This window comes from Yersinia antarctica (assembly GCF_056636475.1).
On the sequence record NZ_JBSJQF010000001.1, the window covers coordinates 689,596 to 804,938 of the forward strand.

Below are 115,343 nucleotides of genomic sequence, written 5' to 3' on the forward strand. Positions count from 1 at the left end.
CAAAAAATAATACCGCCGTTATCTTTTTTAGCCCAATACCTTCTCGCTGCGTTGTGCAGTGCCAGGCTAACAGGAACGGCATCCGAAAGGGTAATATTTAAGCAAAACACCCAATCGACCTTATTATCTTCAAACCAACTTAGGAAATAATCCTCATAAATTTTAGCAATAGAATTAATATCTTGATTGATCTGTTTAATTTCTTCTCCTGTTAATGATTTATATCTTGCCACCCTCTTTCTGATATGAGTAAAACAGTGCCCATGATCGCTATCATAAGAGTATTTTTGATGGATAGAACTTATTCTCATCCATGTTGGATATTGTGATTCTGTACTACCATGAGGGAAAAAATTTTTTTTGTCCGGCCGCCAAGAAAATCCTAAATCGGCGGGTATTTCATTTATAATATCATTGTTTTTTATAGCTATTTCTGCAACATTTCTAAAAATAGTGAGTAGACCACTCGTTGGGAGTCCATCCCCTGATATGATAGCCCACTTTGTTTTTTTCATTATCTATCTCCTGAGGTTAACTGTTTAATTAGTGTATTTGATAGTGTATTAATTAATAAGAATGCCAGTACGCAACTAACCAATATCATAATCAATGCAGTTCTTAATGATGTCATGTCGGCTAACATCCCTATTAACGGTGGAAATATAAGTAGGCCAACTCTTGATATCCAAGTTGCGAATGCGATTCCACTCGTCGAGTTTATATTGGGTATTTGGCCAATAAATGAAATTGTTAATGGGAATACCACTGACATCCCTAATCCGATTAGTGAAAAACCTAATATTGAAACAATTGGTGAATGAATGGTTATCACAATTAAGATTCCCAATGCTGCCATTAGAATTCCGTATCTTAATACTGGGATATTACCCAATTTATTGGTCAGGTAATCACCAAATCCTCGCCCTATAACCATTGATACCTGACATGCTAAATAAGGTAAACCTGAAATTACAGATGGAGCTTGATAGTAATCATTCATATAGATAGCACCCCAAACACTTGCTGTTTCCTCTATGCCGCAAGTGAATGTTAGCAAGATTAACGCAATGATATACAGTTGAGTACCTGTGGCGCCCATACTTTTTTTAATATTTTCACGAAGGGAAAGTTCATCAAATGAATCCCCCTTTCGGAAAAATATCATATAATTAATTAATATTATTAGATTCATAAGCAATACGGAAAAACTAAATTGTCCCATAGAAAGTCCGAATCCAATTGCTGATATGGCGATGCCCCCCCCCATTATTGTGCCGATACTTTCTGCACCATGAAATCTATTAATCAAGCTTCGGCCATATAATCTTTGTATGTTAAGTGCCTGCACATTCATACAGGTATCTGCCCAAGCATCGAAAACCCCAAACAGGAAGAGCAGCAGTGTTATTTCATACCATGATGATGCAAATGGTATTATTGATATGATAATTATAAAAAATAAAAATGTTATAATTGTCGCCCAATATAATCCAATGGTGTTAATAAAATTCTTGGACAATAACCCCATAATAATTGCTCCTGCTGGGATTGCAGATATCATTATTCCAACCATCTAATGACTTAGATGAAACTTTTCTTTTATGTCTGGAATCCAGGGTACGATACTCGCGTAGGCTATTCCGTGGATGAAAAACAGTAATGATAGTGTAATATTTTGTTTTGTTTTTATTTGATTAATTTTCATTAAATTAATTTCACATGAGTTTATTGTTGCTGCATATAGTTTAAATCGAATCCTAATATATTTCTGTAACCTGTTTTTATTAATGGGTCTTTTAATTTTATAGGGGTCACTTTGTGCCAAATGGTTGAATTTCTATCGATATGAAACAAACCTTCACCACAGTTCAATGTTTGTGATTTAATAAACTCTTCTCTCTCTGTACAGTAGAGTTTACTCGTTCCTCCGTCAATGTTGTATTTATCAATAATTAATGCTGATACAATATAGTCACATCCATCCTGATGTAAGCCTTCTGGTGAATTGCAGACCGAATTCATTGTATTATCAATAATTAAAGACATCTGATGACAGGTAACTTCAACTGTTTCTATTTTTTGCCCATGCTCACATTCGCACAGCATTTCGACGAAACTCCTTATGAGCTTTTTTAATATAAGTGAATGACTTATTGCCGGGTCCATTGGCGGGAATTGACGTTTTAATTGCCTTAAATCTGAGGGATAGTCAGCATGTTGAGTAAAGTTAGTTAATTCTGGGCAGGCAATATTACTGACTTCCCATTGATTATTAATGTGTTTAACAATAAATCGGCTAATGCTTCTTTTTCTAAAGGGTTTATAGGAGTAAAAAAAATGTCTATCTATATCAGATAAACGCAATATGAGTTTTTGAATGTTTGGTGGTGGACATCTATCATCCAGATAACGTTGAGCCTCCTGAAAGATGATGATTTTATCGTTATAAAATTTTCTGGCCAAGAATTTTAATTGAGATAGTTTTATATCATTAGTATCCCACGCTAATGATTTAAATGACAAGGTATTTTTAACGTGATTTATATCCATCCCAAGCTCATTGATATTAAACTGAATGATTTTATATTTAATCCCCATAATGAAAATATCCTAGTAAGTTAATTTGTTATTGATAAATTACATTGATGAAAATAAGCCATATAAACGCACATGTATTAGTGGGCCTGTTTTTATTGATGACTTGCTATTTTTTATTGTTTCTTTCTTTTTTATATATCAAAGATCCCTTTTCGGCAAGTTTTTATCAATATCTATCATTGTATCTATATTTAGCTAATAATATGTTTTTGATTAAATATTGTTTTTATTGGTGGTTGCTTTATATGAATTAGTAACGCGAGTGAATAAAATGCAGTTGTTACTGATAGGCTTGCTAGATGAGTTGAAAATTATCCATACTTTCAATATAGGGTGGTTTTTTATGATTTAACTATAAATGTCAAAAATGTGATCTGCGTAAATAGAGCATCGTTCCATTTTTAGTATTATGCCGTTTTACCATAGTGTAACTGGCTTTTCTTAATCGATAATAACCTAAAACCATTTTAATCTGGCGAGCATTAATAACTAAGGATCATGTAATGCCAATTAATTTTCTGGGTAAAACGCTATTGTTAGGATTGATGTCAATTGCTGTATTGGGGAAAGTCAGTGCTGCCCAGTATAATGCTGTGGTTTCTACTGCGCCTCAGGATAATGAGTTTCCCTCGATTAATACTGCGTTAAAATCAGCACCAGCGGATAATTCGCTGTTTGTGATTTTCCTGAAAAATGGCATTTATAACGAAAGGCTAGAGGTCAATCGTAATAACGTTACTTTGAAAGGGGAAGACCGTGATGGTACGGTGATCAGTGCCAATACGGCAGCGGGTATGCTTAACCCGCAAGGAGAGAAATGGGGAACATCTGGTAGTAGTACGGTACTGGTTAATGCGGCAAATTTTACGGCTGAAGAACTTACTATTCGTAATGATTTTGATTTCCCAGCCAATAAAAAGAAAGCTGACAGCGATCCGACGAAGTTAAAAGACACTCAAGCTGTGGCATTATTATTAGCTGAAAACAGTGATAAGGCGCGCTTTAAGCAAGTAAAACTCGAAGGTTATCAGGATACGCTGTACAGCAAAACGGGCAGTCGTAGCTATTTTACTGATTGCGAAATCAGTGGTCATGTCGATTTTATTTTTGGCTCAGGTATTACGGTATTTGACCGATGTAATATTATTGCCCGCGATCGTCGTGATATTGAGCCACCCTATGGCTATATTACTGCCCCCAGTACATTAAACACATCACCTTATGGTTTGATTTTTCTCAATAGTCGTTTGACCAAAGAACCCGGTGTTCCAGCCAAAAGTTTCGCTTTAGGGCGTCCGTGGCATCCGACCACTGCCTTTGATGATGGCCGTTATGCTGATCCTGCGGCCATTGGCCAGACGGTATTTATAAATACGACGATGGATGACCACATTTACGGTTGGGATAAAATGTCTGGTAAAGATAAGCAAGGCGAGAAAATCTGGTTCTATCCACAAGATTCACGTTTCTTTGAAGCAAACAGTCAAGGGCCGGGCGCAGAGATTAATGCACAGCGGCGTCAACTCTCTGCTGAGCAGCTAAAAGCATTTACTTTGCCGATGATTTTCCCTGACTGGGCGGTGCATTGAGATTATGACTCGCCACCCTTAAATTGGCTGATATCCAGCCGATGAAGTTTTACTTTTCGCCATAAGGTTGTGCGGCCTATCCCTAATAAGGTCGCCATTTCATTTAGCTGACCTTGGCACACCAGTGCCGCACGAATAATGGCCTGTCTTTCTAATTCTTGTAGTGATAAGACAGGCTGAGGTTGCGGCATCTCCGGTTCTAATAACAGCCTTTCCCCCAGTAGATGCTCTGGCAAATCATTGAGGTTAATGCGGTTATTGCGGCAAGCCATGGCGGCCCGCTCCACCACACTTTTCAGTTCCTGATCATTCCCGGGCCATGGGTATTGGCATAACTGACGGATAACACTCTCATCTGGCTGGTATTGGCAGTGGAAATGTTGCCCAATGCTTGCCAATGTATGCTGTACCAGTGGGGGGATATCCTGTTGACGCTGACGCAGTGGTGGAATATGTAATTCGAAAGATTGTAGGGTATAAAATAGCTGGCGGCGAAAACGCCCTTGTTTAACCAATAAGGGCAAATCTGCCCCGGTGGCGGTAATAATCCGGACATCGACTGGGATCACCCGATTAGAGTTGACCCGCATTACCATGCCAGTTTTGACGATTTGCAGCAGAGCTGACTGCATTTCCGGCGACAGATATTCAACTTGTTCCAGATATAAGGTGCCACCGTTAGCCAGTTCAAATTTGCTGGGTTGGCCAGATTCCCCTTCACTGGCATCACTACCAAGAAATTCTCGCGCCATGAAATTTTGTGGCAATGCCTGACAATTTAAGACGATATAAGGGCCATCGGCGCGATTGCTGGCATTATGGATTGCTTGCCCCAACTGCTGTTTACCGACCCCTTCTTCCCCGTGCAGTAAAATCGGATGCCGACCTTTGGCAGCCTGCTTGCCATAACGCACCAGGCGGCGCATTTCTAGTGAAGCAACCGGCATATCATCAAAAGTACAATTAGCCCCCCCTAATTGGTTGTGCACCATTTGCCGCAGTAATTCTTGTGGATGGAGTAATGCAATAAAGCCGCAGCGGTTACCATCTGGGATGGGTTTGAGGGTTAAGAGAGCCGGAATAAATTGCTGCTGATTCTCAAAGGTCACCTCGACGTGGCTGAGGGGATTACGGTGTAAAATGGCGTGGGTCAGTAAGGAGGGTAAGGTCAGCAAATCTGTGACCGGCTTGCCGAGGCTACTGGTTTCATCTAGTTGTAAAATAGCCGCAGCACGACGATTGAGATACAGCAGGCAACCGCGTTGGTCCCATGCCATGACACCATCGTCCACACCATCGAGTAGGGCATTGAGTTCATTCAGATGACGGTTAGTTTCTGCTAATAAGCTATCTGCGTGGAGATAATTGCCAATTTCGCGGGCGATAGCCAATGTCAGAGGCAAATCACTTGCCGCATGTTCGGTGAGCAGGCTACCTAAAACAATGACCGCCCGTTGGCGGCCACTGTTGTCATACACCGGAGTAGCGCAAAAGCGCCACGGATGCAGCGCCTGTTTAAAATGCTGCTGGCCACTGACTTGTATCGGGTTGCCTTCAGCAATTGCCAGCGCCGGGGCATTGGTACCCATTAGCCCTTCTGCCCAATAACTGCCGCAATCAATCCCTAATGCCTGTAGCTGACTTATCGTTTGTGGATGCCCGCATTTCCATAGAGTACAGCCACTTTCATCCAGAATCAGCAGCACACAAGGGCGTGATTCCATATATTCGTAAGCATCTTCCAATGCCGCCTGACCTAATACCAGCAAGTCATTTTTGCGCTGACAAATTGACTGGAACGTCGCACCCACGGCCCGGTGAGGTACTCGCCATTGGTGGGCTTGCATCAATTTTTGGCAGCGCCGCCAGGAGTCGGCTAATGCAGGGGTGGTCACCGGTTCAGTGTTGCTCATTAAGCGCCTTAGAACCCGGATGGCGCCAATGGATCTGCCCTGGCAGAATCAGTTGATTTTGCGCCAGTGCCGATTCAGCAATCAAGCTGGTGATCATCTCAAAGCTGTGGCGTGCCAGCCCTTGGCAATCTTGTGCGATGGTATCTATTTTCAACGGCAGGCAATCAAACAGATAGTGATCGTCAAAACTGCATAAATGAATCTCACTGTCCATTAATTGATGCTGATTGAGATAGCGCAGTACACCTTCCAACAGCCCGCAGGCGGCAGTAAACACCGCTTTAGGTGGGCGGCCTAATTGTGCACAGAGTTGGGCAATCATTTCATAACCGGAACTGGGCAGGTAATGGCCATTTAGGACCCACTCGGGGCGGCAGGTCACCCCTGCCTGTTGCAGACCCTGCTGAAAGCCAGCCAGCCGATCGCGAGTAGGGGAGATGCGTGGCTGACCACCAAGAAAATAAAACTCATCAGGATGTTGGCGGGCAACGTTTTCAACCAGTATGGCGGTGGAGGCTACCGAGTCAGTGATAACCAGCGGCAAATCTGATTCACCAATTAATCGATCCATCTGCACCACTGGCAGGCGGGCATTGATCTTTTGATATTCGCTGTCATTGAGCTGGCTGGAGGCGACAATCAGGCCATCGACCTGACGTTGAACCAGGCTATTGACCGCCATCATCTCCTGGCCGGGATTCTCATCGGTGCAGGCAATCAGTAGCTGTAATCCAGCTTCGCGACACAGCATCTCCAGCTCACGTGAAATCAGGGCAAAACCGTGATTGGTCATCTCCGGGACCACCAATCCTATGGTGTGGCTGCGGGTTGAGCGTAGAGAACGGGCGTGGAAGCTCGGTTGATAGTTATGTTCGTTGGCCAAGGCAATAATACGATCCCGCGTTTCATCGGAAACACGATACTCCTTGCTACGCCCATTGAGCACCAAACTGGTGGTCGATTTCGACACACCAGCCAGTTTGGCAATATCGTTAATGGTAATTCGTTTATGATTTTTCACAGGTTATTGTTTTTCACTGAGTGAATCTGTCGCCTTGAAAGATAGTTCATTCTAACATGGGCGAAGACAACAACCAGTGTTGCAGACACAGTTCAGCATTTCCGTTAAAGATTGCTATCGGGTCTTCAGTCGGGAAGTAGCATGTAGTCATTACCGCCTCTCCCTGATTGATAAATATCTCTATGCTGCAACTATCGCAGAGCAGTTGTAACTGCTGCAATTGACCGCGCCAATAACGGAACTCTTGCAGCCCGGTACGCAGATTGCGGCGGCTTAGTGTGATACGTTCACCATCCCATATCAGCATCATTTCATCGCCTAATTCGAGGATAAATGGCGCACTAACCTCGACTATCATTTCAGCACTGCGGATGGAGAGTGCCGGCGCCTGTTGAGCACGACCTTGCCACTGACGATGTTCACGGCGCAATGCCTGCAATTCACGCGCGGGTCGTTGAATGACTTTGCCGTCAACCAGACTCAGCTCTCGTGGGCAGGTCATGGTATGGATCCAACCATGGGCTACGGTGGGTTGATACAACTCATCTTCATCCGGGATGCCCATCCAGGCGAATAACAGGCGGCGGCCATCTGCGGCCAGCGTGGTTTGTGGCGCGTAGAATTCGAAGCCGAGATCCAGTTCATGGAAATCCTGATGGTTGAATGCTGCCTTGGTATAATCCAATTGGCCCAGTAAATAGCCAGCCTGGAAGGTATTACGATAACGCTCTGCTTCAGCAGCGATGCCCTGCGGGCAGAAAATCAGCACCTCCTGATCCGCTAACCTGAACATGTCAGGGCATTCCCACATATAGCCAAACGGGCCTAATCCGCCCAGACCAGAACCGGCAATTTCACCCAGATTATGCCATTTACGTAAATCATCGGAGCGTAATAGCAGCACTTTCCCTTGCAGTTGCTTATCTTGCGCGCCTAAAACCATGTACCACTGACCGTCGTGCTGCCAGACTTTCGGGTCGCGAACATGGCCGGTATAGCCCGCAGGTAATGGGAGCACTGGTCCTAATTTGTCGTATTCCCCTCGCTCATTCTCCTGTGCCAGACATTGGAATGCGGTGCGCGAGCCATCAGGATATTTCACATTACCGGTGTAAATCAGCGTGATTCGGTCATCAGCAATAACGGCAGAACCTGAGTAGCAGCCGTGGCTTTCATATTCTTCACTGGGCACCAATGCGACAGGCTGATGTTCCCAATGAACCAGATCGACACTACGCCAATGGCCCCAGTATTTACTGCCGTGGCGGCAATCTAACGGGTTCCATTGATAGAACAAATGATAATAGCCAGCATGATAAATAAACCCGTTGGGATCATTCAGCAGCCCGACACTGGGGGCCAGGTGCCAGCCTGGCCGATGAGGGTCACGCGATGCGCGGATTTGACCACGCATCACTGCCAGCGTAAGTTGTTTTAGCAAACTGACTTCTTGCATTATTCGCTGTCCGTTTTGTACTTAAGCAGTAGAGAGATAATAAATGCAGCGCCAAATGCAATAACCAATCCAATCAGATAATTAACAATTGAATTGCCTTGTACGATAGCGATGCCCGGGATACCGGTTAAGCCCACCGCAGTCATATTGACATGATTCGCGACGACCCAAGCGCCTCCTAATGCACCACCTGCCAGTGCAGCAAGGAAGGGTTTGATAAAGCGCAGATTAATTCCGAAAATTGCCGCTTCGGTAATACCCAGCATGGCAGAAAATGCCGATGGGATGGCGATGGCTTTAATTTTAGCATCGCGGGTTTTAAAGTAGACTGCCAGGCAGGCTCCGCCTTGCGCCACGTTTGCCATTGACCAGATAGGTAACAAGAAATTGACCCCGATATTCGGATTACCCAATAGCCCGGCCTCGATGGCGTGGAAGCTATGATGGATGCCGGTTATCACTATCACGGAATAAAGCCCGCCGAACAGTAACCCGGCCAGCCAGCCAGCATGGGTTATCAGTGTGCTAAGTACCAGCGAGATCCCATCACCCAATACTCGCCCGGCAGGGCCGATAAATAACAGCGCGACAAAACCGGTAATGATTACGGTCAAAAACGGTGTGAGGATCAGGTCCAGCGCATCAGGTATCACTTTGCGCAGGCGTTTTTCCAACATACTCATAAACCACACTGCCAGTAGCACCGGGAATACTGTGCCCTGATAGCCAATCATCGCCACCTCCATACCGAAGAAATTCATAGTATGGAAACCGCCCGCCACCCCCCAGGCATTGGTTAGCGCTGGGTGCGTCAAAATGCCGCCCAGTGTTGCCCCCAGATACGGGTTACCGCCAAACTCTTTGGCCGCGGTGAAACCAATCAAGATAGGCAGAATGATAAAGGCAGCGGAGCTGAACATATCCAGCATGATAAACAGCGCGCTGTCAGCATCGGCCCAGCCATAGGTTTTTACCATGCCGAGCAAGCCCATTAACAGGCCGGACGCCACGATTGCCGGAATGATCGGGACAAAAATATTGGATAGCAGGCGGGCAATGCGCTGGAACGGATTGAGTTTACGCGCCGCCACAGCGGCAGCTTCAGATTTACTGGCTTCGTTTACACCCGCTACCTTGATAAATTCGGCATAAACTTTATTGACCAACCCGGTACCGAAAATCACCTGTAACTGCCCGGCATTGCTGAAGCAGCCCTTAACGCCATCGAGTTTTTCTACCGCTGATTTTTGCACTAAAGAATCATCTGCCAGAACCAAGCGCAGGCGAGTGGCGCAGTGTGCAGCACTGACGATATTCTCTTTACCACCAAGCAATGGGAGCAGAGCCGTTACGGTCTCATTGATATTCATGATATCCCTCGCAAATTTATTTTTATTCCTGCATGCCGAGGATCGTCACGGCAGCAGGCGGTATTCGTCGTGATTACCGCGGTGCGTAATAGTTAGAACCAGGTTTCCATTTGGATACCAAAGTTCCATTGTCCGCCGGCAGCAAAACCATCTTTACCGAAGGAATCATCCTTGGCGTAGTTATCCAGATCTTGGCTCCAATCCATATAGGTGGCGAACACCCGAATTTCTGGCCGGCTGAAGAAGTTGCTGATATCACCGGCTTTAAAGGTTGGGGCGAAGGTCAATTTATAGAAACCGCCACTGACTTTGTGATAATCCTTATAGCCCTGCGGATCCAGATTCATGTACTGATAACTACCTTCATAAGCTAATGCAAAGTTCTCGGTGATTTCCTGAATCAGGCGGGTGTTGAATGTTATCCACTTATAGCTATCGCCCGAGACATAACGATCCTTACTTTGTTGCGCCAATATTGCTGGGGCTAGACTCCAGTTTTTACTTAATGCGGTGGTGCCGTAAGTCGCCAAACGCCAGGTATCTGCGCTGCTGGTTAAGTTGCCATCGGACCCGATAGATTTTACTTCAGCCCCTAAACCATGGCCGTACAGCAGCGCGGTTTTTGACGTACCATCACGTAGCCCATAGAAGCTGTCACCGTGATAGGCCAACATGCTGTGAATACCTTTATCTGTGGCATTAGTATTAACGGCTTCACCGCTATTTTGGCGCGCCTCATTATCTTTGGCGCGCAACCCGCTCACCATCCACTGGAAGGGGCCGCTATAGTTATTGGCAGTGAAAATATAGCTTTGGATATCGCTATTAACATTCTCGATCTCACCATAATTACGGCCATATAACGAGAAGTTACTCTTCAGGTTATCGGTCCATTTGATGTCATAAATACCGCCACCGGTACCGGCAAGGAATACCACGTCGGAATCCAGCCAGTGAATATCGAAGTTATCGCGATCGAAACGTTTACCGGCCCACAATGTACTGTCTTTAAAAATACCGTTAAAGGTTGGCAGGGTGCCAAGTTCGACAAATGCCTGGCGCACATTGAGGTCACTGCTGTCGGCTGTCCAGTCGTTATAGCTGCGCTGACCATCAGCCAGCATCACTTTATAGCGGGTGGTGGCACCGTTATCCAGCTTCTGCTTTTTCTCCAAATTGACTTCAACATAAGTTTCTGTCTCATTACCCAAGCGGCCAACTGCCCCTCCGGTACTGCCGGCTGGCGTAACATACGGGCCACCTTGGGTGCCGGTGCCAGAGTCGTTCATTAGCAGGCCGGAACGGGCATAACCATGAAACTCAAAACCGTTGCCATCCTGTGTTTTGCTTTCCAGTTTATCTGTGCGCTTAGCCACCTGAACGGTCTTTTCTTCTGCCTGACGCGTTCGAGTTTCCAGCTTTTGTGCCTGTTTTTCGGCAATTTCGGCGCGTGTTTCTGCATTTTTTGCCCGCTGTTCCGCTTGTTGTAATCGTTGCTCCAACGCATTGAGGCGGGCTTCAATATCCATGTTTGAGGAAGACGAGGGTGAGGCTGCAGAGGTGGTTGTCGCTGCACAAGAAAGGATAAGTCCTATTGATACAGCAAGATAGCTTGGTTTTATCATCATTTTATATCACTCGGTATGTGATTGATTGTATTTATGCTAAACAGCTAAACCGGTTTTTCATGGCTAACATAAGGGGGATCCTTTGGGATTAGCAAAACATTTTGCTAACCCGATTCAGCTATTGTGATCCAGACAGCAAAGTGCATGACTTTTTGAGACGAATAAGGCGATGAGCAGGAAGAGGGCGCGCGCGATAATGCATGTAGCAGGCGCTAACATGCTGGGTGTTTAGCAAAAAGAGTGACAGGTAGGAGAAGGGACGGATGCCTGCCTGTCAAAGGCGACATCCTAAATGGTTTATGCGGAAGAGGATTTATGCAGTTAGTGGTCGGGTTGAAGAAAATGCCGCAACTGTTGAGCATTAGGTAACGCAGTCATTGCTCCTTTAGCGCTGGTGGCTAAAGCACCACAGGCTTGCGCCTGATCGATGGCGGCGGTGAGATCTGCACCTAAATGCCAATTTGGTAGCCGTGCCAATGCTGTCAGCAACCCAGCGACAAAGGCATCACCCGCGCCAGTCGTGTCTATTGGGGTGATTTTCCTACTCGGGTATTTTTGCAGACGATGGCGGTTATGCACCCAAACGCCATTGGCACCCAGTGTTACCAGTAGCAATTTGCAGCAATAGTCGGCCATCAACTGTTCCATTGCGCCAGCAATATCCTGATCTGGGCAGATAAAGTTCAGTTCTTCCAACGACAGTTTCACTACATCGGCCAATAACAGCGCCTGTTGCAGACAGGGGAGCAACGCTTGTGGTTCGCGCCAGATATCGGCACGGATATTGGGATCAAAGCTGACCCAACCACCGTCGGCTTTCATACGGCGCATCGCCTCAAAGGCGGCACTACGGCTCGGCTCTTGGCTTAAGGCAATAGAGCACAAATGCAGCCACTGATTGTTTTTAAATTCAGGTAAATCATCTGGTTGTAAGAATAGATCGGCACTCGGTGTCACCATAAATGTAAAAGTGCGTTCGCCATGCTCATCTAAATCCACCACAACTGTAGAGGTATGGTGCAGCGGATCCTGTGTCATCGCGTGGGTATCGACGTTTTCCTGTTGTAATATCTGCTGCATAAAACGACCAAAACTGTCTTGCCCAACCCGGCCAATAAAGGCACTTTTACCGCCCAATCGGGCGATGCCGACCGCCACATTGGCAGGTGCGCCACCTGGACACTTAAGGTAATTATTTGAATTTTCAGGAACTAAATCAATTACAGCATCACCTAAAACCCAAATGGTATTTTCCATGATAAACCCCTGTTTTCTTCAATCCTATTTGCTGCTAAAAGTAGAAGAATCGGTTTAGCAAAGCAACAAAATAATCCGTTATAGTAAAAAACAGTGATAAGCCCCAGACCCTGATTCGCAATACTCTTCCTGCATGGCTTTTCTTTCTATAAATGATAATCATTATTGTACATGTATTGTGATATACGAATATGGGCCAGATTACCCTGAGACATTGAGCAACATTGCCTGGATGATGGATGGGTATTTGAACTGGGGGTAATAGCGCAATTTACAGTTTTAAACGCTAATTATGTTCAACTGTGCGGAAGGATGATTCGCTTAAATAGATGTTATCTGCCAGCAGATGAGCTAGTGATTTATTTTTTTTAGATGCAATGACAAGGTTTAATAACATAATGAAAGTGAAATATAATATTGCAGTATTAAACTCAACCATTATCGATGAAAATAATAATTGAGTTTGTACCGCGTCATTTAATCAAGGTGACGATTCAACGTTTGATAATTTCTCTCCGGCAAAGGCAACTTTATTCCGGCCATCTTTTTTGGCCCGGTAAAGTGCTTCATCCGCGGCTTTAAGCGAGGAGGCCAGATCATAGGCTTGCAGAGGAGAAATACCTGCGCTCAATGTCACGGTTGTAGAAACTTTATGGTTAAAAACATGTGGAATATCAAGTCCTAAAACCCGTTGGCGCACGCGCTCAGCCAGCTGGCTTGCATACTCTTCACTCACATGAGTCAGTAACACTAAAAACTCTTCGCCGCCGTAGCGCACCACGATATCCCGTGAACGAACAGCATCACGGATAGCCGCCGCAACACGTACCAGTGCTTGATCCCCCATCGTGTGACCATAGTTATCGTTATAAGCTTTAAAATGGTCGATATCGAGCAACAATACGTAATGATTGCCGGGAGACTGAGCCAGTAGTGTTTCAAGTTTATTCTCCAGACCCCGGCGATTATACAAACTGGTTAAGGGATCTATCATGCTTAAATCACTGAATTTTTCCCTTTCATTATAAAGGCGTGCGACAAGTTTTCGGGTAAAGTCATCACTACGACGTAGCATCAAATGATGTAAGGAGAAACCAATCAGTGGCAGCATGATGGTGAATACAATACGGAAAATATTTTGAAAATCGTCGAGTAAAATAACGGTTAATGCTGCTGGTGCACTGTGTAGACAAAAAGCAAGGAAATTATCAGACAGGGCTATGGTGCTGATAAAGAAAATCGTAAACAGGCTGAGTAGTAAGTAGTTATTTTCATTATTACCCAAATATTCGTATTTAAGAATGATTTGCCAGGCCCAAAGCACGCCCATGATTATTGAAAATAAATTCAGTTTATTGGCATAATTCTTCGAAATAAAAATCAGATAAGTTGCTGCGCTCAGGCTGATAACCGTGATCAGTACTATCGGTAATGTCACTGCTGGCGTTTCAGGTGACGGTAATATCATACTAAAAATAGAAGACGACGCATTAAGAAATAAAAAAAGCAGTAAAGAGAGCCGATGCTTACTTTTCAGAAGCTGATCGTAGGAATGGCTATTCATATTCAATTCACTCTGCATAATGTCGTGCTGTCAGTAGACAAATAAACAATATCCTCATGAAGCCCTATTATTTAGGCATCACGATAAATAGTTTTTCTTAGTAATTATTTTTGTTTGAAGCGCTTTAGTATCGTTTTAGGAATTTTCTTAACCAAAATTACCATTTTTGTTTCAGCCTGTCATCATGATGTTTCTTAACTTGATGTTGTCGCTGTCTGTCCGCTGCTAACAACTTCATAGTGCAGACTACGATAGAGTGATATATGATATTAGTTATCATTATCAATTGGGGCCGTTGTTATGATTACAGCCAGATTAGCCGCTTATCGCTGGTGTGGGATCAGTGGGTTATTGAGCCGTGGTATGTCTAGTGGTTGGGGGATATTGCTGCCTTTTGCTTTACTGCCGGTTTTGGGATGGGCTGATATCACCGTCGGTCAGTTACGTATCCTGATTGTGCTCGCCATGCTAGCCACGGTTAGCATGTTGTATCACGCGCGGTTACGGCATTTCTTATTGCTGCCATCATGTCTGGCGCTGTTGGGTGGCCTGATGGCGGTGTTAATGCACAGTGGGATGCATTGAACCCAATAGCATTGGCTGAATTTTCTGTATTACAGGTATTTACGTGTATTTTAGGAAGGGGTCTTGCCAGAAGAGAGGTATTACTGTGCTTTTGAAATCATTGTGGTGCGAAGGGAGGGACTTGAACCCTCACGTCCGTAAGAACACTAACACCTGAAGCTAGCGCGTCTACCAATTCCGCCACCATCGCCCAAATGATTTCTTACTGCTATATCCGTCATACTTCAAACTACATGTGCGTTGGCTGCCTTTGTTCACCCCAGTCACTTACTGGTGTAAGCTCTTGGGAGTTCACTCGTTTGCCGCCTTTCTGCAATTCGAATTATTTTGGGTATATCTTAAAAAAGTAAAGCTTAGGATTTATATCACCAGCTTGGTGCGAAGGGAGGGACTTGAACCCTCACGTCCGTAAGAACACTAACACCTGAAGCTAGCGCGTCTACCAATTCCGCCACCATCGCATGTGCTGTGCAATATAAATCTCCCCTCGTACTTGAAGCCACAGGCTATTAAACCTCAATCACTTACCGGAGTAAGCCTATCTGGGTTTGTTTGCTGCCTGCAATACCAATTACTTTGGGGATATACTACGAATCGCCAAGAAAAGTATGTTTGGTGCGAAGGGAGGGACTTGAACCCTCACGTCCGTAAGAACACTAACACCTGAAGCTAGCGCGTCTACCAATTCCGCCACCATCGCGTACCGGAACATCACTTTTATAAAGCAACTACGGAGGCGAATTCTAGAGATTTTCGCGTTCAGGTCAATACTTATTTCCCCTAAGCGGGACGTTTGCTGTAAAAAGCATCATATGTTGAGCAATTGATTTGATTACAGAAGTATTTTTAGTTTTTAACGCCCGCTTGGTTGTGTTGGTGATAACTGTGGATAATCGGAAAACAGTTCAATCAGCCAGTCAATCAGCACTCTTACTCTAGGGGCAAGAAAACGCCCCGCAGGGAACATAATAAACAGCGGCATGGCCGGTGGTGGACAGTGGGGCAACACCTCAATCAGCTCGCCTTGGGTTAATTGGCTCTGAATACCTGGCGTGGGAGCTTGAATCAATCCTAGGCCTGCCGCCAATTCCCAAACGAAATGCAACAAAGTGACCCACCGGTCAGGTACGGATAAAATAGCCGTATTGACCCTGTCGGAGACCCTGTTGCATGAAGGGAAAACATTTGACTCAGCATGAGCGCTTTTACATCGAAAAACGAAAAGCTGAAGGCGTTAATCAGTCCTGCATTGCCAGAGAACTGGATGTCTCTCGCTCTACCCTGAGCCGGGAGCTCAGGCGTAATACGGACCCCGCTTTCAACGGACTTTACTCCTCCAGACGCGCTGATGCCTTAGCCAGACAACGGCGGGGCGCCACCTCGGCACACAATGCCTGTGTCCCTCTGGGCCAGCAGACACAAGACTTTCTCCGGCAGGCGCTGGCTGTACATACCTCCCCTGAGGTTATCTGTGGGAGACTGAAAATCCAGTTTGATATCGCCGTCAGCAAAAATACCCTCTACCGCTATATCCGTTCGGACAGACAGGCTGGCGGTAAGCTTTACCTTCAGCTCCCTCACCGGGGTAAACGCTATCGCTATGATACGGGTGAGCCCGGACGCACGCCCATCCCGGACAGGGTTGGCATTGAGCACAGGCCTGCTGAGGCTGAACTCAAACAGGTTCCCGGGCATGTTGAAATCGATACGATTTTTGGCAAAGACCAGAAGTCATTCCTGCTGACGGTCGTGGACAAAGCCACAAAGCAGGTCATTATCCGTAAACTCCCCAATAAGTGCGCTGAGAGCGTCGTGGAAGCGTTCAGGGACATCGTGGCGAATACTTTCTGCGAGTTTAAAACCCTGACGGCAGATAACGGACCCGAGTTTGCGAAACATAAGGACATCACTCAGGTAACGGGCGCAAAGGTTTACTTTGCCCGGCCTTATCATTCCTGGGAGCGGGGGTTGAATGAGCATACCAACGGTCTGATACGGCGGTTTTATCCGAAAGGAACCGATTTTAATGGCGTCAGCGATGAAGATATTGCGAGACTGGAGCACATCCTCAACACTCGGGGGCGCAAATCTCTGGAATACAGCTCACCGAATGAGGTATTTTTAGAGTATCTACTCGCTGCATAACGCATGATGGTTTGTTGCGTTTCGTTCGGGAATGGGGCTGCGACACCGGCTGCGGTATAAGCATCGGCACCATTGACACTCAAGATGCCAGGTAATGTGCGGCTTTCAACTTTCCCCTGATAAACAAATTCTAATGGGTAATCACGGCCATTCATCTGTGAGAAATACCCCACCGCTTGATGGCCGGCCAGGTCGTCGAGGGACTGTGGAACACCATATCTGGCGAGATAAGCTGGTGACGCACAGGTTATCTGTGGTTGCTGACCAATATTACGTGCTGCTAATTGCTCATCATGGGGCAGCCATGCACGCAAAACACAATCGACACCTTCACGCATCAGGTCAATGGTACTGTCATTCGCGCCGAGAATCAGCGTGATATGGGGATAACGCTGATAAAAGTCATTTAGTGCGGGGATAACCACATTGCGGGCTAGCGAATGTGGCATATCAATGCGTACTTTCCCTTCCGGTTGCAGCCGCTGATGGCTGAACAGCGAGTCAGCCTCTTCAAACGCCGACAGTAATTGCAAGCAACGCTGGTAATACAGTGTGCCTTCCGCGGTGATATTCACTTGCCGGGTGGTGCGCACCAATAAACGCACGCCTAAGCGCTGCTCTAACCGTTTTAAGGTATGGCTGACCGTTGCACGGGGCAATTGTAGTTTCTCCGCCGCGCGACTGAAGCTACCTAATTCAACAATACGGACAAATATCCGCATAGCTTGTATTTGGTCCATGATTGCACTCGTCCATTGTTGGTGTTTTTTGAACAGTAATGAGCAATCTGCATTATTTATCTTTCCTCGCTAAACAACCACACTTTCTTCCGACATCATTAACGGGGAATATCACAATGCAACAACGTCAATTAGGTTCGAATGGCCCGCTAGTCTCAGCGCTGGGGCTTGGCTGCATGGGGATGAGTGACTTTTACTCCACCAATCAGGACGTGAATGAATCCATTGCGACGTTACATCGCGCGCTGGAGTTGGGGGTGACTTTACTCGATACCGCTGACATGTATGGCCCGTTTACCAATGAGGAGTTGGTTGGACGCGCCATTAAAGGCAAACGTGATCAGGTCTTTCTGGCCACTAAATTTGGTATTGTACGTGATCCGACTGACCCGACAGTGCGGGGCGTCAGTAGCCAGCCTGATTATATTCGTAAATCTGTTGACGGTAGCCTGAAGCGGTTGGGTGTTGATGTTATTGACCTTTATTACCAGCATCGTGGCGACCCGAGTGTACCGGTTGAAGATGTGATTGGCACTCTGGCTGATTTGGTCACTGCCGGTAAAATACGTTATATCGGTTTGAGTGAAGTCTCAGTGGCAACATTAGAGAAGGCCCATCAGATGCATCCAATTACCGCAGTACAGAGTGAATACTCACTTTGGACACGAGATGTGGAATCCTCTGTATTGGCGACCTGCGAACGGTTAGGTGTGGGTTTTGTGGCTTATAGCCCTCTGGGGCGCGGTTTTTTGACCGGAGCGTTACGCCGCCCGGAAGATCTGGCTGCTGATGATTTTCGCCGTCATAACCCGCGTTTTCAGGGGGATAATTTTGCCATGAATCTGGTATTAGCCGATGCGGTGGTGGAAATGGCGCGCGCGAAAGGGGTTAAACCCTCTCAACTGGCGCTGGCCTGGGTATTGGCGCAGGGGAAATATATTGTCCCAATCCCTGGGACCAAACGGCGTGCTTATCTGGAAGAGAATCTGGCGGCACTCGATCTGGCACTTAGCCCGCAAGAGCTGGCAGCACTGGATGCAGTATTCCCGTTCCATGCCGCAGCGGGTGAACGCTACGGCGCGGAAGGGATGGCCCATCTTAACGCCTAGTTTTAACGTTTTTTCTTGGAGTCTCGTGGCGCACGCCCGACAGTTGCCTGATACACCTTAAAACGGCCATTCTGGGCCAGCACTTCATGGCTGCCAAATGCCGCATCCAGCAGTGCAGGGTAAGGCAGGAAGGAGTTCGCCACTATCCGCAATTTACCACCGACATGCAGGTGAGCTGTTGCGCCGCGGATCAACAATTCCGCCGCAGTCAGGCTGGTTTGAATACCATCATGGAACGGTGGATTCGAAATAATCATCTCGAAGCGGCCTTTAATGTCGGAATAGACATTGCTGGCAATCACCTGCGCGTCGATGTTATTCACCGCTAATGTTGCTCGGCTGGCTTCAATAGCAGCCGCAGAGACATCACTCAGGGTCCATTTGATTTTAGGTGATTGCTGCGCCAATACAGAGGCCAGCACACCTGCACCACAGCCGACATCCAGCACATTTCCTTTAAATGGCTCACTGAACGTAGACAGTAACAGATGGCTGCCGGAGTCCAGCGAGTCACGGCTGAATACGCCAGGCAATGTTTTAACTGTCACATCGCCCACCTGGTAACTTTCCCACCAGGCATCGGCATCAAATTCCGGCTGTTTATCCAACCGGCCATGGTACAGACCGCAACGGCGGGCGCTGTCGATTTTAGTCAACTGCGCAAATTCAGATAACATTTCTTCTGCACTGCGCACGCCACTACGGTTCTCACCCACCACAAAAATATCGGTGCCGACAGGCAATAACGAAAGGAGATTAGCCAATTGGAACTGGGCTTCCTGTTTGCTTTTCGGCCAGTAATAAACCAGCGTATCGCAGTTAGCCACTATGTCGGCAGTGGCCAAAAGACCGAATTGCACATTCTCTTCCAGCGTATTGCTCAGTAATTGCCAGTGGTGATATTGATTGGTATGAACCCGTACCCCGGCTGCATCAAACTGCGCTGGCAGCGCATCTTGTAAATCACCGGCAAACAACACATGGCGGGCTATAAATTCATCACTATGGCGCAGTATCACTTCACTGGCTGGGGTTAATGCTGACATCAGTCTTTGGCTCCTTAATAATATGATCGGGGATTATAGAGGTTTGTTGGCGCATGTTCGATGGGTTTGCTAGCATAGCGTCGAAATACGGGTCGCTCTGACAGGAAATGGCATGGCATCAAGACGAGACTTGCTGTTACAACAGCTAGGCATTACGCAGTGGACATTGCGCCGCCCGGCCGTCTTGCAGGGTGAAATCGCAGTTCGTTTACCCGAAGATACCCGACTGCTGATTGTGGCACACCTGCTTCCTGAATATGATGATCCCCTGTTGTGTGATGTGTTGCACAGCTTGGGTCTCACGCCGCGTCAGGCTTATGCGCTGACGCCAGACAGGGTTGCAATGTTGCCGGAAGATACGCAGTGCAACAGTTGGCGATTGGGCATCAGTGAACCGCTTGCGGTCGCTGGCGCGCAGTTACACAGCCCGGCATTGGCCGGACTTTATCAAGACGCGAGCGCTAAGCGCGCACTTTGGCAGCAGATTTGTCACCATGAAGCAGATTTCTATCCTGACGCCAGCCGATCTGGCCACAGCGTACAAAATTGAGCAAGCCAGCCACGCTTTCCCGTGGACGGAAAAAACCCTGGTCAGTAACCAAGGGGAGCGCTATCTCAATTTTAAGTTGAGTGTCAGTCAACAAATGGTCGGTTTCGCCATTACCCAAATGGTGTTGGATGAAGCGACGCTGTTTAATATCGCCATCGATCCGCACTATCAGCGGCAGGGGTATGGCCGTTTACTGCTTGAACATCTGATTGAGCAGTTGGCAACACGTGATATCGTCACTCTCTGGCTTGAGGTGCGGGCTTCAAACGCACGGGCTATCGCCCTCTATGAGAGCTTAGGCTTTAACGAGGTTTCTGTGCGGCGCAACTATTACCCAAGTGCCGATGGGCGTGAAGATGCCATTATGATGGCGCTGCCGATGGGATAGCCCCGTTTTGCCGATTGTCAGTCGTGAATAATGACTGTTTGTCTTGAATAACGACTGTTTGTCTTGAATAAATTGTCTATCTCGCATAAATCAGAGAAAATACCGCGCTATAGCCACTTATACCCGACGTGATAGGAGTTGCCGCTAAGCCTGCTGCAATTTCCAATAAGCAGGGTATAGCGCCACAATCAATGCCTCGCTTTGCCTGACCCGCATATCAATAGGATATGAGGCCCAGAGCAGGGCGGCTTAAAAGTAGAAATCTCAAATTATGTCTCCAAGTGAATACGCACTGGAAGTCGCGAAAAGACGTACTTTCGCGATCATTTCCCACCCCGATGCCGGTAAAACCACCATTACCGAAAAAGTGTTGTTGTTCGGACACGCAATTCAGACCGCCGGTACGGTAAAAGGCCGTGGCTCAAGCCATCATGCCAAATCAGACTGGATGGAAATGGAAAAGCAACGCGGGATCTCCATCACCACCTCGGTGATGCAATTTCCGTATGGCGGTTGTCTGGTTAACTTACTCGATACCCCGGGGCATGAAGACTTCTCCGAGGACACTTACCGTACTCTGACCGCCGTGGACTGCTGTCTGATGGTGATTGACGCGGCAAAAGGGGTTGAAGATCGAACCCGTAAGCTGATGGAAGTAACTCGTCTGCGTGATACACCAATCCTCACTTTTATGAACAAATTGGACCGCGATATTCGTGATCCGATGGAAGTGCTGGATGAAGTGGAACGTGAGCTGAAAATTGCTTGTTCACCAATCACCTGGCCGATTGGTTGCGGTAAGTTGTTTAAAGGGGTTTACCACCTTTATAAAGATGAAACGTATCTCTATCAGACGGGTAAAGGCCACACCATTCAGGAAGTGCGCATCGTCAAAGGGCTGAATAACCCAGACTTGGATGCAGCGGTAGGTGAGGACTTGGCTAAACAGTTCCGTCAGGAACTGGAGCTGGTACAGGGGGCTTCTCATGAATTCGAGCATGATGCTTTCTTGTCTGGTGACTTAACGCCGGTGTTCTTCGGTACCGCTTTGGGTAACTTCGGCGTCGATCATATGTTGGATGGCTTGGTTGAATGGGCTCCGGCCCCGATGCCACGTAAAACCGATACCCGTGAAGTGGTTGCTGCTGAACCCAAATTTACCGGTTTTGTTTTCAAAATTCAGGCAAATATGGATCCGAAACACCGTGACCGTGTTGCCTTTATGCGGGTGGTTTCTGGCCGTTTTGAGAAAGGGATGAAACTGCGTCAGGTGCGAACCAAGAAAGACGTAGTAATTTCAGACGCACTGACCTTTATGGCTGGTGACCGTTCTCATGTAGAAGAAGCTTTTGCTGGCGATATCATTGGCTTGCATAACCACGGTACCATTCAAATTGGCGATACCTTCACCCAGGGTGAAGATATGAAGTTCACCGGCATACCGAACTTTGCCCCTGAATTGTTCCGCCGCATTCGCCTGCGTGATCCATTGAAACAGAAGCAGTTGCTAAAAGGTCTGGTTCAGTTGTCAGAAGAGGGTGCGGTGCAAGTGTTCCGCCCGTTGACCAACAACGATTTGATTGTTGGCGCAGTCGGTGTTCTACAGTTTGAAGTGGTCTCTTCACGACTGAAAAGTGAATACAACGTGGAAGCGGTGTATGAATCAGTTAACGTCTCTACTGCCCGTTGGGTTGAATGTGATGACGTGAAGAAGTTCGAAGAGTTTAAACGTAAGAATGAGGTTAATCTGGCATTAGATGGTGGTGATAACTTGAGCTATATCGCCCCAACGATGGTAAATCTTAATATTACGCAAGAACGTTACCCGGAAGTGAATTTCCGTAAAACTCGCGAACATTAATCACCCGCCAAGCCGCACTCTATCGGGGTACAGGGTACCCCGATTCATTAATTGTCTTCACTATTTCCTCCTTAGGATAACTCCTACTTAATCATAAAAATCCGGCTTTAGGGCGATTCCGACTGTATTTATTCAGAGATGCTCTATCTTTATAGGTACACGCAGGATTGACGTGCATCAATTTTAGGTCAAATAACCTGTAGTAATCGTAAAGTATTCATCAACTGGTCACCTCTCTGGGTGGCGTAAAATCCGTAAGTTTGGGTGTTATAACAAGTTAAGTTTCATAACCCTTTACGGTTTATAACGACAAAGGAAGAAATCGATGACAAATACAAAATTTGCCCGTTCAATGATGGCTATTGTCTTAGGTACTGCACTTATGAGTGGTAGCGTGTTCGCTGAAGACACCATGCTCAATAAGACAAACAACGTAGTAGACAGCACCGGCGCGAAACTCGATAGCTCCATGAAGAAAGTCGATAACTACATGGGTGACAGCGCTGCAACAGCTAAAGTGAAAAGCGCTCTGTTGGAAGAGAAATCTCTTAAAAGCACTGATATCTCTGTTGAAACCAACCATGGTGTGGTCACTCTGACTGGTTTTGTGACTTCTCAGGCTGAAGCTGAAACTGCCGTTGAAATTGCCGGAAACGTTGAAGGCGTTAAATCTGTCAGCGATAAGCTGCATGTGAAAGACCAGAAATCACAATCAGTCAGTGAATATGCTGGCGATGCTGCAACAACCAGTTCAATCAAAGCCAAATTGCTGGCTGATGACATCGTACCCTCACGTAAAGTGAAAGTAGAAACCACCGAAGGTGTGGTGCAGTTATCAGGTAGTGTTGAGAATAAAGCTCAGTCCGAACGTGCTGAAAGTATTGCTAAAGCCGTTGATGGCGTGAAAAGCGTTAAAAATGATCTGAGCATCAAACCTTAATTATTATCGGCTGATGGGTATTTCGTGGGGAAATAAAATAATCCACGGGATACCCGTTAATAAGTTTGTCAGCCAAATAACTCATCCACAAATCCAAATAATACGACTTCTGTCAAATACGCTACTGTTAAAGAGTGATTTTTGAACGCGAGTTTACATACCCTAAATAATTCGAGTTGCAGGAAGGCGGCAAGCGAGTGAGTACCGATGAGCTTACATTGGTAAGTGATTCGGGTGATTGAGTGCAGCTAACACTCCTGCGGCTTGAAGTATAACGGGTAGAAAGCCATTTTTTAAAACGGGAAGGAGAGGCTTATGTTTCGCTGGGGCATTATATTTTTGATTATTGCTTTAATCGCTGCGGCATTAGGTTTTGGTGGGCTAGCCGGTACGGCAGCCTGGGCCGCAAAAGTCGTCTTCGTAGTGGGTATTGTCCTATTCCTCATCAGTCTGTTTACAGGCCGTAAGCGCCTTTAGTCAGGCGAGAGGGTTACAGCAAAGGGTAAGACGGGGTATCCTCGGCACCTGTTGTAACGAATTAAGGATAGATGGTGGGATACAGAATACCTATCACGCTCGGTAATATTGAGCCACTCGCCTATAAACCATACCAACCCGGAAAAATGGCGTTGGTTTGTGAGGGAGGCGGGCAGCGGGGAATTTTTACAGCCGGTGTGCTGGATGAATTTCAACGCGCCCGCTTTAACCCTTTTGATCTGATGATTGGCACCTCTGCCGGTGCACAAAATCTATCTGCCTTTATCTGCGGTCAACCCGGTTACGCTCGCCGCGTCATAACCCGCTACACCACCACCGCTAATTTCTTTAACCCATTACGTTTTGTGCGTGGTGGCCACTTAATTGATCTCGACTGGTTGGTGGATATCACATCCCAGCAGTTGCCTCTGGCCATGGATCATGCTGAAGAGCATTTACGCAATGGCCGTGAATTCTTAATGTGTGCCTGCCGTAGTGATGATTTTGAACCCACCTATATTTCCCCCACTCGAGAAAGCTGGCTGCCGACCATTAAAGCGTCCAGTGCTATCCCTGGTTTATACCGTCAGGGGGTAGATTTGGGGGGGATCAGTTATCAGGATGGTGGCATCAGTGATGCCATCCCGGTGGAGGAAGCCTACCGCCGTGGCGCTGATACTATTGTGGTGATTCGGACTGTACCGTCGCAGGCCTATTACACGCCGCAATGGATGAAGCGGATGGAACATTGGCTGAGTGAAAGCAGTTTGCAACAACTGGTGCGGATTATGCAGCAACATGAGCAGAGCTATCACCGTATTCAGCAATTTATTGAAAAGCCGCCCGGTGACCTGCGTATTTTCGAAATTTTTCCGCCTAAGCCACTTGCCAGTAATGCACTGGGGAGCCGGGTCGCGGCACTAAATCGTGATTATCATTTAGGCCGCCGTTGTGGTCGCTATTTTTTGGCTACCGTCGGGCACTGGCTATTACCGCAAGATCAACGGGATCAGGCTGGAATCAATGGGGAGAAAACCTCGATTTCACTTTCACGTCGTATCATTCAGCCACAAGATATTAATCAACCAGATGATATGGCAGAGCTAATTGATACTGATGACTCTTCATTTGATATTACTCAAACGCCGGATATCATTACACCAGCGGATTCAGTGACCGCCACTCACTATGGCCTACCGGCTCAGATGAGTGTGAGTGACAATGGGTTGATTATTCCGACGAATACCAATAGAAAGCCCTTGCCAGTTGAGATAATTTTGCCTGCCAGTGTGGCAAAAAACAAAGGTGATACCGTCTAATGGTAGAAGTGAGTGAGCAGATAGTGAATCTTAGCGATAAAGCTTATTTTATCGATACCCACTGTCACTTTGATTTCCCTCCATTCAGTGGTGCTGAAGCGGCCAGTTTAGTCACTGCGGCTCAGGCGAATGTCAGGCAATTGATTGTTCCTGCGGTGGGTGCTGCTTATTTTCCCCGTATTTTAGCCTTGGCTGCGAACTATCCACCCCTTTTTGCCGCACTCGGCATGCATCCACTTTATATCGCTCAACATCAAGAGGCCGATTTGGCGACACTGGTATCCTATCTGGCGAACAAAACTCACAAGCTGGTGGCCGTGGGGGAAATTGGCCTGGATCTTTATATGGATGAGCCGCAGTTACCACGCCAGTTGGCGCTATTGCAGGCCCAACTTAAGCTGGCTAAACAGCATGATCTCCCCGTTATTCTGCATTCTCGCCGTTCCCATGACCAATTAGCCTCGGTGCTGCGTAAAACGGCGTTGCCGCGCACCGGTGTTGTACATGGTTTCGCCGGTAGCCTGGCGCAGGCGCAGGCATTTATTCGCTTGGGTTATTATATTGGTGTGGGTGGGACCATTACTTATGTGCGGGCACAGAAAACCCGGAGTGTCATGGCCGCATTGCCTCTTTCCGCATTACTGCTGGAAACCGACGCGCCAGATATGCCGTTAGCCGGTTTTCAGGGGCAGCCAAACCGGCCCGAGCGGGCTGCTGATGTGTTCAGCGTGTTGTGTCAGCTACGCTCTGAAGCGCCACAACAGATTGCCAGCCAGTTGTTAGCGAATAGTCAACGTTTGTTCCGATTACCGCCCGCCGATAGCTGCCCACTTTAAATCACCTCCGGGAATATACAAACCATACTAATAATTTGTGTGATCTCTTTATTTTCGCTTTTTAATGTGACCATCGTCACACTTACGTTGATTCGGTTGCTTTTAGTTGTGTTTATTTGTGACAGAGATTATTTGATAGCGCCTTCATGTCGGTATAATCCCCCGAAAATTATTTCAATTTAATTAATGATTTCACTATTAGGGATAGCGACATGCTAATGAGTCTGGTTGGAATGGCAGTACTGATATTAATAGCCGTACTTCTTTCAAGTAATTATAGGGCGATTAATATCCGCACTGTTGTTGGTGCATTTATTATCCAGATCGCTATTGGTGCGCTGGTATTATATGTGCCCATCGGGCGCCGCATTCTGGGCGGTATGTCAGAAGGAGTCGCTAACGTTATCGCCTACGGTAATGAGGGGATTTCATTTATTTTTGGCGGTTTGGTTTCTGACAAAATGTTTGAAGTTTTTGGTGGTGGCGGCTTTGTATTCGCCCTGCGAGTATTACCAGTAATTGTATTCTTCTCATCATTGATTGCCGTTCTGTATTACCTTGGCATCATGCAAATCGTTATTAAGGTATTGGGCGGCGGTTTACAAAAGTTGCTGGGCACTTCACGTACTGAATCCCTTTCCGCCACAGCTAATATCTTTGTTGGCCAAACTGAAGCGCCGTTAGTGGTGCGCCCTTATATTGCCACCATGACCCAATCTGAACTGTTTGCGGTAATGTGCGGCGGTTTAGCTTCCGTTGCCGGTTCAGTATTGGCCGGTTATGCGCAAATGGGGGTACCATTGGAATATCTGATTGCTGCTTCCTTTATGGCAGCTCCGGGTGGGTTACTGTTTGCTAAACTGATGGTGCCGGAAACTGAAAAAACGCACGATAACGTTGATGCTACAACCTTGATTGCTGAAGATGAACGACCGGCTAACGTTATTGATGCAGCGGCATCTGGCGCGGCTTCCGGCATGCAACTGGCATTGAATGTAGGGGCAATGCTGCTGGCCTTTATCGCCTTGATTGCTCTGCTCAATGGTATTCTGGGTGGGATTGGTGGCTGGTTTGATTATCCACAACTTTCGCTAGAGTTGATTCTGGGTTGGGTATTCTCGCCGATTGCTTACTTGATAGGCATCCCATGGAGTGAAGCGATGGTGGCTGGTTCATTTATCGGCCAGAAGATTATCGTTAACGAATTCGTAGCATTTATGAATTTCGGTCAGTATCTCCAGGCAGAAGAGTTAGTCAAAGCCGCGGGTTTACAGGTTCTTTCCGAGCACACTAAGGCTATTATTTCCTTCGCGCTGTGTGGTTTTGCCAACTTGTCATCTGTTGCCATCTTATTGGGTGGCTTGGGTAGCATGGCCCCAAACCGCCGTCACGATATCGCGCGTTTCGGCCTGAAAGCGGTAGCAGCAGGCACATTGTCGAATCTGATGAGTGCGACGATCGCCGGTTTCTTCCTGGCATTATAATTAGGCTAGCTTGACTTGCCATTTTGGGATTGGGCAGTGCTCGGGACCTGTCACCTACTTCGTGTACGCTCCAGTCCCTGCGCGCTGTCCGCACCCAAACTGTCTGCGCCGCTGACGCTTAATTTTTTATGGTTCAGGCCTACAATACTGCGTATTCCTGCCCATAGGCTATTCTTGAAGCGAGTGAGCGTATCGTGGTCAGAAAGCTATAAATTAGGTTATTTTGTGACTCTAATCACATATAATTCCGTCTCGTTACAAGTTACTATTGATTAGTGTGAAATTGAACACACCTAAGCTGCCGATAACGTGTTCAAATAGTGTTATTGGCTTTCGGAATGAAAGCCTAAAGTGTGTATGGAGTCTCATTGCATCAGTGATGTAAGCAATGACCAAGTAGTTAGTGCGGTGAGATGGATCTCAATTGCCACCCATAGGGGCTATCTTCAAGGAACCAAGTCCGCTCGCCAACGTATTGAGCTTAGAACCTTCTCATTAGGGCTATGTTATTTGCCTGACTGCAACAATTACGCCTACTGAGAGGGACTTTTAATCACCAAAGATGCCGGTACGGTCTCTTTGTCCGCTCATAAATAGATGCTCAGTTCTGGCAAGGTGCTGGGGCTGAAATAGTGTTGGAGAGTTTTATGACCGATTTAACCGCCTGCGCGAATCTTAACGATTATGCCAAACGCGCACTGAGTTTGATGGATTTAACTACCCTGAATGACGACGATACCGATGATAAGGTTATCGCGCTGTGTCATCAGGCAAAAAGCCCTGCCGGTAACACGGCGGCAATCTGTATTTATCCCCGCTTTATTCCTATTGCGCGTAAAACGTTGCGCGAGCAGGGTACCCCTGAAATCCGTATTGCGACAGTGACCAACTTCCCACATGGCAATGATGATATTGCTATTGCACTGGCCGAAACCCGTGCCGCCATTGCCTATGGTGCTGATGAAGTGGATGTGGTTTTCCCTTACCGCGCCTTAATGGCGGGTAATGATAAGGTCGGCTTCGAATTAGTGAAAGAGTGCAAAGAAGCCTGCGCTGCCGCGAATGTATTACTGAAAGTAATCATAGAGACCGGTGAGTTAAAGCAAGAGCACTTGATCCGTCAAGCCGCTGAAATTGCTATTAAAGCTGGCGCGGATTTCATCAAAACCTCCACCGGTAAAGTGCCGGTCAATGCCACATTGGAAAGTGCGGGTATTATGATGAGCACTATCCGTGATTTAGGTGTGGGTAAAACCGTCGGCTTTAAGCCAGCGGGCGGAGTACGTACTGCCGAAGATGCCGCGCAATTCCTGCAACTGGCCGATCAATTGATGGGTGAGGGTTGGGCCGACGCCCGCCACTTCCGCTTTGGCGCATCCAGTCTGTTAGCCAGCTTATTAACCACGCTGGGCCATCAGAGTGATAGCAAAAGTAGCGGTTACTAATCATTATCGCAATCATTGAGTTTAGCCGATGCGCTGCGGGCGACTAGCCTGCCGTGCGGCTTTTATCCTTATTTAGGTCAGGGGGATGCTGTGTTTCTGGCACAAGAAATTATCCGTAAAAAACGCGACGGTCAGCCACTGAGCGAAGAAGAGATTCGTTTCTTTATCAATGGGATCCGCGACAATGTGGTTTCCGAAGGGCAGATTGCTGCTTTGGCGATGACCATCTATTTCCATGACATGAGCATGCCGGAGCGCGTGGCACTTACTATGGCAATGCGTGATTCTGGCACGGTGCTCAACTGGCAGAGCCTTAATCTAAACGGCCCCATCGTGGATAAACACTCTACCGGTGGCGTGGGTGATGTGACATCACTGATGCTCGGCCCGATGGTCGCAGCCTGTGGTGGCTATGTGCCGATGATTTCTGGCCGTGGCTTGGGCCATACCGGCGGAACCTTGGACAAACTGGAAGCTATACCCGGTTTTGATATTTTCCCCGATGATAATGCGTTCCGTAAAATCATTCAGGACGTCGGTGTCGCCATCATTGGTCAAACCAGCTCATTAGCACCGGCAGATAAACGTTTCTACGCTACCCGTGATATCACCGCCACTGTAGATTCCATTCCACTGATTACCGCTTCTATTTTGGCGAAGAAACTGGCTGAGGGGCTGGATGCGTTGGTGATGGATGTGAAGGTGGGTTCTGGTGCTTTTATGCCGACATATCAACTATCTGCCGATTTAGCACAGGCCATTGTCAGTGTGGCTAACGGCGCGGGTTGTAAAACGACGGCACTATTGACTGATATGAATCAGGTGTTGGCTTCCAGCGCCGGTAATGCGGTTGAAGTGCGCGAAGCGGTGCGCTTCCTGACGGGTGAATATCGTAATCCACGCTTGTTAGAAGTGACGATGGCGCTGTGCGTTGAGATGCTGTTATCAGGTGGTTTGGCGCAAGATGATGCTGACGCCAGATCCAAGTTACAGGCGGTGCTGGATAACGGTAAAGCAGCAGAACTCTTTGGTCGCATGGTGGCGGCGCAAAAAGGCCCAAGTGATTTCGTTGAGCGTTATGACAGCTACCTACCGGTTGCCACGCTGAGCAAACCGGTCTTTGCTGAACGAGCCGGCATTGTTACCGCGATGGATACCCGTGCACTGGGTATGGCGGTGGTTTCCCTCGGCGGTGGTCGTCGGCGGGCAACTGATCCTATTGATTACAGTGTTGGTATCACTGAAATGGCACGTCTGGGGACTGGTGTTGATGGCCAGCAGCCATTAGCGGTGATTCATGCCAATAACGAAGACGACTGGCAGCAGGCAGCAGACGCACTACGTGCGGCGATCACCTTGGGTGACAAAGCGCCGGAAGAAACACCGGTTATCTATCGCCGTATTACTGAATAAACGCCATACTTTTGTTATTGACGCTATTTGCTTTCGACGGCAAATGTTAGCAAAAACAGATTAATTACATGGGGGAGCAAATGAACGTAGCTGCCCCAGAGCGTGAACCCACGCAGGAGAAAATAATGAAACGTACATTTATTATGGTATTGGACTCATTTGGTATTGGTGCCAGCGCCGATGCTAACAAATTTGGTGACCAAGGGGCCGATACACTGGGCCACATTGCTGAGGTCTGCGCCCGTGGTGAAGCTAACGTTGGTCGTAGTGGCCCATTGACGCTGCCAAACTTGAGTCGTTTAGGGTTGGGTAAAGCTGCCGAAGAGTCCACCGGTAAATTCCCAGTTGGGCTGGATAAGAATGCAGACATCATTGGTGCCTATGGTTATGCCAGTGAGTTATCCTCCGGTAAAGATACACCGTCAGGCCACTGGGAGATTGCGGGGGTGCCGGTGCTGTTTGACTGGGGTTACTTCAGTGATGTCGAAAACAGTTTCCCACAGGAACTGTTGGATAAACTGGTAAAACGGGCCAACCTGCCGGGTTATCTGGGTAACTGTCACTCAAGTGGGACCGTTATCCTTGACCAATTGGGTGAAGAGCATATGAAAACCGGCAAACCGATTTTCTATACCTCGGCGGACTCGGTGTTCCAGATTGCCTGCCACGAAGAAACTTTTGGCCTGGATCGCTTGTATGAGCTGTGTGAAATTGCCCGCGAAGAACTGACCGAAGGTGGCTACAATATTGGCCGTGTGATTGCGCGTCCGTTTATTGGTGACAAGCCGGGTAACTTCCAACGCACCGGTAACCGCCATGATCTGGCCGTTGAACCGCCAGCACCAACCATGTTGAAAAAACTGGTGGATGAGAAAGGGGGAGAAGTGGTTTCTATCGGTAAAATTGCCGATATCTATGCGCATGTGGGTATCACTCAGAAAGTGAAAGCCACCGGTCTGGATGCGCTATTTGATGCCACGATAGAAGAAATGAAGAAAGCCGGTGATAACACTATCGTGTTCACTAACTTTGTGGATTTTGACTCTTCTTACGGTCACCGTCGCGACGTTGCTGGTTATGCTGCTGCATTGGAACTGTTCGACCGCCGCCTGCCTGAGTTGATGGCGCTGGTAAAAGAGGATGACATCATGATCCTGACGGCTGACCACGGTTGTGACCCAACCTGGCCGGGCACTGACCATACCCGTGAGCACATTCCGGTCTTGGTTTACGGCCCGAAAGTCAAACCAGGATCGCTTGGGCATCGTGAGACCTTTGCTGATATTGGGCAGACGGTAGCGACATATTTCAATCTATCCCCAATGGATTACGGTAAGAATATGCTTTAAGTCATTCAGCTAAGCTGAGCGTGCCATTTTGAACCCGAGCAGTGCTCGCCCTCCTCACGTACTGCGTGTACGCTCCGGGGGCTGTGCGCTGGCCGTGCCCAAACTGTCGGTGCTCATCTACGCTGGCGATGGCTGATTTTCTCTGAACTGTGCAAAGTAGTTCAAACTTAAAAACAGCTCAGTAATATAAATTTTAATTCTCTGATTTTTAAGGAAAGTGATTATGGCAACGCCACATATTAATGCTGAAATGGGTGATTTCGCTGACGTTGTATTAATGCCAGGGGATCCACTGCGTGCGAAATTTATCGCCGAAACCTTCCTGCAAGACGTGCGCGAAGTGAACAATGTGCGTGGCATGTTGGGCTTCACCGGTACTTATAAAGGCCGCAAAATCTCTGTAATGGGTCACGGTATGGGTATCCCGTCCTGCTCCATTTACGCCAAAGAACTGATCACTGATTTTGGCGTGAAAAAAATCATTCGTGTCGGTTCATGTGGTGCGGTTCGCGCCGATGTGAAACTGCGTGATGTGGTGATCGGCATGGGGGCTTGTACCGACTCCAAAGTAAACCGTATGCGCTTTAAAGATCACGACTATGCAGCGATTGCTGACTTTGAAATGACCCGCAATGCAGTGGATGCGGCAAAAGCGAAAGGTATCGACGTCCGTGTAGGTAACCTCTTCTCTGCTGACCTGTTCTACACGCCAGACCCGCAAATGTTTGATGTGATGGAAAAATACGGCATTCTGGGCGTGGAAATGGAAGCGGCCGGTATCTACGGCGTTGCCGCGGAGTTCGGTGCTAAAGCCCTGACCATCTGTACTGTTTCTGACCATATCCGTACCGGTGAGCAAACCACCGCTGCGGAGCGCCAGACGACCTTCAATGACATGATTGAAATTGCATTAGAATCGGTGTTGTTGGGCGATCAGAAGTAATCCCGTCTCTGCTTCCCTCTATTCAGCGGCAGCGATTTCTGCCGCTGAATCTATTCATAAAATCTGCCAGAAAAAATAGGTTTCTTTACACATCAGATAATTAGCGCTATAAATCTATTCATCATTCTATTCATGAATCTATTCATATGCTCTCTCTGGAAACGTTATTACGCCAAAAACCGGCGACCGCGAGCTATCTGGCGCAAGCTATGGCAATCAGTCAACCCACTGTTTCCCGGCAATTAAGCAGGTTAAAAGAGAGGGTGCTGAAAATAGGTAAAGGTAAAGCAACCCAATATGCCTTGCGGCGGTACATTGCTGGAGATAGTGCCAGAGAGCATGCATTTCCGCTATATCGTATCGATGAACAGGGTCATGTAACCCATTTCGCGATGCTCTATCCTATCCATCCGGCTGAAATGTGCTGTGTACATCAACTGGCATCTGATACATGGCAGCTATTTGATAGCTTGCCGTGGTATTTGACTGATATGCGGCCTCAGGGGTTTCTCGGGCGGATTTGGGGGAAGTCAGTTGCAGGTAAGTTACAGCTCACCGATGACGTTCGTTTGTGGAATGAAGACCATATCTTATTAGCACTGTCACGTCAGGCCGATGATATGAATGGCAATATATTGATTGGACAACAAAGTTATCAACATTGGTTAGCAGCACCTGATGCGATACCTATCGATCCGGTAGATAAGTTATCTCGTTATGCAGAACTTTCTCAAAAGGCTCTGGCGGGTGAAATGGTCGGTTCTTCTGCGGGCGGCGAACAACCGAAATTTACTTGTTATGCAGGGTATCTGGATCGGCCTTCGTCTTATGTTATTGTCAAATTTTCTGCCTCTTCGCAAAACGCCAATAGTCGGCGCTGGGGTGACCTACTGATATCTGAGTCGCTTGCACTTAACACCTTGAATAATAGGGGTTATAAAGCGGCCATAAGTCAGGTTTTACAGGGGGTTGGTAGGCAAATATTCCTTGAGGTAGAGCGATTTGATCGCTGCGGGCAGCGTGGCCGTTTAGGGATAGTTTCTTTAGAGGCGGTTAATGCCGAATTTGTTGGCAACCCAGTTGCCAGTTGGCCACAAGTTTGCCAACAATTAGTCGATAAAGGATTACTGGCCGCGCCGGCATTAGAGCAGGTCAACGTTATCTGGGCATTTGGTAAATTAATCGCCAATACCGATATGCACCAAGGTAACCTTTCCTTTCTGCATCCTGAGAACACACCACTATCATTAGCGCCAGTTTACGATATGCTGCCAATGGCATTTGCCCCGACGAGTACGGGGAATATGCGCCACAACGTGCCGGAAATCTCTTTATCTGCTGATATCAGCAAGCTGCACTGGCAACGCGCACAGCAACTGGCAAATATATTCTGGCAACAGGTGATAGATCACTCGAACATCAGTAATGAATTCAAACTTATTGCCCGACAGATGCAGGGAAAACTGCTTTCTCTCACCACGCTAATTGAGCGCATGGCATAATATCTATCCGCAGTATTATTTATCGCCCGTCTTTTTATCTGCATCTGCCTGACTGGCAGGTGTCTCAGGTGTTTCATCCTCATCTTCTTTGACCGGCGTATTGGCGGTGAGCAGATAAGGTGATTGCTGCCAACGGCTGCGGCGACCTTGCAGCAGAGTGCGAGCCAGAATGATCCCCACCGCCAGTGCGACGAGAATCATCAAGCGCAGCAAATTGGTGGTATTATCCACTTGCTTGGATTCCGTCGCCAGCACATGGGTGTCCAGCGTCATACGCAGAAAGCCGCTTGGCCCGCTTTTCCCGGGGATCAGCTCGACAATCTGGTGGTTGAAATAGCTGCCGGGGCGTTTACCATCCAAAGCCAGTCGATCACGTACTTTTACGTTCTCTCCAGCGCTGGCGACCAGCGTTCCGTCAATTTGATATACACTGGCATCCAATACGCGGCTTGATTGCGTCAGTTGCTGGAGAATTTCGTCAACTTTTTGGCTGTCGATATCATCATCCCCACTGTCCATGATGGGGGCGAGGCTGAAAGTGACTTGTTTTGCCAGTGTTTTCGCCAGCTCTTCAACTTGTTCCGAACGAGCGAGTTGATGACTGAGGCTGAAATAGGATGCACCTTGCATCAGCAAGACTAATAATGCCAAGCAAATCAGCACAATAGCCGTACGGTGCAGTCGGAATTTTAGTTTGGCCTTAGCCATGCAGGTTCCTTGCAAGAATCGGTGACTTTATACCCGTCATACTTCAAGCCGCATGTGCGTTGGCTACTCTCAATAACCCGAATCACTTACTGATGTAAGTTTATCGGGATTATTTCGTTTGCCGCCTTCCCGCAACTCGAATTATTTAGGGTATATGTTGCCAGAAGCAAGGGCGATAGGATAGCTTGATGCGTCCTTTTGTCTGGTCTTTACCCCGTTTTCTACAGGAGTCATTCATGTCTAATAGTCTGACCTATTGCGATCTCCCCGCGGAGATCTATCAATGGCCAGGTCTGCCACTTTCGCTCAGTGGTGATGAGGTCATGCCGCTGGATTATCGTGCCGGTCATACAGGTTGGCTACTGTACGGTAGAAAGCTGGATAAACAGCGTATTACGGGTTTTCAGGGCCAATTGGGTGCCGCCATGGTGATTGTCTCCGCCTGGTGTGTGGAGGATTATCAGGTCATCCGTTTGGCCGGCAGTTTAACCCCACGGATTAAAACGTTAGCGGATGAAAACGGTCTTGATGTCGCCCCTCTGGGAGCTATCCCGCATTTGCGTACCCCGGGCCTGCTGGTGATGGATATGGATTCAACTGCCATCCAAATCGAATGTATTGATGAGATTGCCAAACTCGCCGGTGTCGGCGAAGAAGTGGCTGCCGTCACCGAACGCGCCATGCAAGGTGAACTGGACTTCGCCGCCAGCCTGCGCCAGCGGGTTGCCACCCTGAAAGGGGCGGATGCCAATATCTTAAAACAGGTACGTGACCAACTGCCATTGATGCCGGGGCTGACCAGCCTGGTCCGTAAGCTTCAGGCATTAGATTGGCATGTGGCGATCGCCTCCGGTGGTTTTACTTATTACGCTGAATATCTGCGCGACAAACTGCGTCTGGTCGATGTGGCAGCCAATGAACTTGAAATCAAAGACGGCAAGCTGACCGGCAAAGTGTTAGGGCCGATTGTCGATGCACAATATAAAGCCGATACCCTGCTCAAGTTGGCGGAAAAACTCAATATCCCTATTGCTCAAACAGTGGCTATCGGCGATGGCGCCAATGACCTGAAAATGATGCAAGCCGCCGGTTTAGGGCTGGCTTTCCATGCAAAGCCGAAGGTGTATGCCAAAGCGAAAGTGGCGATCCGCCACGGTGATTTGCTGAGTGTTCTTTGCATTTTGACCGGCAGTCTGAAGCACGAAGAACGATGAAATAGGCTGTTTTATTTGCCATTTTTGAGCTTGTGCAGTGCTCACAAAACGCATGCATTTTGAACACACTTAAGGGCGGCCCGTAGGGGGAGCGTAGCGAATAAAATCCTCACGTTGCCATGATTTACAACGTCATGGTGTACGCTCCGATTTCTGCGCGCTGTCTGCACTCAAACTGCCTGCAACAATTACGCTTATTAGGTAATTTGGGGCTCAGGCAGGTGTGAGCTAATTAAATTGAGGTGAACCGTGGCTAAAGCGCCAAAACGAGCATTTGTCTGTAATGAGTGTGGTGCCGATTATCCTCGTTGGCAGGGGCAGTGCAGTGCCTGTAATGCCTGGAATACCATTACCGAAATCAGGCTGGCGGCGGCAACCTCGTCGTCGTCGCGCAATGAGCGTTTTGGTGGCTATGCCGGTGATGCAGGCGTCAGCCGGGTACAGAAGCTGTCAGATATCAGTCTGGACGAACTACCGCGCTTTTCAACGGGCTTTCTTGAGTTTGATCGGGTGCTAGGTGGTGGTGTAGTGCCGGGCAGTGCCATTCTGATTGGTGGTAACCCCGGCGCGGGGAAAAGTACCTTACTGTTGCAAACGCTCTGCAAGCTGTCTGAAAACATGAAAACCCTGTATGTCACTGGCGAAGAGTCGTTGCAGCAGGTGGCGATGCGTGCGCATCGTTTGGGGTTGCCTACAGCGGGCCTCAATATGCTGTCGGAAACCAGTATCGAGCAAATTTGCTTGATTGCTGAGCAAGAGCAGCCGCGCTTGATGGTGATCGACTCCATTCAGGTGATGCATATGGCGGATATTCAGTCGTCGCCGGGCAGCGTGGCCCAAGTGCGCGAAACGGCCGCCTACCTAACCCGTTTTGCCAAAACCCGGGGTGTTGCCATTATCATGGTGGGCCATGTGACGAAAGATGGTTCACTGGCCGGGCCGAAAGTGCTGGAGCACTGTATTGACTGCTCTGTGATGCTTGATGGTGACGGTGATACTCGTTTCCGTACGCTGCGTAGCCACAAAAACCGCTTTGGTGCGGTTAATGAGTTAGGTGTATTTGCTATGACCGAACAGGGCTTGCGTGAAGTTAGCAACCCGTCGGCGATTTTCCTCAGCCGTGGGGATGAAGTCACTGCTGGTAGCTCGGTGATGGTGGTATGGGAAGGGACTCGCCCGCTGCTGGTAGAGATTCAGGCGCTGGTCGATCACTCAATGATGTCCAACCCACGTCGGGTGGCGGTCGGTCTGGAACAGAACCGGCTGGCAATCTTGTTGGCGGTATTGCATCGCCATGGCGGGTTACAGATGTCGGACCAAGATGTGTTCGTCAATGTGGTGGGTGGTGTGAAAGTGACAGAAACCAGTGCTGATCTGGCATTGCTGATGTCGCTAGTATCCAGCTTGCGTGACCGCCCGCTGCCACAGGATTTAGTGGTATTTGGTGAGGTAGGGCTAGCCGGTGAAATTCGCCCAGTACCCAGTGGTCAAGAGCGTATCTCTGAGGCGGCCAAACACGGTTTTAAACGCGCTATCGTGCCGTATGCCAATATGCCGAAGAAGCCCCTGCCCAATATGCAGGTGTTCGGGGTGAAGAAATTGGCTGATGCGTTGGCGGTGTTAGAGGATTTATAACCGCTAATTTAGTCGTGTTCATCTTGCGGCATACTGTGTTATTTTTGTTTAGCGCACTAAACAAGGAGGCGGTATGCTGCAATTCGACTATCTCAAAACAGCAATTAAGCAAAAGGGTTGCACCTTACAGCAAGTGGCCGAATGCAACGGCATGACCAAAGGTTATTTAAGCCAGCTACTCAACGACAAAATCAAAAGCCCCAGTGCGCAAAAGCTTGAAGCTCTGCACCGTTTCCTCGGGCTGGAGTTTCCCCGCCGTGAGAAAAAAGTCGGCGTGGTATTTGGTAAATTTTACCCGCTGCATACCGGCCATATCTATTTAATCCAGCGCGCCTGTAGCCAGGTTGACGAGTTGCACATCATTCTTTGTTTCGATGAGCCACGCGATCGTGAGCTGTTTGAGAACAGTTCGATGTCACAGCAACCGACGGTCAGTGACCGTTTGCGCTGGTTGTTACAAACCTTTAAATATCAGAAAAATATCCATATTCATTCGTTTGATGAGCACGGTATCGAGCCGTACCCCCATGGCTGGGATGTGTGGAGCCATGGCGTAAAGAGCTTTATGAATGAAAAAGGCATTGTTCCGAATTTTATTTATTCCAGCGAAAGCCAGGATGCGCCGCATTACAACGAGCAATTTGGCATCGAAACCATCCTGATTGATCCACAGCGTTCATTTATGAATATCAGTGGTCGCCAGATCCGCCGTGACCCTTTCCGTTACTGGGACTATATCCCGACTGAAGTGAAGCCATTTTTTGTCCGTACCGTGGCGATACTGGGCGGTGAGTCCAGTGGGAAATCCACTTTGGTCAATAAGTTAGCCAATATCTTCAATACTACCAGTGCGTGGGAATATGGCCGGGATTATGTCTTCTCCCATCTTGGTGGCGATGAGATGGCGTTGCAATATTCTGATTACGACAAAATCGCGCTGGGGCAGGCACAGTATGTGGATTTTGCGGTGAAATACGCCAATAAAGTGGCATTTATCGATACTGACTTCGTTACCACGCAGGCCTTCTGCAAAAAGTATGAGGGCAAAGAGCACCCCTTCGTGCAGGCGCTGATTGACGAATACCGTTTTGATCTGGTTATTTTGTTGGAAAACAATACGCCGTGGGTTGCCGATGGTTTGCGCAGCCTGGGTAGCGATCGTGACCGTAAATCCTTCCAGAACTTACTGGAGCAGATGTTGCGCAGTAACAATATCGAATATGTTCACGTCGAATCGGCAGACTATGATGAACGCTTTCTGCGCTGTGTCGAACTGGTGCAACAGTTATTGGCCGCGGACCTGCAACGCCTTGCCCGCCCTTCATTATTGAGTGATGTACCACAATAGGGTTGATGAATATTTGATATCTGAGGGCGTGATTGTTGCAGTCAGTTTGCATGCGGACAGCGTACAGAAACCGGAGCGTACACCATGACGTTGTAAATCATGGCTACGTGAGGATTTCGAGCACTGCCCAAATGTAAAATAGCAAATAAAATAGCCCTGTTAATAATATATTTAGTAAGCAATAACGACTTTACCCTGCATATGTCCGCCTGCAACTTGCGCGTGGGCGGCATGCAGGTTTTCCACTGTCAGGCCGTGCAGGGTTTCGCTTAAGGTGCCTGGCAGTTTGCCCTCATCCACCAACTGGCTTACCTGTTTTAAAATTTGCCCTTGTTGGGCGATATCCGGGGTAGAGAACATACTGCGGGTGAACATAAATTCCCAATGCAGGGCGGCACTTTTTAGTTTTAACTGATTCTGATCCAACGGTTCTTCATTCTCAACGATGGTACAGATTTGCCCCAATGGTGCGATGAGCTCACTGATGGCGGGCCAATGGCCGTCGGTGTCATTCAGGCAAAGAATATAATCAACTTTATCAATACCTTCTTTTGCCAGCTCAGCTTTCAGATGGTGATAATCAACGGTCAAGTCCGCTCCACGTTCACGACACCAGGCGGCTGATGCTGGCCGTGATGCTGTTGCTATCACTTTTAGCGGGCTACGTAATGCCGCCAGGGGAATAGCTAATGAGCCAACCCCGCCCGCTCCCCCGATGATCAATAAACTTTGTCCGGCACTGGCTTGCTGAATTTTTAGATGTTCAAACAGCGCTTCCCACGCAGTTATTGCGGTTAATGGCAATGCAGCGGCCTGCGCCCAGTTGAATGAACGGGGTTTGTGGGCCACGATGCGAGCATCAACCAACTGTTGGTTAGCATTGCTACCGGGGCGGGTGATATCGCCGGCATACCACACTTCATCACCTGCACGGAACTCGGTGACGTTCGCACCGACGCTGATGACCACTCCAGCGGCATCCCAACCCAGAATTCGCGGCTGTTGCAGGCCATTCTTCTTCAGGCCAGCATGTACTTTGGTATCAACCGGATTGATGGACGCGGCTTTAACCTCAACCAGCAAATCAAACGGACCGGGAGTGAGTGGGTCCAGAGCGACTTCAATAAAATCGGTGGGTTGTTGCGGGTTCACCGCAATGGCTTTAACTGACATGGTAATACTCCTGTTTAGCGTATGGATTGAGTCTAGACCTTCTTGGTGGTGGTGATAAGATGGACAATCACTAACGCAGTGTTCGTCTAAGATAAACAATCATGTTTAAACAACTTCAGGATATGGCGCTGTTTGCACGAGTCGCGGAGTGTGGCAGCTTTACCCGCGCCGCTGAAATGGCGGGTTTACCGAAATCCAGTGTCAGCCAGCGCATCAGTCAGTTAGAACAAAACTTAGGTATCCGTTTACTCAATCGAACCACCCGTCAGCTGAACCTGACCTTTGCCGGTGAGCGCTATCTAGTGCATTGTCAGGAGATGCTACAAGCCGCAGAGCGCGCTGATCTGGCGCTGCAACGCCTGAAAGATAACCCCAGTGGCCGCTTGCGCATCTCAACTCCAGCAGGGCTGGGGGCGACTTTACTGGCGCGGTTGGCAACAGATTTCCAGCGGCAATACCCGGATGTGCTGTTGGAGGTGTTAGTCTCGGATACCATGGTAGACTTGGTTGAAGAGGGCTTTGATGTGGCATTGCGCACCGGTAAGCCGCAGGACTCGTCACTGATTGGCCGCCGATTGGGCTATGCGCCACGCTATCTGTTGGCGTCACCCGCCTATCTGGCACAGCATCCGCCACTCACTCATCCAAGGCAACTGGATACTCACCGTTGTATTGCCCACCGTGCCTGGCAGGCGCTGATTTTACGCCGTGAAGATGAGTTTTACCGCTGGCAGGTACCTGCGCTGCATGTCACTGATAATCTGCTGTATGCCCGTGAATGTGGCCTGGCGGGTGGTGGTATCACCCTATTACCGGCATTTTTAAGCCGTGAAGTGGTGGCAAACCGTCAATTAGTGGAAGTGTTACCACAATGGCAGGCTGAAGGTAATGAGCTGTATCTGGTGTATCCGAGTCGTAAGTTGAACTCACCGGCGCTGAGCTGTTTTATTGATGTGGTGATAGGTCATCCGGTGTTTGAAGACTATGTGCAGGGACTGGCAACGTCCTGAAAGATGTGGAGCCAGGCTCCACATCGGGCGAGCTATGCCAAATAGAACACTTCTCGTAGTGCCTGGCTTACCGGGCTGTTATCAGGGTTGGCTGGCATCACATCGGCCATATGTTGCCACCAGCGCTGGCAAATGGCGGTTTGGGCCACGGCATTCCAGCGCTCTTCTGATTCAATTTCGACAAAACCAAATAGCAAATTGCGCGTGTCATCAAGAAAAATTGAATAGTGGTGAGCGCCATGGGCTTTCAGTACCGCTTCCAGTTCAGGCCAGATGGGTGAGTGCCGCCGCTGATATTCTGCATGGGCATCAGGGTTAACCTGCATTACAAAGGCTTTGCGTATCATGATATTACTCCGATCAAAGTGCCTGTAAGTACAGTGCGCGGACTTGATCTCTGTCCGCAGTACGTGGGTTACAAGGAGCACAAGGATCCGCCAGCGCTTTATCTAACCAGCCTTCGATATCACTTTCCTGAATACCTAATGCTGAGAAGCCAACAGGAATGCCAACACGTTGCGACAACTGCCGAATGGCGCTTATCGCTTGATGGCTGGCTTGCTCATCAGTCAACTGCTGAGTATTTACCCCCATGGCTTGTGCTATGCGGGCAAAACGGCTGACTGCCTGTGGGCGGTTATACTCTTCAATAATTGGCAGTAAAATAGCATTGCACACCCCGTGTGGAAGGTTATGGGTCGCACCCGGCTGATGGGCCAGTGCATGCACTAAACCTAGCCCGGCGCTGTTAAATGCCATACCCGCCAGATACTGGCCGCACGCCATCATTTCACGTGCGTGCAGATTCTTACCGTCATCGACTGCCAGAGGTAACCATTGGCTGATCAGGCGGATAGATTCAAGCGCTGAATGGTCGGTTAGGGTGTGTGCGCCCAGCGATACATAGGCTTCGATAGCGTGGGTGAGGGCATCCATTCCGGTTGCAGCAGTCACACTGGCGGGAATATTCAACATGACAGCGGGATCATCGACGGCGATATCAGGAATGATATTTGTGTCGATAATGACTTCTTTTACTTGCCGCTGGCTATCAATAATCACTGCATTACTGGTCAGTTCTGCGGCTGTTCCGGCGGTGGTATTGATGGCGACCAGCGGGACGCCGCTCTGTTTTACTTTGCCGACACCGGAATACGCTGTGGATGGCCCCGGATTGGCGGTCAAAATTTTAACGGCTTTGGCTGTATCGATTGGGCTACCGCCACCAAAAGCTATCAGATAGTCACACTGATGCTGCCTGAAAGCAGTGAATCCTGCCTGTACTAACGCTTCGGTAGGGTTAGGAAATACCTCGCCAAACAAGGCATAAGGCAGCTGATGCTGCTGCATCGCAGCGAACAGACCGTCGAGTAGGCCTAGCTCGACCAACTGCCCATCAGTGACAATCAGGGCTTTGCCCCACTGTTTGTCACCGAGTAATTTAACCATATCCTCGATTGCACCTGTGCCGTGCAAGCTGATTTTTGGTAGTGCCAACATAAAGCTCATGCTGTGCTCCTCAAAGAAAGCAGACCAGATAATGACCAGCCCCGGCCTGAACCGGAGCGTTGGTCGAAGGGGTTAAACGTCCAGTGCAGCGGCTAATGGGGTCACGTCAAAACGAGCCGCGAGTGCTATCAGTTGTTCACGAGAAATGGTTTGCTGCTTGCCACCCATCGACAGGACTTTCACCATGATTTCGGCGGATTTCTCGGCGGTATCAATCAGACCAAAGGCATCATCCAGTGTTGGCCCACTGCCGAAAATACCGTGGAACGGCCACAGCACTAGGCTGTGTTCACGCATCTGCTCGGCGGTTTGGCTACCAATACCGTCGGTTCCCGGCACCATCCACGGCACGATGCCGATACCGTCGGGGAACACCACCAGGCACTCGGTGCTGCCCTCCCATAACAATCGAGTGAAGCTGGCATTTTCCAGTTTTTGTACATAACTCAGAGCAATCAGATTGGTGGCATGGCAATGCATGATCACTCGGTTGCTGCCACCACTGACTTGCATGCGAACAATATGAGATTGGAAGTGCGCGGCAAGCTCTGAGGTTGGCAGCCCCCCTTGCGGCAGGCCCCAGTGAATGTGATAAGCCATGCCATCATTGCTGACTTGCAGTAGTACCAGATTGTCTTCTGGGTTTAACTCAACATTGCGGAAAAATTTGCCAGAACCGGTGACTAAGAACCAACTGTTCGCCAGTTCGGGGGCGGGTTGAGTGAGTTCCACGTTACGTGGTTGCGCTGCGAAATCACCACGATACGGTTCAACCTCTTCAGCCAATAAGCGCAGGCTGATATTGCCACCGTTACGTTCATCCCACCCTTTGCGCCACATATCGCTGGTGGCTTTAATCATTCCCTGAATAAACCAGGAAGATTGAATAGCTTGCATAATCATGAGTCCTTAACGTTGGCTGAGAGTCTGTTGTTCGTAATCACGTACTGCATTGAGCCAGCGGGCATCGACCGGCACATCGTTGCGCTGACAATACCCTTCCCAGATGGCTTGCCATGGCAGGGATTTCTGTTCTTCCAGCAGCGCCAGGCGTGCGGTGTAGTCACCGCGCAGTTCCAATTGACGTAGCATCTCGGTCGGTTCCAATAAGGCGCGCAGCAAGGCTTTCTTCATGTTGCGAGTGCCAATGACCCAGGCGGCGATACGGTTGATGGAGGCATCAAAGAAGTCGAGACCGATATGCACCCTGTCGAACAGGTCGTGGCGGATAATTTCGTTGGCGATAGCCTGTGTTTCATCATCGAGCAAGACCACATGGTCGCTGTCCCAACGCACCGGACGACTGACATGCAGTAGCAGGCGCGGAACATACAACATGGCGCTAGAGATCTTGTCGGAAATCACCTCAGTCGGGTGGAAGTGACCGGCGTCCAGACACAGTGCGGTCTGGCGGCTGGCGGCATATCCCATGTAAAACTCGTTAGAGCCGACGGTGTAGCTTTCAGCCCCAATACCAAACAATTTGCTTTCGACGGCATCAATGTGATGGTTTGGGTTTAACTTTTCACTGATAACCTCATCCAGTGCTGATAGCAGCCGTTGGCGGGGTGCCAAACGGTCGATGGGGGTATCCTTCATGCCATCGGGGATCCAGATATTCATCACCGATGGTGTCCCTAGTTGCTCACCAAAATAGGCAGAGACCCGGCGGCTGGCCTGACAATGTTCAATCCAGAATTGGCGAATTTCAGGGTTGGCATGAGACAGGGTAAAACCATCGGCACTCAGTGGATGAGAGAAGCAGGATGGGTTGAAGTCCAATCCCAGATGATGTTTTTTAGCCCACTCAACCCAGCGGCTAAAGTGGCGTGGCTCAATTTTATTACGCGCCACGGGGGTATCCGATTCGAGATAAATAGCATGTAAATTGAGTCGTTTAGGGCCGGGAATCAATGTTAGGGCCAGTTCGAGGTCAGAACGTAACTCAGTAGCATTACGCGCTTTACCGGGGTAGTTACCGGTGGCCTGAATCCCGCCGGTCAGTACACCATCCGGGTTTTCAAAACCGGTGACGTCATCACCTTGCCAGCAGTGCATGGAGACCGGCAGGGTATCAAGGCGGGCAAGTGCGGCATCAACATCCACGCCGACGGCGGCGAAGCGCTGTTTAGCCAGATCCCAGGCCTGTTCAATAGAGTTCGTCATATGCAAAGTTCCTTAGGTAATTGACTCAGTGACTGGAATTGCGGCCAATGGGCTGCAAAGTCAGTGTTGTCGTGAGGGGATAAAGGGTGGAGTGGGAAGTTATTCGCCACGATGCGGCGGTAGTGAGCAACATCGCTCACCTCTCCCAGTGCAATTAATTGGCTGCCAATATTGCCCAGTGTCGAGGCTTCAACCGGCCCCATAGTGACATTCAGGCCACAGGCATCAGCACAGAGCTGATTAAGGAATTGGTTTTGGCAGCCGCCACCGACGATATGCAAATGGCTGATTGGACGCCCGCGTAACTCTGCCAGTTCTTGGGCAACTTGCCGGTACAACATGGCGAGGCTATCAAAGATACAACGAGCCAGTTGGGCTGCGGTGGTGGGGATTGGCATACCATATTCGCGGCAGGCGTTCTGAATCTCGCCGCACATATTGGCTGGATTAATAAAGCGGCTGTCATTGGGGTTAATCAGCGAGCGGCAAGCTGGTTGGCGTGCCGCCTGTTCGATCAACTGCGGCAGGTCTTTAATCTGCAACTCATCAGTGGCCCGTTGCAGTAACCACAAACCCATAATATTTTTCAGTACCCGGTAGCGGCTTTCAGCGCCACCTTCATTGGTGATATTGCTGGCCAGCGCCTGCCCATGGGTTATGGGGGTGGGGCTTTCAAACCCCATCAATGACCAGGTACCGGAGCTAAGATAGGCAGCATCCGCATCAATCAAGGGTGCGGCAAGTACCGCGCTGGCAGTATCGTGGCTGGCAACGGCAATGACCGGCACCTGCTGGCCGCTGGCGCCTGGCCAATAGCCGATGGTATTGCCAGGTTTAGTGGGCTTGGCAAACCAATGGGCCGGTACCCCGGCATAGGCTAATAGATCGCTATCCCAATCATTGGTTTCAATATTAAGTAACTGGGTGGTAGTGGCATTGGTGTATTCCCAGTTAAGCTGGCCAGTAAGGCGATAGTGCAAATAGTCCGGGATCAGTAACAGATGGGCGACATCGGCCAACAAATACGGTTGCTGTTCGCTTAATGCCCGTAATTGATACAAGGTATTGAACGGTAAAAATTGAATACCGGTACGGCGATAAATGGCACTGCTTCCCAGCGTTTGTTGCGCTTGCTCCATCACACCCTGCGTACGACTGTCGCGGTAGGAGACTGGCTGTCCGACCCGTTTCCCTTGCTTATCAAGCAAAACAAAATCAACACCCCAGCTATCAATTCCAATGCTGTCGAGCTGAATCCCTTCGCTATCGAGCTGATTCAGGCCCTGACGGATTGATTGTTCAATAGCATCGATATCCCAGACATCGGTACCATCAATAGATTTAATCTGATTAGCAAAGCGGCAAACTTCTCGCAGCTCAAGTTGCGGTTGGCTGGGATGATAACTCGCCAGCATCACGCGCCCGCTGGATGCGCCAAGGTCAATGGCGACTATGTGCCGGGGGCTGATAGATGGTGTTACTGCTGATTGTGTGGGCATGATTAGCGGCCTGTCATTTCTCAATGCCCACAGTGTAGAAACTTGCCTTACCTACCACCTTCTCATCACTGCCAGCCGCTATGGCTTGCTGGCAAAATGACGAAAGTGAAAGTGAAACAGCTCACAGTTTCGTATTTAAACAGGGCATCGCTCGCCTGTGACCCTGCGCATACTTTTCAACATTGCTGCACTTATCTAAAAAAAATCACCGCCAAAGTCGCTTTTAACGTCAAAAATTGAAGGTTTCATTACCGCTGCTGCTTTTACTATCGAGAGCTGAAGCAGGGCGATTTCGCCATGCCTGTTGAAAGAGGGCAAAAGATGACTGTCTTGCACAGTATTGATTTTTTCTCTTCAAGTTCTGCATCGGTCGCAATTGAAGCCCGGGAGCCACAACCCGCATTTCCTGAGCATCATCATGATTTTTATGAAATTATTATTGTTGAGCAGGGGGCCGGGGTCCATGTGTTTAATGGCAACCCCTACACCTTAAGCGGAGGGTGTGTTTGTTTTGTCCGTGACCATGATCGTCACCTGTTTGAGTCAACCGACGGTTTGTTCCTCACCAACGTCTTATTCCGTGCGCCCGATGCTTTTCGTTTCTTGTCTGGCGTAGAACATTTTCTGCCACGTGAAACTGAAGGGGTTTACCCCTCTCATTGGCGGATTAATGGACAGGTTTTACAGCAAGTAAAACACTTGATTCGCTGCCTTGAGCACTCGCCTCACAGCGAGCAAGCTGAAGATATCGCACTACATGAAAGTGTGTTTATGCAGTTGTTGGTGCAACTGTGGCAAGGGTGTCGGGCGCAGGTGGGTGAGGATCAGGAAGGGCGGTTATGCCAATTATTAGACTGGCTACAGAACCACTACAGTGAGGTAATTGAGTGGCCGGAACTGGCTGATCGCTTTGCTTTACCATTACGCACCCTCCATCGGCAGTTAAAAAACCAGACCGGCATGACCCCACAACGTTATCTGACGCGTTTGCGTTTGCTACAGGCGCGTCATCAATTGTATTACAGCGATAATAGCGTTACCGAGATTGCCTACCAATGTGGTTTTGGTGACAGCAATCATTTTTCAACGCTGTTTAAGCGGGAGTTTTCTCAGTCTCCCCGTGATTTGCGCAGTCAACTGTAGTGCAACCCGTGGAGGCGTGAATAGCATCACGGTAAAAATCGGTAGTTTCATGATAATGAGCTGCTTATTAATTGACCTGTAAATATAGGGCGATAAACATGCGGATACCACTGCGGTTAGAAAGCCGGGATTATTTGCCATCGGAGCAGATGCCGGTGGCGGTAACCAACCGATACCCGCAGGAAGTCTTCGCAGAGCATACCCATCAATTCTGCGAGATTGTGATTGTCTGGCGGGGTAACGGGTTACATGTCCTAAATGATCATCCTTACCGCATTACCTGTGGCGACGTTTTTTATATTCAAGCCACAGATCATCATAGCTACGAATCCGTGCATGACTTGGTATTAGATAACATTATTTATTGCCCGGAACGGTTACACCTAAATGCACAGTGGCATAAGTTATTACCTCTATTTGGGCATGAGCAGAATCAAGGATGCTGGCGGTTAACCACGCAGGGCATGGCACAGGCTCGGCCGATTATTCATCAGTTGGCACAGGAGTCACGTAAGACAGATTCCTGGTCGATACAACTGACGGAAGCGCTATTATTGCAACTCGCCATCGTACTAAAACGCCATCGCTACCGAGCTGAACAGGCACATCTATTGCCCGATGGTGAACAGCTAGATCTCGTGATGTCTGCCGTACAACAAAGCCTGGCAACGCATTTTGATATGGCGGAGTTCTGCCATAAAAATCAGTTAGTTGAACGTTCACTTAAACAACTGTTTCCGCCAATTCCCAAACGAAATGCAACAAAGTGACCCACCGGTCAGGTACGGATAAAATAGCCGTATTGACCCTGTCGGAGACCCTGTTGCATGAAGGGAAAACATTTGACTCAGCATGAGCGCTTTTACATCGAAAAACGAAAAGCTGAAGGCGTTAATCAGTCCTGCATTGCCAGAGAGCTCGGCGTCTCTCGCTCTACCCTGAGCCGGGAGCTCAGACGTAATACGGACCCCGCCTTCAACGGACTTTACTCCTCCAGACGCGCTGATGCCTTAGCCAGACAACGGCGGGGCGCCACCTCGGCACACAATGCCTGTTTCCCTCTGGGCCAGCAGACACAAGACTTTCTCCGGCAGGCGCTGGCTGTACATACCTCCCCTGAGGTTATCTGTGGGAGACTGAAAATCCAGTTTGATATCGCCGTCAGCAAAAATACCCTCTACCGCTATATCCGTTCGGACAGACAGGCTGGCGGTAAGCTTTACCTTCAGCTCCCTCACCGGGGTAAACGCTATCGCTATGATACGGGTGAGCCCGGACGCACGCCCATCCCGGACAGGGTTGGCATTGAGCACAGGCCTGCTGAGGCTGAACTCAAACAGGTTCCCGGGCATGTTGAAATCGATACGATTTTTGGCAAAGACCAGAAGTCATTCCTGCTGACGGTCGTGGACAAAGCCACAAAGCAGGTCATTATCCGTAAACTCCCCAATAAGTGCGCTGAGAGCGTCGTGGAAGCGTTCAGGGACATCGTGGCGAATACTTTCTGCGAGTTTAAAACCCTGACGGCAGATAACGGACCCGAGTTTGCGAAACATAAGGACATCACTCAGGTAACGGGCGCAAAGGTTTACTTTGCCCGGCCTTATCATTCCTGGGAGCGGGGGTTGAATGAGCATACCAACGGTCTGATACGGCGGTTTTATCCGAAAGGAACCGATTTTAATGGCGTCAGCGATGAAGATATTGCGAGACTGGAGCACATCCTCAACACTCGGGGGCGCAAATCTCTGGAATACAGCTCACCGAATGAGGTATTTTTAGAGTATCTACTCGCTGCATAACGCATGATGGTTTGTTGCGTTTCGTTCGGGAATGGGGCTTCGCCAACAGACTGGAATGAGTATCAACCATTATTTACGCCAAATTCGCCTTTGTCATGCCAAATGTTTGCTGCGGGGAAGTGAGCATCGCATCAGTGATATTGCTGCACGTTGCGGGTTTGAGGACAGTAATTATTTCTCTGCCGTTTTTACGCGTGAAGCTGGCATGACACCACGCGACTATCGCCAGCGTTTTGTTCGAGCACCGTTATTCGCGGGTAAGAATAGGCGTGAAGCAGAACAGCCTCAGGGTACAACCATCATTTAGCGATGCCAATTGGCGAGGACGTTGCTTAACGTCACCCGCCAATACCATTTTATCTTTAGTTTTGCGATTATGCTGCCATACCCAAACCGACTATATTTGCTGCCAGAATGATCACCAGACAACCAATACACAGCACCGTCACTGGTTTCTTGCTTGAGCATTTCCACTCTTTGAGTAACAGACCCACAATACCACCACACAACACATAGAAACTCATGTGCAGCATCCAGCTCATATAGTCATACTGTGGTGGGATTTTGGCGTGACCCCAGGCATAGAAGAAGAATTGCAGATACCACATCAATCCCCCCAAGGCTGAGAACAAAATATTAGTGATCAACAGCGGCTTGGCGATAGAAAAATCGGCTTTGACCGACAAATTCTTGAGGCTGGCTAAACGAATAAAACAGTAACTCAGGTTGATGATGGCCCCACCGCCCATGATGATGACGTAACTTGGTAACGCTACATACAGAGGGTTAATCCCTAATGCGCTGGCGGCTTCATGCATCGGTTTCGCGGCATCCATGGCAAATGACATACCGGCTGAGAAAATACCGCACATCACCGCCAGAATAAGCCCTTTCTTCAGGTTGAACTCTTCCGCCTGAATGCCCATGGCGCGTTCTTTCAGTAATCCAGCGTAACTGACAATAGCTACCCCGATCAGTGCCACGACGACACCCAGCAGGGTCATTCGGCCGCCAGCAGTGCCGAGTAGTACATCAAAGCGCCCTTGCAGTATGGGGGTCATTAATGTGCCGATAATCAGGGTGATACCGATGGCAATTCCAATCCCCATCGACATGCCGAGGTAACGCATGGTCAGGCCGTAGTTGATATTACCAATCCCCCACATGGCACCGAACAGAAATACTGGCAGTAGGGTTGCTATACTGAAGGAGCCGTAATATTGCCAAAAATCAGGCAATAACAAATAGCTGACCGTCCACGGTAGAATAAGCCATGACACCAGGCCACCAATCGACCACATGGTCTCCCATGACCACTTTTTAACTTGCTTAAACGGCGCGTAGAAACACGCCGCACTGGCAGCGCCCACCAGATGCCAAATTATCCCCAATATAATCGCATTGTTCATCTTATTATCCTTCGTTGTGATGGTGCGGGTAGGCGCAGAACCAGAAGGGCGCATAAACCGCTGATGACGAAGGAGTCTAAATAGTGTGCAGTCTTGTCACCTTCGGCTGACTGCCTTAGGACAAGGAATACTGGCAAAATTCAGTGGGTAAGAATGATAACGATCACAGAATGGAATTCTGGTGGTTGGCGGCTTGTTGGGGGGAGAGAATCGCCGGAGTATTCGGCTCATTTGATGAGCCGAATAGCGGCTTTAATCGGCTCACGTGATGAGCCGATGTCATATTACTTGGTCATCTTCTTATACTTGATACGGTGTGGTTCCAGTGCTTCGGCACCCAGAGTGCGTTTCTTCCACTCTTCGTATTCAGTAAAGTTACCTTCGAAGAACGCCACTTTGCCCTCATCCTGATAGTCGATGATATGGGTAGCAATTCGGTCAAGGAACCAACGGTCATGGGAAATAACCATCGCGCAACCCGGGAATTCCAGTAAGGCGTTTTCCAGTGCGCGCAGCGTTTCGATATCCAGATCGTTAGTCGGTTCATCGAGCAGCAACATGTTACCGCCAACCTGTAGCAGTTTGGCCAAATGGATACGGCCGCGCTCACCACCGGACAGCTCACCCACACGCTTGCCCTGATCAATCCCTTTAAAGTTAAAGCGGCCTACATAAGCACGGCTTGGAATTTCAAAGTTACCAATCTTCATGATGTCCTGACCGCCGGAGACTTCTTCCCATACGGTTTTGCTGTCGTCCATGTTGTCACGGAACTGATCAACCGATGCCAATTGCACGGTATCGCCCAGTGAAATCGTGCCAGAATCAGGTTGTTCCTGCCCAGATAACATGCGGAACAGGGTTGATTTACCGGCCCCGTTTGGCCCGATGATCCCCACAATCGCCCCTTTCGGCAGCGCAAAGGTCAGATCATCAATCAGCAGACGGTCACCGTAAGACTTGCTCAGGTGCTCAACTTCCAGCACTTTGTCGCCCAACCGTGGACCCGGCGGAATGAACAATTCACTGGTTTCATTACGTTTTTGATACTCAACGCTGTTAAGTTCTTCAAAGCGGGCCAGACGTGCTTTACCTTTCGCCTGACGGCCTTTTGGATTCTGACGAACCCACTCCAGCTCTTTCTCAATAGACTTGCGACGTGCGGCTTCGGAAGAGGCTTCCAGTGCCAGACGAGCATCTTTTTGCTCCAGCCATGAAGAGTAATTGCCTTCCCACGGAATGCCTTCGCCACGGTCCAGTTCCAGAATCCAACCCGCCACATTATCAAGGAAGTAACGGTCATGGGTAATGGCGACAACAGTGCCCTCATAGTCGTGCAAGAAGCGCTCCAGCCAAGCCACGGATTCGGCATCCAAGTGGTTAGTGGGTTCATCCAGCAACAACATATCGGGTTTTTCCAGCAGCAGGCGGCAAATTGCCACGCGACGACGTTCACCACCGGACAGATTGGCAATTTTGGCCTCCCACGGTGGCAGGCGCAGAGCATCGGCAGCACGCTCTAACTGGTTATCCAGGTTATGGCCATCATGAGACTGGATAATCGCTTCCAGCTCGCCTTGTTCCTTCGCCAGCTTATCAAAATCAGCATCAGGATCGGCGTACAGTGCATAAACCTCATCCAGACGGGTCAGCGCGCGTTTAACGTCACCCACCGCCTCTTCAACCGACTCACGCACGGTTTGCTCAAGATTTAGCTTAGGTTCCTGCGGTAGGTAACCAATTTTGATACCAGGCTGCGGGCGGGCTTCGCCTTCAATATCAGTGTCAATGCCAGCCATGATACGCAGTAGGGTAGATTTACCCGAGCCGTTAAGGCCCAGCACACCAATTTTGGCCCCAGGGAAGAAACTCAAGGAGATGTTTTTCAGAATATGACGTTTCGGCGGAACGACTTTGCCGACACGATGCATAGAATAGACGTATTGAGCCACGTTGCGTCTGCCTCTCTAGATCAGTTTTTATTAGGATATCTGGTGCGGAGTGTAGCCCGTTTTACTATACCCGTCATCTTTCAAGTCGCAGGCGTGTTCGCTGCTGTCGCTAGCCCGAATCACTTAAGTGATTCGGTGAGAGTCGTTTTATATCTCCCTGTCGCACTAGTCGGGAACGCAACAAGGTTAGGGTGCGGTGACTATCATGGCTACTCGGCGGTTTTCTGCTCGTCCTTTAGGGGTACGGTTATCGGCGACCGGCTCTAACTTACCGCGACCTCGTACCTCAATATTGGCTCGTGGAATACCTATGGTTGCCAGTGCATCCGCTACTGCAGAGGCACGTTGCAGCGATAACTGTTGGTTATACTCATCTTTACCGATGGAATCAGTATGCCCATCAACCCGCAGATGAGTAATGCCCACACTCAATAGCGCACGGCCAATGTTTTGTACTGTCTGCCCGCCAGACGGATTCAATTTTTTCACGTCACTATCGAATAACACTTTGTTTGCCAGACCAAATTCCCAGCCATTTTCAGTTAATTTAAATCCTTGTTCCTGTAAGGCTGCAATCTGCTCGGGTGTTAATCCTGGTGGTTTGGTTGCCTGACACCCCGCCAATATCAATAAACTCATGGCGAAAAAACTCATCCAGATATGGCTTATCAGACTGTTGTTTTTCAATACCTGCATGTCACCTATCCTAAGCTTTCAGTAAGAGTAATATCCGATTGGTAGGCAATGACGCTGCCACCGAACTGGAAACGTTTCTTTGCTTGATACATGGCTTCGTCGGCCCGTTGTAATAGCTCTTCGGGGGTCAGCGCATGATCTGGGTAAATCGCAATACCGATGCTGATAGAGGCGGTTATCTCACTACCATCTACCAAATCAATAGGTTGATTCATACTGTCGATAATATTATTAGCGATGGTTACAACATCATCGGTGTCGTGGATCGGTGCCAGTAATACGGCGAATTCATCGCCGCCCAAACGTGCCACCAAATCGGTTTCACGTAACAGTGCGCGGATACGATCGGCAATCGAGGTCAGCACCAGATCTCCCGCTGCATGACCATAGTTATCATTGATTTCTTTGAAGTGATCACCATCAATAAATAACACGGCCAGTTGTTCATCATCGGCGCAATCACTCAACGTGCGGCTTAGCCGGCCCTCAAAGAAAGCACGGTTAGCCAATCCAGTCAGGCTATCATGGGCAGCACGGTGTGCGAGGAAGTCATTTTCTTGCGTTAAATGGTCTTGCCAAACCTCCAGTTCTTCCAGCAAGCCATTGAAGTCATTGCTTAACTCGTTAAGTTCGGCAATTTTCGCTGACGGCACTCGCTGACCAAAACTGCGGTGGCGGCTAACACTATGAGCAACTTCGGTGATTTTGTTCAATGACTCGATAATGCCAAACAGCATCCGGCGCGACAGGAATAGTGCCACTAACGTGCTGAGAATTAGGCAGACGAATAAGCCCATCAACCCTTGCAACAGAAAACGTAGCAGACTACCACCATGACCAATAATCACGATGCTGCCGACTTCATTACCGGCATGCATCATGGGGAGTACCACCGGCTCAGGCAAAGCCCAACGGGCGACTTTTTGTTCCATATCATACATTGGACTATCGTTTGGTAGCGTCCAGTTAGCTATTTCTCGGCCATTCACATCGAGAATTTTAGCTTGGGCAACTTCTTCATTTGCCGCAATCAAGGACAGCGCCTCGTTAGCGGCCACGCTATCACCAAACACCACGGCAGCTTCAGTGGTGTAACTGATTGAACGGGCAATTAAATGTAGGTTATGGTCGGCATACACCCGCAAGGCAAACAGTGCCGCCAGTGTGAGAAAAATACCTGCCGTTGCGACCGAGACCAATGCCACCGTCAGATGTATGCGACCGAGTACCCGTCCCAGTGTGGGGAGCTTCGCGATGTTTGGCCGATTTTTTGTCTGTTTGACTGACTTATTCTGTGTTGAATTCATAATGCGTCTGTCTTTTTACGCGCAAGTTGCAACACACTGGGATGAACCTTTACCCCACCGCGTGCCAATGCATCCATATTGACTTTGAAAGAAGCCTGCTTACCTTCCAGTAACAAACAAAATGCACTGCCAAATGTACATTCGTCATAATCTTCACTGATGGTAAGAATCGGATATCCCGACAGTCGGGCTGTCAACTCCTGACGCTGTTGTAGCTCGGTACGCCCCAGATAAACGACATCGCAATTGGTTGCAATCGAGCTATCCGAGAGGGAATAGCGCTGAGTTTTAATGGGATGTGTGGTTTCCATAAACGCGGGATTAAACAGCTCTTCTGCATAAATTGTCGGGGCCACCACACACAAGCGAGTTACGACGGGGGCCACGGGCCAGCGTGCATAGCTGATAATACCCAACACCATTTTGGTGGCGGCATTACTGCGTTCATGGATAAGGGCTTCATTGATGTTATCCGCAGCCATTGATGGTAAGGGGGCAAGTAAGCCAGAGAGAAGTAATAAAATAGAAGCACAGGCCCGCCAGACACGCCATAGCGTCATTAGTTTTAGCGGATAGTAGCGTTCATAATTGCTGACGCCGTTAATTGCGCAAGTTGCGGTGTTCATTTTTGCGCTTCCTGTAGGGCGGCATGGTTCACATGTTCATTGCAGCGATCGCATAATAAATCGCCGCCATTCTATTATAAGATTTAATTGATGCAATAATAGTCATGCTATCGGCAATATGCGATTTATCTTAAATCATATTTATGGGCGATAAAAAAACCCGGCTAATTAGCCGGGTTTTATGTATCGCAACGTATTGATATCAGACCGGATTCGATCCGCGCTTAAAGCGACCGATAACCCACTTTTCGATCTCTACTACCAAGAAGATGGCGATAGAAACCAACAGTGTTAAGCCCCAGTAATAGGCCGGCAATGGTTCGGTACCGAAAGCAGTATTCATGAATGGCAGGTAGATGATGGCTAACTGCAATACGATCAATACACCTGACACTAACCACAGCCCTTTGTTAACAAAGACTTCTTTGTTCAGTGGGAAGCGGTCCATCACTCGGCAGTTAAACATATAAATCCACTGCGCGGTAACCAGTGTTTGCATCAATACTGTACGGATAAATTCAGTGCTGTAACCGCGTGGCTCCATGTAGGCTTCCAAGGCAAAAGCACTTAAGGCAATCAAGGTACCAACAAACGCGATACGCCAGATGGCATGGCCATCTAACACATGTTTTGATGGGTCACGTGGATTGCGGCGCATAATGCCTCTTTCTGCCGGTTCAAATGCTAAACCGAAAGAGAGCGTGGTAGAGGTTGCCATGTTTATCCAGAGGATTTGCAATGGCGTTAATGGAATAACAGCCCCCGCGAGGATGGCAAAGATAATGAGCAACCCTTGCGCCAGGTTGGTGGGCAATACAAACAGAATGGTTTTCTTCAGGTTATCGTAGACACGACGGCCTTCTTCAACCGCACTGGCAATGGTCGCGAAGTTATCGTCTGACAGCACCATATCGGCGGCTTCTTTTGTCACCTCGGTGCCTTTGATACCCATGGCGATACCCACATCGGCCTGTTTCAGCGCTGGCGCATCATTCACACCATCACCGGTCATGCCGACAATTTCGCCTTTCTCTTGTAAAGCTTTAACCAAACGCAGTTTATGTTCCGGGCTGGTACGGGCGAAAATATCATAATGAACGGCAGCTTGTGCCAGTTCTTTATCGTCCATATGCTCCAGTTGGCCACCGGTAATGGAGTCTTTACCATTGCCAATTCCCAGCATGGCACCAATCGCCATCGCGGTTTCCTGATGGTCGCCGGTGATCATTTTCACGCGAATACCAGCCTGCTGGCAGGTCGCTATGGCGTCGATGGCTTCAGGACGTGGTGGGTCCATCATGCCAGCGATACCAACAAACACCATGCCCTGCTGGATATCACTGTGGTCCAACTCACTGACAGGTTGTTCTGTTGGGCGGAAGGCTGCTGCTACCATGCGTAGACCTTGCTTGGCATAACGCGCCATCTCGGCTTCCCAGTAATCGCGGCGGAACGGTGCAACACCCTGGTCGGTCAGTTCTTGTTGGCAGAACGTAAACAACACATCAGGTGCGCCGGTCAGGAAGATACTATTTTCTGCTTGAACCTGATGGCTGGTAGCCATGTATTTATAGGCAGAATCAAAAGGAATTTTACCGTGCTGAGTCACTTGACCCAGCTCAATACCGGATTTGGCGGCTAATACTTTCAGTGCGCCTTCTGTCGGGCCGCCAGTAATGGCCCAATGACCTTGGTCGTTCTTCTGAATCTGGCTGTCATTACACAAATTCACCGCAGTGATAAATGTCTTTAACGTGCCGTTGGTATCGAGCGAGGCTTGCTGGTCACTCCCTTCCGGGTAAATGTTGCCAACCGGTTCGTAGCTTTCACCTTCTACGCGATAGCAGTGGTCTGCCAGAATCACTGCTTTAACGGTCATTTCGTTCATCGTCAGTGTGCCGGTTTTATCGGAACAGACGACAGTCATAGCACCTAAGGTTTCTACCGTTGGCAGCTTGCGGATAATCGCGCGGTTGCGCGCCATCGCTTGTACACCAAGGGAGAGGATGATCGAAATAATCGCCGGTAAGCCCTCGGGAACCGAGGCCACTGCCAGACTTATCAACGCCAGTAACAGCTCATCGACCGGTAGGTCGCGCAGGATAAAGGCGAAGACGAACAGGAATGCCATCATGACCAGGATCAGGATGAAAATGGCTTTGCCTAAACGATCCATCTGTTGCAGTAGCGGGGTACGGGTTGATTCAACCGTCGACATCATTTGGTTGATATGGCCCAGTTCGGTATCACCGCCGCTGGCAATCACCAAACCTTTCGCGGTACCGGCACTAATGGTCGTCCCTGAGAATAGTAGGTTTTTGCGATCGCCAATCACCGACTCGTTCTCAATCACGCCGATTTGCTTCTCGACTACCGTTGACTCACCGGTCAGGATAGCTTCTTCAATCTGAAGATTGTGGGCTTCCAGCAACCGCAGGTCTGCGGGGATTTTATCTCCTGGTTTCAAGGTGACGATATCACCAGGGACCAGGTCCTGTGCATCAATAATCTGGGCGCTACCATCACGAATGACCACCGCTTTACTGGAAAGCATATTCTGTATGCTTTTCAGAGATTTCTCGGCTTTATTTTCCTGAACATAACCAATTAAGGCGTTAATAACCGCCACACAAAGGATAATAATAGTGTCAACCGAGTGACCCATCAGTCCCTTGACCAATGCCGCCGCTAATAAAATGTAAATCAGAACATCATTAAAGTGGGCTAAAAACTGTAGCAGGGGATGTTTGCTTTTTTTGGCCGGTAACGCATTGGGACCGTACTGTTTAAGGCGTTCCTCCGCCTCTTGTGGCGTTAACCCTTCTTCGCGGCTATTTAAATGCTGCAAAGACTCTTCCGCAGTAAGTTGATACCAGGCCTTACCCTCTGGGGGCGGGGAGGCGGATTTATGGTCTGATGAGTTTTGCATTGAAAGAACCTTCTTAAAAATTAATAAATCTAAAATCTATCTATTCGTTTCATGGTGGGACGGGGCAGAGAAAGTTTTTATCATTTCTTCCGTGAACAGTGCCAATTCCTTAATGGTTTGATTTTGATTAAAAAGCAAAAAAATATTTTGAAGGATATATTTACAACAACATAGTTATATTAAGCAAGGATAGTCGATTTTTATCAAAGCAGTGCCTTGATCTTAGATAATAAACAAGAAACATTTAGCAACATATGGTTGGTAACCTTGTGAATAGTAAGTAGTTACAGGCTGAACTATTCTGCTGTTGATCTTCTTGCTGGTGTTGAATGTTTCGCGGGTATTAAGTGATAACACAAAGTGATTAATCTTCAGCTCCTATTGCTTTATGTTATTACTGGCTATCAGGTGAAACTCTTCGTTAGTATGTTCTGCTGCCGGAACTAATCGGGCATATGCTAATCAGAGGTTGCGGTAAGCGATATAATGATGTGGCGATAAGTAAAGTGCAGTAGCCAACAACCAGTGAGGAAATAGTAAGTATGGACAAGTGGCGATATCTGGCGATTGGCGTGTGTCTGGTGACGACTTCAGGAGTGGCATTCGCTGACTCCATTGATGCCCAACGGCAACGCTATCAGCAAGTTAAACTGGCCTGGGACAGCAATCAGATGGACACCGTGACACAACTGATGCCCACGTTGCGTGATTATCCCCTGTACCCATATCTGGAGTACCGCCAGTTAACGCAAGACCTGAGCCAGGTGAGCGCGGTGCAAGTGAACGATTTCCTTAGCCGTAATCCAACCTTGCCGCCAGCACGTTCACTGTCATCCCGTTTTGTTAATGAACTGGCTCGCCGGGAAGATTGGCGGGGATTATTGGCATTCAGCCCGACAGCACCGAAGCCGGTTGCAGCCCGTTGTAACTATTACTATGCCAAATGGGCCACTGGCGAACAGCAGGTGGCCTGGGATGGTGCGAGTGAAATTTGGCTGAACGGCCAGACACTCCCGGGCAGTTGCACTAAATTATTCAGTGTCTGGCAACAAGCCGGGCATCAAACCCCACTGGCAACACTGGCGCGGATGAAGTTAGCCTTGAAAGAGGGCAATGCCAGTTTAGTGAGTTATTTACTTAAACAACTGCCAGCGGATTATCAGACCATGGGTACTGCACTGGCGAAACTGCAAAGTGACCCGGCCAGTGTTGAAAGCTTCGCCCGTACGGTCGGACCGACAGATTTTACCCGTTCTGCCACTATCATTGCTTTTACCCGTTTGGCTCGTCAAGACGTGGAGAACGCGCGAGCGATGATCCCGACCTTGGCCCGGCTACAAAAAATGAGTGATAGCGAAAAGCTGGAGCTGGAAGATGCGGTGGCCTGGCGTTTGATGGGGACCGATGCGACTTACGATCAGGCTAAATGGCGAGATCAAGTCACCTTGCGTAGCCATTCAACGTCATTGCTGGAGCGGCGTATTCGCATGTCTCTGGGCAGTGGCGATCGTCAGGGGTTAGCGACCTGGCTGGCACGCTTACCGGCCGATGCGCAAGATAAAGATGAATGGCGCTACTGGCGTGCATCGCTGTTATTGGAACAAGGTAAAAAAACCGAGGGTGAAGCTATCCTGCGCAGCCTGATGCAGGAACGTGGCTTTTACCCGATGGTTGCAGCTCAAAAGTTGGGCGTTCCTTACCCTATTAATGTTGAGGTAGCGACCAAACCGGATGCATCGTTAGCACAGCGGCCGGAAATTATCCGGGTGCGTGAATTGATGTACTGGAATATGGACAATCTGGCCCGTAACGAGTGGAGCTATCTGGTCGCCAGCCGCAGTAAGCCGGAGCAGGAAGCACTGGCGCGCTACGCTTTTAACCAGAAGTGGGCGGACTTAAGCGTACAGGCTACCATCGTTGCCAAATTGTGGGACCATCTGGAAGAGCGCTTCCCGCTGGCATGGCCAAAGGAGTTCCGTCAGGCGACAGAAGGCAAAGGGATAACCCCAAGTTATGCCATGGCTATTGCCCGTCAGGAAAGTGCCTGGAACCCGAAAGCACAGTCACCAGTAGGGGCGACGGGGTTAATGCAGGTGATGCCGCGTACCGCTGAACATACGGTAAAACTCAATAATATCAGTGGTTATGTCAATAGCAGCCAATTACTGGATCCGCTTACAAACATTGAGATCGGTACCAGCTATCTGGAAGAGGTTTACCAGCAGTTCGGGCGCAACCGTATCTTATCCAGTGCCGCCTATAACGCCGGCCCATCGCGGGTGAATACCTGGTTGGGTAACAGTGGCGGGCAAGTGGATGCAGTGGCATTCATCGAGAGTATTCCTTTCTCAGAAACCCGTGGCTATGTGAAAAATGTGTTGGCATACGATGCCTTTTATCGGCACTTTATGAATCGCCCAGCGAAGGTGTTGAGTGATGCCGAGTGGCAGCGGCGTTACTGATCCCCCTTTGTACTTGAAGCCGCAGGGGTGTTAGCTACGCGCACTTACCCGAATCACTTACTGGTGTAAGCTCATCGGGATGCGTTTGCTTGCTGCCTACCTGCGACTCCAATTACTTTGGGGTTACTCTTCGTCCTTGACGCTGCGGCGGTGTTAGCGGCGCTCGCGCACCCGAATCACTTACTTGTGTAAGCTCATCGGGGTTTGCTCGCTTGCTGCCTTGCCGCAACGCCAATGACGTTGAGGATATTCCTTTGTTCTGGGCGCTGCGGCGGTGTTAGCGGCGCTTACGACCTTGGCGTTGCAGGCTGTTTACTGGCAGCCCTACAACGCCAAGTTCTTTGGCTATATCTCACGTTATGGTATGCTCTCGTACTAGTTAAATAGTACCTTGGGTATCTATCATGACAAAACTACGATTGACCGATGATTTGTCGGCTGACGAAATAAACATGGCTAATATCCACAGCCCGGTTAATACTGCTTTTGCGCCAGATCCGGCGTTATCCCCTGCAGATAATCAGCACTGGCTGAGCTTTGTTGCGCTGTTGGAAAACGCGATTGCGCAAGACCTGCATTTGCCCTTGCTGCAATTGATGCTGACACCGGATGAGCGTACGGCTCTGGGCACCCGGGTACGTATCATTGAGGAGTTAATGCGCGGGGAATTAAGTCAGCGTGAATTGAAAACCCAGTTAGGTGCAGGTATCGCGACCATTACCCGTGGCTCTAACAGCTTGAAAACGGCCCCGCCACAGCTCAAAAGCTGGCTTGAGACCCAATTACTGACAAATGATGTAAAGCCTTCCTGAGTTTAGTATCACGGTGCCGGGCGTTGATATATTTCGTTGTGAAATGGTACCAGCGCTAACAGCAGTGCCTGGTGATAAACACTGGTGCGGGTCAATTTACCGTCGGTAAAGATACCGATGGCACCACCCTGATGTTTTACATTCGATATGCCGGTTAAAACTGCCATTTCGTCGCCCAGCTCACGGCCTTGGCGAATCCCATGCAATATAATGTCGGGCAGCATTAAGCTGGCAGAACGGGATTCTCCCCGTAACTGTAAGTGTTCAATTACCATCCAGGCAAAGGTCATATTATCTTCAATACCGGCTTCAACCCCAACCCAAAAATCAGCCTCAGGGCGAATCTTACGTGCGTTACTCACACGCTGTCTGGCGCCACTGTGTGTCTCAAGACTGCCGATGGGTTGCAGGGGAACACCGCTATCGACATTGACACCTTCAATACGATACTGGCCGGGGCCATAAACATCATCGAAGGCGAGGGTGATAGCCTTAATCTTTGCAGGGTTGGTAGTTGCGGCAACAACATGGTACATAATGAGTCTAGTATCCTATTCCCTTGGGACTTGAAGCAGCAGGGCTGTTAGCTGTCTATCTGCCACGCCAACGTCTTTGGGTTTATCTAAAGTAATGGTTTTTGTGCCTATTTTACGCAGTATAACGGAAAAACGACATGTTACAGGTATATCTCGTGCGTCATGGTGAAACCCTCTGGAACGCCTCACGCCGCATTCAGGGCCAATCAGACAGTCCTCTGACCGACATCGGTATCCGTCAGGCCAACTTGGTTGCGCAACGGGTTAGTAGCCAGGGCATCACCCATATTATTACCAGCGACCTTGGCCGCACAAAGCAGACAGCTAAAATTATTGCTGATGCTTGCGGCCTAACCATGGTGACAGACTCACGCCTGCGTGAGCTGAATATGGGCGTGTTGGAGGCGCGCCCCATTGAAAGCTTATCGGTGGAAGAAGAGCAGTGGCGTAAGCAGATGGTTAATGGTACCGAGGGCGGGCGTATTCCTGAAGGTGAGTCGATGACTGAACTGGGTAGCCGTATGCATGCAGCGCTGGATAGCTGTCTGAAGTTACCTGCTGGCAGCAAGCCGCTGTTAGTTAGCCATGGTATGGCGCTGGGATGTTTGTTGAGTACATTACTGGGTCTGCCCGCGCATGCCGAACGGCGTCTACGTTTGCGCAACTGTTCGTTATCTCGGGTTGATTATCAAGAAAGCCCTTGGCTGGCCTCTGGCTGGGTCATTGAAAGTGCTGGCGATACCGCTCACTTGGATATGCCAGCACTTGATGAGCTACAGCGTTAACGACGGATAGGAATGAGATATTCACATTTCAACGAGGTTGGAGGCTGATCTTTCGGCCTCCCCTGCGGGAAGAAGCGCTCTATATCGTACCCTCGCCGGCGGGTTAGCCCTAATTGCGGCAGACTGGTGCCATAGAGTGTCAGAATGAAGTTTTGCAATCCCTCCAGCGGCCCCTCATAGCTGAACTGCACGTACTCGCCACCTTGCAAGATAACCGGTTGCCCTTCCGGCACATTGCCCGGAACATGTTGTGGCTCAATGGCGGTGGTATAGAAAATCTCCTGCTCATCATCTTTCTCCTGATTAGGGCGGGAGTGATGTAAACCATAGAGCACTGGCGGCAAGTGATCGGCATCACCGAGATATTGTTGCCAAAAATGCGAGCGTAGTTCAGTACGATAAGTTGATATCTGTTCAAGCGTACAAGAGTAGCTTTGTGTCAGACCAATCAGGTGCTGTTCAGGCAAAGTGATGAATTCAGGTTGAGGTAGCGTATATTCCCCTAGCCGAATCGGTGGGCAAATCCCAGCCGAGTGCCAATCTTCTGCCCGTCGGTACAGCGCCGGTGTTTGTGCAAACTGCTTTTTAAATGCCCGGGTAAAGGTTTGCTGCGAATCAAAGCGATATTGTAGGGCAATGTCCAGAATAGGACGGCTGGTTAATCGTAACGCTACAGCGGCTTTAGATAACCTTCTGGCACGGATATAGGCACCGATAGCATTCCCGGTGACATCCTTGAACATTCGCTGCAAATGCCATTTAGAATAGCCGGCTTTGGCAGCAACATTGTCCAGTGCTAAAGGCTGGTCTAAATGACTTTCTAGCCAGCTAAGCAAATCACGAATGATACTGGCTTGATCCATAGATCTTCCTCGTAAAGCGGCCTAAATTTAGGGTGTTAGTCATATGAAAAGAATAGCTCTGGCGAATAGTAGCAACTTTTTATGTTCCCGACTGCTTAAGAATTTTGTGGCATAGTGTGTTAAAAAAGAACCTAAGATTTATAAAATGTCTTTTTAACGAATATTTTATTTTTAGTACAAATAGTTAACGCTGAGTAACGTTATTCAGCGGAATGGAGTAAGTGCATGAAAAATAATTGGATATTCCTTGGTTGTCTGCTTTCATTTGGGGCCATAACTGCTCATGCAGAGGAAATTGGCTCCGTCGATACAGTCTTTAAACTGCTCGGGCCAGATCATAAAATAGTGGTTGAGGCCTTCGACGACCCCGATGTTAAAAATGTAACTTGTTATATCAGCCGCGCTAAAACCGGGGGCATCAAAGGTGGATTGGGGTTGGCAGAGGATACGTCTGATGCAGCAATTTCCTGTCAGCAAGTGGGGCCGATTGAGCTGAGTGACAAAATTAAGAATAAAAAATCTGAAGGTACCGTGGTTTTCCAGAAACGGACTTCTTTGGTGTTTAAAAAGTTACAGGTAGTGCGTTTCTATGATCAAAAGCGTAATGCCTTAATCTATCTGACCTATTCCGATCGCGTTGTCGACGGCTCGCCGAAAAATGCGATCAGTGCCGTTCCGATTATGCCGTGGTAAAAATTGGATAGATATAAAAAAGCCAGCATAGAATGCTGGCTTTTTACTGTGGATAGCAGCCAGAGGTTTACTCTTCAAGGTCACCACAGAAACGGTAACCTTCACCATGGATAGTGGCGATGATTTCTGGTGTGTCCGGCGTGGATTCAAAATGTTTACGAATGCGGCGGATAGTCACGTCAACAGTACGGTCATGAGGCTTCAGCTCACGGCCGGTCATTTTCTTCAACAATTCGCCACGAGATTGAATCTTGCCTGGGTTTTCACAGAAGTGCAGCATGGCGCGGAACTCACTACGTGGCAGCTTATAATGCTCGCCAGCAGGGCTTATCAGTGAGCGGCTATTGATATCCAGCTCCCAGCCATTAAATTTGTAACTTTCAACCAAGCGGCGCTCTTCACCCACGCTACCCAAATTCATGGTGCGTGACAGTAAGTTACGTGCCCGAATGGTTAATTCGCGCGGATTGAAAGGTTTGGTGATGTAATCATCAGCGCCAATTTCCAAGCCAAGGATCTTATCTACTTCGTTATCACGACCTGTCAGGAACATTAGGGCAACACTTGCTTGTTCACGAAGTTCTCGTGCTAGCAACAGGCCATTCTTGCCCGGCAGATTGATGTCCATGATAACTAAGTTGATATCATTCTCAGACAGAATGTGGTGCATTTCTGCGCCATCATTGGCCTCATGAACTACATAGCCTTCCGCCTCGAAAATGCTCTTCAGGGTGTTACGAGTAACTATCTCGTCTTCTACGATCAGAATGTGCGGGGTCTGCATGTTTGCTACCTAAAATTGCCAACAAAATAGAAATAGGAAGTACAGAAGTCTTTGTTATATTAGGATTTTTATTGACTTGTTACTCGTCATCCCGTTCATCACATGACTAAAGTACGTAAACGCGTTCTTGATGCACTTTCCATCAAGGTCAACAACATCACTAGCTTGGTCGGGGTGTTACTCCCTACAGCCCCAAAGGTGACAAAAGCGGCGCATATCCTAACCCTATTAACAGCAATATAACAGTGTGAGCCGAATCTACCACCCAACAAAACTACGCTTTGTTGACATATATCAAATTCAATTGTAGCACGTTAACACTTTTGTGAAAAAGACTTACAAGAATACCAGCTTATGCGCGAGTTGGTTAAATTATGTGATCGATTCAGTGTTATTAATATTAAAAATTGAATGTCAAACGTAACAAAAAAATGATTTTTCTAATCTATTGATTTTTATTGTTTAAAATCAATATTCTTTCAGCATTACAGCCATCAAGGGATTTTTCTTGTCAGCGTCCTATTTCGCCTAAAAGCATAAGAAGAATTATCGTCAATGTTAGTTAAATGTAAAGTAATAGAGGAAACTTTTCATATTTGTTGTTTTTTAAGTCACTTATGCAAATCAATGATGATTAATTTGCCATTTTATGGCTTCAATTGGATTTTGCTATCGCGATCCTATCAATTGTTCGTTGGCGTGTTTTCTGTCATTTAGTCGAAAAAAATCTTACAGTGGATAGTAGTGATTAAAATTAATATTACAGATTTATTATCTGGTTTATCGCGGGATTTTTTATTTGTATCTGCTGATTACCCCTATTGAATTAGTTGATTCCCCATTGTGGGTGGGGGCGTTTCTTCAGGAAATTGGATGAAAAAATTTGACTTGAGGGGGCGATTGCTTTAACCAATAGAGGGACAGCTTCATTTATGAGACAGACAGACGACATGCGATATATCAGCCTGAACACAACAATTATTACCACCACCGAAACCACTGGTTACGGGGCGGGCTGACGCGTACAGGAAACAACAGAAAAAAGCCCGCACCTAAACAGTGCGGGCTTTTTTTTTCAATCAAATCTTTGCAAAAAAAGTTTGCGATAAAAAAGCGCGAAAGCGGGAGAGAATCAGAAATGCGAGTGTTGAAATTTGGCGGGACATCAGTAGCAAATGCAGAACGCTTTATGCGTGTTGCCGATATCATCGAAAGTAATGCACGTCAGGGACAAGTGGCTACCGTGTTATCCGCTCCCGCTAAAATTACCAATCATCTGGTTGCGATGATCGACAAAATGGTCGCAGGGCAAGATATCTCGCCGAATATCAGCGATGCGGAGCGGATTTTTTCCGAGCTGTTGCGTGGGTTGGCCGACACTCAACCCGGGTTTGACTATGAACGCTTGAAAGCGCTGGTGGCGCATGAGTTTGCGCAACTCAAACATGTCCTGCATGGTATCTCATTGCTTGGCCAGTGCCCGGATAGCATCAATGCGTCAATCATTTGCCGTGGCGAAAAACTCTCCATTGCCATCATGGAGGCGCTATTTCAGGCCAAAGGTTATCCAGTTACTGTGATTAATCCGGTCGAGAAGTTGCTGGCTCAAGGCCATTACCTCGAATCCACTGTTGATATCACGGAATCTACCCGCCGTATCGGGTCCAGCAGCATTCCGGCCAACCACATCATCTTGATGGCAGGTTTCACGGCCGGTAACGACAAAGGTGAGTTAGTGGTGCTGGGGCGTAATGGCTCCGACTATTCAGCCGCGGTGCTGGCTGCTTGTTTACGCGCTGATTGTTGTGAGATCTGGACGGATGTTGATGGGGTTTATACCTGTGACCCGCGTACTGTACCCGATGCCCGTTTACTGAAATCGATGTCATACCAAGAGGCGATGGAGCTGTCCTATTTTGGCGCTTCAGTTCTTCACCCCCGCACTATCGCCCCCATTGCCCAGTTCCAGATCCCTTGCCTGATTAAAAACACCTCTAATCCACAGGCACCTGGCACCCTAATTGGCGGGGAAAGCAGTGATGATGGCTTCCCAGTCAAAGGTATCACCAACCTGAATAACATGGCGATGATTAACGTCTCAGGTCCGGGGATGAAAGGCATGGTCGGTATGGCTGCCCGTGTCTTTGCTGTGATGTCACGCAGTGGCATTTCAGTGGTACTTATCACCCAGTCTTCTTCTGAATACAGCATTAGCTTCTGTGTGCCGCAGGGGGAGCTAGAGCGTGCCCGTAGAGCATTGGAAGACGAGTTCTATCTGGAATTGAAAGATGGCCTCTTGGAACCTCTGGATGTGATGGAGCATCTGGCGATTATCTCCGTGGTGGGTGATGGTATGCGCACATTGCGTGGCATCTCCGCTCGCTTTTTCTCGGCGTTGGCGCGTGCCAATATTAATATCATTGCGATTGCGCAAGGCTCGTCTGAGCGCTCTATTTCGGTGGTGGTGAGTAATGATGCGGTTACCACCGGTGTGCGTGTCTGCCATCAAATGCTGTTTAACACTGACCAGGTGATTGAAGTGTTTGTAATAGGTGTTGGCGGTGTCGGTGGGGCATTAATCGAACAAATCTATCGCCAGCAGCCGTGGTTGAAACAGCGCCATATCGATCTGCGGGTGTGTGGTATTGCTAATTCCAAAGCCATGCTGACCAATGTCCATGGCATTGCGTTGGATAACTGGCGTCAGGAACTGGCTGAGGTGAAGGAGCCATTTAACTTAAGCCGCTTGATTCGGTTGGTAAAAGAGTATCACTTGCTCAACCCGGTGATTGTCGATTGTACTTCCAGTCAGGCTGTTGCCGATCAATATGCTGATTTCCTGGCCGATGGTTTCCATGTTGTGACGCCAAACAAGAAAGCCAACACCTCGTCGATGAATTACTACCGTCAGATGCGTGCGGCGGCGGCGAAATCTTGTCGCAAATTCCTGTATGACACTAACGTGGGTGCTGGTTTACCGGTAATCGAAAACTTACAGAATCTGCTCAATGCTGGTGACGAACTGATGCGTTTTTCTGGCATTCTGTCAGGGTCGCTGTCGTTTATCTTCGGCAAGCTGGATGAAGGCATGACATTGTCACAGGCAACCTTGCAAGCCAGGGAGATGGGATACACTGAACCTGACCCACGCGATGACCTCTCTGGCATGGATGTTGCGCGTAAATTGTTGATCTTGGCCCGTGAAGCAGGTTACAAACTTGAGTTGACGGATATTGAAGTTGAATCTGTTCTGCCAGCCAGTTTTGATGCTTCTGGTGATGTAGATAGCTTCCTGGCGCGTTTACCGTCACTGGATGCCGAGTTTACCCGTTTGGTGGCAGATGCGGCGGAGCAGGGCAAAGTGCTGCGTTATGTTGGGGTTATCGAAGAAGGGCGTTGTATCGTCAGAATGGATGCTGTTGACGGTAACGACCCGCTGTATAAAGTTAAAAATGGTGAGAATGCGTTGGCTTTCTATACCCACTATTATCAGCCTATTCCGTTGGTGCTGCGCGGATACGGTGCGGGTAATGACGTGACTGCTGCCGGGGTATTCGCCGATCTTTTACGCACATTATCCTGGAAGTTGGGAGTTTAAATATGGTTAAGATCTATGCTCCGGCATCGATTGGCAATGTCAGCGTTGGATTTGATGTGTTGGGTGCGGCGGTTTCGCCGCTAGATGGCACCTTACTCGGCGATTGTGTCAGCGTGACGGCGGCAGACCGTTTCAGTCTGCGCAATGAAGGCCGCTTTGTCAGCAAACTGCCTGATGACCCGAAAGAGAATATTGTTTATCAATGCTGGGAGCGTTTTTGTCAGGAAATGGGCAAACAGATCCCGGTGGCGATGGTGCTGGAAAAGAATATGCCGATTGGTTCTGGGCTAGGTTCCAGTGCTTGTTCGGTGGTTGCCGGGTTAATGGCGATGAACGAGTTCTGTGGCAAGCCATTGGATAAAGTCACGTTACTCGGCCTGATGGGGGAGTTGGAAGGGCGTGTTTCCGGTAGTGTGCATTATGATAATGTTGCACCTTGCTATCTGGGTGGGATGCAGTTGATCCTCGAACAGGAAGGTTACATCAGCCAGAATGTTCCCGGCTTTGATGATTGGCTGTGGGTCATGGCGTATCCGGGTATTAAGGTCTCGACCGCTGAAGCGCGCGCCATTTTACCGGCGCAATATCGCCGTCAGGATTGTATCGCTCATGGTCGTAATTTGGCTGGATTCATTCACGCTTGTCACACTCAGCAACCTGATTTGGCCGCTAAGATGATGAAAGATGTTATCGCCGAACCTTACCGCACCCAACTGTTGCCGGGCTTTGCTGCCGCCCGCCAAGCCGCCCATGATATTGGTGCATTGGCTTGTGGTATTTCCGGCTCTGGCCCGACGCTATTTGCTGTCTGCAATGATCATGAAACCGCACAACGCATGGCGGGATGGCTACAAAATCATTACCTGCAAAACGACGAAGGTTTTGTTCATATTTGCCGTCTGGATACCGCAGGCGCACGACTACTGGGATAACGCATGAAACTGTATAACCTTAAAGATCACAACGAGCAGGTCAGCTTCGCGCAAGCGATCAAACAAGGCCTGGGTAAGCATCAGGGGTTGTTCTTCCCACTGGAATTGCCAGAATTTGAACTGACAGAAATTGATAAACTGCTGGATCTGGATTTTGTTACCCGCAGTAGCCGTATTCTGTCTGCTTTTATTGGCAGTGAGATTGCCCCTGAAACCTTAACCAAACGCGTTCAGGCCGCATTTGAATTCCCAGCACCCGTGGCTCAGGTTGAGAATGATATAGCCGCACTGGAGCTGTTCCACGGCCCGACACTCGCGTTTAAAGATTTTGGCGCGCGTTTTATGGCGCAAATGTTGGCTGAAGTGGCGGGTGACCAGCCGGTGACAATCTTAACGGCGACTTCCGGTGACACTGGGGCGGCGGTAGCACATGCATTCTATGGCCTGAAAAACGTGCGGGTGGTTATTCTCTACCCACGTGGCAAAATCAGCCCATTGCAGGAAAAACTGTTCTGTACATTAGGTGGCAATATCCACACCGTGGCAATTGAGGGCGATTTTGATGCCTGCCAGGCCTTGGTGAAACAGGCCTTTGATGATGAAGAGCTGAAGCAGGAACTGAGCCTTAACTCCGCCAACTCGATCAACATCAGCCGCTTATTGGCACAAATCTGCTATTACTTTGAAGCGGTAGCCCAGTTGCCACAAGAAGCACGTAATCAACTGGTTATCTCGGTACCCAGTGGTAACTTTGGTGATTTGACCGCCGGGCTGTTAGCGAAGTCATTAGGTTTGCCAGTTAAGCGCTTTATTGCTGCCACCAACGCCAACGACACAGTGCCGCGCTTCTTGGTTAACGGCCAGTGGCAGCCAAAACCTACTGTTGCGACACTCTCGAATGCAATGGATGTCAGCCAGCCGAACAACTGGCCACGTGTTGAAGAGTTATATCGCCGTAAAATCTGGCAGTTGAAGGATTTAGGCCACGGTGCGGTGAGTGATGAAGTGACCAAAGAGACCATGCGTGAGCTGGCGGAGCTGGGTTATATCTCTGAACCTCATGCGGCGATTGCGTATCGTGTTTTGCGTGATCAGTTGCAGGACGGCGAGTTTGGGTTGTTCATCGGTACCGCTCATCCGGCGAAATTCAAAGAGAGCGTGGAAGAGATCCTCGGCCAGGAACTTCCGTTGCCGAAACCACTGGCTGTTCGGGCGCAACTGCCTTTGTTATCCCATGATTTACCAGCCGATTTTGCGCAATTGCGGGCTTTCTTGATGGCTTTGCCAAAATAATTACCCGTCTTACTTGGTGTTGCAGCGTTGTTAGCCGCTCTCACTCACCCGAATCACTTACTTGAGTAAGTGATTCGGGATGTGCTCGTTTGCTGCCTAGCTGCAACACCAATTACTTAGGGTAATGCTTTTTCTACTTGACGTTGTTAAAACTGCTCAGCGCGCTTAAACACCAGTTCATTTTTTGCCGACAGCCCGGCATCAAACTCATAGCCTTCCAGATTGAAATCAACCAGTTGTTCTGGTTTGGTTAACTTATTCTGGATGATAAAGCGGCTCATCAGGCCACGGGCTTTCTTGGCATAGAAACTGATGATTTTGTATTTACCGTTTTTCTCATCTAAAAATACCGGTTTAATCAGTGAACTTGCCAGGCTGGCCGGTTTAACAGCTTTAAAATATTCATCAGAAGCCAGATTAATCAGCACATTATCACCTTGCTGCGTCAATGCCTGATTCAGTTTTTCAGTTATCTGGTCACCCCAGAACGAATAGAGATCTTTGCCGTGGGGATTAGCCAACTTAATCCCCATCTCCAGGCGGTAAGGTTGCATTAAATCCAGCGGGCGTAACAGGCCGTACAAGCCAGAAAGCATACGCAAATGCTTTTGCGCAAAATCAAAATCGGCGGCGCTGAAATTCTGTGCTTGCATGCCGGTATAGACATCACCTTTAAAAGCCAAAATCGCCTGACGTGCATTGTCTGGGGTAAAATCAGGCTGCCAGTCGCTAAAGCGGGCAGCATTTAAACCGGCCAGCTTGTCGCTAATCCCCATCAGACTGCTGATTTGGGCTGGCGTCAGCTCACGACAAATCTCAATAAGCGCTTGTGACTTATCCAACATTTCAGGCTGAGTAAACTTCTTGGTCGCTAATGGACTTTGATAATCAAGGGTTTTAGCCGGAGAGATAATAATAAGCATAACGATATCCTGTTAATCCAGATGAGACACTGTAGCAAAAAGCGCACGTCAGCAAAAAAAAAGATTGGGCGATTGCTAAGATAGGTATCCCCATCGGACATGACGTTGTAGGGTTGTCAGCGATGATAGAGCTTGGCTAAATCGTCTCAGCACGATAAGAATGGACGAAATTGCTATTAACCAACCGGTTTCTGGCTGTTTTGCACGGCGAAAACGGTTGCTAAGCAAAAAGCGTGTCTTTGCGCTTTTTTTAATCAGTTTAACTGCCTTGCACCAAGGCTTACGCATGTTATTATCAAGACAAGGCAGTGCGTCCAGATAGCCACTATTGCGAAATGGCTAACATTTCGAAAGAGCAGAAAGCAGCTTGAGAAAACAGATTCTTGAGAACATGCGTTCTTTAGGAAATGAACAGTTTTGACATGCCAAAAGTTCATGCACAAACGACGAGAAACGACAACATGACCGATAAACTTACTTCCCTACGTCAAATTACCACAGTAGTAGCAGATACCGGGGATATCGCGGCAATGAAGCTGTACCAGCCGCAAGATGCAACCACTAACCCATCACTTATCCTGAATGCGGCTCAAATTCCTGAATATCGCAAACTGATCGATGAAGCCATTGCTTGGGCACGCGAGCAAAGCAGTGACCATGCTCAGCAGATTGTTGATGCCACTGACAAATTGGCTGTGAATATCGGTTTGGAAATTCTGAAACTGATCCCAGGGCGCATTTCTACCGAAGTTGATGCTCGTCTTTCCTATGACACCGTTGCCAGCGTGGCAAAAGCCAAGCGCCTGATTAAACTGTATAACGAAGCTGGCATCAGCAATGATCGTATTCTGATCAAACTGGCCTCGACCTGGCAGGGTATCCGTGCTGCGGAACAACTGGAAAAAGAAGGCATTAACTGTAACCTGACTCTGCTGTTCTCCTTCGCTCAGGCGCGTGCTTGTGCTGAAGCGGGTGTGTTCCTGATTTCACCGTTTGTTGGCCGTATTCTTGACTGGTACAAAGCCAATGGCGACAAAAAAGAGTTCGCGCCACACGAAGATCCAGGTGTCGTTTCAGTAACCGAGATTTATCAGTATTACAAAAAACACGGTTATAGCACTGTGGTGATGGGCGCAAGCTTCCGTAATCTGGGCGAAATCATTGAGCTGGCGGGTTGTGATCGCCTGACTATCGCACCTTCTCTGCTGAAAGAACTGGCAGAAAGCGAAGGCCCGATCGAGCGTAAACTCGCTTATACCGGTGACGTTCAGGCGAAGCCTGCACCACTGACTGAAGCTGAGTTCTACTGGCAGCATAATCAGGATCCAATGGCTATCGATAAACTGGCTGACGGTATCCGTAAGTTTGCTATCGACCAAGGCAAGCTTGAGAAAATGATCTCTGACCTGCTGTAATTCGAGTTGTGTGTCAGATAAAAGGTGGCGTAAGCCGCCTTTTTTATTGCCCGTTAACCAGGCAGGTTTGCGCGCCTACCCCCACGCTAATTACGTTGGATATGCTATTATTCGCCCTGGATAACAGGCATTTCGTCGAGGTAGTCGCATGAATACATTACGTATAGGTTTAGTCTCCGTCTCTGATCGGGCGTCGAGTGGGGTATATCAAGATAAAGGCATTCCGGCGCTGGAAGAGTGGCTGGCAAGTGCGTTAACCACCCCTTTTGAAATAGAAACTCGCCTTATCCCCGATGAGCAAACTCTGATTGAGCAGACATTGTGTGAGTTAGTCGATGAAATGGGCTGCCACTTGGTGCTGACCACTGGCGGTACCGGCCCGGCAAGACGTGATGTTACCCCTGATGCCACGCTGGCAATCGCGGATCGGCAGATGCCTGGTTTTGGCGAACAAATGCGCCAAATTAGCTTACATTTCGTTCCCACTGCTATTTTATCCCGTCAGGTAGGGGTTATCCGTAAGCAAGCATTGATTATCAACTTACCGGGGCAACCTAAATCTATCAAAGAAACCCTTGAAGGGGTTAAAGATGCTGAATCGAAAGTGGTCGTCCCCGGTATCTTTGCCAGTGTGCCTTATTGCATTCAACTACTGGACGGGCCTTATATAGAGACCAATGCTGAAGTGGTAGCGGCTTTTCGCCCGAAGAATGCCATTATCGATATAAAAAACTAAATTAAAATTTTTTACAACATAAGGCACCATTCTAACCGTGTGGGGAATTTTGTACGGTATAGTCCTATTAACTTTACAAAAAGCTGAAAATATTTTTCTTCCCCAACTCTGGTTTATTACGGTGTCATATGTCTCAAGAACACAATTCATCTCAAGTCGACTTATCGCAACCTCATGTTGCTCAAGAGCATAATCCTAACCGTCGATTGAATAAGCAAGATTATAAAACGCTCACTCTGGCTGCATTAGGGGGCGCTTTGGAATTTTATGACTTCATTATTTTCGTCTTCTTTGCTGCGGTTATCGGCGATCTTTTCTTCCCGGTAGATATGCCTGAGTGGCTGCGCCAGGTGCAGACATTCGGTATTTTTGCGGCCGGTTATCTGGCCCGCCCACTGGGCGGTATCATCATGGCGCATTTTGGCGACCTGGTTGGCCGTAAGAAAATGTTTACTCTCAGTATTCTGTTAATGGCTTTACCTACACTGGCGATCGGTATGTTGCCGACTTATGCTTCGATTGGTATCGCGGCCCCATTACTGCTGCTCTTGATGCGTGTGTTACAAGGTGCGGCAATTGGCGGTGAAGTCCCCGGAGCATGGGTTTTCGTGGCTGAACATGTACCGCGTCGGCGCATTGGGATTGCCTGCGGTACGTTAACGGCGGGCCTGACTGCGGGGATCTTGCTGGGGTCGCTGGTGGCTACTGCTATGAATACCGCCTTAAGTCATCAAGCCATCTTAGACGGTGGCTGGCGCGTGCCATTCTTCCTGGGGGGGATTTTTGGTCTGTTCGCGATGTATCTGCGCCGTTGGTTGCAAGAAACACCTATTTTTAAAGAGATGCAGGCACGTAAAACTTTAGCTGATGAGTTGCCACTGAAATCTGTCGTGGTTAACCATAAGAAAGAAGTGTTTGTTTCCATGCTGTTGACCTGGTTGCTCTCTGCCGGGATCGTGGTGGTTATCCTGATGACCCCGACGTATTTACAAAAGCAGTTCGGTGTACTGCCCGCGCTGGCATTGCAGGCCAATAGTTTGGCGATTGTCGCACTGGTGTGTGGCTGCGTGATTGCCGGGCTGGTCATTGACCGCTTTGGTGCCAGTAAAACCTTTATCGTTGGCAGCCTGATGTTGGCGGCATCGACATGGTCGTTCTACCACACTAATTTAACTGATCCAACTCAACTCATTACGCATTATATGATGGCTGGATTTTGTGTCGGCATTGTCGGTGCGGTACCTTATGTGATGGTCCGTGCATTCCCAGCAGAGGTCCGTTTTACCGGGATATCCTTCTCTTACAATGTGGCCTATGCCATTTTTGGTGGTCTGACACCGATTGTGGTGACCCTATTAATGAAAATGACACCGATGGCCCCGGCCTATTACATGCTGTTGTTATCGCTGGTAGGATTGTTGCTGGGGATTTATCTGCGTAATGATATTAATAGCGATGTGAAAGTGCATCTGCCAAAGAAGGTTTTGGTTGAGTAAGAGAGCGGGTAAATAGATCTCATCTTCAAAAATAGCCCATACAATTTATGGGCTATTTTTTGACCCATATAGTTTAAAATTCATTCTTAAAATTAAAGCCGACCTCGCCAATTCCCAAACGAAATGCAACAAAGTGACCCACCGGTCAGGTACGGATAAAATAGCCGTATTGACCCTGTCGGAGACCCTGTTGCATGAAGGGAAAACATTTGACTCAGCATGAGCGCTTTTACATCGAAAAACGAAAAGCTGAAGGCGTTAATCAGTCCTGCATTGCCAGAGAGCTCGGCGTCTCTCGCTCTACCCTGAGCCGGGAGCTCAGACGTAATACGGACCCCGCCTTCAACGGACTTTACTCCTCCAGACGCGCTGATGCCTTAGCCAGACAACGGCGGGGCGCCACCTCGGCACACAATGCCTGTGTCCCTCTGGGCCAGCAGACACAAGACTTTCTCCGGCAGGCGCTGGCTGTACATACCTCCCCTGAGGTTATCTGTGGGAGACTGAAAATCCAGTTTGATATCGCCGTCAGCAAAAATACCCTCTACCGCTATATCCGTTCGGACAGACAGGCTGGCGGTAAGCTTTACCTTCAGCTCCCTCACCGGGGTAAACGCTATCGCTATGATACTGGTGAGCCCGGACGCACGCCCATCCCGGACAGGGTTGGCATTGAGCACAGGCCTGCTGAGGCTGAACTCAAACAGGTTCCCGGGCATGTTGAAATCGATACGATTTTTGGCAAAGACCAGAAGTCATTCCTGCTGACGGTCGTGGACAAAGCCACAAAGCAGGTCATTATCCGTAAACTCCCCAATAAGTGCGCTGAGAGCGTCGTGGAAGCGTTCAGGGACATCGTGGCGAATACTTTCTGTGAGTTTAAAACCCTGACGGCAGATAACCGGCGCGTGTCAAGGTAGTTGTCGCCTCAGTTAATTCATGCGGCCAACGTTTCACGTTCCGGATTTAACCAGACCTCATCCTGCCGGTGCCAGTTTCTCGTTGAACCTGACCACCGATGTGGATTCTGCATTTTCGCCGCTTCATAGACCGATTTACGCTGCGCCAGTAGTGCCCGATCTTCACCTCTGTGTCGTTGCCCTGGTGTGACGTAACGGATACCACTGTGCCGATGTTCTTCGTTATACCAGCCAACGAAGGTTTCTACCCACGCCTGCGCATCCTCCAGCGTCGCGAAGCCCTTCTCCGGCCAGCTCGGCACGTATTTCAACGTCCTGAACAGCGATTCAACATACGCGTTATCGTTGCTCACCCGTGGCCGGCTGTGCGACGGGGTTATCTTAAGTTCCGCAAGCTTTACCTGCAGCACCTGTGACTTCATCGGGGCTCCGTTATCCGCATGCAGTACCAGCGGCTCCTGCCAACAGCGTTCGCTCAGCACTGTCCGATTCATCAGCTCTGCCGCATGCTCACCACTTTCAACCAAGTGAACCTCGTGACCGACGATTTTGCGGCTGAACACGTCTTCTATCAGGTACAGATAGAACCAGTGTCCTGCCGTCAGCGACCTCAGCCAGGTAATATCCCATGACCACACCTGATTCGGTGCCGTCGCCCTCCAGGTCGATAGCGGCTTGCTTTGCGCTACCCTCTGCCGACCACGGTGCGTTGTTTCGCCAGCACGTCTTAGTATCCGATAAAACGTTGACTCACTGGCGATATAGCGCTTTTCATCCGCCAACAAAGGAACGATTTGCGTCGGTGGCAGGCTGGCGAACCGCAGTTCATGACAGAGGGCTAAAACCTGTTGTTCCTCTTCGGCAGTGAGTTTGTTCTTCGGGATGGGCCGTGACGCCGTGGGTCTGCGGTCATGCGTCCCTTTTCCCCAACGCTGTAATGTTCGCTCACTAAGCCCAATAGACTGGCAAGCCTCGCTCAGCCTCGCGCCTGCAGCAACGGCTTCCTTTACGATTGTCATCAATCGCAGCCTGTCCGGAGTCGGCGTCATTCGTCCCCGTTTTCCTCGACGAACAACGCCTTGAACTTTTTTTGCAATATCAGCAATGCCGCAGCCTCAGCCAACGCCTTATCCTTGCGGGCAATTTCACGCTTAAGCTGATGAATTTCGTTTTGCTGTTTCTTGACGAGTGCTTTCTCTTCACGCGGATCTGGCTGCATTATCTCATTCTTCCACTGCTGAATTTGCTCAGGGTAGAGCCCTTTACGGCGACAGTACTCAGCAACAGCATGGGCGGAAAGAGGTGCCGTTTCAACCAGGATGGCAAAACGAGCCTCACGGGACCATTGCTGCGGGGTTTTTACCTCAACGTGGGTGCTCGCGGTCGAAATACCTGCCTTGGAGCGCCAGGTGTAAAGCGTATTGACAGGGATCCCCTCAGAGCGTGCAATCTGAACAACCGGCTGATTGTGTGGTGGCATCATTCTGGCAATCACAGCGGCTTTAAGCTCAGGTGAATACGTTTTCATTCTTGTTGTCTCCAGCCCCTTGGATGTTTTCAGTTAGAGGCGACAACTACCCTGACATGGGGGGTAACGGACCCGAGTTTGCGAAACATAAGGACATCACTCAGGTAACGGGCGCAAAGGTTTACTTTGCCCGGCCTTATCATTCCTGGGAGCGGGGGTTGAATGAGCATACCAACGGTCTGATACGGCGGTTTTATCCGAAAGGAACCGATTTTAATGGCGTCAGCGATGAAGATATTGCGAGACTGGAGCACATCCTCAACACTCGGGGGCGCAAATCTCTGGAATACAGCTCACCGAATGAGGTATTTTTAGAGTATCTACTCGCTGCATAACGCATGATGGTTTGTTGCGTTTCGTTCGGGAATGGGGCCCTTCTGTTTGACGCGAGCAGAAGGTTGAGAAATGACTTCAGAGTACAATGTACGAGCACCCTGTTGTTGTAAATATCGGCTCAGTTCTCTGACTGCCGCTGTACCAGCACCTCTTACGGTTCCTTCTCGGCCGGGAAATAAGACATAGTCTGGCAGGGTTGCAGATGCGACCAGTTCAACTTCATCCAGGTTATTAAAACGGTCAGCAAGTACTATCGCGATAACTCTTCCCTGCAGTTTAACAATTACATATATTTCACTGGGGCGATGAAGAGTGAGCCTTCGATTGATAATACCCGTCACAATATTTCCTGCACGAAGCAGTTTTATGCGGGCATCATTCATTTCATCTGTAGCTGCATCTGCACTAGCAGCGAGGTCGGGGTAACTTCGGTCATACTGCTGCTCCCAGTGAGTAATGGTTTCTTTCAGCTTTTTCCGCATCGCTTGGGCATTACTCACTGTTACACCTGAAAGTTTTTCCTCCTCCTCGGGGGTTGGTGTTGGGAGCACTTCTATTTCGAATTCCAATTCAGTTTGCTCGACGGGTTCACCTTGTGAAATGATTATTGGAGTCGTCGGTCTAAAGACGAAAGTCTCTAATAACAACTCATAAATGCCTAATGGTAAGAGCTCCACCTGTGATGGTGATTCATTAGATGAAGAAACAGAACTGTAAGATATATAACTAAGCTGAGCATAATCAAAAGCGGTTTTAATATCGGCAAAGGCATTATTAGTGGTTCTATCGGTTATTTTTTCTGTTATAGCATGGATGAACCTATTTTCTACTGCTGCATGTTCGACGGTGACGCCGGTACTTCCTGTTCTTATTATTGAATCTACTATTTGGCCAAAAAATGCAGTATTCCAGGTTGCTAAGCTATTACCAAACAACAAGGTAAAGTCAGTCATAATTTCCAATGTCCAATCAATACAATGGGGCCTTATTTGACGTATTGGACGAGAGTTAAGTAACGAGTGGAACGAAACCATGCAGGCTTTGGCCCCCGCTGGGAGACTGAGAGATTGTCTACGTTGGCTGTTATCCATATAAGTTAATGTCATGTAGTTATCGACATCATCAGGCATCTGTAACTCTTCTTCTTTGGCGGACTTTGGTTTTAGTGGGGGACTGTTTCCGGCAATATGTAATGTTTTTCCTTTTGTATTATGGTTAAAAAAATCATCTGCACTGAATACAATGCTATTCAATTGTTGGCATTTACCTCGAACAATATAATTATAAATATTTAAAAAAGGAGTAAAAGCACAGAGTATTTTACTTGTTTGTACTAAATCTCTTTTTTCCCAATCTTTATCTCCTGTATCTGCGGTAAGTATGGTTTTTGCGATAACTAAAGGTTTATCTTTATTGTAGTTGGTTATTACTATCTCTGGAGTTGCACTAATGCCATTATCCCAATCAAATAAAATTATTGGGGATATATTTACTAAATTATTTCGCAATGTTTGAATATATTGTACTTGTACAATATCTTTTTTCATTTGTATAATGAAAGATAGGTTGTCGCTGCGTTTATAATATTCAAAATAAAACTTAGTGTTCATTTTTTTGTTGTAGAATTCAATTCTACTATTATTAATGTTAATGTTAGCGCCGTTAAATAGCGATAGAACATAATTATCACCTTCGCCTAAATTCATAGTATTAAAAACCAATAAAATTTGCTTATTCTTCAAGCGTTCATCATTCCAGTATTTTTTAAATACACTAGCGATTTTTATGGTATAACTATTTATAATGACACATTGTTGATCACAATTAAGGCCTTTTATTTCTGCTACCTTGATGCTAGTAATTGCATTACTCATTTCCAGTGCTTTTAAACTATTATCAGTAATGCTTTCTGTTAACTTAAAAAAAGGAGCATTGAAATTATCATTCTTGTAGATTGTTGCTATCATTCCTTGGGGTATGGTTATGGATTGAATACTATCATTATGAATAGGTAGTACTTCTCTGTCCGACTCAAGGATGTTTTCTGTATCGTGATAAAAATCTATTTGTTGATTGGATGCTAAACAAGTAGTGTCACCCTGAAACTGATCTTCTGTATAAAAACAGATTGCCGGTGCTATTTGATATGATTTTATTCTTTTATAAAACCCTGATGATTTTAGTTGCCGTAGATTAATATCATTCTTTAATGTTATTTTTTTACCAGAAAGATCAATATCATCATAAAGGGTTACAATCATGCCCAGCGGGACCGAAATTGATTCTATTTTATTATTGAATGCATCATTATAAGCAGACATTGATTCATTCTCTGCTGAGCAAAATGATTCCCCACTAAAATCTGCTAGCTCATAAAAACAGACTTTCCCCTCACTTGAATAGACTGATTCTGATATTATTAATATAGCGTTTATCAATAGTTTTGTGACTATTCTCATAGGCTAGCCCTTAAGTCTATTAACTTGAATGTTTCATGTTACTTACCTCATCTTGATGTTATATGATTTGTTTTTTCTTTACTCTATCTATTTTAATTCTTCTATTTAATTATTTTGTAATGCTAATTTTAATCAAGTAATCCATTTTTTTAGACGTAATAAGTAAACATAAAAAAGCCCCTGAAACATGAATGCTCCAGGGGGCTTTAAATCTAAATTTCCTAATTAAACTACATGTTGCGCTTGTAAAGTTGGGCTTGGTTCACCAATAGGCAATACGGTACGGCCATATTGTTCGTTCAATACTTCTGCCATTGCCAGGTAAATTGCACTTGCACCACAAATGATGCCTTCGAAACCGGCGAACACCAGCAGTGAATGGTTGCCGGTGAAGTTACCGACGGCCAGCAGCGCAAACAGCAGCGTCAGGCTACCGAAAACAAACTGCAAAGCACGGTTAGCGGGCAAAGTCCCGAAGAACATAAACAGTGTGAAGATGCCCCATAAACCTAAATAAACGCCGAGGAATTGTGCATCAGTTGCGTCAGCCATACCCATCTTAGGTAACATCAGCAAACCGACCAGGCTCAGCCAAAATGCGCCATAGGAGGTAAATGCAGTGGCCGCGAAAGTATTACCCTTCTTATATTCCAGCATACCCGCCAGAATTTGTGCCAGACCGCCGTAAAAAATCCCCATACTCAAAATAACAGAGGTCAGGGGGAAGAAACCTGCATTGTGTAGGTTGAGCAAGACGGTTGTCATCCCAAAACCCATCAGGCCTAACGGGCCAGGATTTGCCAACTTGGTGGTGTTCATAAGTCCTCTGCAATTAACAGAATGCTAAAAAATGGATAGTTATCCGAATAAGTATCAAACGCCTGAATGACCAAAAAGTCGTCGATTCCCTCAGTGCGCGCCGCATCATAATGATCCACGCGGTTGGAAACAATGATCTCGAGGGTGATAAAAAGTAATTTTTTTTCATCTCCCCCCTTGATGCTGCGTTTCGTGGCCCCATCTTATTCCCAACCGCAGGGACTAATCGTGGATCAGCGGACACATGCATCAGTAAAATATTGGGCATGAAAACATTGATTAACAAAATACGGGCAGTTGAAAACAAACAATCCGCCCACATATAGATTAGTAACTTGACCGAATATGACTTTTTAGTGGAGGCGTTTTAGATGGGTAAAATTATTGGTATCGACTTGGGTACTACCAACTCTTGTGTAGCAATTATGGATGGCACTAAAGCTCGTGTGCTGGAAAACAGCGAAGGCGACCGTACTACGCCTTCTATCATCGCTTATACCCAAGATGGTGAGATTCTGGTTGGTCAACCGGCTAAACGTCAGGCTATTACTAACCCACAAAACACACTGTTTGCCATCAAACGTTTGATTGGCCGTCGTTTCCAGGATGAAGAAGCGCAGCGTGATAAAGATATCATGCCGTACAAAATCGTGGCAGCCGACAATGGTGATGCTTGGGTTGAAGTAAAAGGCCAGAAAGTTGCACCACCACAGATTTCTGCTGAAGTTCTGAAGAAAATGAAGAAAACAGCGGAAGATTTTCTGGGTGAACCAGTAACTGAAGCGGTTATCACTGTACCGGCTTACTTCAACGATGCTCAGCGTCAGGCAACGAAAGATGCTGGCCGTATCGCCGGTCTGGAAGTAAAACGTATCATCAACGAACCAACCGCAGCGGCATTGGCCTACGGTTTGGACAAAGAAGTCGGCAACCGTACTATCGCGGTTTATGACCTCGGTGGTGGTACTTTCGATATCTCTATCATCGAAATCGACGAAGTTGACGGTGAAAAAACCTTCGAAGTTCTGGCAACCAATGGTGATACTCACTTGGGTGGTGAAGACTTTGATAGCCGTCTGATCAACTATCTGGTTGACGAATTCAAGAAAGACCAGGGTATGGATCTGCGTACCGATCCACTGGCAATGCAGCGCCTGAAAGAAGCCGCTGAAAAAGCAAAAATCGAGCTGTCTTCAGCTCAACAGACCGACGTTAACCTGCCGTATATCACGGCTGATGGCAGCGGTCCAAAACACATGAACATCAAAGTGACCCGCGCTAAATTGGAGTCACTGGTAGAAGATTTGGTTAATCGTTCTATTGAACCACTGAAAGTGGCTTTACAAGATGCTGGCCTGTCTGTTTCCGATATCCAGGACGTTATCTTGGTTGGTGGTCAGACTCGTATGCCAATGGTTCAGAAGAAAGTTGCTGATTTCTTCGGTAAAGAACCACGCAAAGACGTTAACCCAGATGAAGCTGTAGCCATTGGTGCGGCAGTGCAGGGTGGTGTTCTGTCTGGTGAAGTGAAAGACGTTCTGTTATTGGACGTTACCCCACTGTCACTGGGTATTGAAACCATGGGTGGTGTGATGACCCCACTTATCACTAAAAACACCACTATCCCAACTAAGCACAGCCAGGTGTTCTCTACTGCAGAAGACAACCAGTCTGCGGTAACCATCCATGTGCTTCAGGGGGAGCGTAAACGTGCTCAGGATAACAAGTCTCTGGGTCAGTTCAATTTGGACGGTATCCAGTCTGCTCCTCGCGGTATGGCGCAAATCGAAGTGACTTTCGATATCGACGCCGATGGTATTCTGCATGTGTCTGCTAAAGACAAGAATACCGGTCGTGAGCAGAAGATAACCATCAAGGCATCTTCTGGTTTGAACGAGGAAGAGATCCAGAAAATGGTACGTGATGCAGAAGCTAACGCAGAAGCAGACCGTAAGTTTGAAGAACTGGTTCAGACTCGCAACCAGGCTGACCATCTGATTCACGGCACCCGTAAACAGTTGGAAGAAACCGGCGACAAACTGCCAGCAGAAGACAAAACTGCGATCGAAGATGCTTTGAAAGCGCTGGAAGCTGCTCTGAAAGGCGAAGACAAAGCTGAAATTGAAGCGAAAACTCAGGCTCTGGTGCAGGTTTCTGGCAAATTGCTAGAAATGGCTCAGCAGCAGCAAGCAGCCGCAGGCGGCGATGCTGGTGACACCAGTGCCAAGAAAGAAGACGACGTGGTAGACGCCGAATTCGAAGAAGTAAAAGACAAAAAATAATCGCCCTTAAGCGGGCACAGCAGTGGTAGGCCTTACTGTTGCTGGAAACCAGCACGGGCGTCGAGGAAACTCTACGCCCGTGCACGCATGTTAAGGGTAGGAAAAAAAGAGAATGGCGAAGAGAGATTATTACGAGGTTTTAGGCGTCAGTAAGGGCGCCGATGAACGTGAAATCAAAAAGGCCTATAAACGCCTGGCAGTAAAGTATCACCCGGACCGTAATCAGGACGAGAACGATACCGGTGAAAATTTTAAAGAAGTTAAAGAAGCTTACGAAATTCTGACTGACCCACAAAAACGTGCAGCATATGATCAATATGGTCATGCAGCCTTTGAACAAGGTGGCATGGGCGGCGGCGGTTTTGGTGGTGGCGGTGGTGCTGATTTTAGCGACATTTTTGGTGATGTTTTCGGTGATATCTTTGGTGGTGGCCGCCGTCAGCGTGCTTCCCGTGGTTCCGATCTACGCTACAACATGGATCTGACACTGGAAGAAGCCGTACGCGGCGTGACTAAAGAAATTCGCATCCCAACGCTGAATGAGTGTGATGTTTGCCACGGTAGTGGCGCTAAGCCGGGGAGTTCACCTGTCACTTGTTCGACTTGCCGTGGTGCAGGTCAGGTACATATGCGCCAAGGGTTCTTTACCGTCCAGCAGGCATGTCCTACTTGTCAGGGTAATGGTCAAATCATTAAAGATCCTTGCAACAAGTGCCATGGGCATGGCCGTGTTGAAAAATCCAAAACACTGTCGGTTAAGATCCCCGCCGGTGTTGATACCGGTGACCGCATTCGCTTAAGTGGCGAAGGTGAAGCGGGTGAACATGGCGCGCCAGCAGGTGATTTATATGTTCAGGTGCAAGTTAAAGCGCACCCAATCTTCGAACGTGAAGGCAATAACCTGTATTGTGAAGTGCCAATTAACTTTGCTATGGCAGCCTTAGGCGGCGAGATTGAAGTCCCAACGCTGGATGGCCGGGTTAAGCTGAAAGTCCCAGCAGAGACCCAAACCGGCAAGCTGTTCCGCATGCGTGGCAAGGGTGTTAAATCTGTGCGTGGCGGAAGTCAGGGTGACCTGTTATGTCGTGTTGTGGTTGAGACACCAGTCCATCTGAGCGAAAAACAGAAACAGCTACTGCGCGAACTGGAAGAGAGTTTCGTCGGTGCTGCGGGTGAGAAAAATAGTCCCCGATCTAAAAGCTTCTTAGATGGCGTTAAGAAATTCTTTGACGATTTGACTCGCTGACCAATGAGTTGTTAATCGGCTAAGAACGTGCAAGAAAACGAAAAATCCTCGATTAACGTCGGGGATTTTTTTCATCGCCAACTAAATATATATGTGAAGTAAATCATTAATAGCTCGGTTTTTTCGATCATTTGATGCCATAAAAACGACTTTTTTCGAGTTGAAGACTATCTTAAAATTGATGCATTGATTCGCCGAGCACAGGCTCACTGTCCGATGTAAGGAGTTATTCATTGTGACAAACATGATCCGTCAATTTTTACGCCAAGAGGCCGCAGGTGGGCTGATTCTAATTTTAGCTGCCACCGTCGCCTTATTTATGGCTAACAGCCCCCTATTTAGCATTTACCAATCATTTCTTGATGTACCGGTATCGGTAAAGATAGCCTCGCTGGATATCAGCAAGCCACTATTACTGTGGATTAATGACGGTTTAATGGCGATATTCTTCCTGATGATTGGGTTGGAGGTTAAGCGCGAACTGATGGAAGGTTCGTTAGCTGGCCGCGATAAAGCGGTTTTTCCGGCCATAGCAGCATTAGGTGGTATGCTGGCACCGGCTTTGATTTATCTATTATTTAACGGTGCTGATGAGGTTACCCGCCAGGGCTGGGCAATTCCTGCGGCTACTGATATCGCCTTTGCGTTAGGGGTGATGGCTCTGTTGGGAAATCGGGTTCCAACCAGTCTTAAAGTCTTTTTACTGGCACTGGCCATTATTGATGACTTGGGTGTCATCATCATTATTGCGTTGTTCTATACCCACGAGGTTTCACTGCAAGCCTTAGGCATAGCTGCTGCGGCTATTGCGCTACTGGCTTACATGAATTGGCGTGGGGTAGGGAAAACCTCTGCCTATCTACTGGTGGGATTGGTATTGTGGGTCTGCATCCTCAAATCAGGTGTGCATGCGACCTTAGCCGGGGTCATTGTCGGCTTTATGATACCGCTGCACACTAAAGATAAGCGTTCACCGTCAGAGTCGCTCGAACATGGTTTGCACCCATGGGTTGCTTATTTGATCTTGCCACTGTTTGCGTTTGCCAATGCGGGGGTTTCACTGCAAGGCGTTTCACTCGCTGGATTGACATCGCTATTGCCTCTGGGGATTGCGAGCGGTCTGTTTATTGGTAAGCCACTGGGGATTTTCCTCTTTAGTTGGCTCGCGGTTAAGTTAGGGGTGGCTAAACTACCTGATGCGATAAACTTTAAGCAGATTTTTGCGGTGTCGGTGCTATGCGGTATCGGTTTTACTATGTCGATATTTATCGCGTCGCTGGCATTTGATGGCGCCGATCTCGCTTTGCTTACCTATTCTAAGTTGGGCATATTATTAGGCTCTACCACCGCAGCCATTGTGGGTTATAGCTTGTTGCGTATGGCCTTGCCAGCAACAAGAAAAATAACTCGCTGATTAATATTTGAATGACCAGTGCCGCTCATAAAGGTACTGGTGTTCTACCTGATGGATTTCTAGGCTTACCGTCAGAACAGGGAACGTTTAGTCGTGCATGAGGTTATATACACCCTAAATAATTCGAGTTGCAGGAAGCCGGCAAGTGAAAGGCAGATTGGTTGTAAACCATTTTGAACGCTGCCAATGCACATGCAACTTGAAGTAGGACGGGTATATCTGGCTCGCCGATATGTTAAGGGGATAACAACATGCGAATGTCACATATCAATTTCAATCATCTTTATTACTTTTGGCAGGTCTGTAAAGAAGGTTCAGTCGTCGGTGCAGCAGAAGCATTATTCCTGACGCCACAAACAATTACCGGGCAAATTAAAGCGTTGGAAGAGCGTCTGGGGGGGAAGTTATTTAAGCGACAAGGGCGAGGCTTGGTGCCATCAGAGTTGGGGCAGTTGGTCTTTCGTTATGCGGATAAAATGTTCATGCTTAGCCATGAAATGCTGGATATCGTTAATTATCGCAAAGAATCTAATCTACTTTTCGATGTTGGTGTTGCCGATGCATTATCCAAGCGTTTGGTGAGCCAGGTTCTGGAAACGGCTGTCGTTGAGAACGAAAAGATTCATCTGCGCTGTTTTGAATCGACCCACGAAATGCTGCTGGAGCAGTTGAGTCAGCACAAACTGGATATGATTCTGTCCGATTGTCCGGTTGACTCCAGCCAACAAGAAGGGTTGTTCTCTGTCAAACTGGGCGAATGCAGTGTGAGTTTTTATTGTCGTCAGCCCATCCCTGATTTACCTTTCCCTGCTTGTTTGCAGCAAAAGCGTTTGTTGATACCGGGCCGTCGTTCCATGCTTGGGCGCAAATTGCTGAACTGGATTAACAGTAAAGGGCTACAGGTAGAGATTTTGGGTGAGTTTGATGACGCGGCCCTGATGAATGCTTTCGCTATTTATAACAATGCTATTTTTGTTGCACCGACAATGTACGCTGCTGATACCTACGCTAAAGATGACCAGATAGTCGAAATTGGCCGCTTAGACAGTGTGCAGGAAGAATATTATGTGATTTTTGCCGAGCGTATGATCCAACATCCGGCAGTGCAGCGGGTATGTAACAAAGATTTTTCCGCGCTCTTTAGTGGCTAAATAGCCACGTTACCTTGCAAACTACAGCTGTGTTGATTGCACTCGTTGATAAATATGTCAGCTTATCGGGATTAATGAGTGCCACCCTAGGGGCTGACATAAATGCTGTTACATCGGGCTTATACCAATTTGTCATTTGATGGCTGACTTTCTGCGTTTTGAAGTCTATAGGCTATAAATGGGTCTTGCCGTGAATAGGCTAAATTATAAGCAATTCAAAAAATAGATATAAAAAAACCGGCCTGGGCCGGTCTTTTTACTAAGCAGTCGACGTAATGCAATTACTGCATTGCGTTGATTTGCGCGACTAAGTTAGACTTATGACGTGCTGCTTTGTTTTTGTGGATCAGACCTTTACAGGACTGACGATCCACGATTGGTTGCATTTCATTAAATGCTTTTTGCGCTGTGTCTTTATCGCCAGCTGCGATTGCCGCATACACCTTCTTAATGAAGGTACGCACCATTGAGCGACGGCTAGCGTTATGCTTGCGGCGTTTCTCAGACTGTACGGCGCGTTTCTTAGCTGATTTGATATTAGCCAAGGTCCAACTCCCAAATATATTCTATTGAGGACAATTCAAAGGCCAAGGAATATGCCCTTTCAGCCTTCGTTTGTCAATGGATTTGTGCAAATAAGCGCCGTTTGTACGGGCGGCACTTGCTACGTTGTGATGGAGCGGGATTTTACCAGCTTCGCGCTGCGGAATACAGTCTTTCGAAAGAAAAATCCACAGTTCACTGCCTTGAAGGGATTCGACGGTGGTTCTTGTAAAAATCTCAGCCTGCTTCTGTATTCAAACTCCGTGCGCATTCTACAGGATAAAGTCAGTAAAAGGGATTTTACCTGCACAATATTGGCAAAATGGTATGACTTTCGGTTAAAGGTGCCAATCGCGGGTTAACCTTAACGGCTGTACAAGGTATAATCCGGCGATTTCCACTGTTTTGAGCCAGCTATGGAGCTAATTCGCGGTATACATAATATCCGGGCACGCCACCATGGTTGCGTGCTAACTATCGGTAACTTTGATGGTGTCCATCGTGGACATCAGGCCTTATTGGAGCAGCTAAAGTGTGAAGGTCAGCGCTTGGGTTTGCCCGTAATGGTTATGATATTTGAACCGCAACCACTGGAATTGTTTGCAGCGGACAAAGCACCAGCAAGGCTAACGCGCCTGCGGGATAAAGCCAGATATCTGGCTGAGGCCGGCGTTGATTATCTGTTGTGCGTAAAATTTGATCCGCGTTTTGCAGCTAATACTGCGCAAGCTTTTGTTGCTCAGTTGCTGGTAGAGAAGTTGGGTGTTAAGTTTTTAACTGTTGGTGATGACTTCCGCTTTGGCGCAGAGCGTCAGGGGGATTTTCAACTGTTACAGCAAGCCGGTGCTGAATTTGGTTTCGATGTTATCAGCACAGATAGCTTTTGTGATGGTGGGTTACGCATTAGCAGCACCGCAATTCGTCAGGCACTTTATAATGACGATTTGGTGTTGGCTGAGGCGTTGCTTGGCCACCCCTATAGCATTTCCGGCCGAGTGGTTCATGGTGATGAACTGGGGCGTACGATTGGTTTCCCCACGGCGAATTTGCCATTAAAACGTTTAGTCGCTCCGGTGAAAGGAGTGTATGCGGTTGATGTGTATGGCTTGGGTCCAAAGCCATTACCCGGAGTTGCCAATATTGGTACCCGGCCTACCGTTGCTGGTGTTCGCCAGCAACTAGAGGTTCATCTGCTGGATGTAACTATGGATCTTTATGGGTGCCATATTGACGTGGTGCTCCGCGCGAAACTGCGCAACGAACAGCGTTTTGCTTCGCTCGATGCCCTGAAGCAGCAAATCGCCCATGATGTGGTGACGGCCCGAACATTTTTCGGGCTAAAGACACCGGTTTAATATTTCTAGCCGAAACGGAACCGAGAATCTAATGAGTGACTACAAGAATACCCTGAACTTGCCTGAAACAGGGTTCCCGATGCGCGGCGATCTGGCTAAGCGTGAACCTGACATGCTGAAACGTTGGTATGAGCAGGATCTGTACGGGATTATTCGTACGGCCAAGAAAGGTAAAAAAACCTTTATTTTGCACGACGGCCCTCCTTATGCGAACGGCAACATTCACATTGGTCACTCTGTTAACAAAATTCTCAAAGACATTATTGTTAAATCGAAAGGAATGGCGGGTTACGACTCCCCTTATATTCCAGGGTGGGACTGCCATGGTTTGCCGATCGAGTTAAAAGTTGAACAGTTAATTGGTAAGCCGGGCGAGAAAGTCAGTGCCGCAGAGTTCCGTGCTGCCTGCCGTAAATATGCTGCTGAACAGGTTGAAGGCCAGAAGAAAGACTTCATCCGCCTGGGAGTATTGGGCGATTGGGACCATCCTTATCTGACGATGGATTTCAAAACTGAAGCCAATATCATTCGTGCATTAAGCAAAATCATTGATAACGGCCACCTGCACAAAGGCGCGAAGCCAGTGCATTGGTGTACCGATTGCGGTTCGTCACTGGCTGAAGCAGAAGTTGAATATTACGATAAAACCTCACCTTCTATCGATGTGCGCTTTAATGCCGTCGATGTAGCGGCTGTTGCCGCCAAATTTAATGTTTCGGCGATTAACGGCCCGATTTCACTGGTTATCTGGACGACAACTCCGTGGACCTTGCCCGCTAACCGTGCGATTTCACTGAATGCTGAATACATTTACCAACTTGTCCAGGTCAATGGCGAATGCCTGATTCTGGCAGAAGAGCTGGTTGAAAGCGTCATGAAGCGCGCAGGGATTGCTGAATGGGCGGTATTGGGGAGCTGCAAAGGCTCTGATTTGGAACTGCTGCGTTTCAATCATCCGTTTATGGGCTTTGATGTGCCGGCAATTTTAGGTGATCACGTTACACTGGATGCCGGTACTGGTGCAGTTCACACAGCACCTGGTCACGGCCCGGATGACTTTGTTATCGGTCAGAAATACGGTTTAGAAGTTGCCAACCCGGTTGGTCCGAATGGCTGTTATTTGGCGGGGACGTATCCTACTCTGGACGGCATGTTCGTCTTTAAAGCCAACGATGTGATTGTTGAGCTGCTACGTGAAAAAGGCGCACTGCTGAAAGTTGAAAAACTGGTTCACAGCTACCCGTGCTGCTGGCGTCATAAAACACCTATTATCTTCCGTGCTACACCACAATGGTTTATCAGCATGGATCAGAAAGGCCTGCGTAAGCAGTCGCTGGAAGAGATTAAAGGCGTGCAATGGATCCCCGATTGGGGTCAGGCGCGTATCGAAACCATGGTGGCAAACCGCCCTGATTGGTGTATCTCGCGTCAGCGTACTTGGGGCGTGCCGATGTCCCTGTTTGTGCACAAAGAGACTGAAGCACTACATCCACGTAGCACTGAGCTGATGGAAGAAGTCGCCAAACGCGTTGAGCAAGACGGTATTCAGGCATGGTGGGATCTGGATCCTGCGGAAATCCTCGGTGCTGATGCCGCCGATTACACCAAAGTGCCAGACACCTTGGACGTATGGTTTGACTCCGGTTCAACTCATTCGTCGGTGGTTGACGTGCGTCCTGAATTTGGTGGTCATAGCCCGGATATGTACCTGGAGGGTTCTGATCAACACCGTGGCTGGTTTATGTCTTCACTGATGATAGCAACCGCGATGAAAGGCAAAGCGCCTTATCGCCAAGTGCTGACCCATGGTTTTACCGTTGATGGGCAAGGGCGCAAAATGTCCAAATCCATCGGTAACACGATCAGCCCGCAAGATGTGATGAACAAACTGGGTGGTGACATTCTGCGTCTGTGGGTGGCATCAACCGATTACACCGGTGAGATCGCGGTTTCTGACGAAATCCTGAAACGCTCTGCTGACTCTTATCGCCGTATCCGTAACACTGCGCGCTTCTTGCTGGCGAATCTAAATGGGTTTGATCCTGCGCTGCATCAGGTGAAACCGGAAGATATGGTAGTAGTGGACCGCTGGGCAGTCGGCCGTGCCCAGGCAGCTCAAGCTGAGATCATGGCAGCGTACGAAAGTTACGATTTCCACTTGGTGGTGCAGCGCTTGATGCAGTTCTGCTCGGTTGAAATGGGATCCTTCTATTTGGATATCATTAAAGACCGCCAGTACACCGCGAAAGGCGACAGTGTTGCCCGCCGCAGTTGCCAGACTGCGTTGTTCCATATCGCAGAAGCATTGGTGCGCTGGATGGCACCTATTATGTCCTTTACCGCAGATGAGATCTGGAACCAACTGCCAGGCAGTCGTCCACAGTATGTCTTCACCGAAGAGTGGTATGACGGTCTGTTCGGGTTGGCGGGTGATGAAAGTATGAACGATACTTTCTGGGCCGAGCTGTTAAAAGTCCGTGGCGAAGTCAACAAGGTGTTAGAGCAGGCCCGTAGTGATAAGCGTATCGGTGGTTCATTGGAGGCGGCAGTTACCTTGTTCGCCGAACCTGAACTGGCTGCGCGATTGAACAGTTTGCAAGATGAATTGCGTTTTGTGCTGTTGACCTCCGCTGCGAAAGTTGCCCCTTATGCTGATGCGGGTGATGATGCGCTGCAAAGTGAGTTGATTGCCGGGCTGAAAATCACCTTTAATAAGGCTGATGGTGAGAAGTGCCCGCGTTGCTGGCATTACACTCAAGATGTCGGTTTGGTAGCGGAACATGCTGAATTGTGCGGCCGCTGTGTCACTAACGTTGCCGGAGACGGTGAAGAGCGTAAGTTCGCCTAATGAGTAAACCTATTTGTTCGACCGGATTGCGCTGGTTATGGCTGGCGGTATTGGTGGTTATTTTGGATCTCAGCAGCAAACAGTGGGTCATGACCCACTTTGCCCTGTATGAGTCAGTGCCGGTGATCCCGTTTTTTAACCTGACCTACGCACAGAATTTTGGCGCAGCCTTTAGCTTCCTTGCCGATAAAAGTGGCTGGCAGCGTTGGTTCTTTGCGGGCATAGCTATCGGTATTTCAGTGGTATTAATGGTGCTGATGTATCGCTCTACTGCCAAACAACGCCTGCTCAATTGTGCTTATGCTCTGATTATTGGTGGGGCATTAGGTAACTTATTTGATCGCATGGTGCATGGTGCGGTGATCGATTTTATCGATTTCCACGTCAATAACTGGCATTTCCCAACCTTTAACATCGCCGATACCGCTATCTGTATCGGTGCTGCGTTGGTTATCTTTGAGGGTTTTTTAAGCCCTGCTGAAAAAACGGCCATGAATAAAGGTGAATGAGATGTCCGAGCGTGTACCAGCTAATCAAGTACAAGACCATTTTGTACAAGACCATGTTATACAAGACAAAAGCGCCGTATTGGTGCACTTCATTCTGAAACTGGAAGATGGTTCAACGGCGGAATCAACACATATTCACGGTAAACCTGCGCTGTTTCGTTTAGGTGATGACAGCCTTTCTGATGCACTTGAGCAGCAGTTAATTGGTTTGAAAGTAGGTGATAAGCATGCTTTCACTTTACAACCTGAAGATGCGTTTGGTTTGGAAAGCCCTGATTTGATTCAGTACTTCACCCAGCGTGACTTTGCTCAAACTGGCGTGCCAGATGCCGGTACTATTATGCTATTTACCTCCCGTGATGGCAGTGAAATGCCAGGTGTGGTGCGGGAAGTGGCGGAAGAGTCTATTACTGTTGATTTTAATCACCCGTTGGCAGGGCATTCCATTAGCTTTGAAATTGAAGTGTTGGAGATTGACCCGCAACAGGAGGCAATGCATGCAGATATTGCTGGCTAATCCACGCGGCTTTTGTGCCGGAGTTGATCGGGCTATCAGTATTGTTGAACGCGCGATCGAAATGTATGGCGCGCCAATTTATGTGCGCCATGAAGTGGTACACAACCGTTATGTGGTTGATAGCTTGCGTGAACGTGGTGCTATCTTTATCGAGGAGATTTCAGAAGTGCCAGATGGCTCTATTCTGATTTTCTCGGCCCATGGCGTGTCGCAGGCTGTGCGAGCAGAAGCTCGTGAGCGCAAGCTTACTATGCTGTTTGACGCAACCTGCCCATTGGTGACCAAAGTTCATATGGAAGTCGCACGTGCTAGTCGCAAGGGTAAAGAAGCCATCTTGATAGGCCACGCCGGTCACCCGGAAGTGGAGGGTACCATGGGGCAATACAGCAACCCGAAAGGGGGGATGTATCTGGTTGAATCACCTGATGATGTATGGGCTTTGCAGGTTAAATATGAGAACAATCTGTGTTTTATGACACAGACGACCTTGTCGGTTGATGATACCTCTGCAATTATCGATGCCTTACACCAGCGTTTCCCGAAGATTGTCGGTCCACGCAAAGATGATATCTGCTATGCCACGACCAACCGGCAAGAGGCGGTGCGCAATCTGGCTAATGATGCCGATGTGGTCTTAGTGGTTGGCTCGAAAAACTCCTCTAACTCTAATCGGTTGGCTGAGTTGGCACAGCGGATGGGTAAGCCTGCTTATCTCATTGATTCAGCGGCCGATATACAAGAGTTATGGTTACAGGGGGCTGCGTGTATCGGTGTTACCGCTGGCGCATCTGCTCCCGATATTCTGGTGCAGCAAGTTATTGCGCGCTTGCAAGCTCTCGGTGCTGGTGGGTCTATCGAACTTAGTGGCCGTGAAGAGAGTATCGTCTTCGAAGTACCTAAAGAATTACGTGTCGATGTAAAACAGATCGACTGATTGATATCGTGCTTCAGCGTTAAAAAGCAGCCCTCAGTGGCTGCTTTTTTATGGGTGTATTTCACCATAACTGCATGAATATGCGAAATAACCGCACTATGCCAGATGAAGTGTTTCCGAGTATTTTACCCTAAATAATTCGAGTTGCAGGAAGGCGGCTTGCGGCGGCCTTAACGAGGCGAGGCCCAAGGGTGGGCCGAGTAACGAACGCAGTCAACGCACATGCAGCTTGAAGTATGACGGGTATGTAAGGAATTAAGTGGTTTCACTGATAAAAGCATGCGTATATCATTTTTTTCTAATACAGATTAAATAGGCTGGCAGAGTCCATAGCGGGCGGCTAATCTGAACCTTGGTCAGGGTAGATGACACAATATGAGAGGAAGTATGACTGATTCAACAATTCGTATCGCTGTTGTCGGCGCGGGTGGCCGTATGGGCCGACAACTTATCCAGGCAATTACTCACACTGAAGGTGTGGTGCTGGGGGCTGCTGTTGAACGTGTCGGATCCACATTAGTGGGGAGCGATGCCGGCGAACTGGCTGGAGCGGGGTTGTTAAACATCACAGTAAGTGATGATTTATCTGACGTAGTTGATCATTTTGATGTGTTGATCGATTTTACCCGGCCTGAAGGCACGCTGGAGCATTTAGCCATTTGTCGTCAATATGGTAAGGCGATGATAATTGGCACTACTGGCTTTGATGATGCAGGTAAAGAAGCCATCAGGGCTGCGGCAACGGACATTGCTATTGTGTTCGCTGCCAATTTCAGTGTTGGGGTTAATGTGGTGCTAAAGCTGCTAGAGAAGGCAGCGAAAGTGATGGGCGACTATACCGATATCGAAATAATCGAGGCACATCATCGGCATAAAGTTGATGCACCTTCAGGTACTGCGCTGGCGATGGGGGAGGCAATTGCTGACTCACTAGGGCGTTCACTGAAAGATTGCGCGGTTTATATCCGTGAAGGTCATACCGGCGAACGCAAACCCGGCACTATCGGTTTCGCAACCGTGCGTGCTGGCGATATTGTTGGAGAGCATACGGCTATGTTTGCTGATATTGGCGAGCGCGTTGAGATCACACACAAAGCGACCAGCCGTATGACTTTTGCCAATGGTGCGGTTAAATCGGCTATTTGGGTGTCAATGCGGGATAATGGCTTGTTTGATATGCGTGATGTATTGAATTTGAATGAACTTTAAAGGTGTAAAGCACAGCCAGTGATGTGGTTGTTTTTATCATAATCGTTTGATAACAGGGCAATATTTTATTGTCCTTTTTTATTTTTTTTAATAAATAATTATTTCATCAATAATTATTGATATAACCTTTATTTATCTATGTTTTTGTCTATTTTTTTGTCTTTTAATCCCTTCCTTGGTCATTGGTTCTGATTTTTACTGCTCTGGAACGATATTTCTCAGTCACTACACCTCGCAACCGTTTACTATGTTAAGTTAGCATGTGTTTTTACCGCTATAATCCACTCATTTTAATGAGAACGGTAAAAAACAGAGAAAAAATGGCACTTTGGCTAGACAAAAGCGTCACTCATCATTAAAATGCGCCCAATTTGCCAAAAATTAGCTTTGAGGGCGGTTTTTGCATTGATTTAGATCGCTAGATATGAATTAATATGCAAATAATGTGACTGTTTATTCCTTGGAGGATGTTTTGATTAAGTCAGCGCTATTGGTTCTCGAAGACGGAACCCAATTTCACGGTCGGGCCATCGGGGCAGAGGGTACGGCAGTGGGGGAAGTGGTCTTCAATACGTCGATGACCGGTTATCAAGAAATCCTCACTGATCCTTCCTACTCCCGCCAGATCGTTACCCTTACTTATCCTCATATCGGCAATGTCGGCACTAATGCTTCCGACGAAGAATCCTCCGCAGTACACGCCCAAGGTCTTGTTATTCGCGACCTGCCTTTGATTGCCAGCAACTACCGTAATGAAGAAGGCTTAGCTGAGTATCTCAAGCGCCACAACATTGTTGCGATTGCTGATATCGATACGCGTAAGCTGACACGTTTGCTGCGTGAGAAAGGGGCACAAAACGGCTGCATTATTGTGGGTGACTTGTCTGATGCCACTTTAGCACTAGAAAAGGCGAAAGCATTCCCGGGCCTGAAGGGGATGGATCTGGCAAAAGAAGTGAGCACGAAAGAGCGTTATGACTGGTTGCAAGGTAGCTGGACTCTGGAAGGTGACTTACCTGCGGCAACGCCACCAGAAGATTTGCCATTCCATGTGGTGGCATACGACTACGGCGTGAAGCGCAATATTCTGCGCATGCTGGTGGATAGAGGCTGTCGCCTGACGGTAGTTCCGGCACAGACACCGGCAGAAGAGGTGCTGAAGCTGAACCCAGATGGCATTTTCTTATCCAACGGCCCAGGTGACCCAGAGCCATGTGATTATGCTATCGCGGCCATTAAGCGTTTTCTGGAAACCGACATTCCGGTGTTCGGCATCTGTTTAGGCCACCAATTACTGGCGCTGGCCAGTGGTGCAAAAACGGTAAAAATGAAGTTTGGTCACCACGGTGGCAACCATCCGGTGAAAGATTTAGATGCCGATTGCGTGATGATCACCGCACAGAACCACGGTTTTGCGGTAGATGAAACCACATTGCCATCCAACCTGCGGACTACGCATGTTTCTTTATTCGATGGTTCTCTGCAAGGGATTCACCGTACAGATAAAGCCGCATTTAGCTTCCAGGGGCACCCAGAGGCCAGCCCAGGTCCGCATGATGCAGCGCCATTGTTTGATCACTTTATCGAACTGATTGAAGCTTACCGCGCAACAACTGCAAGCCGTAACAGTAGCCATACCAATAAATAATCAGGAGCCTCAAACCATGCCAAAACGTACAGATATAAAAAGCATCCTGATTCTGGGCGCTGGCCCAATCGTTATCGGCCAGGCCTGTGAGTTTGACTACTCTGGGGCTCAGGCTTGTAAGGCACTGCGTGAAGAAGGTTACCGTGTCATTCTGGTGAACTCCAATCCGGCAACCATCATGACTGACCCGGAAATGGCCGACGCCACTTATATCGAGCCAATCCACTGGGAAGTGGTACGCAAAATTATTGAAAAAGAGCGTCCAGATGCCGTTTTGCCCACTATGGGTGGCCAAACCGCACTGAACTGTGCGCTGGAGCTGGAACGCAAGGGCGTTCTGGCTGAGTTTGGTGTCACCATGATTGGTGCCACTGCCGATGCTATCGATAAAGCAGAAGACCGCCGTCGCTTTGATATCGCGATGAAGAAAATTGGTTTGGACACTGCACGTTCTGGTATCGCGCACAATATGGAAGAAGCACTGGCCGTAGCGGCTGATGTGGGCTTCCCTTGTATTATCCGCCCTTCCTTTACTATGGGCGGCACCGGCGGCGGTATCGCGTATAACCGTGAAGAGTTTGAAGAGATTTGTGAACGTGGGCTGGATTTATCGCCAACCAAAGAGCTGTTGATCGATGAGTCGCTGATTGGTTGGAAAGAGTATGAGATGGAAGTTGTGCGTGACAAAAACGACAACTGCATCATCGTCTGCTCCATCGAAAACTTCGATGCGATGGGTATCCACACCGGTGACTCGATCACCGTTGCTCCAGCTCAGACGCTGACTGATAAAGAATACCAAATCATGCGTAATGCCTCGATGGCAGTGCTGCGTGAAATCGGCGTAGAAACCGGTGGCTCCAACGTGCAGTTCTCGGTTAACCCGAAAAATGGCCGTTTGATTGTTATCGAAATGAACCCACGGGTATCCCGTTCTTCCGCTCTGGCCTCTAAAGCAACCGGCTTCCCGATTGCTAAAATTGCCGCCAAGCTGGCAGTAGGTTACACGCTGGATGAGTTGATGAATGATATCACTGGTGGTCGCACGCCGGCCTCCTTTGAGCCATCTATCGACTATGTTGTGACCAAAATCCCACGTTTTAACTTCGAAAAATTTGCCGGTGCGAATGACCGTCTGACCACACAGATGAAATCGGTTGGCGAAGTGATGGCAATTGGCCGCACCTTGCAGGAATCGCTGCAAAAAGCCTTGCGCGGTCTGGAAGTGGGCGCGACCGGTTTTGACCCGAAAGTGAGTTTGGATGACCCAGAAGCACTGACAAAAATTCGCCGCGAATTGAAAGAGGCCGGCTCTGATCGTATCTGGTATATCGCCGATGCTTTCCGTGCAGGCATGTCGGTTGATGGCGTTTTCAATCTGACTAACGTTGACCGCTGGTTCCTGGTGCAGATTGAAGAGTTGGTTCGTCTGGAAGAGAGCGTGGCAGAGTGCGGTATCAATGGCCTGAATGCTGATTTTATGCGCCAGTTGAAGCGCAAAGGCTTTGCCGATGCCCGTTTGGCAAAATTGGTCGGCGCGGCGGAAAGTGAAGTGCGTAAGCTGCGTTACAAGCAGGGTTTGCATCCGGTTTACAAGCGTGTAGATACCTGTGCGGCTGAATTCTCTACCGATACCGCCTACATGTACTCAACCTACGAGGAAGAGTGTGAATCCAACCCAACCAGTGATCGTCCGAAAGTGATGGTACTGGGCGGCGGCCCGAACCGTATCGGCCAGGGTATTGAATTCGACTACTGTTGTGTACATGCGTCACTGGCGCTGCGTGAAGACGGTTACGAGACCATCATGGTGAACTGTAACCCTGAAACGGTTTCGACCGACTACGATACCTCTGATCGCCTCTATTTCGAATCTGTCACCCTGGAAGATGTGTTGGAAATCGTGCGTATTGAGAAGCCGCAAGGCGTTATCGTGCAGTACGGTGGTCAGACTCCATTGAAATTAGCACGTGAACTGGAAGCTGCCGGTGTTCCTGTTATCGGTACCAGCCCGGATGCTATCGACCGTGCAGAAGACCGTGAGCGTTTCCAACAGGCGGTAAATCGTCTGGGCTTGAAACAGCCCGCGAACGCGACGGTTGCTACTATCGAACAAGCCGTAGAGAAAGCCACGGGTCTGGGTTATCCGCTAGTGGTCCGCCCATCGTATGTCTTGGGTGGTCGCGCGATGGAAATCGTTTATGACGAAGTTGACTTGCGCCGCTACTTCCAAAATGCAGTGAGTGTCTCCAACGATGCACCCGTGCTGTTGGATCGTTTCCTCGATGACGCTGTTGAAGTGGATGTTGATGCCATTTGCGACGGTGAGCGCGTGTTGATCGGTGGCATTATGGAGCACATTGAGCAAGCAGGGGTGCACTCCGGTGACTCAGCCTGTTCATTGCCCGCTTACACCCTGAGTAAAGAAATTCAGGATGTGATGCGCCAACAAGTTGAAAAACTGGCGTTTGAACTCTGCGTGCGCGGTTTAATGAATGTGCAGTTTGCCGTAAAGAATAACGAAGTTTATCTGATTGAAGTTAACCCTCGAGCAGCCCGTACCGTACCATTTGTGTCTAAAGCCACCGGTATGCCACTGGCAAAAATCGCCGCACGCGTGATGGTGGGGCAGTCATTGACAGAGCAGGGTATTCTGGAAGAAATTATCCCGCCTTATTACTCGGTAAAAGAAGTGGTATTGCCGTTTAACAAGTTCCCAGGTGTGGATCCGATTTTAGGACCAGAAATGCGTTCTACCGGTGAAGTGATGGGGGTCGGCCGGACCTTCGCTGAAGCTTTCTCTAAAGCCATGTTGGGCAGTCAATCTGGTATGAAAAAGAGTGGCCGCGCACTGTTATCGGTTCGTGAGGGAGATAAACACCGGGTGGTTGACTTGGCTGCCAAGTTGCTCAAACAGGGTTTTGAATTGGATGCAACCCACGGTACTGCGGTGGTTCTAGGCGAGGCAGGGATAAATCCACGCTTAGTCAACAAGGTACATGAAGGCCGTCCACACATTCAGGACCGTATCAAGAATGGCGAATATACTTATATTGTGAATACAACGGCAGGGCGTCAGGCGATTGAAGATTCTAAACTGATCCGCCGTAGTGCTTTGCAATATAAAGTGCATTACGACACTACCTTGAATGGTGGCTTCGCAACCGCGATGGCTTTGAATGCGGACCCTACCGAGCAAGTGATTTCAGTACAAGAAATGCATGCCAAGATTAAGAATATGAAAGCTTAATTTGGGCGCTAAGAAAGGGGGCGATGGAAACATCGCCCTTTTTTATGCTTACTATTTATAAAATCGCGCTTTTTACCCGCATAAACAGTATTTTTTATGCGCAGAAGTATTATTCATAAACGATAGTATTGTTCATAAACAATATTGGTGAAGATCAATGTTCGTGCGGGTTGTGGATAGTAGCTTATAGCCAGGCGTTAACAATCGGCGCAGCTAGCTTAATGCAACTTTGATACCCAGGCCGATCAACAGGCCGCCCAGTAATTTATCGACAACTTTTTGCACTTTCGCCAAACCGCGGCGTACGGGCGCACTTTGAATCAGAATTACCAGTAGGGGCCACCAGATAACGGCCAGTAGCCAGATGATTGAGGCGTACCACAGTTTCTCACCCACGCCGGAGTCTATCTGTAATATTTGTGTGAAAACGGCGAGAAAGAAAAGAGTCGCTTTGGGATTCAATAAATTGCAAAGATATCCCTGCAAGAATGCGGCTTTCAGCGTGACGGGATATTGTGCAGTGTTATCGATACTAAGCTTACTATCTCCTCGTGATAGCAGTGCCTGGATACCAATCCAGATCAAATAACAGGCTCCGGCATATTTCAGCAGGTTGAATAGCCATGGTGTGGTAGTGATAACAACTGCCAGGCCAGCCACGCAATAAGACATATGTGTCGCAACACCCAAAATTACACCAAGGGCTGTCATCATGGCTGCGGGGCGGCGATAGCGGGCAGCATTTTTGATTACCAGAAAGAAATCTGGCCCAGGGGAGAGCATGCCCAAGGTAGCAAGGGTGGCAACAAATATAGAGGTTTCAAGCATAAGGATTACCGAGTGATAGTGGTGCTGTCTGGCGATCATAACGCCACTTGGCTCCCTCTGCATTATTCTTATTTGTTATCTGTGGTGGTTTGGTTATCAGTAGTGATGGGATTGCAACAGATGTCTTTTACTTTTTGACGGATAGCGATGCACGAATATGAGCCTGGAAAATGTAATAAACAGTGATGTTTCGCATCAACAGCAGCGAGAGATTACGCGATTGTGCATCAAATGCGCCCTAATGCTGTTGCAACATGGGGCAGAAAGTATGCTAGTTGAGCAGCTATCTGCACGGCTTGGTATGGCTCTGGGGATGGACAGCGTTGAGAGTTCTATCTCGGCTAACGCAATCGTGTTGACCACTATCAGCGAAGGTAACTGCCTGACATCTACCCGTAAAAATACCGATCGTGGCATCAATATGCAGGTAGTCACTGAAGTGCAGCATATTGTGATTATGGCGGAGCATCGCTTATTGGATGCAAAAGATGTGGAAAAACGCTTCGAGCATATCAAACCTCTGCGTTATCCGCGCTGGCTGGTCGTTGTGATGGTGGCGCTCTCTTGTGGCTGTTTCAGTAAATTAAACGGTGGTGGTTGGGATGCGTTTTCCATTAGCTTTTTAGCCAGTGGGTTGGCGATGTTTGTTCGCCAGAGTCTGACGATTAATCATATGAATCCGCTGATTAATTTCTGCATCACTGCTTTTGTTGCCACATCCGCATCCGGTTTGTTGATGCGTTTACCGTTTTTCCAGGAAGCATCCAGCGTGGCGATGGCGGCCAGCGTACTGCTACTCGTGCCTGGGTTCCCGTTGATTAATGCGGTAGCCGATATGTTTAAGGGCCACGTTAATACCGGTTTGGCCCGTTGGGCGATGGCAAGTTTATTAACGTTATCAACCTGTATTGGGGTGATATTCGCGATGGCGTTATGGGGATTGCGGGGGTGGTAATGAATTTACTCTGGGCATTATTACAAGACATGGTGTTGGCGGCTATCCCGGCACTGGGTTTTGCTATGGTATTTAATGTGCCGGTGCGGGCATTGCGTTACTGCGCATTACTGGGAGCGGTCGGGCACGGTTCGCGTATGTTAATGATCCATTTTGGTATGAATATCGAGCTGGCTTCATTATTGGCTTCAATTATGATTGGCGTCATCGGGATTAACTGGTCACGCTGGTTGCTGGCACATCCAAAAGTTTTCACTGTCGCGGCTGTTATTCCTATGTTTCCGGGTATTTCCGCCTATACCGCAATGATATCGGTCGTTGAGATTTCTCACTTGGGTTATAGCGAAGCGTTAATGTCCACGATGGTGACCAATTTCTTGAAAGCGTCATTTATTGTTGGAGCGTTGTCGATTGGTTTATCTTTGCCAGGATTATGGTTATATCGCAAACGTCCTGGTGTATAAGACTTTTTTCTGCTCTGTTCTTGTATCAGGCTAAGAGCAATCTTATATGTGTGATTAGCCTGCTTATCGCTATCGACGCTTGATTAGGCTTTACGTATAGTGTGAGCAATTTTTCGGTACTGGCTCTTGTAGCCTACAGGGTTTAAAAATGATTATCAGCCTGATCGCTGCGTTGGCGGCGGATCGCGTTATTGGTATGGAAAACGCCATGCCATGGCACCTACCGGCTGATTTAGCGTGGTTCAAACGTAACACGTTAAATAAACCGGTAATTATGGGTCGTAAGACCTTCGAATCAATCGGTCGTCCTTTGCCGGGGCGGTTGAATATTGTTATCAGTAGCCAGCCGGGTACTGAAGAGCGCGTGACCTGGGCTACGTCAATTGAAGAAGCTCTCTCTTTCGCAGGCGACGTAGAAGAAGTTATGGTTATGGGGGGCGGACGGGTCTATAAGCAATTCTTAGCTCGCGCGAATCGTATGTATCTTACCCATATCGATGCGGAAGTAGGGGGGGATACTCATTTCCCTGACTATGAGCCGGATGAGTGGGAAAGCACATTCAGTGAGTTTCATGACGCAGATGAAGCGAACTCGCACAGCTATTGTTTTGAGATCCTTGAGCGCCGCTGATTATTGCTACCATCCCAAATAAGACCTGTCTGCCTCAAACAAGAACGTCACCAAAAATAAAGGCGCATATTATGCGCCTTTATTTTTTAACATCTAATTATCAGTATATTACAGATAACTAAAGGGATCTTTTGCCGCTGCTATTTCATCAGTGTTACTTACTTCTGCTTCCACTTTGAATGCATGCTGTGTGAAATAGCGTTTATCTTCCCAGCGCAGCAGCGTTAAATCGCCGCCCCAGCAACAGCCGGTATCCAAGCCATAAATACCTTCAGGAACACCTTTCCCTTCCAGCGATGCCCAGTGACCAAAAATAATTGAATAGTCAGGGGAGACCAATCTTGGCAACTCGAACCAAGGCTTGAGTGGAGCGGGGGCATTTTCTGGCGTATCTTTACAGATCATATCCAACTGCCCGTTCGGGAAACAAAAACGCATGCGAGTCAGTGCATTAGTACTAAAACGCAAGCGTGCTAGCCCGGATAGCTCTGGTGACCAGTTATTCGGCATATCGCCGTACATGGCATCGAGGAAGAGTGGATAGCTATCACTACTTAATACCGCCTCCACTTCACGTGCACACATTTGGGCGGTTTCAATATCCCATTGAGGTGTTATCCCGGCATGAGCCATGATCAATTTTAATTCATCATCAACTTGTAAGACCGGTTGGCGACGCAGCCAATTAATCAACTCATCAGCATCCGGCGCCTCAAGCAGTGGAGTAATACGATCTTTGGGTTTATTACGGCTGATACCGGCATAAACGGCCAGTAAATGCAGGTCATGGTTACCCAGAACCATACGAACAGCAGGCCCTAATGAGCGGACATAACGTAAAACATCCAGTGATGCTGGGCCACGGGCAACTAAATCACCGGTTAACCACAAAGTATCCTGCTGCGGATCAAAGCTCACCTGTGCTAATAGCGCAAGCAGCTCATCGAGGCAGCCATGAACATCGCCAATAAGATAAGTAGACATAGTTGAAAGGTCAGAGTTAATGGATCAGTGCTGGGATCGCTAAGCGGAACACCGGAATTGCAGTACGGAAGGGCTGACCAAGGTGATCAACCATCTCATAATGCCCTTCCATGGTACCCAGCGGGGTTTCCAGTACAGCACCGCTGGTGTATTGAAACTCATTACCTGGCTGGATCAACGGCTGTTCGCCGATGACACCTTCACCCTGAACTTCAGTCTGCCGGCCATTACTATTAGTGATTAACCAATAACGACCAATCAGTTGCACATTTGAACGACCCAAATTGCGTATCGTCACGGTATAGGCGAAGACGAAACGTTCTTCATCAGGTATCGACTGGGTTTCCACATAGATACTCTGCACCTGTACACAAACGCGGGGCTGTTCAATCATAATGTGCTCCTGCTTATTCTTGCGGTGTCGATTGAGCTGAAAGCCAGTTAGCCAGCTTACAGTATTGCGCTACCGAAATATTCTCTGCCCGTAATATCGGGTCAATACCTAATTCGATTAACTGCTCTGGAGTGAATAGATCACCTAAGCTGTTACGCACGGTTTTTCTGCGCTGATTAAATGCTTGCGTGGTAATGCGGCTAAGCATACGAACGTCACCAACCGGATTCGGCATGTTGACATGCGGAATCAAGCGCACCACGGCCGAATCAACTTTTGGCGCGGGGGTAAACGCCGTTGGCGGTACTTCTAGCACCGGGATAACATTGCAATAGTATTGCGCCATCACCGTCAGTCGGCCATACGCTTTACTATTAGGTCCTGCGACCAGACGATTAACCACTTCTTTTTGCAACATGAAATGCATGTCACGAATAGCATCAGTATAGCTGAAAAGATGGAACATCAGCGGGGTGGAAATGTTGTATGGCAAGTTACCAAACACACGTAATGGCTGCCCTGCAAGCTCTGCTAACTCAGAAAAATTAACTTTCATCGCATCTTGTTGATGGATGGTTAGCTTGTCTTTCAGTTGCGGATGGCTGGCTAAACGAGCCGCTAGATCGCGATCAAGCTCGATCACCGTCATATGATCCATACGCGCAGCAACAGGTTCAGTCAATGCCCCTAAACCGGGACCTATTTCAACTACGGCTTCGCCAGGAACGGGGTGAATTGCAGAAACAATACTGTCGATGACAAACTGATCGTTTAAAAAGTTTTGTCCAAAGCGTTTGCGGGCAAAATGCCCTTGGTGGACTCTATTATTCATTGCTGTTATTTATCATTTTAATGGCTAAGTTTAATGCCGTAATGAAACTGCCAACATCGGCAGAACCAGTTGCGGCGAGTTCTAAAGCGGTACCGTGATCCACAGAAGTGCGGATAAAAGGCAAACCGAGAGTGATATTTACTGCTCGGCCAAACCCTTGATACTTCAGCACTGGCAATCCTTGATCATGATACATCGCCAGAACCGCATCTGCATGTTGTAGATATTTAGGCTGAAATAGGGTGTCTGCTGGTAGAGGGCCGATAAGATTTATACCTTGCTGACGCAGTGCATCTAGTGCAGGAATAATGGTATCGATCTCTTCATGGCCCATATGGCCACCTTCACCTGCGTGAGGATTCAGTCCGCACACGTAAATCTGTGGTTGGCTAATGCCAAATTTGGTTTTCAGGTCACTATCAAGAATGGTGATCACTTCATGCAGGCTAGCTTGAGTGATTGCGCCAGGTACGGCCAGCAGAGGTAAGTGGGTTGTCGCCAATGCCACACGTAACTCTTCAGTTGCCAGCATCATCACTACCCGTGGGCAGAGGCTGCGATCTGCAAAAAACTCGGTGTGTCCGATAAAAGGGATGCCAGCATCATTGATAATACTTTTTTGTACCGGGCCGGTGACCAATGCAGAAAATTCCCCGCTTATCGCGCCATCACAAGCCTTAGCCAATGTTTTCACAACATAGTGGCTGTTTTGGATGTCGAGTTTGCCGGGGATCACTTCTGTGGCCGTTTTTACCGGCAAGATAGTCAGTGACCCCGCTTGTTGCGCTAACGCAGGCTTGCTGGCTTGATATTCACGCAACTGCAAAGGCAGATTAAGCTGACGGGCCCGAGCAAGTAGCAAGGCCGGATCGGCACACACCACTAACTCAACAGGCCAATCCTGTTGAGCCAGGGCGACGACTAAATCGGGCCCGACCCCGGCTGGCTCACCGGGGGTAATAACAATACGATTATTATGGTTGTGCATTACTACCATCAAGAATTTTTACATAAGCAGCAGCACGCTGCTCTTGCATCCAAGTTTGAGCTTCTTCAGCAAATTTACGGCTAAAGAGCATACGGTATGCCTTGTCTTTCTGTGCTGCATCAGTCTTGTCTACCTGACGTGTATCGACAACCTGAATTAAGTGCCAGCCGAAAGAAGAGTGAACCGGTGCACTGATCTCACCTTTTTGCAGTTTCATCAGCGCATCACGGAACGCCGGGTCATAAATATCTGGTGATGCCCAACCTAAATCACCGCCTTGCATTGCAGAACCAGGATCCTGAGAGATCTCTTTGGCAATAGTGGCGAAGCTGGATTTACCACTCTTAATATCTGCCGCCGCTGCCGCTAACTTGGCACGAGCCTGATCGTCGGTCATTACCGGTGAAGGTTTCAGCAAGATGTGGCGGGCGTGAACTTCAGTCACGGAAACGGTCTTATCCGCACCACGGATATCATTTACTTTCAGGATGTGGAAACCGACACCAGAACGGATTGGCCCGACAACATCACCTTTGTTCGCAGTTTGTAATCTTTCAGCAAACAAAGAAGGCAGTTCCTGTAATTTGCCCCAACCCATCTGGCCGCCTTTCAGCGCCTGAGAGTCCGCCGAGTTGGCGATAGCCAATTTACCAAAATCAGCGCCGCCTTTAATGTCAGAGACTAATTTGTTAGCCAGCTCTTCAGCCTGATCAACTTGTTGCTGAGAGGGATTTTCTGGCAATGGGATAAGAATGTGGCTGAGGTTCAGTTCAGCATCACCGCTGGTCTGGTTCCCAACTTGTTTGGCCAGTGACTCAACTTCCTGTGGCAGGATAGTTATTCGGCGGCGTACTTCGTTGTTACGCACTTCAGAAGTCAGCATCTCTTTACGGATCTGCTCGCGGTAAGTGTCATAATTCAGGCCATCAGCAGCCAGACGACTACGCATCTGAGCGGGAGTCATGCGGTTTTGCGCAGCGATATCAGCAATGGCTTTATCCAATGCTTCATCACTGATAGTAATGCCCATCTTCTTCGCCATCTGTAACTGGATATTATCCATGATCAGACGCTCAAGAATCTGATGACGTAACGTCGCATCATCAGGAACTTGTTGCCCAGACTGCTGTGCATTCAGTTTCACGGATTGTAACAGACCGTCAACGTCACTTTGCAAAACGACGCCGTTATCAACCACTGCGGCAACTTTATCAACTTCTTGTGGTGCTGCGAACGCGGTATTGGCACAGACAACCAATCCGAGAATAAGCGTTCTCCAGTTCTTCATACCTTTTCCATTTATGTAATCCGCTTTAGCGGGTTAAAATTCACTGTATTCAGTGTGTTACACAGTATCAGAATGCACTTTGATAAGGCAGAATGCCTGAGCGCAGCATTTGTGCAGTACCCAGGTTGTGGTCGCTGCTCAGACCACGTAATTCAATGTTAAAACCAATCTTGTTATCATACTTACTGGCTTCTGTTTGTGAATTCCAGCCAGTAATTTTACGTTCATAGCCCACGTTTATAGCCCAGCAACACGTGTTGTATTGTAAACCAACTAACTGGCTAGCGGGCTGATTGGCTTTGGTATCGTAGTAATAAGCACCGACTAGTGCCCAACGATCCGCAATCGGCCAACTGGCGGTAGCACCAATCTGAGAAATGCCTTGCTGATAACCAGGACTTTTTACATTCGGTACTGCTGCCTGAATATATTCTGGGCTGGCATAGCGGTAATTCAATTGAATCATACGCTCTGAGTCTTTTCTATACTCCATTACCGCGTTACCCAGGGTCAAACTCCCCAGACGGGTATCATACTGCACGCCACCTTTTAGACCCACTTGATCACTGATACGCCAGAATGTATCACCAGCCCAAACAAGGCTACCAGTATCATCACTGTTATCAATTGTTTCGCTATTACCGGTACGCGAACGGCTGAAGTAATAGATTTGACCCACAGAAGCATTAAAACGTTCAACCAGCGCATCATCATATATGCGTGAAGTTAAACCGGTAGATACCTGATTCGCAGACGCTATGCGGTCCAAGCCACTATAGGTACGGTCACGGAACAGTCCCGAGTAGTCTGACTGCATCAGCGTGGTGTCGTAAATATAGATATCATCCTGATTGCGGTATGGAACATAGAGATACTGCATCCGTGGTTCGAGTGTCTGGGTGAAGCCTTCACTCCAATCCATTGGCCGATCAAATACCACTTTGCCATCAATTTTAAATTGCGGCATCACCCGGTTAATCGAGTCTTTCAGGTCAGGAACCGTCGCATCCTGCCCATTCTGGTTTTTGTAATTATTGGCAAATCCTGTCGGGATATCCTGCTGATAATGGGTTGCCAGTAATTTAGCTTCGGTATTCAGGCTACCCCAACCGTTGGACAGTGGTAGGTTAATCGCCGGTTCAATATGGAAGCGGCTGGCTTCTGGGTTTTCTGGATTGACGCTGGTGAATTTGGCGGCTTGACCGTAAACATGCAGATCAAACAGGCCAATATCATTTTTATAGTAGTTCATATCCAACTGAGGTTGGGCCCGGTAAGCATTATTATTACCGGCGTCAGTAAAGACTTGGAACTGTTTAGAGGCCAAGGTGGCATCCCAGTTTTGATCAGCATAGCCAACGCTGAATATTTGGGTTGCATAGCCGTCAGTGGTCGATCCGTATTGCGACGTTAAATCAGTAAAGTAATCTGGGTCACTAACACGGGTATAGTTGACGTTGAAACGCCAGACTTTATCCATCACACCGGAATGGCCCCAGTAGTACAACCAGCGGGTGGCATCTTTATCGGTACCATCGGTGCCGTGGTATAAGCGATCACTCGGTAGCCAGTCTAATGCCATGGTGCCGCTGCCCGGAGCCAGCAAGTAGCGGAACTCGTTTTGCCACTGTAACCCACGCCGTTCCATGTAGTGAGGCGTAATTGTAGCATCGAAGTTGGGCGCAATATTCCAGTAGTATGGCAGCATAAATTCGATGCCGTTATTACTGGTATATTTAGCATTAGGGATCAGGAAGCCTGAGCGGCGTTTATCACCAACCGGTAATTGCATATAAGGACTGTAGAACACCGGTACTTTGCCAATCTTAAAGCGGGCATTCCAGATTTCTGCTACTTCTTCTTCGCGGTCATGAATAACCTCAGAGCCCACGACACTCCAGCTATTATCACCTGGTAGACAGGAGGTAAACGTCCCATTTTCTAAAATGGTGTAACGGTTCTGACCTCGTAACTTCATTAAATCCGCATCACCACGCCCTTGACGGCCGACCATCTGATATTTGCCTTTATCCATATCAGTGTCTTTGGTATTCAAGTTTGACCAGCCTTTCGGGCCTTTCAGCTTGATTTGCGGATCGTCATAATTAACGTCGCCAGTGGCCGTGACAGTACGAACTGGGATAGCTTCACCGGGTTTTTGTACCTGCGTCAGTTCAACCTGATTCGCGGTCAGGGTGCTATTGCCTTGCTGGACAATGACATTGCCGGTGAACAAGGCATTATCGGGATAATTGGCTTCGGTTTTATCCGCATTAATACGGACCGGTAGCTGATTCGGATCACCGCTGACCAATGGCTGATCATAGGTGGGTACACCAAGCATACATTGCTCAGCGAGGCCGGCCAGCGATTGCTGGCTATATAGTGCCGTCCATATCAATGTGGCCAGCAGTGTTGGGAATCTTTTTTTCATACGCGGTTTTGGTGTTCCGTCATCGGGGGGCATCATGCCGGCAAACGGTCTGAGACTATATTACTCATCACAGTTGCGCTAGCGTTAAATCCGGCCGTTTGCACGTCTCGTTGTTAGGCGCTGAGCTGAATGCCGAGTATGATAATGCAAATTTTGACTGACGGCATGATGAATTGAGGAGTATATGCGGTATTGGGGAAAACTGCTCGGTCTGGTATTGGGCTTAATGTCTGGTGCTGGTTTCTGGGGTGTGGTACTGGGGTTGCTTGTCGGCCATATGGTAGACAGGGTGCGAAGCACGAAGCGCCGCGGCTATTTTGCCGATCAACAAACACGACAATTAATTTTTTTCCGCGCCACTTTTCAGGTCATGGGGCATTTAACCAAGGCCAAAGGGCGGGTTACGGAAGTTGATATTCAACTCGCCAGTCAGTTGATGGATCGGATGCAATTGCACGGTGACGCTCGAACAGCCGCACAGCAAGCGTTTCGCGAAGGGAAAGAAAGCGATTTTCCGTTGCGTGAAAGATTGCAGGAATTACGTGGTGTCTGCTTTGGGCGTTTTGATTTAATTCGGATGTTTCTGGAAATTCAGTTACAGGCTGCATTTGCCGATGGCTCTTTGCATCCCAACGAGCGGCAAGTGTTATATGTCATTGCTGAAGAGTTAGGGATTTCGCGCGGTCAGTTCGATCAGTTCCTGAGCATGATTGAAGGCGGCCGTCAATTTGGTGGTCATGGCGGTTGGCAGGGCCAACAGGACGGATACTCTCATGGGGGCTATCAGCAAGCGTCGAATGGCCCGACATTGGAGGATGCCTGCAAAGTGCTCGGCGTTAATAGTACCGACGACAGCGTGACCATCAAGCGTGCTTATCGCAAGTTAATGGGTGAGCATCATCCAGATAAGTTGGTGGCAAAAGGTCTGCCACCTGAAATGATGGAGATGGCGAAGCAAAAAGCCCAAGAGATTCAAGCTGCGTATGATTTGATTAAGCGCGAAAAGGGATTTAAATAGGTTTTGTTTCAACAGTGGCCACCTCAGATCGGCGTTAATGCGCCGTTCTGGGGGGGATTTCGGGCCAATATTCTTACGACAAAAATTAAAACTCTGCCTCACATGTAAAATGCATCGCCGTTCCAAACTCAGGGTGAGTAATACACAGCTCCTGAGCATGTAACTGCAAGCGGGATGCCATCGCTTTGGCCTCTGGATGGGCGTAGAAGCCATCACCAAGGATTGGGTGACCCATCGCCAGCATATGGACCCGTAATTGGTGTGAGCGCCCTGTGATGGGCGATAACTTCACTCGCGTGCTGCCATCAGTATCGCGTGACAGCACCAGATACTCAGTTTGTGCAGATTTACCGGTTTCATAACAGACTTTCTGCTTTGGCCGGTTTGGCCAGTCACAGATTAACGGCAGATCTATCAGCCCTTCATCTTCGGCCAGATGCCCCCAGACGCGGGCAATATAAGACTTTTTCGGTTCACGTTCGCGAAATTGGCGCTTCAGCTCGCGCTCAGCCGCTTTGGTCAGTGCCACGATAATTACGCCACTGGTGGCCATATCCAGCCGATGAACGGACTCTGCCGCCGGAAAATCAGCCTGAATGCGAGTCATGATACTGTCTTTATTCTCCGGCGCGCGACCGGGTACAGAAAGTAGCCCGCTAGGTTTATTGACCACCATGATGTGCTCATCCTGAAACAGGATGTGCAGCCAAGGGTCGCGTGGGGGATTATAGGGTTCCATTAGTGCTCCATTTATGCCCTGCATTGTTCAAGTCGCAGGTGTGTTGGCTGCTCTCGTTAACCCGAATCATTTGACTGCATAAGCTCATCGGGATTAATGAGCCTCATCCTTGAGGCTAGCATAAATGCTATTCAAATCGGTTCCCAACCGATTTGTCTCTCCTTTGCCGCCTGCCTGCATCTTGAAATCTGTTGGGTATATTGCAGAAACTGATTATTACTCAGGATTACTGATGTGTGACCACCACCAGGCGGATAGCATCTAAACGCCAGCCCGCTTGATTGAGGTTTTCCAGCACCATTTTACGGTTATGCTCCAGTGCTTCTATTTCGTCATCACGAATATTTGGGTTAACCGCTTTCAGGGCTTCCAAACGTGCCAGTTCGGTACTCAGCTTATCATCAGCTTCGTGCTTGGCCGATTCAATCAACAGTTTTGCCTGCTCTTCAACCAGTGCCTCTGCTTGTTGCAACATGGCGTGGACTTCTTGTTGCACTGCATTGACCAGCTTGCTGGAGGTATGACGGTTTACCGCATTCAACTGACGGTTAAAGGTTTCAAATTCAACCTGTGCCGCCAGATTGGTGCCATTTCTGTCCATCAGCATCCGCACTGGGGTGGGTGGCAAGAAGCGGGTTAATTGCAGGTGTTTTGGCGCTTGAGCTTCTACCACATAAACCAATTCAGCCAGCAGTGTTCCTACTGGTAATGCTTTGTTTTTCAATAAAGAAACCGCACAGCTTCCGGTATCGCCGGACAAGATCAAATCCAAACCATTACGGATGATCGGGTGCTCCCAACTCACAAACTGGGCATCTTCCCGCGATAACGCCTGTTCACGATCGAATGTCACAGTACAGCCGTCTTGCGGCAGCCCAGGGAAGTCCGGTACTAGCATATGATCAGAGGGGGTCAGTACGATCAGGTTGTCACTGCGGTCTTCTTGGTTAATCCCGACAATATCGAACAGGTTAAGCGCGAAACTGACCAAATTAACGTCATTATCTTGATCTGCAATGATCTGCGCCAGTTGTTGACCATGCTCGCCGCCGTTGGAATGCATCTCCAGTAGCCGATCACGACCTTGTTCCAGTTGCAGTTTCAGCTCTTCGTGCTGTAGACGGCAGGCGTGAATAAATTCATCTAACCCTTCTTGTTCACTTGGCGTTGCCAGATAGCCGATCAGTTCTTGATAGCCGCTGTCATAAATGGTGCGCCCGGTCGGACAGGTGTGCTCAAAAGCATCCAAACCTTCATGATACCAACGCACCAATATCGCCTGTGCGGTATGTTCAAGATAAGGCACCATAATCTGGATTTCGCGGTTTTGACCGATACGGTCCAGACGGCCAATACGCTGTTCCAGCAGGTCCGGGTTAAACGGCAGGTCGAACATCACCAACTGGCAGGCAAACTGGAAATTACGGCCTTCTGAACCTATCTCAGAACACAGTAATACCTGAGCGCCATCTTCTTCAGAGGCAAAATAGGCCGCAGCACGGTCACGCTCTATCAGTGATAAACCTTCATAGAACACGGCGGCGCGAATAGCTTCACGTTCACGTAGCACTTGTTCAAGCTGTAAGGCAGTGGCTGCCTGGGCACAGATAACCAACACTTTCTCATTGCGGTTAGCAATCAGATAGTTAAGTAACCACTCTACCCGTGGGTCAAAGTTCCACCAGGTGGCATTTTCGCCTTCAAACTCCTGATAGATTTGTTCCGGGTAAAGCATATCTTTGGCGCGCGCTTCCAACGTTTTTTTGGCACCCATGATGCCTGATACTTTAATCGCCGTCTGATATTGGGTTGGCAATGGCAGTTTGATTTGATGCAGGACGCGGTGCGGGAAGCCTTTCACCCCATTGCGGGTATTACGGAACAAGATCCGGCTGGTACCATGTCTGTCCATCAGCATTGTTACCAACTCTTGGCGAGCGGCTTCGCTGTCTTCACTTTGGCTGTTGGCCGCTTTCAGCAAGGGCTCAATATCCTGCTCATCAATGAGTTCGCCCAACAGATTCAGTTTATCGTCAGTTAAACGCTCACCACCCAGCAGCAGTGTTACTGCATCTGCAATTGGGCGATACTTCTGCTGTTCATTGACGAACTCTTCGTAATCGTGGAAGCGATCGGGATCCAGCAAACGCAGACGGGCAAAGTGGCTCTGCTGGCCCAATTGCTCTGGTGTTGCGGTCAACAGCAGCACACCTGGGATATTCTCAGCCAATTGTTCAATGACTTGATATTCACGACTTGGGGCTTCTTCGCTCCAGGCCAGATGGTGCGCCTCATCCACCACCAACAGATCCCAAGACGCATCTGCCAGTTGTTCCAGCCGTTGTTTATTGCGGCGCACAAAATCCAGTGAACAGATAACCATCTGCTCGGTTTCAAACGGATTGGTGCTGTCAAGCAGGGCTTCGGAGTAGCGGCTGTCATCAAACAGTGAGAAGCGCAAATTGAAGCGGCGCAACATTTCCACCAACCACTGATGTTGCAGGCTTTCCGGCACTACAATCAGGATACGTTCAGCACGGCCTGATAACAGTTGTTGGTGAATGATCATCCCGGCTTCGATGGTTTTACCTAAACCCACTTCATCGGCCAGTAATACCCTTGGTGCATGGCGCTGACCCACTTCATAGGCGATATGTAATTGGTGTGGGATCAGGCTGGCACGGATACCGCGTAAGCCACTCCATGGCAGACGGAACTGCTCACTTTGATATTTACGAGCGCGAAAACGCAGTGCAAAGCGATCCATACGATCGATCTGACCGGCAAATAGCCGATCCTGCGGTTTGCTAAACGTCAGTTTGCTATCGAGCAACACTT

Annotated in this window: 95 protein-coding genes, 3 tRNA genes, 4 pseudogenes and 1 other annotated feature (2 of these 103 only partly in view); of the genes and pseudogenes, 56 read left to right on the forward strand and 46 right to left on the reverse strand. The window is 48.3% G+C overall.

From position 1 onward, the window contains the following. The 3 genes from ACWJJO_RS03110 to ACWJJO_RS03120 all read right to left on the reverse strand — a co-directional run. A protein-coding gene (locus tag ACWJJO_RS03110) for a glycosyltransferase family protein (RefSeq protein WP_481090630.1) crosses the window boundary here: on the reverse strand, nt 1-515 show its beginning. 886 nt of this gene lie to the left of the window's left edge; 515 of the gene's 1,401 nt are visible here — the first part of the coding sequence; the start codon lies at nt 513-515; its stop codon lies beyond the left edge, outside the window. Continuing rightward, nucleotides 515-1,573: an MFS transporter gene (locus tag ACWJJO_RS03115; RefSeq protein WP_481090631.1), complete on the reverse strand. Its 1,059-nt coding sequence runs from the start codon at nt 1,571-1,573 to the stop codon at nt 515-517. Before ACWJJO_RS03115 ends, ACWJJO_RS03110 begins: the two co-directional genes overlap by 1 nt. A 152-nt stretch (nt 1,574-1,725) precedes the next feature. Continuing rightward, the gene (locus ACWJJO_RS03120; protein ID WP_372568636.1) at nt 1,726-2,598 is read right to left on the reverse strand and encodes a 2OG-Fe dioxygenase family protein; all 873 of its coding nucleotides are present in this window, start codon (nt 2,596-2,598) and stop codon (nt 1,726-1,728) included. Between the two features lie 503 nt (nt 2,599-3,101). On the opposite strand from ACWJJO_RS03120, the gene ACWJJO_RS03125 reads away from it, so the two are divergent. After that, nucleotides 3,102-4,187 (forward strand): pectinesterase family protein, encoded by a 1,086-nt coding sequence (locus ACWJJO_RS03125; protein ID WP_372568637.1) that lies wholly within the window; start codon nt 3,102-3,104, stop codon nt 4,185-4,187. A 2-nt stretch (nt 4,188-4,189) separates the two neighbouring features. Here ACWJJO_RS03125 and dhaR read toward each other — a convergent pair whose 3' ends face one another. The 7 genes from dhaR to ACWJJO_RS03160 form a co-directional block, all read right to left on the reverse strand. Continuing rightward, nucleotides 4,190-6,100, reverse strand: coding sequence for a dihydroxyacetone kinase operon transcriptional regulator DhaR (gene dhaR / locus ACWJJO_RS03130; protein ID WP_372557931.1), 1,911 nt, complete (start codon nt 6,098-6,100; stop codon nt 4,190-4,192). Beyond that, the gene (locus ACWJJO_RS03135) at nt 6,087-7,121 is read right to left on the reverse strand and encodes a LacI family DNA-binding transcriptional regulator (protein WP_372557932.1); all 1,035 of its coding nucleotides are present in this window, start codon (nt 7,119-7,121) and stop codon (nt 6,087-6,089) included. The genes dhaR and ACWJJO_RS03135 overlap by 14 nt, the downstream gene beginning before the upstream one ends. A gap of 46 nt (nt 7,122-7,167) precedes the next feature. After that, entirely contained in the window at nt 7,168-8,577 is a 1,410-nt protein-coding gene (locus ACWJJO_RS03140; RefSeq protein WP_442821284.1) for a glycoside hydrolase family 32 protein, read from the reverse strand. Beyond that, nucleotides 8,577-9,947 carry a sucrose-specific PTS transporter subunit IIBC gene (locus ACWJJO_RS03145; RefSeq protein ID WP_032907263.1) on the reverse strand — a complete coding sequence of 457 codons (1,371 nt, stop codon included), beginning with the start codon at nt 9,945-9,947 and terminating at the stop codon, nt 8,577-8,579. The genes ACWJJO_RS03140 and ACWJJO_RS03145 overlap by 1 nt, the downstream gene beginning before the upstream one ends. A 92-nt stretch (nt 9,948-10,039) precedes the next feature. Further along, nucleotides 10,040-11,575, reverse strand: a complete 1,536-nt coding sequence (locus ACWJJO_RS03150) for a carbohydrate porin (protein ID WP_083160713.1) — start codon at nt 11,573-11,575, stop codon at nt 10,040-10,042. A 321-nt stretch (nt 11,576-11,896) separates the two neighbouring features. Continuing rightward, nucleotides 11,897-12,832 (reverse strand): aminoimidazole riboside kinase, encoded by a 936-nt coding sequence (locus ACWJJO_RS03155; RefSeq protein WP_083160711.1) that lies wholly within the window; start codon nt 12,830-12,832, stop codon nt 11,897-11,899. Nucleotides 12,833-13,313: 481 nt separating this feature from the next. Continuing rightward, on the reverse strand, nt 13,314-14,414 hold the full coding sequence (locus ACWJJO_RS03160; protein WP_083160708.1) for a GGDEF domain-containing protein: 1,101 nt from the start codon (nt 14,412-14,414) through the stop codon (nt 13,314-13,316). A 282-nt stretch (nt 14,415-14,696) separates the two neighbouring features. Here ACWJJO_RS03160 and ACWJJO_RS03165 point away from each other — a divergent pair, with 282 nt between their 5' ends. Continuing rightward, nucleotides 14,697-14,981 (forward strand): DUF1435 domain-containing protein, encoded by a 285-nt coding sequence (locus ACWJJO_RS03165; RefSeq protein WP_193784732.1) that lies wholly within the window; start codon nt 14,697-14,699, stop codon nt 14,979-14,981. Nucleotides 14,982-15,084: 103 nt separating this feature from the next. Here the strand turns inward: ACWJJO_RS03165 and ACWJJO_RS03170 are convergent. The 4 genes and pseudogenes from ACWJJO_RS03170 to ACWJJO_RS03185 all read right to left on the reverse strand — a co-directional run. After that, nucleotides 15,085-15,171: transfer RNA gene (locus ACWJJO_RS03170), tRNA-Leu, on the reverse strand. Between the two features lie 184 nt (nt 15,172-15,355). Beyond that, nucleotides 15,356-15,442: transfer RNA gene (locus ACWJJO_RS03175), tRNA-Leu, on the reverse strand. A gap of 152 nt (nt 15,443-15,594) precedes the next feature. Beyond that, a tRNA-Leu gene (locus ACWJJO_RS03180) sits at nt 15,595-15,681 on the reverse strand. A 153-nt stretch (nt 15,682-15,834) separates the two neighbouring features. Then, nucleotides 15,835-16,146: pseudogene (locus tag ACWJJO_RS03185) on the reverse strand (LysR substrate-binding domain-containing protein); the annotation flags it as partial. A 5-nt stretch (nt 16,147-16,151) separates the two neighbouring features. Here ACWJJO_RS03185 and ACWJJO_RS03190 point away from each other — a divergent pair. Beyond that, nucleotides 16,152-17,009 (forward strand): annotated as a pseudogene (locus ACWJJO_RS03190) (IS30 family transposase); the annotation flags it as partial. Here ACWJJO_RS03190 and ACWJJO_RS03195 read toward each other — a convergent pair. After that, complete coding sequence (locus ACWJJO_RS03195; RefSeq protein ID WP_481090632.1) at nt 16,985-17,866, reverse strand: LysR family transcriptional regulator; 882 nt, start codon at nt 17,864-17,866, stop codon at nt 16,985-16,987. The pseudogene ACWJJO_RS03190 and the gene ACWJJO_RS03195 sit on opposite strands and share 25 nt — an antisense overlap. A gap of 116 nt (nt 17,867-17,982) precedes the next feature. Between ACWJJO_RS03195 and ACWJJO_RS03200 the strand changes: the two genes are divergently transcribed. Continuing rightward, on the forward strand, nt 17,983-18,975 hold the full coding sequence (locus ACWJJO_RS03200) for an aldo/keto reductase (RefSeq protein WP_481090633.1): 993 nt from the start codon (nt 17,983-17,985) through the stop codon (nt 18,973-18,975). 2 nt (nt 18,976-18,977) lie between these two features. Here ACWJJO_RS03200 and rsmC read toward each other — a convergent pair whose 3' ends face one another. Then, nucleotides 18,978-20,021: a 16S rRNA (guanine(1207)-N(2))-methyltransferase RsmC gene (rsmC, locus tag ACWJJO_RS03205; protein WP_442848957.1), complete on the reverse strand. Its 1,044-nt coding sequence runs from the start codon at nt 20,019-20,021 to the stop codon at nt 18,978-18,980. A 112-nt stretch (nt 20,022-20,133) separates the two neighbouring features. On the opposite strand from rsmC, the gene ACWJJO_RS03210 reads away from it, so the two are divergent. From ACWJJO_RS03210 to yjjJ, 13 genes are all read left to right on the forward strand, one after another. Next, nucleotides 20,134-20,571 (forward strand): DNA polymerase III subunit psi, encoded by a 438-nt coding sequence (locus ACWJJO_RS03210; RefSeq protein ID WP_083160700.1) that lies wholly within the window; start codon nt 20,134-20,136, stop codon nt 20,569-20,571. Next, complete coding sequence (gene rimI, locus ACWJJO_RS03215; protein WP_083160698.1) at nt 20,516-20,959, forward strand: ribosomal protein S18-alanine N-acetyltransferase; 444 nt, start codon at nt 20,516-20,518, stop codon at nt 20,957-20,959. Before ACWJJO_RS03210 ends, rimI begins: the two co-directional genes overlap by 56 nt. A gap of 271 nt (nt 20,960-21,230) precedes the next feature. Beyond that, on the forward strand, nt 21,231-22,820 hold the full coding sequence (gene prfC / locus ACWJJO_RS03220) for a peptide chain release factor 3 (protein ID WP_005191790.1): 1,590 nt from the start codon (nt 21,231-21,233) through the stop codon (nt 22,818-22,820). 325 nt (nt 22,821-23,145) lie between these two features. Beyond that, a complete protein-coding gene (gene osmY / locus ACWJJO_RS03225; protein ID WP_083160696.1) occupies nt 23,146-23,760 on the forward strand; it encodes a molecular chaperone OsmY in 615 nt (204 codons plus the stop codon). A 315-nt stretch (nt 23,761-24,075) separates the two neighbouring features. Then, complete coding sequence (locus ACWJJO_RS03230) at nt 24,076-24,237, forward strand: DUF1328 domain-containing protein (RefSeq protein ID WP_004876076.1); 162 nt, start codon at nt 24,076-24,078, stop codon at nt 24,235-24,237. A 71-nt stretch (nt 24,238-24,308) separates the two neighbouring features. Continuing rightward, the gene (locus tag ACWJJO_RS03235) at nt 24,309-25,556 is read left to right on the forward strand and encodes a patatin-like phospholipase family protein (protein ID WP_083160694.1); all 1,248 of its coding nucleotides are present in this window, start codon (nt 24,309-24,311) and stop codon (nt 25,554-25,556) included. Further along, nucleotides 25,556-26,392 carry a TatD family hydrolase gene (locus ACWJJO_RS03240; protein ID WP_372568643.1) on the forward strand — a complete coding sequence of 279 codons (837 nt, stop codon included), beginning with the start codon at nt 25,556-25,558 and terminating at the stop codon, nt 26,390-26,392. Before ACWJJO_RS03235 ends, ACWJJO_RS03240 begins: the two co-directional genes overlap by 1 nt. 212 nt (nt 26,393-26,604) lie before the next feature. Then, complete coding sequence (locus ACWJJO_RS03245) at nt 26,605-27,876, forward strand: NupC/NupG family nucleoside CNT transporter (protein ID WP_372557945.1); 1,272 nt, start codon at nt 26,605-26,607, stop codon at nt 27,874-27,876. A gap of 647 nt (nt 27,877-28,523) precedes the next feature. Then, nucleotides 28,524-29,321: a deoxyribose-phosphate aldolase gene (gene deoC, locus ACWJJO_RS03250; protein WP_481090634.1), complete on the forward strand. Its 798-nt coding sequence runs from the start codon at nt 28,524-28,526 to the stop codon at nt 29,319-29,321. A 90-nt stretch (nt 29,322-29,411) separates the two neighbouring features. Further along, complete coding sequence (gene deoA / locus ACWJJO_RS03255) at nt 29,412-30,734, forward strand: thymidine phosphorylase (RefSeq protein ID WP_083160688.1); 1,323 nt, start codon at nt 29,412-29,414, stop codon at nt 30,732-30,734. A gap of 125 nt (nt 30,735-30,859) precedes the next feature. Beyond that, nucleotides 30,860-32,083 (forward strand): phosphopentomutase, encoded by a 1,224-nt coding sequence (gene deoB / locus ACWJJO_RS03260; RefSeq protein WP_042568600.1) that lies wholly within the window; start codon nt 30,860-30,862, stop codon nt 32,081-32,083. 223 nt (nt 32,084-32,306) lie between these two features. After that, on the forward strand, nt 32,307-33,026 hold the full coding sequence (gene deoD, locus ACWJJO_RS03265) for a purine-nucleoside phosphorylase (RefSeq protein WP_083160686.1): 720 nt from the start codon (nt 32,307-32,309) through the stop codon (nt 33,024-33,026). Nucleotides 33,027-33,154: 128 nt separating this feature from the next. Next, nucleotides 33,155-34,528: a type II toxin-antitoxin system HipA family toxin YjjJ gene (gene yjjJ, locus ACWJJO_RS03270; protein ID WP_481091558.1), complete on the forward strand. Its 1,374-nt coding sequence runs from the start codon at nt 33,155-33,157 to the stop codon at nt 34,526-34,528. 15 nt (nt 34,529-34,543) lie between these two features. Here the strand turns inward: yjjJ and ACWJJO_RS03275 are convergent, their stop codons facing one another. Then, complete coding sequence (locus ACWJJO_RS03275) at nt 34,544-35,236, reverse strand: YtjB family periplasmic protein (RefSeq protein WP_420072914.1); 693 nt, start codon at nt 35,234-35,236, stop codon at nt 34,544-34,546. A gap of 236 nt (nt 35,237-35,472) precedes the next feature. Between ACWJJO_RS03275 and serB the strand changes: the two genes are divergently transcribed. The 3 genes from serB to nadR all read left to right on the forward strand — a co-directional run bounded on the left by serB (nt 35,473) and on the right by nadR (nt 39,433). Continuing rightward, nucleotides 35,473-36,450, forward strand: coding sequence for a phosphoserine phosphatase (gene serB / locus ACWJJO_RS03280; protein ID WP_083160679.1), 978 nt, complete (start codon nt 35,473-35,475; stop codon nt 36,448-36,450). Between the two features lie 249 nt (nt 36,451-36,699). Continuing rightward, entirely contained in the window at nt 36,700-38,085 is a 1,386-nt protein-coding gene (gene radA, locus ACWJJO_RS03285; RefSeq protein WP_004701929.1) for a DNA repair protein RadA, read from the forward strand. Between the two features lie 73 nt (nt 38,086-38,158). Then, nucleotides 38,159-39,433: a multifunctional transcriptional regulator/nicotinamide-nucleotide adenylyltransferase/ribosylnicotinamide kinase NadR gene (gene nadR, locus ACWJJO_RS03290; RefSeq protein ID WP_420072913.1), complete on the forward strand. Its 1,275-nt coding sequence runs from the start codon at nt 38,159-38,161 to the stop codon at nt 39,431-39,433. A 171-nt stretch (nt 39,434-39,604) separates the two neighbouring features. On the opposite strand, the gene ACWJJO_RS03295 is transcribed toward nadR, so the two are convergent. Then, nucleotides 39,605-40,606 carry a zinc-binding alcohol dehydrogenase family protein gene (locus tag ACWJJO_RS03295; RefSeq protein WP_372568644.1) on the reverse strand — a complete coding sequence of 334 codons (1,002 nt, stop codon included), beginning with the start codon at nt 40,604-40,606 and terminating at the stop codon, nt 39,605-39,607. A gap of 101 nt (nt 40,607-40,707) precedes the next feature. Here ACWJJO_RS03295 and ACWJJO_RS03300 point away from each other — a divergent pair, with 101 nt between their 5' ends. Continuing rightward, a complete protein-coding gene (locus tag ACWJJO_RS03300; RefSeq protein WP_372568645.1) occupies nt 40,708-41,616 on the forward strand; it encodes a LysR family transcriptional regulator in 909 nt (302 codons plus the stop codon). A 32-nt stretch (nt 41,617-41,648) separates the two neighbouring features. Here ACWJJO_RS03300 and rhaM read toward each other — a convergent pair whose 3' ends face one another. From rhaM to rhaB, 5 genes are all read right to left on the reverse strand, one after another. Further along, the gene (rhaM, locus tag ACWJJO_RS03305) at nt 41,649-41,963 is read right to left on the reverse strand and encodes an L-rhamnose mutarotase (RefSeq protein WP_083160673.1); all 315 of its coding nucleotides are present in this window, start codon (nt 41,961-41,963) and stop codon (nt 41,649-41,651) included. 13 nt (nt 41,964-41,976) lie between these two features. Then, on the reverse strand, nt 41,977-43,125 hold the full coding sequence (gene fucO / locus ACWJJO_RS03310; protein ID WP_481090635.1) for a lactaldehyde reductase: 1,149 nt from the start codon (nt 43,123-43,125) through the stop codon (nt 41,977-41,979). 72 nt (nt 43,126-43,197) lie between these two features. Continuing rightward, a complete protein-coding gene (gene rhaD, locus ACWJJO_RS03315) occupies nt 43,198-44,022 on the reverse strand; it encodes a rhamnulose-1-phosphate aldolase (RefSeq protein ID WP_083160669.1) in 825 nt (274 codons plus the stop codon). Nucleotides 44,023-44,034: 12 nt separating this feature from the next. After that, on the reverse strand, nt 44,035-45,291 hold the full coding sequence (locus ACWJJO_RS03320; RefSeq protein ID WP_442821274.1) for an L-rhamnose isomerase: 1,257 nt from the start codon (nt 45,289-45,291) through the stop codon (nt 44,035-44,037). Further along, nucleotides 45,288-46,745 (reverse strand): rhamnulokinase, encoded by a 1,458-nt coding sequence (rhaB, locus tag ACWJJO_RS03325; RefSeq protein ID WP_442821460.1) that lies wholly within the window; start codon nt 46,743-46,745, stop codon nt 45,288-45,290. Before rhaB ends, ACWJJO_RS03320 begins: the two co-directional genes overlap by 4 nt. Here rhaB and ACWJJO_RS03330 point away from each other — a divergent pair. From ACWJJO_RS03330 to ACWJJO_RS03350, 5 genes and pseudogenes are all read left to right on the forward strand, one after another. Continuing rightward, entirely contained in the window at nt 46,735-46,890 is a 156-nt protein-coding gene (locus ACWJJO_RS03330; RefSeq protein ID WP_102970476.1) for a phosphoribosylaminoimidazole synthetase, read from the forward strand. The two genes, rhaB and ACWJJO_RS03330, sit on opposite strands and share 11 nt — an antisense overlap. A gap of 221 nt (nt 46,891-47,111) precedes the next feature. Then, on the forward strand, nt 47,112-47,933 hold the full coding sequence (gene rhaS / locus ACWJJO_RS03335; RefSeq protein ID WP_083160665.1) for an HTH-type transcriptional activator RhaS: 822 nt from the start codon (nt 47,112-47,114) through the stop codon (nt 47,931-47,933). Between the two features lie 98 nt (nt 47,934-48,031). Further along, a pseudogene (gene rhaR, locus ACWJJO_RS03340) lies at nt 48,032-48,670 on the forward strand (HTH-type transcriptional activator RhaR); the annotation flags it as partial. A gap of 90 nt (nt 48,671-48,760) precedes the next feature. Further along, the gene (locus ACWJJO_RS03345; RefSeq protein WP_481090511.1) at nt 48,761-49,735 is read left to right on the forward strand and encodes an IS30 family transposase; all 975 of its coding nucleotides are present in this window, start codon (nt 48,761-48,763) and stop codon (nt 49,733-49,735) included. Between the two features lie 40 nt (nt 49,736-49,775). Continuing rightward, nucleotides 49,776-50,042: pseudogene (locus ACWJJO_RS03350) on the forward strand (helix-turn-helix domain-containing protein); the annotation flags it as partial. Nucleotides 50,043-50,109: 67 nt separating this feature from the next. On the opposite strand, the gene rhaT reads toward ACWJJO_RS03350, so the two are convergent. From rhaT to ACWJJO_RS03380, 6 genes are all read right to left on the reverse strand, one after another. Next, a complete protein-coding gene (gene rhaT / locus ACWJJO_RS03355) occupies nt 50,110-51,144 on the reverse strand; it encodes an L-rhamnose/proton symporter RhaT (protein WP_372568648.1) in 1,035 nt (344 codons plus the stop codon). A gap of 284 nt (nt 51,145-51,428) precedes the next feature. Further along, the gene (gene ettA, locus ACWJJO_RS03360) at nt 51,429-53,096 is read right to left on the reverse strand and encodes an energy-dependent translational throttle protein EttA (RefSeq protein WP_083160659.1); all 1,668 of its coding nucleotides are present in this window, start codon (nt 53,094-53,096) and stop codon (nt 51,429-51,431) included. Nucleotides 53,097-53,282: 186 nt separating this feature from the next. After that, a complete protein-coding gene (yfiB, locus tag ACWJJO_RS03365; RefSeq protein WP_083160657.1) occupies nt 53,283-53,792 on the reverse strand; it encodes an outer membrane lipoprotein YfiB in 510 nt (169 codons plus the stop codon). Nucleotides 53,793-53,797: 5 nt separating this feature from the next. Next, a complete protein-coding gene (gene dgcN / locus ACWJJO_RS03370) occupies nt 53,798-55,099 on the reverse strand; it encodes a diguanylate cyclase DgcN/YfiN (protein WP_420073444.1) in 1,302 nt (433 codons plus the stop codon). Further along, the gene (gene yfiR, locus ACWJJO_RS03375; RefSeq protein WP_442848142.1) at nt 55,096-55,725 is read right to left on the reverse strand and encodes a regulatory sequestration protein YfiR; all 630 of its coding nucleotides are present in this window, start codon (nt 55,723-55,725) and stop codon (nt 55,096-55,098) included. Before yfiR ends, dgcN begins: the two co-directional genes overlap by 4 nt. Nucleotides 55,726-55,927: 202 nt before the next feature. Beyond that, entirely contained in the window at nt 55,928-58,654 is a 2,727-nt protein-coding gene (locus ACWJJO_RS03380; RefSeq protein ID WP_372557962.1) for a cation-transporting P-type ATPase, read from the reverse strand. 542 nt (nt 58,655-59,196) lie between these two features. Between ACWJJO_RS03380 and sltY the strand changes: the two genes are divergently transcribed. Both sltY and trpR read left to right on the forward strand, forming a co-directional pair. Beyond that, nucleotides 59,197-61,116, forward strand: a complete 1,920-nt coding sequence (gene sltY / locus ACWJJO_RS03385) for a murein transglycosylase (RefSeq protein WP_481090636.1) — start codon at nt 59,197-59,199, stop codon at nt 61,114-61,116. Between the two features lie 404 nt (nt 61,117-61,520). Beyond that, the gene (gene trpR, locus ACWJJO_RS03390; protein ID WP_481090637.1) at nt 61,521-61,928 is read left to right on the forward strand and encodes a trp operon repressor; all 408 of its coding nucleotides are present in this window, start codon (nt 61,521-61,523) and stop codon (nt 61,926-61,928) included. An 8-nt stretch (nt 61,929-61,936) separates the two neighbouring features. On the opposite strand, the gene yjjX is transcribed toward trpR, so the two are convergent. Further along, on the reverse strand, nt 61,937-62,464 hold the full coding sequence (gene yjjX / locus ACWJJO_RS03395; protein WP_083160649.1) for an inosine/xanthosine triphosphatase: 528 nt from the start codon (nt 62,462-62,464) through the stop codon (nt 61,937-61,939). Between the two features lie 137 nt (nt 62,465-62,601). Here yjjX and gpmB point away from each other — a divergent pair, with 137 nt between their 5' ends. Next, on the forward strand, nt 62,602-63,249 hold the full coding sequence (gene gpmB, locus ACWJJO_RS03400; RefSeq protein ID WP_481090638.1) for a 2,3-diphosphoglycerate-dependent phosphoglycerate mutase GpmB: 648 nt from the start codon (nt 62,602-62,604) through the stop codon (nt 63,247-63,249). Here the strand turns inward: gpmB and robA are convergent. After that, nucleotides 63,246-64,112 (reverse strand): MDR efflux pump AcrAB transcriptional activator RobA, encoded by an 867-nt coding sequence (gene robA, locus ACWJJO_RS03405; RefSeq protein ID WP_083160645.1) that lies wholly within the window; start codon nt 64,110-64,112, stop codon nt 63,246-63,248. The genes gpmB and robA overlap by 4 nt on opposite strands. 225 nt (nt 64,113-64,337) lie before the next feature. Here robA and creA point away from each other — a divergent pair, with 225 nt between their 5' ends. Then, the gene (gene creA / locus ACWJJO_RS03410) at nt 64,338-64,805 is read left to right on the forward strand and encodes a protein CreA (protein ID WP_481090639.1); all 468 of its coding nucleotides are present in this window, start codon (nt 64,338-64,340) and stop codon (nt 64,803-64,805) included. Nucleotides 64,806-64,872: 67 nt separating this feature from the next. On the opposite strand, the gene arcA is transcribed toward creA, so the two are convergent. Continuing rightward, entirely contained in the window at nt 64,873-65,589 is a 717-nt protein-coding gene (arcA, locus tag ACWJJO_RS03415) for a two-component system response regulator ArcA (protein WP_004706052.1), read from the reverse strand. Nucleotides 65,590-65,691: 102 nt separating this feature from the next. On the opposite strand from arcA, the gene yjjY reads away from it, so the two are divergent. The 5 genes from yjjY to thrC all read left to right on the forward strand — a co-directional run bounded on the left by yjjY (nt 65,692) and on the right by thrC (nt 71,412). Beyond that, on the forward strand, nt 65,692-65,832 hold the full coding sequence (yjjY, locus tag ACWJJO_RS03420) for a YjjY family protein (protein ID WP_227746564.1): 141 nt from the start codon (nt 65,692-65,694) through the stop codon (nt 65,830-65,832). A gap of 707 nt (nt 65,833-66,539) precedes the next feature. Further along, nucleotides 66,540-66,608, forward strand: a complete 69-nt coding sequence (thrL, locus tag ACWJJO_RS03425; RefSeq protein WP_002231504.1) for a thr operon leader peptide — start codon at nt 66,540-66,542, stop codon at nt 66,606-66,608. Further along, nucleotides 66,547-66,665 (forward strand) — a sequence feature (Thr leader region). It overlaps the preceding gene by 62 nt. 62 nt (nt 66,666-66,727) lie before the next feature. Next, nucleotides 66,728-69,187, forward strand: coding sequence for a bifunctional aspartate kinase/homoserine dehydrogenase I (thrA, locus tag ACWJJO_RS03430; protein ID WP_083160639.1), 2,460 nt, complete (start codon nt 66,728-66,730; stop codon nt 69,185-69,187). A gap of 2 nt (nt 69,188-69,189) precedes the next feature. After that, nucleotides 69,190-70,119, forward strand: a complete 930-nt coding sequence (thrB, locus tag ACWJJO_RS03435; protein WP_372557966.1) for a homoserine kinase — start codon at nt 69,190-69,192, stop codon at nt 70,117-70,119. 3 nt (nt 70,120-70,122) lie between these two features. Next, nucleotides 70,123-71,412, forward strand: a complete 1,290-nt coding sequence (gene thrC / locus ACWJJO_RS03440; protein ID WP_083160635.1) for a threonine synthase — start codon at nt 70,123-70,125, stop codon at nt 71,410-71,412. 146 nt (nt 71,413-71,558) lie between these two features. Here the strand turns inward: thrC and yaaA are convergent, their stop codons facing one another. Beyond that, nucleotides 71,559-72,335: a peroxide stress protein YaaA gene (gene yaaA, locus ACWJJO_RS03445; RefSeq protein ID WP_481090640.1), complete on the reverse strand. Its 777-nt coding sequence runs from the start codon at nt 72,333-72,335 to the stop codon at nt 71,559-71,561. A gap of 461 nt (nt 72,336-72,796) precedes the next feature. Between yaaA and tal the strand changes: the two genes are divergently transcribed. From tal to ACWJJO_RS03465, 4 genes are all read left to right on the forward strand, one after another. After that, nucleotides 72,797-73,750 carry a transaldolase gene (gene tal / locus ACWJJO_RS03450; protein ID WP_083160631.1) on the forward strand — a complete coding sequence of 318 codons (954 nt, stop codon included), beginning with the start codon at nt 72,797-72,799 and terminating at the stop codon, nt 73,748-73,750. A gap of 148 nt (nt 73,751-73,898) precedes the next feature. Continuing rightward, entirely contained in the window at nt 73,899-74,486 is a 588-nt protein-coding gene (gene mog, locus ACWJJO_RS03455; RefSeq protein WP_083160629.1) for a molybdopterin adenylyltransferase, read from the forward strand. Nucleotides 74,487-74,614: 128 nt separating this feature from the next. Next, on the forward strand, nt 74,615-75,982 hold the full coding sequence (locus ACWJJO_RS03460) for an MFS transporter (RefSeq protein ID WP_083160627.1): 1,368 nt from the start codon (nt 74,615-74,617) through the stop codon (nt 75,980-75,982). A gap of 194 nt (nt 75,983-76,176) precedes the next feature. Further along, entirely contained in the window at nt 76,177-76,902 is a 726-nt protein-coding gene (locus ACWJJO_RS03465; RefSeq protein WP_481090641.1) for an IS30 family transposase, read from the forward strand. A gap of 17 nt (nt 76,903-76,919) precedes the next feature. On the opposite strand, the gene ACWJJO_RS03470 is transcribed toward ACWJJO_RS03465, so the two are convergent. Then, nucleotides 76,920-78,430 (reverse strand): IS3 family transposase gene (locus ACWJJO_RS03470; RefSeq protein WP_481090522.1). Its coding sequence is split into 2 segments (ribosomal slippage): nt 76,920-77,995 and nt 77,995-78,430, totalling 1,512 coding nucleotides; the frame shifts between segments, so codons are not numbered across the junction. Here ACWJJO_RS03470 and ACWJJO_RS03475 point away from each other — a divergent pair. Continuing rightward, complete coding sequence (locus ACWJJO_RS03475; RefSeq protein WP_481090642.1) at nt 78,415-78,765, forward strand: IS30 family transposase; 351 nt, start codon at nt 78,415-78,417, stop codon at nt 78,763-78,765. The genes ACWJJO_RS03470 and ACWJJO_RS03475 overlap by 16 nt on opposite strands. Here the strand turns inward: ACWJJO_RS03475 and ACWJJO_RS03480 are convergent. Both ACWJJO_RS03480 and satP read right to left on the reverse strand, forming a co-directional pair. Then, nucleotides 78,751-81,225, reverse strand: a complete 2,475-nt coding sequence (locus ACWJJO_RS03480; protein WP_481090643.1) for a peptidase inhibitor family I36 protein — start codon at nt 81,223-81,225, stop codon at nt 78,751-78,753. The genes ACWJJO_RS03475 and ACWJJO_RS03480 overlap by 15 nt on opposite strands. A gap of 225 nt (nt 81,226-81,450) precedes the next feature. After that, entirely contained in the window at nt 81,451-82,044 is a 594-nt protein-coding gene (satP, locus tag ACWJJO_RS03485; protein ID WP_083160623.1) for an acetate uptake transporter, read from the reverse strand. A 371-nt stretch (nt 82,045-82,415) separates the two neighbouring features. On the opposite strand from satP, the gene dnaK reads away from it, so the two are divergent. From dnaK to nhaR, 4 genes are all read left to right on the forward strand, one after another. After that, nucleotides 82,416-84,326 (forward strand): molecular chaperone DnaK, encoded by a 1,911-nt coding sequence (gene dnaK, locus ACWJJO_RS03490; protein ID WP_481090644.1) that lies wholly within the window; start codon nt 82,416-82,418, stop codon nt 84,324-84,326. Between the two features lie 112 nt (nt 84,327-84,438). Beyond that, nucleotides 84,439-85,572 carry a molecular chaperone DnaJ gene (gene dnaJ / locus ACWJJO_RS03495; protein ID WP_083160619.1) on the forward strand — a complete coding sequence of 378 codons (1,134 nt, stop codon included), beginning with the start codon at nt 84,439-84,441 and terminating at the stop codon, nt 85,570-85,572. A gap of 235 nt (nt 85,573-85,807) precedes the next feature. Then, nucleotides 85,808-86,986 carry a Na+/H+ antiporter NhaA gene (nhaA, locus tag ACWJJO_RS03500; protein ID WP_083160617.1) on the forward strand — a complete coding sequence of 393 codons (1,179 nt, stop codon included), beginning with the start codon at nt 85,808-85,810 and terminating at the stop codon, nt 86,984-86,986. A 251-nt stretch (nt 86,987-87,237) separates the two neighbouring features. Continuing rightward, nucleotides 87,238-88,137 (forward strand): transcriptional activator NhaR, encoded by a 900-nt coding sequence (nhaR, locus tag ACWJJO_RS03505; RefSeq protein WP_083160614.1) that lies wholly within the window; start codon nt 87,238-87,240, stop codon nt 88,135-88,137. A gap of 281 nt (nt 88,138-88,418) precedes the next feature. Here nhaR and rpsT read toward each other — a convergent pair whose 3' ends face one another. After that, the gene (gene rpsT, locus ACWJJO_RS03510; protein WP_050086134.1) at nt 88,419-88,682 is read right to left on the reverse strand and encodes a 30S ribosomal protein S20; all 264 of its coding nucleotides are present in this window, start codon (nt 88,680-88,682) and stop codon (nt 88,419-88,421) included. 414 nt (nt 88,683-89,096) lie between these two features. On the opposite strand from rpsT, the gene ribF reads away from it, so the two are divergent. From ribF to carB, 8 genes are all read left to right on the forward strand, one after another. Next, on the forward strand, nt 89,097-90,035 hold the full coding sequence (gene ribF, locus ACWJJO_RS03515; RefSeq protein ID WP_083160612.1) for a bifunctional riboflavin kinase/FAD synthetase: 939 nt from the start codon (nt 89,097-89,099) through the stop codon (nt 90,033-90,035). Between the two features lie 31 nt (nt 90,036-90,066). Continuing rightward, entirely contained in the window at nt 90,067-92,883 is a 2,817-nt protein-coding gene (gene ileS / locus ACWJJO_RS03520; protein ID WP_083160610.1) for an isoleucine--tRNA ligase, read from the forward strand. Continuing rightward, nucleotides 92,883-93,392: a signal peptidase II gene (gene lspA, locus ACWJJO_RS03525; RefSeq protein WP_083160608.1), complete on the forward strand. Its 510-nt coding sequence runs from the start codon at nt 92,883-92,885 to the stop codon at nt 93,390-93,392. Before ileS ends, lspA begins: the two co-directional genes overlap by 1 nt. Nucleotide 93,393: 1 nt before the next feature. Continuing rightward, nucleotides 93,394-93,909 carry an FKBP-type peptidyl-prolyl cis-trans isomerase gene (gene fkpB / locus ACWJJO_RS03530; protein WP_193784729.1) on the forward strand — a complete coding sequence of 172 codons (516 nt, stop codon included), beginning with the start codon at nt 93,394-93,396 and terminating at the stop codon, nt 93,907-93,909. After that, nucleotides 93,890-94,843 carry a 4-hydroxy-3-methylbut-2-enyl diphosphate reductase gene (gene ispH / locus ACWJJO_RS03535; protein ID WP_481090645.1) on the forward strand — a complete coding sequence of 318 codons (954 nt, stop codon included), beginning with the start codon at nt 93,890-93,892 and terminating at the stop codon, nt 94,841-94,843. Before fkpB ends, ispH begins: the two co-directional genes overlap by 20 nt. Before the next feature lie 387 nt (nt 94,844-95,230). Continuing rightward, nucleotides 95,231-96,052 (forward strand): 4-hydroxy-tetrahydrodipicolinate reductase, encoded by an 822-nt coding sequence (gene dapB, locus ACWJJO_RS03540; RefSeq protein WP_481090646.1) that lies wholly within the window; start codon nt 95,231-95,233, stop codon nt 96,050-96,052. 472 nt (nt 96,053-96,524) lie between these two features. Further along, nucleotides 96,525-97,700, forward strand: coding sequence for a glutamine-hydrolyzing carbamoyl-phosphate synthase small subunit (gene carA, locus ACWJJO_RS03545; RefSeq protein WP_083160602.1), 1,176 nt, complete (start codon nt 96,525-96,527; stop codon nt 97,698-97,700). A 16-nt stretch (nt 97,701-97,716) separates the two neighbouring features. Then, entirely contained in the window at nt 97,717-100,950 is a 3,234-nt protein-coding gene (carB, locus tag ACWJJO_RS03550; RefSeq protein WP_372568657.1) for a carbamoyl-phosphate synthase large subunit, read from the forward strand. 213 nt (nt 100,951-101,163) lie between these two features. Here carB and ACWJJO_RS03555 read toward each other — a convergent pair whose 3' ends face one another. Beyond that, nucleotides 101,164-101,778: a LysE family transporter gene (locus ACWJJO_RS03555; RefSeq protein ID WP_083160600.1), complete on the reverse strand. Its 615-nt coding sequence runs from the start codon at nt 101,776-101,778 to the stop codon at nt 101,164-101,166. A gap of 157 nt (nt 101,779-101,935) precedes the next feature. Here ACWJJO_RS03555 and ACWJJO_RS03560 point away from each other — a divergent pair, with 157 nt between their 5' ends. The 3 genes from ACWJJO_RS03560 to folA all read left to right on the forward strand — a co-directional run bounded on the left by ACWJJO_RS03560 (nt 101,936) and on the right by folA (nt 103,828). After that, nucleotides 101,936-102,733, forward strand: a complete 798-nt coding sequence (locus ACWJJO_RS03560) for a threonine/serine exporter family protein (RefSeq protein ID WP_083160598.1) — start codon at nt 101,936-101,938, stop codon at nt 102,731-102,733. After that, on the forward strand, nt 102,733-103,197 hold the full coding sequence (locus ACWJJO_RS03565) for a threonine/serine exporter (RefSeq protein WP_193784728.1): 465 nt from the start codon (nt 102,733-102,735) through the stop codon (nt 103,195-103,197). Before ACWJJO_RS03560 ends, ACWJJO_RS03565 begins: the two co-directional genes overlap by 1 nt. Nucleotides 103,198-103,345: 148 nt before the next feature. Then, nucleotides 103,346-103,828 carry a type 3 dihydrofolate reductase gene (folA, locus tag ACWJJO_RS03570; protein ID WP_481090647.1) on the forward strand — a complete coding sequence of 161 codons (483 nt, stop codon included), beginning with the start codon at nt 103,346-103,348 and terminating at the stop codon, nt 103,826-103,828. A 108-nt stretch (nt 103,829-103,936) separates the two neighbouring features. Here folA and apaH read toward each other — a convergent pair whose 3' ends face one another. The 6 genes from apaH to lptD form a co-directional block, all read right to left on the reverse strand. Further along, the gene (apaH, locus tag ACWJJO_RS03575; protein ID WP_083160594.1) at nt 103,937-104,812 is read right to left on the reverse strand and encodes a bis(5'-nucleosyl)-tetraphosphatase (symmetrical) ApaH; all 876 of its coding nucleotides are present in this window, start codon (nt 104,810-104,812) and stop codon (nt 103,937-103,939) included. A 16-nt stretch (nt 104,813-104,828) separates the two neighbouring features. Next, nucleotides 104,829-105,206, reverse strand: coding sequence for a Co2+/Mg2+ efflux protein ApaG (gene apaG / locus ACWJJO_RS03580; RefSeq protein ID WP_083160592.1), 378 nt, complete (start codon nt 105,204-105,206; stop codon nt 104,829-104,831). 13 nt (nt 105,207-105,219) lie between these two features. Further along, entirely contained in the window at nt 105,220-106,038 is an 819-nt protein-coding gene (gene rsmA, locus ACWJJO_RS03585) for a 16S rRNA (adenine(1518)-N(6)/adenine(1519)-N(6))-dimethyltransferase RsmA (protein WP_083160590.1), read from the reverse strand. After that, on the reverse strand, nt 106,031-107,026 hold the full coding sequence (gene pdxA / locus ACWJJO_RS03590) for a 4-hydroxythreonine-4-phosphate dehydrogenase PdxA (protein ID WP_420073040.1): 996 nt from the start codon (nt 107,024-107,026) through the stop codon (nt 106,031-106,033). The genes rsmA and pdxA overlap by 8 nt, the downstream gene beginning before the upstream one ends. Next, a complete protein-coding gene (surA, locus tag ACWJJO_RS03595) occupies nt 107,013-108,314 on the reverse strand; it encodes a peptidylprolyl isomerase SurA (protein WP_083160586.1) in 1,302 nt (433 codons plus the stop codon). The genes pdxA and surA overlap by 14 nt, the downstream gene beginning before the upstream one ends. A gap of 67 nt (nt 108,315-108,381) precedes the next feature. After that, a complete protein-coding gene (gene lptD, locus ACWJJO_RS03600; RefSeq protein WP_442821266.1) occupies nt 108,382-110,748 on the reverse strand; it encodes an LPS assembly protein LptD in 2,367 nt (788 codons plus the stop codon). Between the two features lie 184 nt (nt 110,749-110,932). Here lptD and djlA point away from each other — a divergent pair, with 184 nt between their 5' ends. Continuing rightward, nucleotides 110,933-111,766: a co-chaperone DjlA gene (gene djlA / locus ACWJJO_RS03605; protein ID WP_481090648.1), complete on the forward strand. Its 834-nt coding sequence runs from the start codon at nt 110,933-110,935 to the stop codon at nt 111,764-111,766. Between the two features lie 85 nt (nt 111,767-111,851). On the opposite strand, the gene rluA is transcribed toward djlA, so the two are convergent. After that, nucleotides 111,852-112,505 (reverse strand): bifunctional tRNA pseudouridine(32) synthase/23S rRNA pseudouridine(746) synthase RluA, encoded by a 654-nt coding sequence (gene rluA, locus ACWJJO_RS03610; protein ID WP_442851176.1) that lies wholly within the window; start codon nt 112,503-112,505, stop codon nt 111,852-111,854. Nucleotides 112,506-112,731: 226 nt separating this feature from the next. Then, nucleotides 112,732-115,343, reverse strand: partial view of an RNA polymerase-associated protein RapA gene (gene rapA / locus ACWJJO_RS03615; protein ID WP_083160578.1) — the 3' portion only. The gene runs 295 nt beyond the window's last position; 2,612 of the gene's 2,907 nt are visible here — the last part of the coding sequence; its start codon lies beyond the right edge, outside the window; the stop codon is at nt 112,732-112,734.

Bases quoted from the DNA above. Each gene is read 5' to 3' on its own strand.
- ACWJJO_RS03115 (WP_481090631.1), bottom strand. From the start codon at position 1,573: ATGGTTGGAATAATGATATCTGCAATCCCAGCAGGAGCAATTATTATG.
- ACWJJO_RS03120 (WP_372568636.1), bottom strand. From the start codon at position 2,598: ATGGGGATTAAATATAAAATCATTCAGTTTAATATCAATGAGCTTGGG.
- ACWJJO_RS03125 (WP_372568637.1), top strand. From the start codon at position 3,102: ATGCCAATTAATTTTCTGGGTAAAACGCTATTGTTAGGATTGATGTCA.
- dhaR (WP_372557931.1), bottom strand. From the start codon at position 6,100: ATGAGCAACACTGAACCGGTGACCACCCCTGCATTAGCCGACTCCTGG.
- ACWJJO_RS03140 (WP_442821284.1), bottom strand. From the start codon at position 8,577: ATGCAAGAAGTCAGTTTGCTAAAACAACTTACGCTGGCAGTGATGCGT.
- ACWJJO_RS03145 (WP_032907263.1), bottom strand. From the start codon at position 9,947: ATGAATATCAATGAGACCGTAACGGCTCTGCTCCCATTGCTTGGTGGT.
- ACWJJO_RS03150 (WP_083160713.1), bottom strand. From the start codon at position 11,575: ATGATGATAAAACCAAGCTATCTTGCTGTATCAATAGGACTTATCCTT.
- ACWJJO_RS03155 (WP_083160711.1), bottom strand. From the start codon at position 12,832: ATGGAAAATACCATTTGGGTTTTAGGTGATGCTGTAATTGATTTAGTT.
- ACWJJO_RS03160 (WP_083160708.1), bottom strand. From the start codon at position 14,414: ATGCAGAGTGAATTGAATATGAATAGCCATTCCTACGATCAGCTTCTG.
- ACWJJO_RS03165 (WP_193784732.1), top strand. From the start codon at position 14,697: ATGATTACAGCCAGATTAGCCGCTTATCGCTGGTGTGGGATCAGTGGG.
- ACWJJO_RS03195 (WP_481090632.1), bottom strand. From the start codon at position 17,866: ATGGACCAAATACAAGCTATGCGGATATTTGTCCGTATTGTTGAATTA.
- ACWJJO_RS03200 (WP_481090633.1), top strand. From the start codon at position 17,983: ATGCAACAACGTCAATTAGGTTCGAATGGCCCGCTAGTCTCAGCGCTG.
- rsmC (WP_442848957.1), bottom strand. From the start codon at position 20,021: ATGTCAGCATTAACCCCAGCCAGTGAAGTGATACTGCGCCATAGTGAT.
- ACWJJO_RS03210 (WP_083160700.1), top strand. From the start codon at position 20,134: ATGGCATCAAGACGAGACTTGCTGTTACAACAGCTAGGCATTACGCAG.
- rimI (WP_083160698.1), top strand. From the start codon at position 20,516: ATGAAGCAGATTTCTATCCTGACGCCAGCCGATCTGGCCACAGCGTAC.
- prfC (WP_005191790.1), top strand. From the start codon at position 21,231: ATGTCTCCAAGTGAATACGCACTGGAAGTCGCGAAAAGACGTACTTTC.
- osmY (WP_083160696.1), top strand. From the start codon at position 23,146: ATGACAAATACAAAATTTGCCCGTTCAATGATGGCTATTGTCTTAGGT.
- ACWJJO_RS03230 (WP_004876076.1), top strand. From the start codon at position 24,076: ATGTTTCGCTGGGGCATTATATTTTTGATTATTGCTTTAATCGCTGCG.
- ACWJJO_RS03235 (WP_083160694.1), top strand. From the start codon at position 24,309: ATGGTGGGATACAGAATACCTATCACGCTCGGTAATATTGAGCCACTC.
- ACWJJO_RS03240 (WP_372568643.1), top strand. From the start codon at position 25,556: ATGGTAGAAGTGAGTGAGCAGATAGTGAATCTTAGCGATAAAGCTTAT.
- ACWJJO_RS03245 (WP_372557945.1), top strand. From the start codon at position 26,605: ATGCTAATGAGTCTGGTTGGAATGGCAGTACTGATATTAATAGCCGTA.
- deoC (WP_481090634.1), top strand. From the start codon at position 28,524: ATGACCGATTTAACCGCCTGCGCGAATCTTAACGATTATGCCAAACGC.
- deoB (WP_042568600.1), top strand. From the start codon at position 30,860: ATGAAACGTACATTTATTATGGTATTGGACTCATTTGGTATTGGTGCC.
- deoD (WP_083160686.1), top strand. From the start codon at position 32,307: ATGGCAACGCCACATATTAATGCTGAAATGGGTGATTTCGCTGACGTT.
- ACWJJO_RS03275 (WP_420072914.1), bottom strand. From the start codon at position 35,236: ATGGCTAAGGCCAAACTAAAATTCCGACTGCACCGTACGGCTATTGTG.
- serB (WP_083160679.1), top strand. From the start codon at position 35,473: ATGTCTAATAGTCTGACCTATTGCGATCTCCCCGCGGAGATCTATCAA.
- nadR (WP_420072913.1), top strand. From the start codon at position 38,159: ATGCTGCAATTCGACTATCTCAAAACAGCAATTAAGCAAAAGGGTTGC.
- ACWJJO_RS03295 (WP_372568644.1), bottom strand. From the start codon at position 40,606: ATGTCAGTTAAAGCCATTGCGGTGAACCCGCAACAACCCACCGATTTT.
- ACWJJO_RS03300 (WP_372568645.1), top strand. From the start codon at position 40,708: ATGTTTAAACAACTTCAGGATATGGCGCTGTTTGCACGAGTCGCGGAG.
- rhaM (WP_083160673.1), bottom strand. From the start codon at position 41,963: ATGATACGCAAAGCCTTTGTAATGCAGGTTAACCCTGATGCCCATGCA.
- fucO (WP_481090635.1), bottom strand. From the start codon at position 43,125: ATGAGCTTTATGTTGGCACTACCAAAAATCAGCTTGCACGGCACAGGT.
- rhaD (WP_083160669.1), bottom strand. From the start codon at position 44,022: ATGCAAGCTATTCAATCTTCCTGGTTTATTCAGGGAATGATTAAAGCC.
- ACWJJO_RS03320 (WP_442821274.1), bottom strand. From the start codon at position 45,291: ATGACGAACTCTATTGAACAGGCCTGGGATCTGGCTAAACAGCGCTTC.
- ACWJJO_RS03330 (WP_102970476.1), top strand. From the start codon at position 46,735: ATGGCGACTATGTGCCGGGGGCTGATAGATGGTGTTACTGCTGATTGT.
- rhaS (WP_083160665.1), top strand. From the start codon at position 47,112: ATGACTGTCTTGCACAGTATTGATTTTTTCTCTTCAAGTTCTGCATCG.
- ACWJJO_RS03345 (WP_481090511.1), top strand. From the start codon at position 48,761: ATGAAGGGAAAACATTTGACTCAGCATGAGCGCTTTTACATCGAAAAA.
- rhaT (WP_372568648.1), bottom strand. From the start codon at position 51,144: ATGAACAATGCGATTATATTGGGGATAATTTGGCATCTGGTGGGCGCT.
- yfiB (WP_083160657.1), bottom strand. From the start codon at position 53,792: ATGCAGGTATTGAAAAACAACAGTCTGATAAGCCATATCTGGATGAGT.
- dgcN (WP_420073444.1), bottom strand. From the start codon at position 55,099: ATGAATTCAACACAGAATAAGTCAGTCAAACAGACAAAAAATCGGCCA.
- yfiR (WP_442848142.1), bottom strand. From the start codon at position 55,725: ATGAACACCGCAACTTGCGCAATTAACGGCGTCAGCAATTATGAACGC.
- ACWJJO_RS03380 (WP_372557962.1), bottom strand. From the start codon at position 58,654: ATGCAAAACTCATCAGACCATAAATCCGCCTCCCCGCCCCCAGAGGGT.
- sltY (WP_481090636.1), top strand. From the start codon at position 59,197: ATGGACAAGTGGCGATATCTGGCGATTGGCGTGTGTCTGGTGACGACT.
- trpR (WP_481090637.1), top strand. From the start codon at position 61,521: ATGACAAAACTACGATTGACCGATGATTTGTCGGCTGACGAAATAAAC.
- yjjX (WP_083160649.1), bottom strand. From the start codon at position 62,464: ATGTACCATGTTGTTGCCGCAACTACCAACCCTGCAAAGATTAAGGCT.
- gpmB (WP_481090638.1), top strand. From the start codon at position 62,602: ATGTTACAGGTATATCTCGTGCGTCATGGTGAAACCCTCTGGAACGCC.
- robA (WP_083160645.1), bottom strand. From the start codon at position 64,112: ATGGATCAAGCCAGTATCATTCGTGATTTGCTTAGCTGGCTAGAAAGT.
- creA (WP_481090639.1), top strand. From the start codon at position 64,338: ATGAAAAATAATTGGATATTCCTTGGTTGTCTGCTTTCATTTGGGGCC.
- arcA (WP_004706052.1), bottom strand. From the start codon at position 65,589: ATGCAGACCCCGCACATTCTGATCGTAGAAGACGAGATAGTTACTCGT.
- yjjY (WP_227746564.1), top strand. From the start codon at position 65,692: ATGACTAAAGTACGTAAACGCGTTCTTGATGCACTTTCCATCAAGGTC.
- thrA (WP_083160639.1), top strand. From the start codon at position 66,728: ATGCGAGTGTTGAAATTTGGCGGGACATCAGTAGCAAATGCAGAACGC.
- thrB (WP_372557966.1), top strand. From the start codon at position 69,190: ATGGTTAAGATCTATGCTCCGGCATCGATTGGCAATGTCAGCGTTGGA.
- thrC (WP_083160635.1), top strand. From the start codon at position 70,123: ATGAAACTGTATAACCTTAAAGATCACAACGAGCAGGTCAGCTTCGCG.
- yaaA (WP_481090640.1), bottom strand. From the start codon at position 72,335: ATGCTTATTATTATCTCTCCGGCTAAAACCCTTGATTATCAAAGTCCA.
- tal (WP_083160631.1), top strand. From the start codon at position 72,797: ATGACCGATAAACTTACTTCCCTACGTCAAATTACCACAGTAGTAGCA.
- mog (WP_083160629.1), top strand. From the start codon at position 73,899: ATGAATACATTACGTATAGGTTTAGTCTCCGTCTCTGATCGGGCGTCG.
- ACWJJO_RS03460 (WP_083160627.1), top strand. From the start codon at position 74,615: ATGTCTCAAGAACACAATTCATCTCAAGTCGACTTATCGCAACCTCAT.
- ACWJJO_RS03465 (WP_481090641.1), top strand. From the start codon at position 76,177: ATGAAGGGAAAACATTTGACTCAGCATGAGCGCTTTTACATCGAAAAA.
- ACWJJO_RS03480 (WP_481090643.1), bottom strand. From the start codon at position 81,225: ATGAGAATAGTCACAAAACTATTGATAAACGCTATATTAATAATATCA.
- satP (WP_083160623.1), bottom strand. From the start codon at position 82,044: ATGAACACCACCAAGTTGGCAAATCCTGGCCCGTTAGGCCTGATGGGT.
- dnaK (WP_481090644.1), top strand. From the start codon at position 82,416: ATGGGTAAAATTATTGGTATCGACTTGGGTACTACCAACTCTTGTGTA.
- dnaJ (WP_083160619.1), top strand. From the start codon at position 84,439: ATGGCGAAGAGAGATTATTACGAGGTTTTAGGCGTCAGTAAGGGCGCC.
- nhaR (WP_083160614.1), top strand. From the start codon at position 87,238: ATGCGAATGTCACATATCAATTTCAATCATCTTTATTACTTTTGGCAG.
- ribF (WP_083160612.1), top strand. From the start codon at position 89,097: ATGGAGCTAATTCGCGGTATACATAATATCCGGGCACGCCACCATGGT.
- ileS (WP_083160610.1), top strand. From the start codon at position 90,067: ATGAGTGACTACAAGAATACCCTGAACTTGCCTGAAACAGGGTTCCCG.
- lspA (WP_083160608.1), top strand. From the start codon at position 92,883: ATGAGTAAACCTATTTGTTCGACCGGATTGCGCTGGTTATGGCTGGCG.
- fkpB (WP_193784729.1), top strand. From the start codon at position 93,394: ATGTCCGAGCGTGTACCAGCTAATCAAGTACAAGACCATTTTGTACAA.
- ispH (WP_481090645.1), top strand. From the start codon at position 93,890: ATGCAGATATTGCTGGCTAATCCACGCGGCTTTTGTGCCGGAGTTGAT.
- dapB (WP_481090646.1), top strand. From the start codon at position 95,231: ATGACTGATTCAACAATTCGTATCGCTGTTGTCGGCGCGGGTGGCCGT.
- carB (WP_372568657.1), top strand. From the start codon at position 97,717: ATGCCAAAACGTACAGATATAAAAAGCATCCTGATTCTGGGCGCTGGC.
- ACWJJO_RS03555 (WP_083160600.1), bottom strand. From the start codon at position 101,778: ATGCTTGAAACCTCTATATTTGTTGCCACCCTTGCTACCTTGGGCATG.
- ACWJJO_RS03560 (WP_083160598.1), top strand. From the start codon at position 101,936: ATGAGCCTGGAAAATGTAATAAACAGTGATGTTTCGCATCAACAGCAG.
- ACWJJO_RS03565 (WP_193784728.1), top strand. From the start codon at position 102,733: ATGAATTTACTCTGGGCATTATTACAAGACATGGTGTTGGCGGCTATC.
- folA (WP_481090647.1), top strand. From the start codon at position 103,346: ATGATTATCAGCCTGATCGCTGCGTTGGCGGCGGATCGCGTTATTGGT.
- apaH (WP_083160594.1), bottom strand. From the start codon at position 104,812: ATGTCTACTTATCTTATTGGCGATGTTCATGGCTGCCTCGATGAGCTG.
- apaG (WP_083160592.1), bottom strand. From the start codon at position 105,206: ATGATTGAACAGCCCCGCGTTTGTGTACAGGTGCAGAGTATCTATGTG.
- rsmA (WP_083160590.1), bottom strand. From the start codon at position 106,038: ATGAATAATAGAGTCCACCAAGGGCATTTTGCCCGCAAACGCTTTGGA.
- pdxA (WP_420073040.1), bottom strand. From the start codon at position 107,026: ATGCACAACCATAATAATCGTATTGTTATTACCCCCGGTGAGCCAGCC.
- surA (WP_083160586.1), bottom strand. From the start codon at position 108,314: ATGAAGAACTGGAGAACGCTTATTCTCGGATTGGTTGTCTGTGCCAAT.
- lptD (WP_442821266.1), bottom strand. From the start codon at position 110,748: ATGAAAAAAAGATTCCCAACACTGCTGGCCACATTGATATGGACGGCA.
- djlA (WP_481090648.1), top strand. From the start codon at position 110,933: ATGCGGTATTGGGGAAAACTGCTCGGTCTGGTATTGGGCTTAATGTCT.
- rluA (WP_442851176.1), bottom strand. From the start codon at position 112,505: ATGGAACCCTATAATCCCCCACGCGACCCTTGGCTGCACATCCTGTTT.